General features: G+C 51.2%; 114 protein-coding genes and 1 pseudogene (2 of these 115 only partly in view). 55 read left to right on the top strand and 60 right to left on the bottom strand.

Going from position 1 to position 115,343, the window contains the following annotated elements; all coding sequences use genetic code 11:
* The 8 genes and pseudogenes from ACSBQN_RS06030 to ACSBQN_RS06065 all read right to left on the bottom strand — a co-directional run.
* On the bottom strand, nt 1-287 hold the beginning of the coding sequence (locus ACSBQN_RS06030) for a dimethyl sulfoxide reductase anchor subunit family protein (RefSeq protein ID WP_024473064.1). It extends 586 nt beyond the left edge of the window; the window shows 287 of its 873 coding nt (coding positions 1-287); its start codon is at nt 285-287; the stop codon falls past the left edge of the window.
* A complete protein-coding gene (locus tag ACSBQN_RS06035) occupies nt 284-913 on the bottom strand; it encodes a DMSO/selenate family reductase complex B subunit (RefSeq protein ID WP_214167311.1) in 630 nt (209 codons plus the stop codon). The genes ACSBQN_RS06030 and ACSBQN_RS06035 overlap by 4 nt, the downstream gene beginning before the upstream one ends.
* Nucleotides 910-3,297 (bottom strand): DMSO/selenate family reductase complex A subunit, encoded by a 2,388-nt coding sequence (locus tag ACSBQN_RS06040; RefSeq protein WP_354632769.1) that lies wholly within the window; start codon nt 3,295-3,297, stop codon nt 910-912. The genes ACSBQN_RS06035 and ACSBQN_RS06040 overlap by 4 nt, the downstream gene beginning before the upstream one ends.
* 417 nt (nt 3,298-3,714) lie before the next feature.
* Nucleotides 3,715-3,780: pseudogene (locus tag ACSBQN_RS06045) on the bottom strand (type VI secretion system tube protein Hcp); the annotation flags it as partial.
* Between the two features lie 437 nt (nt 3,781-4,217).
* The gene (locus ACSBQN_RS06050; protein WP_004239323.1) at nt 4,218-4,706 is read right to left on the bottom strand and encodes a RidA family protein; all 489 of its coding nucleotides are present in this window, start codon (nt 4,704-4,706) and stop codon (nt 4,218-4,220) included.
* Nucleotides 4,707-4,746: 40 nt separating this feature from the next.
* A complete protein-coding gene (locus tag ACSBQN_RS06055) occupies nt 4,747-6,171 on the bottom strand; it encodes an NAD(P)/FAD-dependent oxidoreductase (RefSeq protein ID WP_024473068.1) in 1,425 nt (474 codons plus the stop codon).
* A 365-nt stretch (nt 6,172-6,536) separates the two neighbouring features.
* Nucleotides 6,537-7,001, bottom strand: coding sequence for a YaiI/YqxD family protein (locus ACSBQN_RS06060; RefSeq protein WP_015422708.1), 465 nt, complete (start codon nt 6,999-7,001; stop codon nt 6,537-6,539).
* 48 nt (nt 7,002-7,049) lie between these two features.
* On the bottom strand, nt 7,050-7,793 hold the full coding sequence (locus ACSBQN_RS06065) for a DUF4184 family protein (protein WP_024473069.1): 744 nt from the start codon (nt 7,791-7,793) through the stop codon (nt 7,050-7,052).
* Nucleotides 7,794-7,910: 117 nt separating this feature from the next.
* On the opposite strand from ACSBQN_RS06065, the gene ACSBQN_RS06070 reads away from it, so the two are divergent.
* The 3 genes from ACSBQN_RS06070 to ACSBQN_RS06080 all read left to right on the top strand — a co-directional run bounded on the left by ACSBQN_RS06070 (nt 7,911) and on the right by ACSBQN_RS06080 (nt 10,773).
* Nucleotides 7,911-8,363 (top strand): hypothetical protein, encoded by a 453-nt coding sequence (locus ACSBQN_RS06070; RefSeq protein ID WP_024473070.1) that lies wholly within the window; start codon nt 7,911-7,913, stop codon nt 8,361-8,363.
* Between the two features lie 117 nt (nt 8,364-8,480).
* A complete protein-coding gene (locus tag ACSBQN_RS06075) occupies nt 8,481-10,088 on the top strand; it encodes an ABC-F family ATPase (protein WP_072015092.1) in 1,608 nt (535 codons plus the stop codon).
* 229 nt (nt 10,089-10,317) lie between these two features.
* Nucleotides 10,318-10,773 (top strand): Lrp/AsnC family transcriptional regulator, encoded by a 456-nt coding sequence (locus tag ACSBQN_RS06080; protein ID WP_004237600.1) that lies wholly within the window; start codon nt 10,318-10,320, stop codon nt 10,771-10,773.
* 47 nt (nt 10,774-10,820) lie between these two features.
* On the opposite strand, the gene ACSBQN_RS06085 is transcribed toward ACSBQN_RS06080, so the two are convergent.
* Entirely contained in the window at nt 10,821-11,141 is a 321-nt protein-coding gene (locus tag ACSBQN_RS06085; protein ID WP_024473072.1) for a DMT family transporter, read from the bottom strand.
* A gap of 197 nt (nt 11,142-11,338) precedes the next feature.
* Between ACSBQN_RS06085 and ACSBQN_RS06090 the strand changes: the two genes are divergently transcribed.
* Nucleotides 11,339-11,935, top strand: a complete 597-nt coding sequence (locus ACSBQN_RS06090) for a TetR/AcrR family transcriptional regulator (RefSeq protein ID WP_024473073.1) — start codon at nt 11,339-11,341, stop codon at nt 11,933-11,935.
* On the opposite strand, the gene ACSBQN_RS06095 is transcribed toward ACSBQN_RS06090, so the two are convergent.
* The 4 genes from ACSBQN_RS06095 to ACSBQN_RS06110 all read right to left on the bottom strand — a co-directional run bounded on the left by ACSBQN_RS06095 (nt 11,922) and on the right by ACSBQN_RS06110 (nt 15,050).
* Nucleotides 11,922-12,413 (bottom strand): AAA family ATPase, encoded by a 492-nt coding sequence (locus ACSBQN_RS06095; protein WP_024473074.1) that lies wholly within the window; start codon nt 12,411-12,413, stop codon nt 11,922-11,924. The genes ACSBQN_RS06090 and ACSBQN_RS06095 overlap by 14 nt on opposite strands.
* A gap of 197 nt (nt 12,414-12,610) precedes the next feature.
* Nucleotides 12,611-13,516, bottom strand: a complete 906-nt coding sequence (locus ACSBQN_RS06100; protein WP_024473075.1) for a DMT family transporter — start codon at nt 13,514-13,516, stop codon at nt 12,611-12,613.
* A 425-nt stretch (nt 13,517-13,941) separates the two neighbouring features.
* Nucleotides 13,942-14,457, bottom strand: coding sequence for a DUF3828 domain-containing protein (locus tag ACSBQN_RS06105; RefSeq protein WP_024473076.1), 516 nt, complete (start codon nt 14,455-14,457; stop codon nt 13,942-13,944).
* On the bottom strand, nt 14,454-15,050 hold the full coding sequence (locus ACSBQN_RS06110; RefSeq protein ID WP_036408001.1) for an NUDIX domain-containing protein: 597 nt from the start codon (nt 15,048-15,050) through the stop codon (nt 14,454-14,456). Before ACSBQN_RS06110 ends, ACSBQN_RS06105 begins: the two co-directional genes overlap by 4 nt.
* A 153-nt stretch (nt 15,051-15,203) precedes the next feature.
* Here ACSBQN_RS06110 and ACSBQN_RS06115 point away from each other — a divergent pair, with 153 nt between their 5' ends.
* Complete coding sequence (locus ACSBQN_RS06115; protein ID WP_024473077.1) at nt 15,204-15,854, top strand: GNAT family N-acetyltransferase; 651 nt, start codon at nt 15,204-15,206, stop codon at nt 15,852-15,854.
* Here the strand turns inward: ACSBQN_RS06115 and ACSBQN_RS06120 are convergent.
* The gene (locus ACSBQN_RS06120) at nt 15,824-16,813 is read right to left on the bottom strand and encodes a LysR family transcriptional regulator (RefSeq protein WP_024473078.1); all 990 of its coding nucleotides are present in this window, start codon (nt 16,811-16,813) and stop codon (nt 15,824-15,826) included. The genes ACSBQN_RS06115 and ACSBQN_RS06120 overlap by 31 nt on opposite strands.
* Nucleotides 16,814-16,950: 137 nt before the next feature.
* Between ACSBQN_RS06120 and ACSBQN_RS06125 the strand changes: the two genes are divergently transcribed.
* Together ACSBQN_RS06125 and metC are read left to right on the top strand one after the other, a co-directional pair.
* Nucleotides 16,951-18,237 (top strand): amino acid permease, encoded by a 1,287-nt coding sequence (locus ACSBQN_RS06125; protein WP_036408003.1) that lies wholly within the window; start codon nt 16,951-16,953, stop codon nt 18,235-18,237.
* Nucleotides 18,238-18,277: 40 nt separating this feature from the next.
* The gene (metC, locus tag ACSBQN_RS06130) at nt 18,278-19,453 is read left to right on the top strand and encodes a cystathionine beta-lyase (RefSeq protein ID WP_004237615.1); all 1,176 of its coding nucleotides are present in this window, start codon (nt 18,278-18,280) and stop codon (nt 19,451-19,453) included.
* A 238-nt stretch (nt 19,454-19,691) separates the two neighbouring features.
* Here the strand turns inward: metC and ACSBQN_RS06135 are convergent, their stop codons facing one another.
* The gene (locus tag ACSBQN_RS06135) at nt 19,692-20,282 is read right to left on the bottom strand and encodes a phosphatase PAP2 family protein (protein WP_024473080.1); all 591 of its coding nucleotides are present in this window, start codon (nt 20,280-20,282) and stop codon (nt 19,692-19,694) included.
* A 520-nt stretch (nt 20,283-20,802) separates the two neighbouring features.
* Here ACSBQN_RS06135 and ACSBQN_RS06140 point away from each other — a divergent pair.
* Complete coding sequence (locus ACSBQN_RS06140) at nt 20,803-22,020, top strand: hypothetical protein (protein ID WP_354632764.1); 1,218 nt, start codon at nt 20,803-20,805, stop codon at nt 22,018-22,020.
* A gap of 46 nt (nt 22,021-22,066) precedes the next feature.
* Here the strand turns inward: ACSBQN_RS06140 and ACSBQN_RS06145 are convergent, their stop codons facing one another.
* The 5 genes from ACSBQN_RS06145 to ACSBQN_RS06165 form a co-directional block, all read right to left on the bottom strand.
* Nucleotides 22,067-23,059 carry an ABC transporter substrate-binding protein gene (locus tag ACSBQN_RS06145; protein WP_354632763.1) on the bottom strand — a complete coding sequence of 331 codons (993 nt, stop codon included), beginning with the start codon at nt 23,057-23,059 and terminating at the stop codon, nt 22,067-22,069.
* Between the two features lie 15 nt (nt 23,060-23,074).
* Nucleotides 23,075-25,234, bottom strand: coding sequence for a TonB-dependent receptor (locus ACSBQN_RS06150; RefSeq protein WP_152696262.1), 2,160 nt, complete (start codon nt 25,232-25,234; stop codon nt 23,075-23,077).
* Nucleotides 25,235-25,366: 132 nt separating this feature from the next.
* On the bottom strand, nt 25,367-25,801 hold the full coding sequence (locus ACSBQN_RS06155) for a hypothetical protein (RefSeq protein ID WP_250211507.1): 435 nt from the start codon (nt 25,799-25,801) through the stop codon (nt 25,367-25,369).
* Between the two features lie 475 nt (nt 25,802-26,276).
* On the bottom strand, nt 26,277-26,735 hold the full coding sequence (locus ACSBQN_RS06160) for a nucleoside deaminase (RefSeq protein ID WP_024473086.1): 459 nt from the start codon (nt 26,733-26,735) through the stop codon (nt 26,277-26,279).
* Between the two features lie 10 nt (nt 26,736-26,745).
* Complete coding sequence (locus ACSBQN_RS06165; protein ID WP_036408012.1) at nt 26,746-27,687, bottom strand: LysR family transcriptional regulator; 942 nt, start codon at nt 27,685-27,687, stop codon at nt 26,746-26,748.
* A 96-nt stretch (nt 27,688-27,783) separates the two neighbouring features.
* Between ACSBQN_RS06165 and ACSBQN_RS06170 the strand changes: the two genes are divergently transcribed.
* Nucleotides 27,784-29,004, top strand: a complete 1,221-nt coding sequence (locus ACSBQN_RS06170) for an MFS transporter (protein ID WP_354632762.1) — start codon at nt 27,784-27,786, stop codon at nt 29,002-29,004.
* Here ACSBQN_RS06170 and ACSBQN_RS06175 read toward each other — a convergent pair.
* Together ACSBQN_RS06175 and ACSBQN_RS06180 are read right to left on the bottom strand one after the other, a co-directional pair.
* Nucleotides 28,957-29,355: a VOC family protein gene (locus ACSBQN_RS06175; RefSeq protein ID WP_152696254.1), complete on the bottom strand. Its 399-nt coding sequence runs from the start codon at nt 29,353-29,355 to the stop codon at nt 28,957-28,959. The two genes, ACSBQN_RS06170 and ACSBQN_RS06175, sit on opposite strands and share 48 nt — an antisense overlap.
* Nucleotides 29,356-29,462: 107 nt before the next feature.
* On the bottom strand, nt 29,463-30,884 hold the full coding sequence (locus ACSBQN_RS06180; RefSeq protein WP_354632761.1) for an MFS transporter: 1,422 nt from the start codon (nt 30,882-30,884) through the stop codon (nt 29,463-29,465).
* Nucleotides 30,885-31,018: 134 nt separating this feature from the next.
* Between ACSBQN_RS06180 and ACSBQN_RS06185 the strand changes: the two genes are divergently transcribed.
* Nucleotides 31,019-31,816, top strand: a complete 798-nt coding sequence (locus ACSBQN_RS06185; protein WP_024473091.1) for a helix-turn-helix transcriptional regulator — start codon at nt 31,019-31,021, stop codon at nt 31,814-31,816.
* Here ACSBQN_RS06185 and ACSBQN_RS06190 read toward each other — a convergent pair.
* The 3 genes from ACSBQN_RS06190 to ACSBQN_RS06200 form a co-directional block, all read right to left on the bottom strand.
* Entirely contained in the window at nt 31,813-32,448 is a 636-nt protein-coding gene (locus tag ACSBQN_RS06190) for a LysE family translocator (protein WP_024473092.1), read from the bottom strand. The two genes, ACSBQN_RS06185 and ACSBQN_RS06190, sit on opposite strands and share 4 nt — an antisense overlap.
* Nucleotides 32,445-33,419, bottom strand: a complete 975-nt coding sequence (gene pip / locus ACSBQN_RS06195; RefSeq protein ID WP_024473093.1) for a prolyl aminopeptidase — start codon at nt 33,417-33,419, stop codon at nt 32,445-32,447. The genes ACSBQN_RS06190 and pip overlap by 4 nt, the downstream gene beginning before the upstream one ends.
* A 121-nt stretch (nt 33,420-33,540) precedes the next feature.
* Nucleotides 33,541-34,728, bottom strand: a complete 1,188-nt coding sequence (locus tag ACSBQN_RS06200) for an MFS transporter (RefSeq protein WP_024473094.1) — start codon at nt 34,726-34,728, stop codon at nt 33,541-33,543.
* A 115-nt stretch (nt 34,729-34,843) separates the two neighbouring features.
* Between ACSBQN_RS06200 and ACSBQN_RS06205 the strand changes: the two genes are divergently transcribed.
* From ACSBQN_RS06205 to ACSBQN_RS06215, 3 genes are all read left to right on the top strand, one after another.
* Nucleotides 34,844-35,746 (top strand): LysR substrate-binding domain-containing protein, encoded by a 903-nt coding sequence (locus ACSBQN_RS06205; protein WP_024473095.1) that lies wholly within the window; start codon nt 34,844-34,846, stop codon nt 35,744-35,746.
* Between the two features lie 114 nt (nt 35,747-35,860).
* Nucleotides 35,861-36,907 (top strand): serine hydrolase domain-containing protein, encoded by a 1,047-nt coding sequence (locus ACSBQN_RS06210; protein WP_354632760.1) that lies wholly within the window; start codon nt 35,861-35,863, stop codon nt 36,905-36,907.
* Nucleotides 36,908-36,914: 7 nt separating this feature from the next.
* Nucleotides 36,915-37,982, top strand: coding sequence for an alpha/beta hydrolase family protein (locus tag ACSBQN_RS06215; RefSeq protein WP_354632759.1), 1,068 nt, complete (start codon nt 36,915-36,917; stop codon nt 37,980-37,982).
* On the opposite strand, the gene ACSBQN_RS06220 is transcribed toward ACSBQN_RS06215, so the two are convergent.
* Nucleotides 37,973-38,758 carry a DJ-1/PfpI family protein gene (locus ACSBQN_RS06220; protein WP_024473098.1) on the bottom strand — a complete coding sequence of 262 codons (786 nt, stop codon included), beginning with the start codon at nt 38,756-38,758 and terminating at the stop codon, nt 37,973-37,975. The genes ACSBQN_RS06215 and ACSBQN_RS06220 overlap by 10 nt on opposite strands.
* 93 nt (nt 38,759-38,851) lie before the next feature.
* On the opposite strand from ACSBQN_RS06220, the gene ACSBQN_RS06225 reads away from it, so the two are divergent.
* The gene (locus ACSBQN_RS06225; protein WP_024473099.1) at nt 38,852-39,466 is read left to right on the top strand and encodes a TetR/AcrR family transcriptional regulator; all 615 of its coding nucleotides are present in this window, start codon (nt 38,852-38,854) and stop codon (nt 39,464-39,466) included.
* Nucleotides 39,467-39,486: 20 nt separating this feature from the next.
* Here ACSBQN_RS06225 and ACSBQN_RS06230 read toward each other — a convergent pair whose 3' ends face one another.
* Nucleotides 39,487-40,344: a PhzF family phenazine biosynthesis protein gene (locus ACSBQN_RS06230; protein ID WP_214177168.1), complete on the bottom strand. Its 858-nt coding sequence runs from the start codon at nt 40,342-40,344 to the stop codon at nt 39,487-39,489.
* Between the two features lie 38 nt (nt 40,345-40,382).
* Between ACSBQN_RS06230 and ACSBQN_RS06235 the strand changes: the two genes are divergently transcribed.
* The 6 genes from ACSBQN_RS06235 (at nt 40,383) to ACSBQN_RS06260 (ending at nt 43,946) form a co-directional block, all read left to right on the top strand.
* Entirely contained in the window at nt 40,383-40,931 is a 549-nt protein-coding gene (locus tag ACSBQN_RS06235) for a LysR family transcriptional regulator (protein ID WP_227989295.1), read from the top strand.
* 90 nt (nt 40,932-41,021) lie between these two features.
* Nucleotides 41,022-41,234 carry a LysR substrate-binding domain-containing protein gene (locus ACSBQN_RS06240; protein WP_434991648.1) on the top strand — a complete coding sequence of 71 codons (213 nt, stop codon included), beginning with the start codon at nt 41,022-41,024 and terminating at the stop codon, nt 41,232-41,234.
* 281 nt (nt 41,235-41,515) lie between these two features.
* Nucleotides 41,516-41,920 carry an NUDIX hydrolase gene (locus tag ACSBQN_RS06245; protein WP_087825357.1) on the top strand — a complete coding sequence of 135 codons (405 nt, stop codon included), beginning with the start codon at nt 41,516-41,518 and terminating at the stop codon, nt 41,918-41,920.
* Nucleotides 41,921-42,008: 88 nt separating this feature from the next.
* Complete coding sequence (locus ACSBQN_RS06250) at nt 42,009-42,845, top strand: AraC family transcriptional regulator (protein ID WP_024473102.1); 837 nt, start codon at nt 42,009-42,011, stop codon at nt 42,843-42,845.
* An 85-nt stretch (nt 42,846-42,930) separates the two neighbouring features.
* Nucleotides 42,931-43,638, top strand: coding sequence for an AzlC family ABC transporter permease (locus tag ACSBQN_RS06255; RefSeq protein ID WP_049242900.1), 708 nt, complete (start codon nt 42,931-42,933; stop codon nt 43,636-43,638).
* Nucleotides 43,635-43,946 carry an AzlD domain-containing protein gene (locus tag ACSBQN_RS06260; protein WP_024473104.1) on the top strand — a complete coding sequence of 104 codons (312 nt, stop codon included), beginning with the start codon at nt 43,635-43,637 and terminating at the stop codon, nt 43,944-43,946. Before ACSBQN_RS06255 ends, ACSBQN_RS06260 begins: the two co-directional genes overlap by 4 nt.
* A gap of 47 nt (nt 43,947-43,993) precedes the next feature.
* Here ACSBQN_RS06260 and ACSBQN_RS06265 read toward each other — a convergent pair whose 3' ends face one another.
* The 3 genes from ACSBQN_RS06265 to ACSBQN_RS06275 are packed head-to-tail and all read right to left on the bottom strand — an operon-like array spanning nt 43,994 to nt 46,786.
* Nucleotides 43,994-44,965, bottom strand: a complete 972-nt coding sequence (locus ACSBQN_RS06265) for an ABC transporter substrate-binding protein (RefSeq protein ID WP_036408032.1) — start codon at nt 44,963-44,965, stop codon at nt 43,994-43,996.
* Nucleotides 44,966-44,978: 13 nt separating this feature from the next.
* On the bottom strand, nt 44,979-45,719 hold the full coding sequence (locus tag ACSBQN_RS06270; RefSeq protein WP_152696243.1) for an ABC transporter ATP-binding protein: 741 nt from the start codon (nt 45,717-45,719) through the stop codon (nt 44,979-44,981).
* Between the two features lie 2 nt (nt 45,720-45,721).
* Nucleotides 45,722-46,786: a FecCD family ABC transporter permease gene (locus ACSBQN_RS06275; RefSeq protein ID WP_354632758.1), complete on the bottom strand. Its 1,065-nt coding sequence runs from the start codon at nt 46,784-46,786 to the stop codon at nt 45,722-45,724.
* Between the two features lie 424 nt (nt 46,787-47,210).
* Between ACSBQN_RS06275 and ACSBQN_RS06280 the strand changes: the two genes are divergently transcribed.
* The 3 genes from ACSBQN_RS06280 (at nt 47,211) to ACSBQN_RS06290 (ending at nt 49,619) form a co-directional block, all read left to right on the top strand.
* Entirely contained in the window at nt 47,211-47,918 is a 708-nt protein-coding gene (locus ACSBQN_RS06280) for a GNAT family N-acetyltransferase (protein WP_036408034.1), read from the top strand.
* Nucleotides 47,915-48,337, top strand: a complete 423-nt coding sequence (locus ACSBQN_RS06285; protein ID WP_036408036.1) for a MerR family transcriptional regulator — start codon at nt 47,915-47,917, stop codon at nt 48,335-48,337. Before ACSBQN_RS06280 ends, ACSBQN_RS06285 begins: the two co-directional genes overlap by 4 nt.
* Before the next feature lie 91 nt (nt 48,338-48,428).
* Nucleotides 48,429-49,619 carry an MFS transporter gene (locus ACSBQN_RS06290; RefSeq protein WP_354632757.1) on the top strand — a complete coding sequence of 397 codons (1,191 nt, stop codon included), beginning with the start codon at nt 48,429-48,431 and terminating at the stop codon, nt 49,617-49,619.
* A gap of 38 nt (nt 49,620-49,657) precedes the next feature.
* Here ACSBQN_RS06290 and ACSBQN_RS06295 read toward each other — a convergent pair whose 3' ends face one another.
* On the bottom strand, nt 49,658-50,971 hold the full coding sequence (locus ACSBQN_RS06295) for a hypothetical protein (protein ID WP_354632756.1): 1,314 nt from the start codon (nt 50,969-50,971) through the stop codon (nt 49,658-49,660).
* Nucleotides 50,971-52,239: a hypothetical protein gene (locus ACSBQN_RS06300; RefSeq protein WP_214177171.1), complete on the bottom strand. Its 1,269-nt coding sequence runs from the start codon at nt 52,237-52,239 to the stop codon at nt 50,971-50,973. The genes ACSBQN_RS06295 and ACSBQN_RS06300 overlap by 1 nt, the downstream gene beginning before the upstream one ends.
* Nucleotides 52,240-52,516: 277 nt before the next feature.
* On the opposite strand from ACSBQN_RS06300, the gene ACSBQN_RS06305 reads away from it, so the two are divergent.
* The gene (locus tag ACSBQN_RS06305) at nt 52,517-52,909 is read left to right on the top strand and encodes a hypothetical protein (RefSeq protein WP_354632754.1); all 393 of its coding nucleotides are present in this window, start codon (nt 52,517-52,519) and stop codon (nt 52,907-52,909) included.
* Here ACSBQN_RS06305 and ACSBQN_RS06310 read toward each other — a convergent pair.
* Entirely contained in the window at nt 52,891-53,445 is a 555-nt protein-coding gene (locus tag ACSBQN_RS06310) for a dihydrofolate reductase family protein (RefSeq protein ID WP_434991637.1), read from the bottom strand. The two genes, ACSBQN_RS06305 and ACSBQN_RS06310, sit on opposite strands and share 19 nt — an antisense overlap.
* A 162-nt stretch (nt 53,446-53,607) precedes the next feature.
* Between ACSBQN_RS06310 and ACSBQN_RS06315 the strand changes: the two genes are divergently transcribed.
* Genes ACSBQN_RS06315 through ACSBQN_RS06330 form a run of 4 tightly spaced genes read left to right on the top strand, consistent with a single transcriptional unit; the run spans nt 53,608 to nt 55,007 of the window.
* Nucleotides 53,608-53,838 (top strand): KR domain-containing protein, encoded by a 231-nt coding sequence (locus ACSBQN_RS06315; protein WP_072015093.1) that lies wholly within the window; start codon nt 53,608-53,610, stop codon nt 53,836-53,838.
* A complete protein-coding gene (locus ACSBQN_RS06320; RefSeq protein ID WP_158001768.1) occupies nt 53,783-53,920 on the top strand; it encodes a hypothetical protein in 138 nt (45 codons plus the stop codon). Before ACSBQN_RS06315 ends, ACSBQN_RS06320 begins: the two co-directional genes overlap by 56 nt.
* A gap of 26 nt (nt 53,921-53,946) precedes the next feature.
* Nucleotides 53,947-54,525: a TetR family transcriptional regulator gene (locus ACSBQN_RS06325; RefSeq protein WP_337137262.1), complete on the top strand. Its 579-nt coding sequence runs from the start codon at nt 53,947-53,949 to the stop codon at nt 54,523-54,525.
* On the top strand, nt 54,522-55,007 hold the full coding sequence (locus ACSBQN_RS06330) for a GNAT family N-acetyltransferase (RefSeq protein WP_024473117.1): 486 nt from the start codon (nt 54,522-54,524) through the stop codon (nt 55,005-55,007). The genes ACSBQN_RS06325 and ACSBQN_RS06330 overlap by 4 nt, the downstream gene beginning before the upstream one ends.
* Before the next feature lies 1 nt (nt 55,008).
* Here the strand turns inward: ACSBQN_RS06330 and ACSBQN_RS06335 are convergent, their stop codons facing one another.
* The gene (locus tag ACSBQN_RS06335; RefSeq protein ID WP_024473118.1) at nt 55,009-55,599 is read right to left on the bottom strand and encodes a TetR/AcrR family transcriptional regulator; all 591 of its coding nucleotides are present in this window, start codon (nt 55,597-55,599) and stop codon (nt 55,009-55,011) included.
* A gap of 86 nt (nt 55,600-55,685) precedes the next feature.
* On the opposite strand from ACSBQN_RS06335, the gene ACSBQN_RS06340 reads away from it, so the two are divergent.
* Entirely contained in the window at nt 55,686-56,348 is a 663-nt protein-coding gene (locus tag ACSBQN_RS06340) for a GNAT family N-acetyltransferase (RefSeq protein ID WP_024473119.1), read from the top strand.
* Between the two features lie 10 nt (nt 56,349-56,358).
* The gene (locus ACSBQN_RS06345; protein WP_373369078.1) at nt 56,359-57,039 is read left to right on the top strand and encodes a GNAT family N-acetyltransferase; all 681 of its coding nucleotides are present in this window, start codon (nt 56,359-56,361) and stop codon (nt 57,037-57,039) included.
* Here ACSBQN_RS06345 and ACSBQN_RS06350 read toward each other — a convergent pair.
* Entirely contained in the window at nt 57,036-57,767 is a 732-nt protein-coding gene (locus ACSBQN_RS06350; RefSeq protein ID WP_201893198.1) for a virulence protein, read from the bottom strand. The two genes, ACSBQN_RS06345 and ACSBQN_RS06350, sit on opposite strands and share 4 nt — an antisense overlap.
* Nucleotides 57,768-58,135: 368 nt before the next feature.
* Here ACSBQN_RS06350 and ACSBQN_RS06355 point away from each other — a divergent pair, with 368 nt between their 5' ends.
* Nucleotides 58,136-59,875 (top strand): ABC-F family ATP-binding cassette domain-containing protein, encoded by a 1,740-nt coding sequence (locus ACSBQN_RS06355; protein ID WP_024473122.1) that lies wholly within the window; start codon nt 58,136-58,138, stop codon nt 59,873-59,875.
* A 51-nt stretch (nt 59,876-59,926) separates the two neighbouring features.
* Here ACSBQN_RS06355 and ACSBQN_RS06360 read toward each other — a convergent pair whose 3' ends face one another.
* From ACSBQN_RS06360 to prpR, 4 genes are all read right to left on the bottom strand, one after another.
* Nucleotides 59,927-60,940, bottom strand: coding sequence for a hypothetical protein (locus tag ACSBQN_RS06360; protein ID WP_024473123.1), 1,014 nt, complete (start codon nt 60,938-60,940; stop codon nt 59,927-59,929).
* 14 nt (nt 60,941-60,954) lie between these two features.
* Nucleotides 60,955-62,037 (bottom strand): bifunctional DNA-binding transcriptional regulator/O6-methylguanine-DNA methyltransferase Ada, encoded by a 1,083-nt coding sequence (ada, locus tag ACSBQN_RS06365; RefSeq protein ID WP_024473124.1) that lies wholly within the window; start codon nt 62,035-62,037, stop codon nt 60,955-60,957.
* A 12-nt stretch (nt 62,038-62,049) separates the two neighbouring features.
* Nucleotides 62,050-62,685 carry a DNA oxidative demethylase AlkB gene (gene alkB / locus ACSBQN_RS06370; protein ID WP_036408046.1) on the bottom strand — a complete coding sequence of 212 codons (636 nt, stop codon included), beginning with the start codon at nt 62,683-62,685 and terminating at the stop codon, nt 62,050-62,052.
* Nucleotides 62,686-62,803: 118 nt separating this feature from the next.
* Nucleotides 62,804-64,417, bottom strand: a complete 1,614-nt coding sequence (prpR, locus tag ACSBQN_RS06375; RefSeq protein ID WP_024473126.1) for a propionate catabolism operon regulatory protein PrpR — start codon at nt 64,415-64,417, stop codon at nt 62,804-62,806.
* Nucleotides 64,418-64,700: 283 nt separating this feature from the next.
* Between prpR and prpB the strand changes: the two genes are divergently transcribed.
* The 3 genes from prpB to ACSBQN_RS06390 are packed head-to-tail and all read left to right on the top strand — an operon-like array spanning nt 64,701 to nt 68,287.
* Entirely contained in the window at nt 64,701-65,585 is an 885-nt protein-coding gene (gene prpB / locus ACSBQN_RS06380) for a methylisocitrate lyase (RefSeq protein ID WP_004239252.1), read from the top strand.
* A 60-nt stretch (nt 65,586-65,645) separates the two neighbouring features.
* On the top strand, nt 65,646-66,809 hold the full coding sequence (gene prpC / locus ACSBQN_RS06385; protein WP_004238396.1) for a bifunctional 2-methylcitrate synthase/citrate synthase: 1,164 nt from the start codon (nt 65,646-65,648) through the stop codon (nt 66,807-66,809).
* Between the two features lie 26 nt (nt 66,810-66,835).
* A complete protein-coding gene (locus ACSBQN_RS06390; RefSeq protein WP_434991638.1) occupies nt 66,836-68,287 on the top strand; it encodes a bifunctional 2-methylcitrate dehydratase/aconitate hydratase in 1,452 nt (483 codons plus the stop codon).
* 75 nt (nt 68,288-68,362) lie between these two features.
* On the opposite strand, the gene ACSBQN_RS06395 is transcribed toward ACSBQN_RS06390, so the two are convergent.
* The gene (locus ACSBQN_RS06395) at nt 68,363-68,869 is read right to left on the bottom strand and encodes a GFA family protein (protein ID WP_205501270.1); all 507 of its coding nucleotides are present in this window, start codon (nt 68,867-68,869) and stop codon (nt 68,363-68,365) included.
* 100 nt (nt 68,870-68,969) lie between these two features.
* Here ACSBQN_RS06395 and ydfG point away from each other — a divergent pair, with 100 nt between their 5' ends.
* The 3 genes from ydfG (at nt 68,970) to ACSBQN_RS06410 (ending at nt 70,506) form a co-directional block, all read left to right on the top strand.
* Nucleotides 68,970-69,719: a bifunctional NADP-dependent 3-hydroxy acid dehydrogenase/3-hydroxypropionate dehydrogenase YdfG gene (gene ydfG / locus ACSBQN_RS06400; protein ID WP_004239249.1), complete on the top strand. Its 750-nt coding sequence runs from the start codon at nt 68,970-68,972 to the stop codon at nt 69,717-69,719.
* Between the two features lie 168 nt (nt 69,720-69,887).
* Nucleotides 69,888-70,253 carry a DUF1283 family protein gene (locus tag ACSBQN_RS06405; RefSeq protein ID WP_004239248.1) on the top strand — a complete coding sequence of 122 codons (366 nt, stop codon included), beginning with the start codon at nt 69,888-69,890 and terminating at the stop codon, nt 70,251-70,253.
* Nucleotides 70,254-70,272: 19 nt separating this feature from the next.
* Nucleotides 70,273-70,506: a DUF1161 domain-containing protein gene (locus ACSBQN_RS06410; RefSeq protein ID WP_004238391.1), complete on the top strand. Its 234-nt coding sequence runs from the start codon at nt 70,273-70,275 to the stop codon at nt 70,504-70,506.
* A gap of 70 nt (nt 70,507-70,576) precedes the next feature.
* Here the strand turns inward: ACSBQN_RS06410 and bioD are convergent, their stop codons facing one another.
* The 4 genes from bioD to ACSBQN_RS06430 form a co-directional block, all read right to left on the bottom strand.
* Nucleotides 70,577-71,266 carry a dethiobiotin synthase gene (bioD, locus tag ACSBQN_RS06415; RefSeq protein WP_024473129.1) on the bottom strand — a complete coding sequence of 230 codons (690 nt, stop codon included), beginning with the start codon at nt 71,264-71,266 and terminating at the stop codon, nt 70,577-70,579.
* Nucleotides 71,267-71,441: 175 nt separating this feature from the next.
* A complete protein-coding gene (gene mlc / locus ACSBQN_RS06420; RefSeq protein WP_337137266.1) occupies nt 71,442-72,641 on the bottom strand; it encodes a sugar metabolism global transcriptional regulator Mlc in 1,200 nt (399 codons plus the stop codon).
* 98 nt (nt 72,642-72,739) lie between these two features.
* A complete protein-coding gene (locus ACSBQN_RS06425) occupies nt 72,740-73,510 on the bottom strand; it encodes an N-acetylmuramoyl-L-alanine amidase-like domain-containing protein (RefSeq protein ID WP_036408049.1) in 771 nt (256 codons plus the stop codon).
* Nucleotides 73,511-73,536: 26 nt separating this feature from the next.
* Nucleotides 73,537-74,439, bottom strand: coding sequence for a LysR family transcriptional regulator (locus ACSBQN_RS06430; RefSeq protein WP_024473132.1), 903 nt, complete (start codon nt 74,437-74,439; stop codon nt 73,537-73,539).
* A gap of 106 nt (nt 74,440-74,545) precedes the next feature.
* Here ACSBQN_RS06430 and ACSBQN_RS06435 point away from each other — a divergent pair, with 106 nt between their 5' ends.
* Nucleotides 74,546-75,796, top strand: a complete 1,251-nt coding sequence (locus ACSBQN_RS06435) for an MFS transporter (RefSeq protein ID WP_024473133.1) — start codon at nt 74,546-74,548, stop codon at nt 75,794-75,796.
* A gap of 1,220 nt (nt 75,797-77,016) precedes the next feature.
* A complete protein-coding gene (gene tus / locus ACSBQN_RS06440; RefSeq protein ID WP_227989298.1) occupies nt 77,017-77,940 on the top strand; it encodes a DNA replication terminus site-binding protein in 924 nt (307 codons plus the stop codon).
* A 46-nt stretch (nt 77,941-77,986) separates the two neighbouring features.
* Here tus and fumC read toward each other — a convergent pair whose 3' ends face one another.
* Nucleotides 77,987-79,381 (bottom strand): class II fumarate hydratase, encoded by a 1,395-nt coding sequence (gene fumC, locus ACSBQN_RS06445; RefSeq protein ID WP_201893204.1) that lies wholly within the window; start codon nt 79,379-79,381, stop codon nt 77,987-77,989.
* 173 nt (nt 79,382-79,554) lie between these two features.
* On the opposite strand from fumC, the gene manA reads away from it, so the two are divergent.
* The 4 genes from manA to ACSBQN_RS06465 all read left to right on the top strand — a co-directional run bounded on the left by manA (nt 79,555) and on the right by ACSBQN_RS06465 (nt 86,616).
* Nucleotides 79,555-80,730, top strand: coding sequence for a mannose-6-phosphate isomerase (manA, locus tag ACSBQN_RS06450; RefSeq protein WP_024473136.1), 1,176 nt, complete (start codon nt 79,555-79,557; stop codon nt 80,728-80,730).
* Nucleotides 80,731-80,837: 107 nt separating this feature from the next.
* Complete coding sequence (locus tag ACSBQN_RS06455) at nt 80,838-82,427, top strand: YdgA family protein (RefSeq protein WP_024473137.1); 1,590 nt, start codon at nt 80,838-80,840, stop codon at nt 82,425-82,427.
* 77 nt (nt 82,428-82,504) lie between these two features.
* A complete protein-coding gene (add, locus tag ACSBQN_RS06460) occupies nt 82,505-83,512 on the top strand; it encodes an adenosine deaminase (RefSeq protein WP_152696226.1) in 1,008 nt (335 codons plus the stop codon).
* Between the two features lie 299 nt (nt 83,513-83,811).
* On the top strand, nt 83,812-86,616 hold the full coding sequence (locus ACSBQN_RS06465; RefSeq protein ID WP_354632749.1) for an RHS repeat protein: 2,805 nt from the start codon (nt 83,812-83,814) through the stop codon (nt 86,614-86,616).
* A gap of 142 nt (nt 86,617-86,758) precedes the next feature.
* On the opposite strand, the gene ACSBQN_RS06470 is transcribed toward ACSBQN_RS06465, so the two are convergent.
* The 3 genes from ACSBQN_RS06470 to ACSBQN_RS06480 are packed head-to-tail and all read right to left on the bottom strand — an operon-like array spanning nt 86,759 to nt 89,977.
* Nucleotides 86,759-87,904 carry a TPM domain-containing protein gene (locus ACSBQN_RS06470; protein WP_024473140.1) on the bottom strand — a complete coding sequence of 382 codons (1,146 nt, stop codon included), beginning with the start codon at nt 87,902-87,904 and terminating at the stop codon, nt 86,759-86,761.
* Nucleotides 87,904-88,893: a bile acid:sodium symporter family protein gene (locus tag ACSBQN_RS06475; RefSeq protein WP_024473141.1), complete on the bottom strand. Its 990-nt coding sequence runs from the start codon at nt 88,891-88,893 to the stop codon at nt 87,904-87,906. The genes ACSBQN_RS06470 and ACSBQN_RS06475 overlap by 1 nt, the downstream gene beginning before the upstream one ends.
* A 43-nt stretch (nt 88,894-88,936) precedes the next feature.
* Nucleotides 88,937-89,977 carry an oxidoreductase gene (locus tag ACSBQN_RS06480; protein WP_024473142.1) on the bottom strand — a complete coding sequence of 347 codons (1,041 nt, stop codon included), beginning with the start codon at nt 89,975-89,977 and terminating at the stop codon, nt 88,937-88,939.
* 284 nt (nt 89,978-90,261) lie between these two features.
* Here ACSBQN_RS06480 and rsxA point away from each other — a divergent pair, with 284 nt between their 5' ends.
* The 9 genes from rsxA to ACSBQN_RS06525 all read left to right on the top strand — a co-directional run bounded on the left by rsxA (nt 90,262) and on the right by ACSBQN_RS06525 (nt 99,281).
* Nucleotides 90,262-90,843 (top strand): electron transport complex subunit RsxA, encoded by a 582-nt coding sequence (rsxA, locus tag ACSBQN_RS06485; protein WP_015422727.1) that lies wholly within the window; start codon nt 90,262-90,264, stop codon nt 90,841-90,843.
* A complete protein-coding gene (gene rsxB / locus ACSBQN_RS06490; RefSeq protein ID WP_024473143.1) occupies nt 90,843-91,451 on the top strand; it encodes an electron transport complex subunit RsxB in 609 nt (202 codons plus the stop codon). Before rsxA ends, rsxB begins: the two co-directional genes overlap by 1 nt.
* Before the next feature lie 5 nt (nt 91,452-91,456).
* Nucleotides 91,457-93,685, top strand: coding sequence for an electron transport complex subunit RsxC (gene rsxC / locus ACSBQN_RS06495; protein ID WP_036408056.1), 2,229 nt, complete (start codon nt 91,457-91,459; stop codon nt 93,683-93,685).
* 15 nt (nt 93,686-93,700) lie between these two features.
* Nucleotides 93,701-94,795: an electron transport complex subunit RsxD gene (gene rsxD, locus ACSBQN_RS06500; RefSeq protein ID WP_024473145.1), complete on the top strand. Its 1,095-nt coding sequence runs from the start codon at nt 93,701-93,703 to the stop codon at nt 94,793-94,795.
* The gene (gene rsxG, locus ACSBQN_RS06505) at nt 94,792-95,418 is read left to right on the top strand and encodes an electron transport complex subunit RsxG (RefSeq protein WP_004238124.1); all 627 of its coding nucleotides are present in this window, start codon (nt 94,792-94,794) and stop codon (nt 95,416-95,418) included. The genes rsxD and rsxG overlap by 4 nt, the downstream gene beginning before the upstream one ends.
* A complete protein-coding gene (locus tag ACSBQN_RS06510; protein WP_004238126.1) occupies nt 95,418-96,122 on the top strand; it encodes an electron transport complex subunit E in 705 nt (234 codons plus the stop codon). The genes rsxG and ACSBQN_RS06510 overlap by 1 nt, the downstream gene beginning before the upstream one ends.
* A gap of 63 nt (nt 96,123-96,185) precedes the next feature.
* On the top strand, nt 96,186-96,827 hold the full coding sequence (gene nth / locus ACSBQN_RS06515; protein WP_004238127.1) for an endonuclease III: 642 nt from the start codon (nt 96,186-96,188) through the stop codon (nt 96,825-96,827).
* 101 nt (nt 96,828-96,928) lie between these two features.
* Nucleotides 96,929-98,866 carry an exoribonuclease II gene (locus ACSBQN_RS06520; protein ID WP_152696222.1) on the top strand — a complete coding sequence of 646 codons (1,938 nt, stop codon included), beginning with the start codon at nt 96,929-96,931 and terminating at the stop codon, nt 98,864-98,866.
* A 208-nt stretch (nt 98,867-99,074) separates the two neighbouring features.
* Nucleotides 99,075-99,281, top strand: coding sequence for a glycine zipper 2TM domain-containing protein (locus tag ACSBQN_RS06525; protein WP_337137274.1), 207 nt, complete (start codon nt 99,075-99,077; stop codon nt 99,279-99,281).
* 34 nt (nt 99,282-99,315) lie between these two features.
* Here ACSBQN_RS06525 and yciH read toward each other — a convergent pair whose 3' ends face one another.
* The 5 genes from yciH to ACSBQN_RS06550 all read right to left on the bottom strand — a co-directional run bounded on the left by yciH (nt 99,316) and on the right by ACSBQN_RS06550 (nt 102,840).
* Nucleotides 99,316-99,639 (bottom strand): stress response translation initiation inhibitor YciH, encoded by a 324-nt coding sequence (gene yciH / locus ACSBQN_RS06530; RefSeq protein WP_024473147.1) that lies wholly within the window; start codon nt 99,637-99,639, stop codon nt 99,316-99,318.
* Between the two features lies 1 nt (nt 99,640).
* Complete coding sequence (pyrF, locus tag ACSBQN_RS06535; protein ID WP_004238131.1) at nt 99,641-100,375, bottom strand: orotidine-5'-phosphate decarboxylase; 735 nt, start codon at nt 100,373-100,375, stop codon at nt 99,641-99,643.
* A 63-nt stretch (nt 100,376-100,438) separates the two neighbouring features.
* A complete protein-coding gene (gene lapB / locus ACSBQN_RS06540) occupies nt 100,439-101,608 on the bottom strand; it encodes a lipopolysaccharide assembly protein LapB (RefSeq protein WP_024473148.1) in 1,170 nt (389 codons plus the stop codon).
* A 5-nt stretch (nt 101,609-101,613) separates the two neighbouring features.
* Entirely contained in the window at nt 101,614-101,919 is a 306-nt protein-coding gene (locus ACSBQN_RS06545) for a LapA family protein (protein WP_015422730.1), read from the bottom strand.
* 186 nt (nt 101,920-102,105) lie between these two features.
* A complete protein-coding gene (locus ACSBQN_RS06550) occupies nt 102,106-102,840 on the bottom strand; it encodes a phosphatase PAP2 family protein (protein WP_024473149.1) in 735 nt (244 codons plus the stop codon).
* 201 nt (nt 102,841-103,041) lie between these two features.
* On the opposite strand from ACSBQN_RS06550, the gene ribA reads away from it, so the two are divergent.
* Nucleotides 103,042-103,650, top strand: a complete 609-nt coding sequence (ribA, locus tag ACSBQN_RS06555) for a GTP cyclohydrolase II (protein WP_024473150.1) — start codon at nt 103,042-103,044, stop codon at nt 103,648-103,650.
* A 66-nt stretch (nt 103,651-103,716) separates the two neighbouring features.
* On the opposite strand, the gene acnA is transcribed toward ribA, so the two are convergent.
* The 4 genes from acnA to topA all read right to left on the bottom strand — a co-directional run bounded on the left by acnA (nt 103,717) and on the right by topA (nt 110,894).
* Nucleotides 103,717-106,389 (bottom strand): aconitate hydratase AcnA, encoded by a 2,673-nt coding sequence (gene acnA / locus ACSBQN_RS06560; RefSeq protein ID WP_214167357.1) that lies wholly within the window; start codon nt 106,387-106,389, stop codon nt 103,717-103,719.
* 146 nt (nt 106,390-106,535) lie between these two features.
* The gene (locus tag ACSBQN_RS06565; protein ID WP_024473152.1) at nt 106,536-106,940 is read right to left on the bottom strand and encodes a hypothetical protein; all 405 of its coding nucleotides are present in this window, start codon (nt 106,938-106,940) and stop codon (nt 106,536-106,538) included.
* Nucleotides 106,941-106,962: 22 nt separating this feature from the next.
* Nucleotides 106,963-107,937 (bottom strand): HTH-type transcriptional regulator CysB, encoded by a 975-nt coding sequence (cysB, locus tag ACSBQN_RS06570; RefSeq protein WP_004238139.1) that lies wholly within the window; start codon nt 107,935-107,937, stop codon nt 106,963-106,965.
* Nucleotides 107,938-108,305: 368 nt separating this feature from the next.
* Nucleotides 108,306-110,894: a type I DNA topoisomerase gene (gene topA / locus ACSBQN_RS06575; protein WP_354632747.1), complete on the bottom strand. Its 2,589-nt coding sequence runs from the start codon at nt 110,892-110,894 to the stop codon at nt 108,306-108,308.
* Between the two features lie 287 nt (nt 110,895-111,181).
* Between topA and ACSBQN_RS06580 the strand changes: the two genes are divergently transcribed.
* Entirely contained in the window at nt 111,182-111,433 is a 252-nt protein-coding gene (locus ACSBQN_RS06580) for a YciN family protein (RefSeq protein WP_004239221.1), read from the top strand.
* Nucleotides 111,434-111,523: 90 nt separating this feature from the next.
* Here the strand turns inward: ACSBQN_RS06580 and sohB are convergent, their stop codons facing one another.
* Nucleotides 111,524-112,576, bottom strand: coding sequence for a protease SohB (sohB, locus tag ACSBQN_RS06585; protein WP_024473154.1), 1,053 nt, complete (start codon nt 112,574-112,576; stop codon nt 111,524-111,526).
* Nucleotides 112,577-112,755: 179 nt separating this feature from the next.
* On the opposite strand from sohB, the gene ACSBQN_RS06590 reads away from it, so the two are divergent.
* Nucleotides 112,756-113,538, top strand: coding sequence for a YciK family oxidoreductase (locus tag ACSBQN_RS06590; RefSeq protein ID WP_024473155.1), 783 nt, complete (start codon nt 112,756-112,758; stop codon nt 113,536-113,538).
* Nucleotides 113,539-113,553: 15 nt separating this feature from the next.
* Here the strand turns inward: ACSBQN_RS06590 and ACSBQN_RS06595 are convergent, their stop codons facing one another.
* Nucleotides 113,554-114,501 carry a hypothetical protein gene (locus tag ACSBQN_RS06595; protein WP_036408174.1) on the bottom strand — a complete coding sequence of 316 codons (948 nt, stop codon included), beginning with the start codon at nt 114,499-114,501 and terminating at the stop codon, nt 113,554-113,556.
* A gap of 191 nt (nt 114,502-114,692) precedes the next feature.
* Nucleotides 114,693-115,343 carry the 3' portion of a 23S rRNA pseudouridine(2605) synthase RluB gene (gene rluB / locus ACSBQN_RS06600; RefSeq protein ID WP_025153122.1) on the bottom strand. 282 nt of this gene lie beyond the right edge of the window, so the window shows 651 of its 933 coding nt (coding positions 283-933); its start codon lies beyond the right edge, outside the window — the gene reads right to left on this strand; the stop codon is at nt 114,693-114,695.

A 115,343-nucleotide genomic window follows, 5' to 3' on the forward strand; every position in this document is an offset into this window, starting at 1 on the left:
GCCCCCAGATAGAGCGCGGCAAACACCACTTCACGGCTCAGCCATGAGGTGCTGATATGGCGCAGCGCGTGAAACGCATTCCACGGATATCCCATATGCAGCGTTGATGCCAGCAACCCGAAGCACCCGAGAATGGCAGCGATCAGCAGAACCGGCTTCATTGCCCGGACGGCACGCGGATTACCGGGCGCTTTTTCCAGATAACAGAGAAACAGGGCAATAAAAATCACCATCCCCGCAGAACTCTGCACCAGCAGGGTAAACGCCACTAACGGCCATTCACTCATGATTTTGCCTCCTCTTTGTTCTGCGCACCTTTATGTGGTCTGATAACCAGGCTCGGGTGGGTAATGGTGAAATCCGGTAATCCCTGAACCTGACTGAGATGGCCGTATTTTTCGCGGAGTTCGCGGATTTTACCGAATTTTATGGCATTCAGCGGGCAGGTATCGACACAGATCGGATTTTTTCCTTCCGCCAGCAGGTCGACACAGAAATCGCATTTTGACATCTGGCCAGCCTCTTTATTCATCTGCGGCGCGCCGTACGGACAGGACCAGGCACAATAGCCGCAGCCGACACACTTACCGGTATCCACCCGCACAATGCCGTCCCCGGAACGTTTGTGCATCGCGGTGGTCGGGCAGTTTTTCACACAGACAGGATCCGCGCAGTGGTTACAGGAAATCGTCAGCGTATAAGAAAATACATTGTTTTCATAACCGCCCTGTCCATTTGGTGCAAATCCGCCGCCCTGAATTTCATACACACGACGGAACTTACGACCCACTTCCAGATTATTTTTATCTTTGCACGCCACCTGGCAGGCTTTACAACCGGAACAACGGGAAGAGTCAATAAAAAACCCGAGCTGTTCATCACTGACCGGCGGATAATCGTTAAAATCACTCATGCTTTGGTCACCTCCACCAGAACAGTAAGATGCGAGTTACCGTGTGCCAGCGGGGTCATCCGCGTGGATGTCAGCACATTCGGGCATCCGCCGTGGTCAACGCCGTTTTCATCCGGATCCCACCAGGCTCCGGCCTGCATACCGACCACACCGGGGATAATCCGCTGAGTGATCAGCGCCGGTATCTGAGAAATACCGCGATCGTTGTGGATCCGAACCATATCCCCTGCGTTAATACCGCGTTTCTCCGCGTCAGCCGGGTTGATCCACAGTGCCTGTCCCTGCACTTCCTGTAACCACGGATTGGCAAACTGGGTGGAGTTGGCACGGTTACGCCCTTTCCAGGTCAGCATCTGCAGCGGGTATTTTTCCGTCAGCGCATCCTGCGGCCCTTCAATGGCCGGAATATAATGGGAAAGTGCCGGGATATCCGGATTTTGCATGTCATACAGGCGTTTGGAAAAAATTTCGATTTTGCCGGACGGGGTCGGGAACGGATTATTGTCCGGATCGCGGATATTATCCTCAAAGGCAATAAACGGTTTATCTTTAAACAGATAACGGCGGGTTTTCTGCAATTCCTCAAAATCCGGGAAATCCGGCCGTTCAGGGAAACGGGCTTTGTTCATTCCGACCAGATACGCAATCCATTCTTTCTCGCTGCGCCCTTCTGTCAGTGCCTCTTTAACGCCCATTTTCCCAGCGACTTCGCTGATCCATTCATAATCTGAGCGGCGCTCAAAAGCCGGTTCAATCAGCTTTTCAGATAAAATAAAGTAGCTGCCGGTGCCCCAGGTATCACCGATATTCCAGCGCTCCATAAAGCTGGTTTCCGGCAGCAGTAAATCAGCATATTTCGCGGACGGCGACATATATAAATCGCTGACCACGATAAACTCTGCTTTCGATTCATCGGCCAGTAATTTTGCCGCCGCATTCACATCCGGGTTCTGGTTCACCAGATAGTTACCCGCCAGTGAAAAAATCATTTTAATATTGGTATCGAGCTTATCCGCACCGAGCAGCCCGTCTTCCGGACGCACTTTGCCCGCATCCTCAACGGCCTGCATCCAGTTCATAATGGAGATCTGTGCTTTGACCGGGTTTTCCCCGGTATCCGGCCCGTGCATGGAAACACGGTTACCGATACCGCCGTAACCCGCCGCCCACGCGCCCTCTTTCCCGACATTGCCGGTGATTGCCGCCAGCAGTGTGGAGCCGCGCGCACTGCGCTCGCCGCAGATATGGCGCTGCGGCCCCCAGCCCTGGATCAGCGCTGCCGGTTTGGTCATCGCATATTCCCGCGCCAGCTGACGGATGGTATTGGCCGGAACACGGGTGATTTTTTCCGCCCATTCCGGCGTTTTTTCAACCCCGTCTTTCCGCCCGGTCAGATAAGACACCAGGGATTCTCCCGGCGGCACACCTTCCGGCATATGGTGTTCATCAAAACCGATAACATATTTATCGATAAACGCCTGATCCTGAAGATTTTCCGTGATAATCACATACATCATGGCATCCATCAGCGCGTTATCGGTGGTCGGTAACAGCGGGATCCACTGATCAGCCAGTGACTGTGCGGTATCTGAATAGCGCGGGTCGACCACAATAAATTTGGTGCCGTTCTGCTTCATCTTCTGATAATAGTGATTGGAGTGCCCGAAAATCGTTTCATTCGGGTTATGTCCCCACAGGATCACCAGCGGCGTATGTGCCAGCGTGTCCATCGAGCTGCCGGTTTTGGCAACGCCATACGTATACGGGGTGACTTTAACTGTATTGCCGAGGCTGACGGAGTGATAATACGGCAGATAGCCGCCGGTCAGATTAAACAGTTTTTTCAGCATGGTGTCACCGGAGAAAATCCCTCCGGTCACGGCTGTATTGACGGTCAGAAAACGGCTGGCCGCGCCGTATTTTTGAGTCAGACGGGTAATATTATCTGCAATCAGTGTGGTGGCTTCATCCCAGCTGATCCGTTCAAATTTTCCTTCGCCCCGCTTCCCAACCCGCTTCATCGGGTATTTCAGCCGGTCAGCATGGTAGACAAATTTCCGGTAACCACGACCACGGACACACGCCCGCATCACCGGCATATCTTCATCCAAATCTGCATCCGGCCGTGTGGTGATCCGCGTGACGATACCTTCTTTCACATGAGCACGGATATCGCATTTTCCGCCGCAGTCAAAGGTGCTGCAGGTCGCGATAACATCCGCACCGGCATCACCGGATGACACCTGCGGCAGACTATCATCCGCTGCCGCCCCGGCACCCGTTGTCATAAACGGCAGTGTAACCAGTGCTGCACCTGCCTGCATAAAACGGCGGCGGCTGACAGGCAGCACCCCGCTGTCACCTGTTGTTATTTTAGTTGTCATAATGATCTCACATCGCTCTTTAATTACAGATCATCATAAAAGCAGGTGGTCTGACCTTATTGATTCATATCAAGACCCTATAATAGGTGCGGGTTTATATCGAATAGCGGGAATGTGAAACCGCCGGGTGCGATTTTATAGTGCAAAGCGGAGCCTGGTCAGAGTTTCGTTGTCTCAAAAAGGTCATTCACGCGCAAAGAGGGGATCGGGGAATAATAATATTAAATCAATACGTTATAACAATTACGATAGCACAGATTAGTATTACTGAATTTCAGCAATTTTTTTTTTGAGCGATACATGGCCGATAACGGCAGAGATTCCAGGTCTGCCGGAACGGTGGCGGAAAAATGAATATATCCGCCGTTAAATGCCTGCGGGGCATTATCATCGGTAATAAATATGGTTTTAAATCCAAAACGCACCGGCAGTGATATTGCCCTGAGTTTTCCCTTCGATGGAGATATAGCATGGAGTTGGCATGATAAAATTCCTTATTTATTAACAGGTAACAAATCGTTACCGGACGAGTGACTTCGTCATCAGCCAGTGCATATGGTGATAATAAATTGAATCATAAATTTTACTTACTGGTCTGTAAAGACCGGAGGAAGGGTTGTATCTGACAGGATCTGTTACTTAAGTTAAAATCGTTGCAAAAACAGGATATCTGACTATCAAGGACACATATATCAGGCTGGTGTAGTGAAATATCTCAGATCAAAAAAAGACAAAAAATCATATTTTTTAATATATCTTGCTAATGCACTGTAAAGAATAGAGAAAATAACCATTCCACTTATGATCAGAAAAATAAATATTTAACAAAATGCAAATATCGCATAACAAATTGAATAATAACAACAAAAAACGGGTTTACCCCTTCCGGAGGCAAACCCGCTGTTAACGCGCTGATACCATTACGGACGAACAGCTGTCACTTCGATCTCTACACGCCATGCCGGGTTTGCTAATTTAGAAACCTGAACAGTGGTACGCGCCGGTAATATGTTACCGGAATCTTTGTCGTTGTAATATTTGGAGTAACCGGCCATAAAGCCCGCGAAATCCATATTACCGTTAGTCTCTTCGCCGCCGACCAGGAATACCTGCATTTTCACCACATCCTTCATTTCCAGACCTAAGCCAGCCAGGTGCGCTTTTATCTGTTCCATGATATTGATGGTCTGTGCTTCGGTATTGCCGTATGACGCCAGAACACCTTCCGGGGCGTCTTTGGAAATTTTGGTCGGTACTTTGCCGCTGAGGAAAATAATATTTTTGCTGCTGCTGATTTCCACAGATTCAGAGATAGGCATACCGTTCAGTTTATGATGAACAACACCTTCTGACGCGTGAGCCGCGCCCCAGACCAGCGGAAGAGCTAACAGTAAACTTTTGTAACGCATATTAAGCCTCTTAATAGTATCAACGTAAGTAATCAGAAAATTAACTAAAACGTGAAAGACTAAACGGAGCCGGGTCAATAACCGGTTTTTTACCGGTCACGATATCCGCAGTGATTTCACCGGATGCCGGACCTTCTGTCATACCCCAGACAGTCGCGGTGTTGATCACCAGACCCGGATACTCTTTCACTTCAGAAATAATCGGCAGTTCGTCGTAGGTTGGTGCGACAACCGCGCCCCAGCGTTCAACGACTTTCGATTGTTCAAATACAGGGAATTCCGCTTTCATACGGGCAAATACCGCATCCAGGTGTTCGGTATTCTGTGTGGCGGTTGCGATACGGTAAGTCTCGAACGGCGTGACTTCATCGAGGTTCCAGGATGTTGCCATTTTGAAGGAGTTGAACAGATCTTCACCGACGGAGAATTCCAGCGGCAGCTCACCGCCGCCCAGCAGATGCAGGAATTTCGGCCCCAGCAGGAAGCTGTCTTTCACCACAGAGCTGGTGAAGATACGCGGTGCCACAGCATATGTGCCGTCTGCCTGCTCGCGGAAGTGAATGCCGCTCGGCAGATGAACGTTACCGCGTGGTGCACCCGGAACGCCGGAAACACGCTGTTGTGACAGATAGACGTTCAGTGTCGGGATATCAATGCCCAGGTTACCCATAAACAGGCGTGACCAGATACCGCCGGTCAGGACCACATGAGAGGTTTTGATTGCCCCCTTCTCTGTGACCACATCAGAGACTTTACCACCGGCAGTTTCGATACCACGGACCGCGCAGTTAGTGTAGATTTTAACACCCAGAGACTTGGCATACTGCGCCAGAACCGGTACACCGGTTTCCGGGTCAACACTGCCTGAATCTTCTTCAAAACCGGCAATCGGCCAGTCTGTTTTGGCATCAACCAGGCGTTTTTTCAGTTCGTCGCCCTGAATGAAACGGGTGTTGAGCGGTGCTTCGAAATCAGCGGCCCACTCTTTGGCACTCTCAACCCAGGCCTGTGAGTTTGCGAGATCTTCCGCACTTGACGGTACCTCAACACGGCCCTGGGTACGATAGCTGGTATCCGCTCCGATTTTTTCATTCATACCGCGCCATAACATTTTGCCGTAATGGTGCAGCGGGAAAATTTCTTTTGATGTTTTGTAGCTGATGATCTGGCTGTAAGCACGTCCGGACTGCTCACCGGCGATTTCACCTTTTTCCAGGACGGTGACGCTCATGCCTCTTTCCGCCAGGTTAATCGCTGTCATGATCCCCATCATGCCGCCGCCGATAATAACTGCATCGGACTCTTTCGGTAATGCACCTTCGGTGCCGTCAACATGTTTTGCGCGTGAAGTCGATTCCACAAATTTGCCGTCGCGGCGAACCATAGGAACTAATACTGAAGCACCACCTGCCAGCACGCCGGCAGCACCAACCCCTAAAATTAACTTTCTGCGTGAGATTTTCATCTAAAGCCTCATCATTATCTGTAATATTTGTGTGGCATTTTTTTAATTAAGTAGCACACTAATTATAACAACTATCATTATAATGTTAATGAATATAGCGTGATGTTAATAATAACGAGACTTAAGGTAAGCTTTATCAGGAATCTCCGATATAAAATATCGGATTTAACGAAGTGATGCGCAGAATTCAGGCCGGATCGTCTGCGGAAAAACCAGCGGGAAATATCATAAACCCTTGTTATTATAGTGGATAAGGCTAAATAGTGAGCTTTTTTAAGAAGTTGTCACATTAAGGATAAAAATAAAACGCCGGATGCCACAGCAGCACCCGGCGTTTTATAAAGATATTAATAATGAGGGAAAAATCAGGCGGATGGCGTGCGTTTTCTGAGCTGCAGAAACCATTTATCCAGTTCATTGGCAAACAGCTGGCGATCACGCTGGTTCAGCGCCGCCGGACCGCCGGTCTGGATGCCGGAAGCCCGCATGGTGTCCATAAAGTCACGCATGGTCAGGCGCTCACGGATAGTCGCCGGGGTATAACGTTCGCCGCGCGGGTTCAGTGCCACCGCGCCCTTCTCCAGCACTTCAGCGGCCAGCGGAATATCAGCGGTGACGACAAGATCATCTTTCTGCACACGGCGGACAATTTCATTATCGGCCACATCAAACCCGGCAGAGACCTGCAATGTTTTTAAAAACGGTGACGGCGGTACCACCAGCCGCTGATTGGCCACAAAGGTGACTTCCGTTTTTTCCCGATCAGCTGCCCGGTAAAGGATTTCTTTGATAACTTTCGGACAGGCGTCCGCATCCACCCAAATCGCCACTGTATATTTTCCTCTGTACTGCAAAATTTAATCCGCGATCATAACGCATTAACGCTTTCTGATAACCTGAAAAAGTGCCGCCAGAACAACAAATCCGGCAAAAAAGGAGACAGAAAGCGACAATTCATAAAAGACAAAACGATTTATATGAACACCGGTTTCTGTCTGCGCCAGACCGTACGCCAGCGGCGCCGTACACAGTGCACCCAGAACTGCCAGCGCAATCAGACGGATAAGCCGGATAAGATTCCCGCGCTTCTCTGCTTCCGGCAGTGCCCGCTGATACTGTGCAAACTTCAGGCAGAGATAACCGGTACCAAGCAGTGACCCCAAATGCTGCAACACTTTATATACCGCAATCTCCTGTCCGTCCGTCATACCTTGCAACAACGATACCTGTAAAACGGACTGCGCCCGCACCATCGTGCCGGTTTCATGGGTAAATGCATCCCAGATAATATGTGTGGCCGCTCCGATAAACAGAGACAACAAAATGACACTATTTTTTCTCAGAGAACGGGTCAGCGGGTCAGTCACCGGAAACGGTAATACAGTTTTCAGCGGCACGGATAACCAGTGAAAAATCAGCAGAACCGCCAGACACACCGGCAGTCCGGTATAAAACCAGCCGGTAAAATGATGTGCCTCATCCGCGGCGCGGTACATCCCGGAAGAGTACAGCAAATCCGGCGATACACTGCCCGTAATAAGCGCGGGCAGATTCAGCCACCGCCCGTAACGGGATTGTTTCAGGGGAAAAACAATCGCCGGATGTGCAAAAGTCCATGGCATATATACTTATCCTGCTCCGGAAAACCGGAAATAAATTCATTTTTATGCTAATAAATAGCCGATCCTAACAATTAATAACACGCCGGACTCCGGACAATAACCTGTAAAGGCAGAAAAATGAAAAAGTATCTTATCGGAATGGTAGTGACCGGGCTGTTATCAGCCCCCGCGCTGGCTCAGGAGTTTACCTGTCAGCTGGAAAATAATAAATATGTCAGTGTGGTGGTGGAAAAAGGTAAAACGCCGGCATACCGCTACGGGACGCTGGCAAAACCGGAAATTACCCTGCCGGTAAAAGGCAATGCGAAAAATGGTGTTTATGTCGGACAAACCATGTTTAGCGGCGGTGGTTCGGCGTATATCCGCTTTGAAAACGGCCCGTTTAACTATGTGGTATACAGCGGAATGGGCCGCGGCTGGGAATTTACCGGCCTGGCAGTCTATAAAGGCGATAAAGTCATCAATAAAAAGGTCTGTAAAACCGATTTGGGGATCTATGATGTTCTGAATTACGGCCTGCCGGAAGATGAATCCGGTGAAATCTATGCCATGGATCCGAACTCACAATAATATGTACTGCGGTGGCCCGCCGGGTCACCGTCCTTTTTTTATACATCTGTGCCTCGCCGCCCATCTGTGGCATAATGCCCGCCGTTTATTTTCTCCTTTAACTTATGAGTATTCGTCTTGTTAATCAGCAACAATATTACGATGCAGTTCGGCGCCAAGCCGCTGTTTGAAAATATCTCTGTCAAATTCGGCGGCGGTAACCGCTATGGCCTGATCGGCGCAAACGGCAGCGGTAAATCCACGTTTATGAAAATTCTCGGCGGTGATCTGGCGCCAAGCAGCGGCAACGTGTTTCTCGACCCGAACGAGCGTCTGGGTAAACTGAAACAGGATCAGTTCGCCTATGAAGAATTTTCTGTGCTCGACACTGTCATTATGGGTCACACCGAATTGTGGGAAGTCAAACAGGAGCGTGACCGCATCTACAACCTGCCGGACATGAGCGAAGAAGACGGTATGCGCGTGGCGGATCTCGAAGTGCAGTTTGCTGAAATGGACGGCTACACCGTTGAATCCCGCGCCGGTGAATTACTGCTGGGTGTGGGGATCCCGCTGGAACAGCATAACGGCCCGATGAGTGAAATCGCACCCGGCTGGAAACTGCGTGTGCTGCTGGCACAGGCGCTGTTTGCAGACCCGGATATTCTGCTGCTCGACGAACCGACCAACAACCTGGATATCGACACCATCCGCTGGCTGGAGCAGACGCTGAATGCGCGTAACAGCACCATGATTATCATTTCCCATGACCGTCACTTCCTGAATATGGTGTGCACGCACATGGCCGATCTGGACTACGGCAGCCTGAATGTGCATCCGGGCAACTACGATGAATATATGTTTGCCGCCACTCAGGCGCGCGAACGTCTGTTAGCGGATAACGCGAAGAAGAAAGCACAAATCAGTGAGTTGCAGTCATTTGTCAGCCGTTTCAGCGCAAATGCCTCCAAGTCCCGTCAGGCAACGTCCCGCGCCAAACAGATTGAAAAAATTCAGCTGACCGAGATTAAAGCGTCCAGCCGTCAGAACCCGTTTATCCGCTTTGAGCAGGATAAGAAACTATTCCGTAATGCATTAGAAGTGGAAAACCTGTCCAAAGGTTATGACGGTAACGCCCCGCTGTTCAAAAACGTCAATATGATGATGGAAGTGGGTGAAAAAGTTGCGGTTCTGGGGATGAACGGTGTGGGTAAATCCACCTTCCTGAAAACCCTGGTCGGTGAACTGACACCGGATACCGGTCGTTATAAGTGGTCTGAAAACGCCAATATCGGTTATTACGCGCAGGATCACGCCACCGATTTTGAAGTTGATATGACGGTTTTCGACTGGATGAGCCTGTGGATGCAGCCGGGTGATGATGAGCAGTCGGTCCGCAGTGTGCTGGGCCGCCTGCTGTTCTCCCAGGATGACATTAAAAAATCCGTACAGGTGTTATCCGGGGGTGAAAAAGGCCGGATGTTATTTGGTAAGTTAATGATGACCAAACCAAACATTCTGATTATGGATGAGCCGACCAACCACCTCGACATGGAATCCATTGAATCCCTGAATATGGCGCTGGAGTTATATCAGGGAACGTTGGTGTTTGTTTCCCATGACCGTGAGTTCGTCAGCTCCCTGGCGACCCGTATCATCGAAATCACACCGGAAAAAGTCACTGACTTTACCGGCAGTTACGATGAGTACCTGCGCAGCCGCGGTATTGAATCAGAAAACAACTGATCCCCGTTCTGCCAATAAGAAAAGCCCCGTTTCAGAGCCATGAAACGGGGCTTTTTGTTTTCGTCAGACCCGGCGGGGGCGGTTGCCGGCATATCTGACATTTTTCAGAAACCAGTTCCCGCATACCTCTGTCCTGTACCGGAAACTGATAGGAAGAATATCTGTATTCGGGTAGAATGTGCTTGCTAATCAGACCCTGATTTACCTTATTTGAGGGAGAAAATCATCAATGGACAGCTTTGACAGGAAGATTCTTTCTGAATTACAACTCGACGGGCGATTAACTGTCACTGAACTGGCAGATCGCGTGGGTCTTAGTTTGTCCCCCTGCCACCGGCGGCTGAAAGCACTGGAGCAATCCGGAGCTATCTGTGACTACCGCGCACAGCTTGATCCGCGCGTACTGGGGCTGAATTTCTCCGCACTGGTGTTTGTCACCATGAAAGACGGCAACCAGGAAAGTATGAGCAAATTTGAGACAGCTGTAGCGGATATTCCGCAAATTATCGAAGCCAAACGGCTGTTCGGCGATCCGGACTATATGCTGACCGTTGTGGTCAAAGATATCGATGCCTTTCAGAAATTATATGACAGCCGCCTGGCCGCCATGCCGGGGGTTCAGCGCCTGACCTCCACCCTGGTAATGAAAGATGTAATCCCGGCGCGGGAACTGCCCCTGCTGTAACAAAAAAGCCGGCAATATCTGCCGGCAAGCAACACAGTACTGAATTTTTATGCCGGGCTGGCTAATTTCATCATCACCAGCCCGGAGATAATTAATACCCCTGCGATAATCCGCATCATATTTGCCGGTTCACCCAGCACTATGATCCCGACAATAAAGGCACCGATAGCGCCGATCCCGGTCCAGATGGTGTAAGCCGTCCCCAGCGGCAGTGCCCGCATGGCCATTGCCAGCAGCCCGAAGCTTATCAGCATAGCAATAATGGTGATCACTGACGGCCCCACTTTGGTGAAACCTTCTGATTGTTTCATGGTAAATGCCCAGACGACTTCAAATAATCCGGCAGTAATTAATAAAATCCACGGCATGGTACATCCTCACTGATTTCTGGTTGCAGGTGAAACGCTTACAAGTTACCTTTGGTATAGTTATATGTTACCTTTGGTAACTTGTAAATACCTTTCCGATCTTTTTTCGATCTTTTCTGTCAGCTGACCGCGGCCGGGAACTCTGTGATACACTTTCCGGCAGACAGAACGACTTTAATATCAATGAGGAGGCAGATTTGTCCGGACGTTTACAGCGCGACGAGCGCCAGATACAGCTGCTCAATGTTGCCAACAGCATTATCCTGGCGGAAGGCACCGATGCCCTGACCCTCATTACCCTTGCGGAAAAGGCGGGCGTGACCAAGCCGGTGACCTACAAACATTTCGGCAACCGCAAGTCTCTGCTACACGCGCTGTTTAAATACAGTGATGATGTTCTGACCGAACGGATGAATACTGGGATGGAGCAGACGATAGCAGATCTCGATCAGGCCGTTTCTGTCTTTATCACAACCTACTTTGATGTGATGGCGGATGACGGGGAAGCCTTCAATGCCACCGTGGCGGCACTGAAAGCCTATCCTGAATATGCGGGGATCAGCCGCGAAGTGCAGGATTTTTTCTGCCAGATCCTGCAACGGGCATTGCAGCGCTGGCTGCCGGAGAATTTCCGGATCCCGGAATGGACTTCTGTGATGATTTTCGGTGCAACCGAGTCACTGTGCCTGATGATGTTTGCTGACCCGGCGCTGAAAGCAAAAATCAGTGAAGAAGCCATCTGGCTGGTCAAAACCCTGCTGGCCGACCAGCTTAAGCGGTTCACCGGCCGCTGATGACCAGCCCTTCTTCTTCTGACGGATAACTGAAGTGTGCAGTAATCAGATCAAACTGCTCCGCTGAGGTGACAAACGGGTTTTCCCCGTTCAGATTCCTTGCGGCCAGCCGCCGTTTACACTCTTCATCACTCACATCCAGCACATAGCAGCAATAGCTGCATCCGGCCTGCTCTGCCAGCCCTTTCAGCCACCGGCGTTGTACCGGGGTATTCGCCGGAAAATCCAGAACCAGTGTTACTCCCTGTCGTAATAATGTCACCAGATGCAGCTCTAGGGCGGATTTCAGCAGACGACTTTTTTTAATATAATCAGCCAGCTGTGTGATTTGTCCCGGATACAGCGCCGCCAGCCAGGTATCTTCTGACAACAGAACCGCCTGTTGCTCGCGGACTAATTGTTGTGCCAGTGTCGATTTCCCTGAGGCGATTTTGCCGCAGAGGAAATGCAGTGAGGCGGCGGATTGTGTTTCTGACATGATTGCTCCCTGTCTGTTATGCCGCTGAGAGAGCAATAAAAAACCCGCTCAGGCGGCGGGTTCTGAATACAGCACATCCCCCGCTATGGTGCGGAGATAATAATCATGCCGGATGCGCTGTATGGATTCATCGTATTAACCTTTTTGAAATAATCATCATTTCAGTGATTCTGTTTTAGCAGAGCCGGCCGCGGATGTCAGGCAGTTTTTTTCGGACGCTTAATACTTATCACCGCCAGTGCCAGCACAATCATCACAATCCCGGCGGTTTCTGTGCTGCCCGGCTCCTCATCCAGCAACCACCATGAGAACAGCACACCGCAGACCGGCACCGCCAGTGTGCTCAGGCTGGCAATCCCCGCCGGTAATTTTCTCAGGACAAACAGCCATAAACTCCAGGCAACGGCGGTCGCCAGAATAGCGCTGTAACTCAGTGCCCAGAAGACATAGGGCTGCCAGTCAATCGTGCGCTGCGGTACCAGCAGCGCCACCAGGGTCATAATAATTGCGGCATACACCATCTGCCAGGTGGTGAGAGAGAGTAAATCCACCTGCGGATAGCGGCTGTAGAGTTTTTTCGCCACAATCGCGCTCGCCCCCCAGCTGATACCGGATGCCACGGCCAGAAAGGCACTTTTCATAGAGGCGAAATCGAGCGTCCAGGGCTGGATCACACACAACAATCCGGCACCGGCAACTGAAATAGCCGCATACTGGAGGCGGCGCATCCGCTCACCGAGCAGTACTGCCGCCATAATCACCACCCAGAACGGCATGGTATAACTGAGGATCGCTACTTTCCCCGCACCGCCGCTGACCAGCGCCCATTGTGCCAGCCCGACCATACCGCAGGTCTGAAGGACGGCGATCCCCAGAGTGTAGCGGAATGGCGTAAAGCGGATTTTCCGCCCCATCGCGCGTTCGCGGATATACAGCACCAGTAATAACATAATGGCGCTGAACACACAGCGCATCGCCGTAAAGTCAAACGCACCAATATAGTGCGTGACCTGCTTCATTGCGATCCAGCTGTAACTCCAGATCAGTGTTAAAATGACCAGGCCGGCAATGGCGATGGCATTGTCTTTTTCCCGTAAAGCCATAATATCCTGTGACCACTTCACGGCAGTATCAGTCTGTACCCCGCGTGCGGCTCCTGTTTTTATAATATCATAACCGGAATAATATACCGGATGCCCGCAGATGGACTGATCTCATGCAATCTGCATTTCTGCCAGTTTACACCCGGTTTGAAAGAAGGGAAAAGATCAATACACAACAACAGGTATTTATTGCTCTGCGGCAACCAGCATCCACCTGCCGGTGGGATTGCATTCCTGAATTACATAAAATTTACTAATGATTAGCCATCGTATTTCTTATATTTTCAATACGTTCATTAATATCAGAAGGAAGAACAGGTGTTAAATATGACGCAATTTTCCCCGGCATTTTCCCTGTTGCAATGCTGTCTGAACCTGAATGAATATAAGCCTTGATTTATGCTGCCAGGTATAACCCCACAGCCTCACTCAAGCATCACAATACTATCAATTTTCCACAGTCCTTTCTGCTGAATCAGTTTTACCCGGAATGACCGCAGCGGCTCCGGTGCTTTACCCAGTGTGATGCGCACAGTAGCTGTATCCCGGGTTTGTGATTCAGTATGTGCCGCGCGCTCTGTCATCCATGAATCAGGATAATCCTGTGACTTGGTGTAATAATTGACATCATTTTCCACCCAGTGCTCTCCCCACAGACAGATATAACTATGTGCGGTTTCTTTGCAGGGCCGCGGCTGGTCGCAGAACGCCTGATCAGTGCCCGGGCCATCAAAATTACAACTGAGGGATTCACTGATGCTTTCCTGCAACGCCGGGCTGACATACAAATCCTGGCTTTTTACGTAACCATCAGAAGGCGGATCCTGCAAATTGAGACGGTAGAAATCCGATACCACATTTTCCGGTGATAATTGTGCGGCAACCGCTGATAACGGTAATAGCAGGGACAAAAACAGCGGGTGGTATTTTGTTGTTTTCATGATTGATTTTCCATTCTCCCTGACAGCGCCAGATGCTGTAACAGCATAATCGTTTTGCCATCATTTATTTCACCGCTTTTGATCGCGGCGAGAGCCTGCGGGAACGGCATTTCCAGCACTTCCACATCTTCGCCCTCTTCCGGCAGGCCGCCGCCGGCTGTCTGCCGGTTATTGTCTTCATATTCGGCAATAAAAAAGTAAAGTTTTTCGGTGACGGATCCCGGACTCATAAAGGCTTCAAAGACTTTTTCAACATCGGTAATGCGAAAACCAGTCTCTTCCTCTGCTTCCGCTTTGATGCGGGATACCGGATCCTGCTCTTCCAGCAGACCGGCAGCCGCTTCAATCAGAAAGCCGTCATGGCCGTTGACATATACCGGCAGACGAAACTGACGGATCAGAATGACGCTGTTTTTCTGACGGTTATACAGCAGAATAACCGCGCCGTTACCACGGTCATAGACTTCCCGCTCCAGACGCTGGCGGGTGCCGTCGCGGCGCAGATAATCAACAACATATTTTTTGAGGATATACCAGTTATCGGAAAGCGTGATGGTATCAATAATACGGACAGTGCTCTGTTCGGAAGTCATAGTTCACCGGATGTCAGCGAAATTGCAGGTTTGCAGAACACTCTAATCGCTTTATCCGTCCCCGGCAATGGCAAAACTGCCAGCATTATTTGCAGGCATATTAATGCTGACGATATAATCTGCCGCAGATAATCCACACACAAGGCGGGTTGCATGAGTGACACTCAGGCACTGAGTTACAGCGAATTACATACAATATCCGATGCAGATATCGCACAAATTAATGAATTAATTATCACCACCTGGGATTACCGCAGCTGGATCCCGAAAGAGAAAGTGCTGCCGATGGCGGAATTTTTGCTGGATGATGTCATTCTGACCTCATCACGGATTTTTGTGGTGCGGGATGGCGGTACCATCGCCGGTATTATGGCGGTCACGGCATCTGCCGATTTGCGGGAGAAAGTCCGCGCCAAAACCCGTCAGTATTCTGCCCTGAAAAATATTATTGCCCGCGACCTGCAGGAAGAAACCCTGTTTGATATGTATCTGAATACGCTGATTATCAACGGAAATCTGCTGGCTTCCTGTGACGGGAATTTCGATGCCTCTCTGAATTTGTTTATGATAGATGCCCGCTTCCGGGGACACGGTATTGGTAACCGGCTCTGGCAGCTGGCGATGGAGTATCTGCGGGGAAAACAGTCCGCCCGCTATTTCCTCTGGACAGACAGTGATTCCGATTTCGGTTTTTATGAGCACAAAGGATTACAGCGTATCGCCGCACAAGCCTATGACTGGGGCGGTCATGACGTGACTGAAACCTATTATGTTTATGCCGGGGAACTCCCTGCTCTGTCCTGATGCATCCAGCTGTCCCACGGCGGATCAAGCGGCAGCTTATCCGCCAGAAAATCAATAAAGGTGCGGATTTTCGGGGCATGGGTATGCGCCGGGCTGTAAAGTACATAGAGCGCGAACGGTGTGGTTTTCGGATTGTAATCCAGTAATACCGGCAGTAATTCACCGTTATCAATATAATTTCCCAGCATATAGGTCGGCAGACAGACAATCCCCTGATGACAGCGCGCCGCCTCCAGTAATCCCAGGCTGCTGTTGACCTCAATCATATTGTTGATCGCCAGCGGATAAGCCACGCCGTCTTTATCATTCATCCGCCAGGTGTCCGGAATATTCGGATTAATTAAACAATTGTGCCGGGCAATATCCGCCGGTGACTGCGGGATCCCGTTTTGTTCAAAATAATGACGGCTGCCGCAATAGATCCAATTTATATTGCACAATTTCCGTAATGCAAAATTTTCCGGGGGATGACTGGTAATACGCAGTGCAATATCAAAGTCAGTTTCATTTAAATTAATTAATGCATCGTTCAGATCAACTGATAAGCTGACCTGCGGATTTATTTCCCGGTATTCGCTGTAAAGCCGCATTAAATGGCAGACGCCGAAGGCAATTGAACAGGTTATTTTTAGCTGTCCCTGTGCGTGCTGATAAAAACTCGCTGTATTCACTAATGAATCATCGAGATCTGTCAGTAACTGTTGCGCCCTCTGCAATAAATAACGCCCGGCTTCAGTCAGGATAAAATTGCGGGTGGTTCGTTTCAGCAGAACCACACCGAGCTGCTCTTCCAGCTGCTGTAAGCCACGGCTGACAGACGACGGCGTTACATTGAGTTTTCGTGCCGCACCGCTGAAACTGTTGCACTCCACAATTTTGATAAACAGCTCCAGATGGCGAAAAATCGCGTAGCTGTCAATTTTTGCTTTAAACGCAAAAGTGTTTTTATTTATTAGCATAGTCGTGCCCTGTTCAGCCTGCGTGTTACCCCTTACTATAACAATGGTTTTATAACACTGTATCCATACAACATAAATATATTCACGTTGTTCCTGACTTTTTAAATAATTAAATCTATAACGTTGAGGAATTGACTATGCAAGACAGCATTCAGACAGGTGCAAATGCAAATAGTGATTTAAAAAAGATACCCTTTACCAAATATGATGCCGGATGGGTTGTATTATGTATCGGGATGGCGATCGGTTCCGGGATTGTTTTTATGCCGGTTCAGATCGGTATTAAAGGTATCTGGGTATTTATTGCCGCCACATTATTGTCATATCCGGCGATTTACTGGCTGCAGAATTTATATCTGCGGACATTATCGGAATCGGAAGAATGTGAAGATTATGCCAGCGTTATCACGCAGTATCTGGGGAAAAACTGGGGAGTAGCCCTTGGTATCGCCTACTTCCTGATGCTGCTGCACGGCATGTTCTCCTATTCGCTCGCCGTGACCTTTGACAGTGCCTCCTACATCAAAACATTCGGTTTAACAGAAGGTTTGTTATCAGATTCGGTGTGGTACGGGCTGATTATCCTGACGGTTCTGGTGGCTATCGCCGCACAGGGGGAGCGCCTGTTATTTAAGGTCTCCGGCCCGATGGTAATAGTGAAATTCGGGATTATCGTATTACTCGGGATTGTAATGGTGCCTTACTGGAACTTTGCCAATATCAGCGCATTCCCGGATTTCCTGCCGTTCCTGCGGGATGTGTTCCTAACATTGCCGTTTACCCTGTTCTCCATTCTGTTCGTGCAGATTTTAAGCCCGATGAATATTGCTTACCGCAGACTGGAAAAAGACAAGCGTATCGCAACTTACCGCGCGGTACGGGCAAACCGGGTGGCGTATATTATCCTGGCCGTTGCTGTTCTGTTCTTTGCCTTCTCGTTTACGTTCTCGATAAGCCATGACCAGGCTGTCTCCGCGTTTGAGCAGAACATTTCAGCACTGGCGATTGCCGCACAGGTAATTCCGGGGGCGGTTGTTAAAGTGATGACCGCAATGCTGAATATTTTCGCCATTCTGACCGCGTTTCTCGGCATTTATCTGGGTTTCCAGGAAGCAATCAAAGGCATCGTGGTGAATATCCTGACCCGCTTTATGCCGCAGGAGCGTATTAATCAGACCGTGCTGCATTACGGTGTGTGTATCGGGGTGATTCTGTCCCTGTGGTTCTGGGTCTCCACCCGCTTCTCGATTCTGTTCTTTATGCAGCTCGGCGGGCCGTTATTCGGTGTGGTTTCCTGCCTGATCCCGTGCTATCTGGTTTACCGCGTGCCGGTCTTACATAAATTCAAAGGTGCAACAGTCTGGTTTATTATCTTCTTCGGCGTGCTGTTGTGTCTCTCTCCGTTCTTTAAGTTTTTCGAATGACGCTGTAAATGAATAATGACGTATTACGCGTGAGGATGTTATGACTAAAAAAACCGTTTCAGATTTTCATATTGATACACAGATAACGCAGCTGGGACGCGACCCGGCGTCTCAGTCCGGTTTTGTTAATGCTCCGGTTTACCGGGGATCTACCGTGGTTTTCCCGACTATGGATGCCCTGCTCAATAACCGGGCTGAGTTTAACTACGGCACTGCGGGCACGCCGACCATTAAGAACCTCGAGCAATCCTGGAGCGCCCTTGCGGGCGCCGAAGGAACCGTGCTGTCACCGTCCGGGCTGGGCGCCATTGTGCTGGCGCTGCTGACCACACTGAAAAGCGGCGATAACCTGCTGATGCCGGACAGTGTTTATCGTCCGACCCGCAATTTCTGCCGTGGTCTGCTGGAAAAAATGGGGATCACCATCACCTATTACGACCCGATGATCGGCGGTGACATTGAATCTCTGATAAAAAGCAACACCAGCACGATTTTCCTGGAGTCCCCGGGATCGCAAAGCTTTGAGGTTCAGGATGTGCCGGCCATCACGGCGGTGGCTAAAAAATACAATATCGCGACGATTATTGATAACACCTGGGCAACCCCGCTGTTTTTCCGGGCGCATGATATGGGCTGCGACCTCTCCCTTGAGGCCGGTACCAAATATCTGGGCGGTCATTCCGATCTGCTGATGGGAATTGTCTCCGCCAACGCGGAATGGTGGCCGAAACTGCGGGAAACCTATGATCTGATGGCAATGCTGCCGGGGGCGGAAGATTGTTTCCTGGCACTGCGCGGACTGCGAACCCTGTCAATCCGCCTGAAAGAAGCGCAGTCACGGGCGCTGGATATTGCACACTGGCTGAAATCACGTCCGGAAGTGATCCGCGTGCTGCATCCGGCCTTTGAGGACTGCCCGGGGCACGAGATCTGGAAACGTGACTTCACCGGCTCTTCCGGCCTGTTCTCTGTGGTGTTGGATCCGAAATTTACACAGGATGATGTCGGCAGATTGCTGGACGGCCTTTCCATCTTCGGCATGGGTTATTCCTGGGGCGGTTTTGAAAGCCTGATCACGCCGTTTGATTGCGCGGAATACCGTACCGTCACACAGTGGAATCCGGGCGGACGGACACTGCGCCTGCAAATCGGGCTGGAAGATGTTGATGACCTGAAGCGTGATTTGGCGGATGGATTTGCGCGTATGGCGCATTGATATTCCGCCGGAAAAAAACAATAGTAAGGTATACCGAAAAACCTGCATTTTGCAGGTTTTTTGTTGAACGGAATCAACAAATGCCCTTAATCAGAACTTACCTTACCGATATTTCCGGACTTATCATCTATATAGTCCTCACCTGGCTCAGTCTGAATTTTTTCAGTATCAGTGAATATAACCAGAATCCGGGCAAAAAAAATGCCGCACTGAATGCGGCAATTAAGTCATGAGGGTATTATATTAATACTACATAACATTGATAAGCCAGCCAGCCGAGTACGGCACCTGCCGGTAAATCAATAATATAATGCTGTTTGGTGAACATGCAGGATAAGGCGATTAACAGCGGGAACATGAATACCCATGGTCCGAGTGTGGCATAGGCCAGCAGCGCGGTTAATGTGGCAACAGAGACGTGCATGCTCGGGAAACAGTTGGATGTATCGTCGAATTTCTGCACAAACAGCAGGAATTTTTCGGACGCTTTCTTCCCGGTATTCATTTCACGCCAGTGCGGCGGCGTGGCAACCGGATACACCACAAAGAAAAACATCTGCATCAGTAACAGGATAACATAGCTGAATACGATGATGATAAACTGACGTGAATCCTGAATAATCCAGTTCAGATAGAGAATCGCCGGATAATAAAGAAAGCTGTAGATCCAGGACCACCAGGGCCAGAAAGGAATTTTTTCATCCAGTGCAAAGTTAAATGTTTTAACCGGCCTGACCATATGACGTTGCGTAAAGAAATAAAACTGATAGACACCTACGATAATAATACCACTAAGCACCAGGTGAATAACCCTGTCGATAAACATCATCTGAAAATTTCCTTTTAAAAAAAATCAATTAAACTGCTTTTCTGATTTTCAGCACACCGTGTTTTAGCATACCAGGGCACGAAATACTATCGTGTCAATTTATGTTAAATTGTAAAATCAGAATAATATCAAGGTACTACAGTCATTTATCACAATAAGGAAAATTCCTAAATTTCAGGAAAAATAGTGTCACTCTATTGATTTGACGGATAATATTTTATAAATCCTTCAGGTTCCGGTTTAATTTATCCGGCAGGCTGTTTTAAAAGCGTAAAACCAGCAGGTAACTTTTTATGTCAGCAATGCCGGATATTCCGCGTACCGCTATCATTTTTCTGCTTACCGGGATTCAGAAACAGAGCTGAATGCTTACCCGGACAGTGAATATCACCCGCAGGTTATGAAAAAACCACTGTAATAGCATTTCTCATAAATCTGATAGAAATTAGTCTGTTACCGGCAGATAAGCAGCCATAAACTGATTTCCCCTTATCTGTTTATTATCTGCCGGAGAAACATTATGACTCAGACTTCTGCCTTTCACCTTGCCGCAGAAAGTACCCAGCCACAACTACATATGCTGACGTTACAGGCACTGAATATGATCCCGCCCGCCTCTTTCGCTGTACCAGCCACTTCACCGCAGGGAATTGCCACCACCATTCTCAGCATGGTGCTGAAACTGGTTTATAAAAAAATGACAGAGCCAAAGGAAGTGGATGTTATTGGTATTATTCAGGAAACACTGATGAAAAATACCTCTGAATGGCTGGAATCAGAATATCAGGCCGTCCGCAAAGATGCCGAAAGTCTGCAGGATGCTATCAGTTCCTGGCAGAATTCACCGACAGAAGAGGCGCGCCAGCTGATTGTGGTACGCAATAAGATTGCCATCGCAAGTATGAGCCGCTTATGCATTCTCAGCATCGATACCGCAAAAAGAATAGGTATTGTCCGGCTGTGCGGCGTGTGTGCCCTGTCCTGCCTGCTCTATTTCTTTACACTGCGCGATACCCTGGTATTCGGCAAGAACTGGGGCTATTCCTCTGATATGCTGGAAAAATACAGCAAAACCCTGACGGAACAGGCGGATATTATGTTTAAAGACGTGCTGACTGCAGAAATCAATAATTACACCGAAAACGATGATTTTTATGATCCGGAAAGCCAGGCCAAACGCTCCGTTATTTACTGGACATCCGGGTACACCAATATTCAGGATCATCTGGCTTACGGCGCGCAGCAAAAATCCACCAGGGTCTGTTCTGAACGCAGCGATATCGCTGCCAATCCGGTTAATGCTGAAAACCATATGGTTTATCTCGGCAATCTGTTCCTGACCGCCGGAAATTCTTCTGCTAACGGCAGCTACAATTATTTATCCGCCGCCGAACCCCGCAGTTATGACAGAGTCGGAGACCCGGTCACACTGCCGGTCAGAAGCGCCGGGCAGTACCATATCCGCCTGTACTATGCCTATATGACCAATTCCCTTAGTTTCGATTATGAAACTCAGTTGCGGATTGAACAGGCCGGAAAAATTGTTACCGATACCCATCTGACAGATTTAACCAAAACGGTGCTGACACCGTATAAATCCGGCTCAAATTACGGCCCGGTCATTTACCGGGAGACCCGGGTGAACCTTGAGGAAGGCGATATTGTGCTGACATTACATGAGGACCGTTCCCTTTCCGGCGGCGGGTTGCTGCAGCATATTGAATTTGTGAAAGTATAATAGGTGATATTACCGTCACCGGAAAACCGGTGACGGTATGTCCGGATCACTCCGGTTGCAGAATGTCCGTGATCTGCTGCGGCGTCAGCGTAATCCCATAAAACGTCTGATAAAACGCGGCTGTTTCATTTCTCATATCAATATCCGCAAAGGTATCCGGATACAGCACCGTGGCCAGCCAGAGGAACTGCAATGCCTCCTCTGACGTTTCGCGGCACCACCAGAACATACCGCGCGGATTGGTATATACCCGCCCGTTACGCACGGCATCAATTGACTGCCATTGCGGTGATTGCTGAATAAATTCCGCATCCCGCCGGTTCATCGCAATAATCACCTGCGGATCAGCCGCGATAATCTGCTCTGATGATACCTCTCCGTTAGCACTGCTGTGTGCCGGAAACCAGTTTTCTGCCACATTGACCGCGCCGGCCAGATCCATCCAGTCCTGATTGAGCGACGGCCGCCCGGAGGTATACAGCGGGTTTCCCATGCTGTGATACACCCGCAGACGGGCAGACGCCGGAACATTTTTCAGTCGTTCCTGCACCCGGAGGATATTGTCACGGAAATAGCGCTCATATTGCGCCGCCTTCTCTGCCGCATCCGAGCCAAGCGCCTCGCCGGTCAGTTTTACCCGCTCCCGCAGTGCATCCATACTGTTGGCTTTAAAGGCCAGCACACGGACACCGGCCTGTGCCAGCACCGCCTGCTGCGGAACGCGGATCCCGTCATGAATAAATAAAATATCTGTTCGCAGGCTCAGAATTTGTTCGATATTCAGCTCATTTCCGCCGGTGGTACCGATGACCGGTACATTGTCAATCTGCGGCAGCATCTGACGGAACAGCGGGATCTGTTTGGCAACCCGCGAGGTTCCGGTGATATTACCGCCGTAACCCAGCATCATAATAATCGCATTCTGCGCCGGCCACGGTGTTGCTATCCGCAGTGCCGGTTCCGGCGGCACTTCTGCCGGGGCACTGAAGACACAGGTACTGACAAATAACAGGCATAACGCTGATAAATAGTGCCGCATCACGCTGCCTCCGTGTTAAAAATCAAATGATACGGTGGCCCGGAATTCACGGCCTGCACCGGTAAAAGCATTGGCGCCGCCATTTTTGCCGTTACTGTTGCCCGGGAAGATAGAAGCCCAGTAATGCTCATTGGTAACGTTATCCGCAGAGATCCGCAGTGTGACCGGCACATTTTCTATCTGAGTGGTATAGCGGGCACCGAGATCCAGTGTGGTATAGCTGTCCGCCCAGCTGGTGTTGGTATCATTTGCCGCCCGTTTGCCGGTGTAATGAATGTTGGCACTGTATACCCACTGCGGAACAGATGGCAGACTGTATTCCATCAGCAGGTTTGCCTGTACTTTCGGTACCCCGACAACCCGTTTATCCTCAGTTTTGTTATTACCCGTATCCGTCAGCTCTGCTTTCAGGAACGTGACACCACTGTAGATATTCAGCCCCTGCCAGACATTGCCGGTGGCGGTCAGTTCCAGCCCGTCATTTACCTGTTCGCCCTGTTTTTTAAAGATCTGGTCGCTGTCGGTATAGGCAAACGGCCGTTTCAGACGGAAAACCGCGGCACTCAGGTTCATATTGCCGGTATTGGCTTTAATACCCCATTCATATTGTGTACTGCGGTACGGGCTGAGTGTTTCACCCCGGTTTTTGACTTTATCATCATCCGGCGCGGTATCCCCCGGCTGGAGAGAATCGGCATAACTGATATAAGTCATCACATCGGGGGTGATTTTGTACATCAGCGCCATATTCGGGCTGGTACCGGTCTGCTGATCGCGGTCAGTTTTGTGTCCCTGTTTATCGAAGTTACGGGTCGTGATCCAGCTCTGACTGACATACACCATGGCAGACCATTGCGGGTTAAAAGTGACAGTGTCACCAATAATAATGCTCTGCTGCTGGTTTTCACTGGCTTTGTAACGTTCCCCGCCGGTTCTGATGCGTCCATCGGAAGGTTCGGTCATGGAAGACGGGTCATACATATTGGTATTGCCGAGCTGAAAGGTTTTACCCCGCTCTTTGGCACTGTAAATTGACCAGGTATAACCGGTGGTGGCGAGAGCAACATCATGGTTTACCGAACCGGTATCAAACTGACCGTTCAGGGTAAGATTATTACTCAGCACGCGGAAACGACCGGCTGCCGGAGAATCCGTGATCGAGCGGCTGATAGTCCCTTTGCTGTCCAGAATTTGCGACGAAACAGAGCGCATTGCCCGATCTGCCTGCTGATAGCCGATACCGCCGCTCAGTGACCAGTTATCATTCATATAGTGGGTGAAACGGGTACTGACGGAATCTGTCGTCAGGTCATTACCGGCGGTATTCAGTGCAAGGTCAGGGTTGGAGCTGTCCGGCGCATTCGGTAAATCAATATCCGGGCCGTAACCAAAGCTGCCGGGAAATCCTTTGGTCACAAAATGATAGTGACTGGCATCCAGCTGTATCTGTGTTCCCGGCCGGATCTGCCAGTCCAGGGCAACTGCGGCCAGCTGACGGCGTATTTTACTGTTCCGGACATAGCCTTCACCCTCTTCATCCAGTAAATTCAGGCGGTAGCCGAAAGTCTTCTCTTCATCCGCCTGACCGCCAAGATCCAGATGCGCACTGTAAGCATTACGGTTCTGATACCCTACCGTCACCCGGTGCAGCGGATCCTGTGTCGGCCGTTTAGAGATAAAATTAAACTGACCGGAAGGGCTCGCCGGGCCGTAAATTGCGCCGGTCAGGCTGTTCACTGCATCCAGCCGCTCCAGCATTTCCACCGGAAACGCGGTGGTGGAGACAATATTCAGGCCGTTCAGCCTGCTGTTCTCCACCACGCTGCCCTGCATACCCCGGCTCTGCGGACGACCCACATCCATACCGCCGCGGGCCTGCATCTGAGAAGACGGCAGATATTTCAGCATTTCACTGACACTTTTACTTTGCTGATTGCGGATCATCGCTTCGCTGACCGTATTGCTGCTGTAGGGAATATCCAGCCACTGGCGGGTACCGAGCGGCCCCATATCAATATCGGTCGCCACAAAACCGGCACCGGCTTGTGTTTGCGGGGTGATATGAGAAGGCTTGTCCGTCACAATTATGGTATCTGCCAGTGCCTGCTGCGCCGGAAAAAGGGCAACAGAAATCAGCGCTGGCAGCAGTGCCCGCGAAATATATTTAGTCGTCATAGAACCATCCGTTATCGTTTTACTGTTATCGTTATATATTTGCATATATAGCGCAAATGATATTGATTTTCGCTTCGGGTAAACGTGATCGGTATCAATGAGTTCCGGAAGAGATAATTTCTTTCGTTATTATTACTTTTTGCTATATATCGGGCTGAGAATGCACCCCGTCAGTGCCGTGGCGCAAAACAATAACGCGGTAACTGCAGGTAATAATATCTGACTATCCTGATGTGCCGCTGCCACCGGTAATAAAATAAAGATGCTCAGATTATTCATGCTTTCTGACAATGCCAGAGCCTCTTCTTTGCGTGTTCCGGCATGCTCAGCAATGATGGCTGTACTGACGGGAGCGGCAATCCCCGGGGCGCATCCCTGCAATAACATCCACAACATCATCCCGGGAAGCCCGCCTAATTGTTCTGCAATCAGTGCAAAAACAGATGGGATCAGCGCAGCAGACGCCAGACCACCCAGAATACGCAAGCCCACAGCCACACTGAAACACGATGCCAGTGCCAGAGCGATACCATCTGCCACAAACAGCAATAATGCGGCACGCAACATCCGGTAACGGCCGATACGGTCTGATAATCATCCCAGCACCGGTGCAGCCACTGCATACGATAAGGTATACACCGCAATCAGCCATGAGGCTTGCGCGGGTGTGACATCAAATGCAGCCGCCAGCGGCGTGAGCATCGGTGAAACCATAATTCAGTAACGCCGGTAAAAAATACTGTGAATGCCAGTACCGGCAATGTATAAGGTGAAATCATAAAAATCCTGTATAACAAAATGAAAATAAACGGGTTACGGATTGAATTCATTCATCAGGGGAAGGTAAAACAGGCGAAATGACAGGCAGACTGAGGATGTACTGCAGATAAACAGCAGCATATTCAGAGGATAAATAAGAGGAATGTAAAACAGAGCGGAAAACACAGAAGGTAAAAAATACAAAACCGGCAGAGGATACCGGCGGGTATGGTATCAGGAATACCGGCTGCCGGAAACCCGGCAGCATCAGTGTCAACTATAATCAGTTCTGTTTTTGCTGCCAGAAATCATACAGTGACGTCTCACCTTCCGGTTTTTGCTGTGTAAAAGAGAAGCCCGGCTGTTCATGCGGATCTGCCCGTAATGCCAATGCGATGGATGCTGTTGATAAACCGTAAGGTTCCGCATCTGCATTGGAATAAGCATAGACAGCACGGGGCACACCCGCCATCCGCATTGCAGCCAGGCACATCGGGCATGGCTGTCCGCTGGCATACACCACACAATCTTCCAGCCGGGTCTGCCGGAGGTGGTTACCAGCATGACGCAGAGCCAGCAATTCCGCATGAGCGGTTGGGTCATGCAGCTCAGACATCTGATTAACCCCTTCACCGACAATTTTTCCGTCTCTGACCACAACGGCCCCAAACGGGCGTCCGCCTTTTTCGGCATTCCGGCGGGCCAGTGCTATCGCCTGAGCCAGAAATTCACTATCTGTCATCAGTTATTCCTTATGATTGATTAACGGGGGATTCCCATACCGCTTTTCCCTGCCATTGTGTTTCCAGTGTATTGAGAAATTCGCGGACTTTCGGCGCCAGAAATTGTTTTGACGGATATACCGCACATACAGGTTCGCCCGGCGGTGTAAATGCAGTCAGTACCGGCTGCAATACCCCTTTCGCTACCTGAGGCCCGGCCAGAAAAGCGCCCAACTGGCAAATTCCGCCATCAGCCAGTGCAGCATCAAGAACCGCGCCGGTATCTCCCAGACTGAACCGGCCACTGACCGGATACAACTGAACGTTTTTATCCCGCATAAACTGCCAGGGAACACTTCGTCCCCGGTGGCGGAAGATAAGACACTCATGTGCTGCTAACTGTTCCGGTGCTTCCGGTATACCGTGCCGTTCCAGATAACCCGGTGACGCACAGGTCACCAGGCGATGCGGCGCCAGAACTTTGCGCACCAGGCGGCTGTCATCATTACCGCCGATACGCACGGCCACATCAATACCTTCCTGAACCAGATCACAGTAATCATCCGAAAAACTGACATCAATATCAACATCGGGCCATTGTGCGGCATACTGTTGTATTACCGGCATCACATAATTGCGGCCAAAGACTACAGGGACAGCAACCCGCAATGTGCCGGAAGGTTTTTGTCTGCCTTCATATAACGCATTTTCCGCATCATCCACCTCGGATAATATCCGTTTGGCATGCAGATAAAAACGTTCACCCTCTTCCGTGAGACGCAACCGCCGTGTGGTCCGGTGAAGCAGACGGGTACTGACACGATTTTCCAGGCGCTGAAGGCACTTTCCGGCAGCGGAACGTGAAATCTGTAATTTTTCAGCTGCCGATGTGAAATTACCGGTTTCACTGACCCGTACAAAAACCAGCACATCGAATAAGTTATCCAGCAGTAAACCATTTTTATCTGCCACGATTTGTCCCCGGTATTTGGCCAAAGGTGATATTTATCTGTCATACTGGCGCAGATAGACTCTCTTCTCAAGTAAAGTTATTACCATGAGGAATGTATGTCAGACAGTCATTGTTTATCACCTTCATTGCCGCCAGCCCGCCGGGGATGGTTTTCTGTTGTTGCGCTGACTCTCGCAACGTTTGCTGTGGTGACTACGGAAATGCTGCCGGTCGGGTTACTGACACCGGTTGCGGCAGCGTTCCGGGTGCCGCAGGCGTATGTCAGCCTGATGCTAACCATACCGGCTCTGGTCGCTGCGCTTTGTTCCCCCCTGATTATTCTGTTCACCGGCCGCCTGAACCGTCGTTATCTGCTGATGATACTGATGCTGTTATTAATGGTGGCCAATATCTGTGCGGCAACAGCCACCCACTTCTCTGTTCTGATCGCGGCCAGGATTATTGTCGGGCTGAGCATCGGCGGGATCTGGGCAATCGCCGGCGGAATAGCTGTCAGGCTGGTCGATTCCCGGCATGTGGCACTTGCCACATCTCTGATATTTGCCGGTGTTGCTGCCGCATCCGTACTGGGAATCCCCGCCGGGGTGATCCTCGGTGAATGGGTCGGCTGGCGTGGCGTGTTTGGTATCATGAGCCTGTTTTCCCTGGCCGTGTTGCTGCTGATGCTGGATCTTCCCTCTCTGCCGCCGGTTCAGACACCGGCTGTCCGCGATTTTCTGACCCAACTCCGCCGCCCGGTTATCCGGACAGACTTGCTGATCACATTACTGCTGGTGACTGCCCACTTTATGGCATTTACCTTTGTCCGCCCGATTCTGCAACGGGATCCTCAGTTGCAGGCATATGAACTCAGCGGGTTACTGGCACTGTACGGTATTGCAGGTATTGCCGGTAATTTTGTTCTGGGGTTATTGTCCGGTCGTCATCTGTTCCGTGCCGTATTCTGCATTACCGGCGGTATTGCCCTGAGCCTGGCAGGGTTACTCCTGCTGCCTGCCGTCCCTGTATCACATACCATCATTCTCACGCTCTGGGGAATAGCATACGGCGGCGTATCTGTGACGCTGATGAACTGGATGATCCGCTACAGCGCACAAGCGATTGAAATAACCGGGTCACTTTATATCGCCTTTTTCAACACCGGTATTGCTGCCGGCTCTGCTGCCGGGGGCATGATGGTGTCTGCGTTCTCCTTACAGGGAAATGTCATTGCAGCACTCATCTGTGCTGCAATAGTGCTGATACTGATTTCCGGTTTTGTTATCCGCTTATACCGCCCGGGATGTGACCGGCAGGCCAATCTCGATCAGGTTTAAATCCGGGTCACGAAAATAGACCGATATTATCGGGCCGGTTGCCCCTGTGCGTTCCACCGGCCCTTCTTCCACAACAATTTTTTCTTTTGCCAGATGCGCCAGCGTCTGTTCAACCGGGGTTCCGGTGAGAAAACAGAGATCTGCTGAACCGGGTACCGGTTTATCCGCATTCGGCAGAAATTCATTTCCTGCCTGATGTAAATTAATTTTCTGACGGCCAAACACTAAAGCCTTGCGATCCCCGCGAAATGTAATGACCGAAAAACCCAGTACGCGGTGGTAAAAATCGCAGGTTTTTTCAACATCAGCCACCGTCAGAACCAGATGGTCAAGGTGTGAAATTGTAATCATCAGACAACTCCCTGTATCGCTGTTATTCGTACATTACGTGGTATCACATTGGCTAAAAATACACAATTCGGGGTATTTTCTTTTTTTAATACATCCGTAATGATGCACTACAGACAGGAAACTATTTCCGGCTGCCGGGCGCGTGTTATGCGGTAAATCAGATATGCGGCACACAGTGCCATCAGCACATTGAACCCGAGACTGACACTGTAAATTGCGGCAGGAGCAGATAACATTACAGTATCTCCGCTGTGCCGCAGTGAAAACTGTAAAATAACCGATACTGCGGTTGCACCGGTTGCTGCACCAATCTGTTGTAATGTGGCCGTCAGTCCGGATGCCATCCCGGCCTGTACCGGTGTAACCCGGGACATCACAATGTTCAGCATCGGGGTCATGATCATGCCCTGTGTGAACCCGACCAAAAACAGAAACAGACTGAGTATCGTATTTGTGGTGCTTTGCGGCAGGAAATTCAGCTCGGCGATTAATACCAGATAACTGGCGGCATACCCTAATGCACCATAATAAATCACCGGTTCGCCCAGTCTGATAGTCATTCGTGGAGTGATAAAGGAGGCAATAACAAAGCCGATACTGGACGGCACAAAAATCAGCCCGGCTTCCAGCGGTGTAGCCCCCATACCGTTTTGCAGTAACAGGGAAAGTATCAGCGGAAATGCGGATGAGGTGGCATAGACACACAGCACAACGCCGGTGCCGGTAACAAATGGCCGGTTGCTCAGTACGGCAATATCAAACAGCGGTGTCCGCCCGGTGCGTGATAAATGCTGCTGATAACGGACAAAACAGAACAACAGAACCATACCCGTAAGCAGCAATCCGGTACTGAAAAGTGTCAGGCCCCAAACCGGCAACATCAGAAGCGGTAACAGAAATGCGGTAATACCTGCGGCGGATAACAGTACGCCCGGCCAGTCAGTGGTGAGTCCGTCCGCAGCGCATCCCTCCTGTAAATGGCGGGATAATACCAGAGCCAGAATACCAACAGGGAGATTAACCAGAAAAATCAGCCGCCAGCTCATATCAAACAGATTCAGGGTAATAAGCCAGCCTCCCAGTGCCTGACCGGCAATTGCGGCCAGCCCCAGCGTCATACCCAGCCAGCCGAATGCTTTTCTTGCCTGTGTTTCATCAAAATTCAGGCGTATTCCGGCATACACCTGCGGGAACAATAATGCGGCAGCCAGTCCCTGGATAAAACGGGCAATCACCAGTAATAATGCTGTCGGTGCGGCAGCACACAACAGTGACGCCAGTGTGAAAAAGGCCATTCCGGCCTGATATAACCGGCGGCGTCCGTAAATATCTCCCAGCCGCCCGCCGGTAATCAGCAGAAGGCCGAAAGCCAGTTCATACCCGGCAATAATCAGTGTCAGTTCAGTGAAACTGGCCTGTAAACCACGTTCGATACTGACTATCGCCACATTGACGACAAACAGATCGAAAATAGTGACAAACCCGGCGAGGACTAATACAAACAGTGCAATACGTTGTTGCTGATTCATGTTTTTCTCATTTTGCCATTTTTAAAAGCAGGAATGAGACTATAATCAGGTCGTTATTCTGTTACAATTTAACCGTTTATACTATTACTAATAGTGACAGGAACTCAGGGCAACATTGTATAAGGCATCTGATAATGAGTGAAAACCCGCGCACACGGCCGGAACTGGCTGATTTTTTACGCACAAAACGTGAAAGCCTGACCCCGGAATGTGTGGGGCTGCCGCACACTTCACGCCGCCGTACTCCGGGTCTGCGCCGTGAAGAAGTCGCCGCACTTGCCGGAGTGGGTCTGACCTGGTACACCTGGCTGGAACAAGGGCGTGAAATCGGGGTATCCACCCGCTTTCTGGACAACCTGGCACGGACACTGCGTCTGAATGAGGCAGAACGCCAGCACCTGTATCTGCTGGCCCACCAGCGGGCTCCGGAAGCCTCCGGTGATACAGAGCATCATGTGCCACCGGTTATCACCCGGATGCTGGATGATTTTCCGGATAATTATCTCTGCTATGTGCTGAATCTGCACTGGGATGTGCTGGCGTACAATGAAAAAGCAGATCGTTACCTGCACTTCTCTGAAGCACAGCCCGGGATGTGTAACTTTCTCTATTTACTGTTTACCGATACCCGCTATCAGACCCGGTTTACAGACTGGGAAACCGATGCTCAGCGTCTGCTTGCCAGTTTCCGCCGGGATTATGCCAGAACAAAACATGACCCCAATATTCAGCGGATGATAACGACGTTATGTCAGAAATCTGCGGCTTTTGACACGTTGTGGAATAAACACGAAATATATCAGCCCTGTAACGGCATCCGTGAAATTGAATTTAACGGCAGACGGGAAACCTACGAGTATGCGTCCCTGACATTTGATATCGATAAATCCAACCGGTTACTGGTGTATACGCCGGTTACCGGTGAGGATTAAATCACCGATGCCACCGCCAGCAGTAATGCCATAAGGATCATCAGGATACCGCCGCACAGATTAAACCAGCGCAGACTGTTCCCCCGGAAAAATGATGCGGACTTAACAGCATGTGCGGCATAAACCCAGATAATATCGATAACAATGCCCGGGGCTATCGGGATCAGCGACATCAGCAGTAAGACGGTGGTTGCGGACATCTCCGGCGGAATTTCACCGGTAAATCCGGGGACAATCGTACCGAACATAATCACGGATTTCGGGTTCGCGGCACCGACAATAATACCGGCAAAAAATGACTGATGGCCTTTGTCAGCCGGAACATCCATCGCCATACTGATACGGGATGCCCGGACATACTGCCAGCCAATCAGCAACAGGACGAATGCCCCGATCAGACGGATTATCATCAGGATCTGCGGAGAAGACATCAGCACCGCGCCAATTCCGAAAGCAAGCAATACCGCAATGCTGTACATACCAATGATATTTCCGGCAACGCCTTTCAGGGCATTTTTCTTCCCGGCAGATAACGCCTGGCCGACCAGAAACAAAATACTCGGCCCCGGAATGGCAATCAGCACAGAGCTGGTGATCACCAGCCCCAAAATACCCTGTAAATTACTGGTCATGACCCCTGACCGGCAAAATAGTCTGTGGCCCGCAGCAACTGATCCCGGATCCCCGGTTCAGACATCGCGTGCCCTGCACCTTCAATCAGATGCAGCACAGACCCCGGCCAGGCTTTATGCAGATGCCACGCAAAGGTTGCCGGACACGGCATATCATAACGGCCGTGAACAATAATCCCCGGTATACCTTGCAGCCGGTGAATATCACGCAATAACTGCCCTTCCTCCAGCCAGCACCGGTGATAAAAATAGTGATTTTCCAGCCGGGCAAAAGCGATGGCGAAATGGTCACCGGTAAATTCATCCAGATGTTCTGCATCCGGTAACAGTGTGGTGGTTTTCCCTTCCCACAGAGTCCAGGCTTTGGCTGCCGCCAGCTGAACCTGAACATCATCACCGGTCAGCAGTTTATGATAAGCGGCAATCATATTGTGCCGTTCCTGCACCGGAACCGGTGCCAGGAAGGCTTCCCACTCTTCCGGGAATATCTGTGAAACGCCAAATTGGTAATACCAGTTCAGTTCTGCCTCTGTCACGGTATACACACCGCGCAAAATGATTTCACTGACCTGCTGCGGGTGCGTTTCACTGTATGCCAGTGCGAGGCTCGAGCCCCAGGAGCCGCCGAATACCAGCCATTTACTGACACCGATATGCTTTCTCAGCCGCTCAATGTCCTTCACCAGATCCCATGTGGTGTTATGGGCAATTTCCGCATGCGGTGTTGAACGCCCGCAACCGCGCTGGTCAAACAGCAGCACATCATAACGGGCAGGATCAAAATAGCGCCGGTATTCCGGGCTGATACCGCCGCCGGGCCCGCCGTGCAGGAAAACAGCCGGTTTCGCGCCGGGTGTACCGGTGCGTTCGTAATAGATCCGGTGACCATGACCAACATCGAGAAACCCGGCCTCATAAGGCTCAATAGCCGGATACAAAGTGCGGAATGTTGTGTCAGAAGAGGTTGTCATAGCAAAATTACCGGTTATCAGTAAACAGAATTCACCACTCTAATCAATAACCCGCATAAAAGACAAGCAGTCCGTGGATTTACATCACGGACTGCCATGCTGGTTTAATCTGTTAATTCATCTAGATAGTAGTGCATTGCTCTGCATCTGAAACAGACTTCTGCGATTTTGTCCGGCGTAAGGTTATCCGCAGCACCACTAATCCGGCAGCGGCTACTGCCGCACCTGCATAACTGACACCGGCATAATCACCACCGTTTGCCAGCACTGATGCCCCCAGTGCGGCACCGACTGCATTGCCGAGATTAAAGGCACCGATATTGACCGATGAGGCCAGCGCCTGCGCTTCTGAGGCTACCTGCATCACTTTTACCTGAAGCGGCGGAACGATACCAAAACTGGCCGCTCCCCAGATAACCAGCATGATCCCCGCAGTGACAGTGTCACGGGCCATAAGCGGAAACAGAACCATCGTCAGCGCCAGCAGTGCAAATAATCCGTACAATGTGCGGGAAACAGAACGGTTTGCCCATACTCCGCCCAGATAATTCCCCAGTGTGAAGCCCAGCCCGACCAGAACCAGCATAATGCTGATCTGCGTTTCCGGCACAGACGAGATAAAGGTCAGCGCGGGGGCAATATAGGTATAAAACGTAAACATGGCACTGGCACCCAGCACAGTACACAGCATTGCCAGTAATACCGCCGGACGGGTCAGCACCTGTAATTCGCGGCGCAGATTAAGTTCTTGTCCCTGCATATTACGCGGCAGTGATCGCAGCAATGCCGCCATTGTCAGCAGGCCGAGAAGACTGACTACAAAGAAGGATTCACGCCAGCCCAGCATCTGGGACAGTTTGGTGATCGCCGGAACGCCGCCGATATTGGCAATAGTCAGCCCCATAAACATGCCCGCAATCGCCCCGGCTTCTTTGCCTTTGGCCACCACCCGTGTCGCCACCATAGCGCCGATACCGAAAAATGCGCCGTGATTCAGACTGGTGATAAAGCGGGCGAACAGCAGTGTATTGTAATCCGGAGCCAGTGCCGACAGCACATTACCTGCCGTAAAGATGCTCATCAGGAAAATCAGTGCCGCTTTGGGCGAACGCCGGATCAGCAGTAATGTCATTACCGGTGCACCCAGCATAACGCCCAGCGCATACACCACAACCAGCATCCCGGCGGCAGGAATGGAAACCGCCAGTGACCCGGCGATTTCCGGCAGCATACCCATCGGGGAAAATTCCGTTGCCCCGATAGCAAATGCGCCGACAGACAGGGATAACAGAGCAGTATTTGTTCGCATAATGTCCTCAGAATAAAAAACAACATCACAGTGTTGTCAGGACGGCGATTCTGCCACATTGATTTTTGCGGAAACAGCCGCTAATCTGCAAAAAACAATTGAATAAAACGCAACAATGAAAATCACTCTGGAAGAAATGCGGGCATTTATTGCCGTCGTTGACAGCGGCTCCGTCACAGCGGCGGCCGCACAAAACGGGCTGACCGTTTCCGCCATCAGCCGTGCCCTGCTGCGTCTTGAAGAAAAGATGAACACTACTCTTCTGTACCGCACCACGCGACGGCTTAAATTGAGTGAAGAAGGTGCATTGTTTTTACAAAAAGCCCGTGATGTGGTGCAACTGGCACAGGAAGCGGAAGATGTGCTGATGAACCACAAAGAGATCCCTTCCGGCACACTGCGTATTGATGCCTCAACGCCTGTTCAGCTCCATGTGATAGCACCGCTGGTGACACAATTCCATGAACGTTATCCGCAAATCCGCCTTGAACTGACCAACTATGAAGGTATTACCAATTTACTGGAAAAACAGACTGATATTGCATTCCGCTTCGGTCCGCTGGCAGATTCTTCCCTGCATGCCACGCTGATGGGCTACACCCGGCAGCGGATTCTGGCCAGCCCGCGTTATCTTCAGCAGCATGGCGAGCCGAAAACACCGGAAGAGTTGGCGCAGCATACTCTGCTGGGATTTATCACGCCGGAAAGCCTGAATACCTGGCCGCTGTATAACGGCAACAAAAAGGGACTGAAAATTACCCCGTCACTGGCTGCGGGCAGCGGAGAAATTATCTGCAATCTGGCACGTTCCGGCGCGGGAATTGCCTGTATTTCCGATTTTGTGACACACGAAATGCGCGAAAACGGGGAATTTCGTCAGGTTCTGACGTCATACACTTATGAAAACAAACTGCCGATTAATGCGGTGTATTACCGCAGTCAGGCACTTTCTCCCCGGCTGCGCTGTTTTATCGATTTTGTCCTGCAACACAGCCAGTGTTTTAAACGCCCCGGTTAATCTGAACACTACCTTAAGCCGCTGACGGTGCATCTCTGTATCTTCTCGACAATATTTTTCAGCGCATTTAGTCTTAAAATAAACCTGCCTTGTAAAAATAAGAGAGAAATAACAATGCAAACGGCACTGAATGCGCTGACAGCGGGCTTTTCGCCGGATGAGCCCGGCGTTATCGTCATGGTACATACCGATAACGGCGCAACATGGTACAGCTGCCGGGGCATGGCGGATGTGGCAACCCGCACGCCGGTAACACCGGACACCATTTTCAACTTAGCCTCCGTTTCCAAACAATTCACTGCATTTTCGCTGCTGTTACTGGTGCAGGAAGGCAAAATTTCACTCAGTGATTCTGTTTTGTCCGTTTTACCGGAGCTGGGCGAATATGCCCGTCCGGTGACATTACGCCACCTGCTGCACCACACCGGCGGGCTGAAGGATTATATGGATCTGGCTTTTGCCCGTAAAACCGGCTTCTATGATCCGCTGACACCACAGGAAACCCTGGCGGACCTGGTCAGTCAGACAGAAGCGGATTTTCCGCCCGGTACCCGCCATGATTACAGTAATACCGGTTATTTTCTGCTGTCACAGGTTATTGAACGGGTCAGCGGACAGTCATTTGCTGATTTTGCCCGCGAACGGATTTTTACACCGCCGGAAATGAACCATACTTTTATTGTTGAGCAATATCCGGCACCGCAGACCATTGCCACCGGCTACGGCAAAGCTGCCGGTCAGTGGCGGATTTCCGAAAGCCCGTGGACACACACCGGCGACGGCGCGGTACATTCCAGTGCCGCTGACCTGATGAAATGGGGCGAAAACTACCGCACCGCCCGCATCGGTGGTACTGCGCTGATACAACAGATGGCAGAAATCCTCTCCCCGCTGACAGAAAACGGCACGCCTGTTACGGATTATGAGCCTTATGCTGCGGGGTTACATACCCTTCATCATTTCGGTGAGCTGAGTCTGGAACATGCCGGAGGCTGGATGGGAACCAGTACTTACTTTATCCGGCTGACAAAATCAGACACCACTATCGTCGCGTTATCCAACCGCGAAGAGTGCGATACCGAAACGCTGGCCCGTGTCGCCGCTGACGCCTTTCTCCGCCCTGGATTCCCTGCAATGATCACTGTTCGCGGGGACGAATAATAGCAACATGATAGCGCGTTATTTCCGCCGGACACTTACCGGGCTTGCTCTGCTGTTACTGATTGCCGGACTGGTGCTGTTTTTTACCAGCCATCTTGATGATTTTGATTTCGACAATGCAGTGGCGAAAGAACTGACCTTCACCTCACAGGGAAACAGGCTTTCCGGTACCTTTCTGCTGCCCGGCAACGGACACCCGGCAGCGGTTGCCGTGATTATCCATGGTGACGGCCCGCAGGACAGATATTCAGACAACGGATATAACCCACTGTTCAATACTCTGCTGGATGCCGGTATTGCAGTATTTTCCTGGGATAAAGCCGGCACCGGTAACAGTCAGGGAAACTGGCTGCATCAATCAATGGATGATCGCGCAGAGGAAGCCGTGGCCGCACTGACATTGCTGCAATCCCTTTATCAGAATACCCCGGTGCAGATTGGCTTTCTTGGTTTCTCCCAGGCGGGATGGGTGATCCCGGCAGCGGCGGCACAATCACAGCCTGATTTTTCCGTGATTATCGGCGGTGCGGTGAACTGGCGGGATCAGGGACAATTTTATCAGGGGCTGCGCTACGCACAGCAGGGAAAATCGCCGGAAGACATTAAACAATTGCTGGTAGCAGAACAGGCAGAGAATGACCGGATATTTGGCCGCAATGGCTCAAAAGACCCGGCACAACGTAGTGATATGACACCCGACCGCTTTGAATTTGTGGTCAAAAATTATCTCAGTGATGCCACCCCGGTAATCCCTCAGATGAACGGGCGTGTGCTGGCGGTATGGGGTGCGGAAGATCTGAATGTCGATGCCCGGCGGAATGCCTGCCGTTATCAGTCACTTTTGAAAGATAATCCAAAGACAAAAGTCATTGTCTTTCCGCAGGCCGGGCACGGTTTATTACAGGCACCCGCCTATAATTATCAGCTCAGCAGCGACTGGCCGGTACTGCGCCAGTGGCAGTTTCTGTATGCCGGACGGGAAGCCTATCATCCGGGAGCATTGTCTCTTATCACTGACTGGATAAAAAACAAAATCCCGGATTTGACAGCCTATTACCCGGTTTGTCAGTCCTGAATCATCTGCTGATAACGGGCATAGCCCCGTTTCGCCGCTTCGTGATATTGCCGGTTCAGCGGCGCGGTCATACTTTGTGATATGGCGGTCATTTCCGGCCCTGCAAGTTGCGGGGAACCGGTGCGGAACGGCGGGCGCGGGTCATATTCAATCGCCAGTTCAACCAGTGCGGCCAGTTCCTCACCCCGCAGGGCTTTCAGCACCAGTAATGAGGCATCAAACGAGCCGGTCGCCGGGCCGGAGGTGTAGATAGTATCGTCGATCACCACTTCACTGCCGCCGACGGCAACAGCACCGACGTCCGGCAGCATCGGCACCACATTACTGTTACTGGTTGCCCTTCTGCCTTTCAGTAATCCGGCTGTACCCAGCATCAGCGAACCGTAACAGGTGCCAATCACATATTTCGCTTTTTGCCCTGCCTGCGCGAAAAAGCGGATCACCTCCGGATCTTCAATCACCTCCGGCGGTACCATGCCGGTCACCAGCACATCCAGATCATCCGGACACTCATCAAAGGTCATTGTCGGCATTGTCGGCCAGCCGATATAGCCCTCCACCAGCTCCCGGCGTTTCCAGATAAAATAGATTTCCGCCCCGGCAATCGTAAAAACAGACTGTGCGCCATTGATATCCATCGGCATATAACCCGGACAGACAAAAATCCCGACTTTGAGCAATGCGGGCTGTGATGCGCGCCCCGCAGCAACCAGCGCCTGAATGGAAGGCGTGCTCAGCCCGTAAATAGTTTCAACTGCATAATCATGATCAGACATCAAAATACTCCGTGACAATATTTATTTACTAACCGGTAAAATAATGCATGAGGTACAATGATGTAAATTGTTTTTATACTGATCGGTAATCAAATGGCACAAAAAGGCAGACCCCGGAATTACGACAGTGCCGCCGCACTGGATAAAATCATGGCGCAGTTCTGGCGCAAAGGGTATACCGCAACGTCTCTCGATGAACTGGCCGCAGAAACAGATATGAGGAAACCCAGCCTGTACGCCGCTTTCGGTAATAAAGAACGGCTTTACCAACTGGCAATGGACAGGTTCGGTGAAATCGCTCAGGCGCATTATTCCGCCGCACTGGCACCGCAGACACCCGGTGAGCCGCTGGCCGCCCGCCTGATCCGCTGGTTACAGGCAACCGTCACCCTTTATACCGGAGAGCATGGCCCGGCCGGATGCATGGTGTTATCAACAGCCGCCGCCGAAGTGTACGACCCTGCCATCCGCAAACGTCTGCAGGAAGTCATTGCGGCACAGGAGATGATGGTGCTGGATTGTCTGAATGAAGAGAAAACTGCGCTGTGCGATCCGGATTCCGCGCCGCTGCTGGCGAAAACACTGACCGCGTTCCTGCACAGTATTTCCCTGCGCGCCCGGGCCGGTGAAAGTGCGGATCAACTGGCAGAGATGGTTCGTGCCGGTCAGCTGGTATTGCAGTCTGCACTGACATCACCGGAGGCATAATATCCGCCGGTGAGTATTTTTCAGCGCAGTGAAACCTGACCCCTGATACAGTCTGTCACCGCACCGCCGACCCGGATCCCGTCGGCATCCTGCCGGACACTCAGCCAGCCGTCACGTTTCACACTTTCACCCTGCCGCGCCAGATAGTGCGACGGCAATGTGCCGTTGCTGATAAGCCATTGTGCCAGCGCTGCATTCAGACTGCCGGTTACCGGGTCTTCCGCGCCTCTGCGGTTAATAAATGCCCTTACCGCAAGTGCGGCATCACTGCCCGCAGGATACCGGGCACACACGCCGATTTTATACAGCGCGTTATTCCCTGACTGGCTGAGTACCGCATAATCCGGGGTGATTGCCAGCAGGCGGGCAACAGAATCCACCTCAATCCCTGTCCAGGCCGGGCCGTTATCAATATACTTTGCCTGCAAAATGGCACTGCGGGGGATGCCGTATGCCGATGCAACTGTATTGCACTCGTCTTCTGTCAGATCCCGTTCGTCAATCATCGGTGGTGCGGCAAAGGCGGTTCCCTGTTCAGACTGACGCAGCGTAATAAGCCCGGCGGCACATTCCTGGATGATATCCCGCGTCTCACTGAAACCGGTATGCTGCTTCCAGACATGGCAACTGCCCAGTGTCGGATGTCCGGCAAACGGCAGTTCACCGTCAGGGGTGAAAATACGGACCCGGTAATCGGCCTGCGGATCCTGCGGTTTCAGCAAAAATGTGGTTTCGCTGAGGTTTGTCCAGCGGGCAAAACGATGCATCTCTTCATCGGTCAGATCATCCGCATCAACCACCACCGCCAGCGCATTGCCGAGCAGTGGTACATCAGAAAAAACATCGACCTGGTAAAACTGATAAGTGCGGGTATTCAACGTTATTATCCTTTTTATGTGGTAACAGAGCAGAGCTGATGATTTTTATCACAGAAAACGATTATGATGAAATCATTAACCATCACTGTGATAAATCGCTCATGCAGAAAACGGATTCTTTTTCCGGGATTACCGCCTTTGTCGCCGCCGCACAGCACGGCAGTTTCACTGCAGCAGCGGACAAACTGGGGATCACCAAATCAGCGGCCGGTAAACGGATAAGTCAGCTGGAGGCTGCACTGGGTGTCAGCTTGTTTCAGCGCGGCAACCGGCGTATTACCCTGACCCCTGCCGGGGAAAAATATCTCGCCCGCTGCCTCTCTGCCCTTGCCATTCTCGGTGAGGCGGAAGATGAAATCAGTGAGCAGCAAACCACCCTGAGCGGCCGGTTACGTATTGATTTACCTGCGGCATTCGGCCGCCGCCGGGTGATGCCGGTGCTGGAAAAGCTGATGGTTCAGCATCCGCAGCTGATGATGAGTATCTCTTTCCGCGAACGGTTTATTGACCTGGCTGAAGAAGGCGGGATCTGGCGATCCGCATCGGTGAACCACCTGACAGCAGTCACCTGGTCGCCCGGCAACTGACCACCCAGACGTCGGTGCTGTATTACTGGGTTCCGGCGCGATAAGCCGTTTTACTGGTCTTTATATTGTGACGGTCAGCTTTTACGTATTATCCCGCCGCCGTTTTATGAACTGGCGGATGGTGATGCCATGCTGGCGGCGGTGCTGGGCGGGCACGGCATTGCCCAGTTGCCGCTGTGGATGATCGGTGATTATCTGGCTGACGGCTCTCTGTGCCGGGTACTGCCTGTGACGGCACACAGACCCCGGTACATATTCTCCGGCCGCAGACGGCGCAGTTACCGGTCAGAACCCGTTGCGTGACAGACGCTCTGCTGGCCGCAGCACAACAGGGGGCGTTCGATTAACCGGCGCGGCAGACGGTGTGTACCGCCGCCTGTTGCTGAAGCACGATAAATGCTCCTGATATAAATAATGTGAATTGATAGTGCGGATATATCCGGTACTTATCCTGGCAAATCTGCGATCAGCACAGAAGATCAGTCACGGAAACTGTCAGTAGCAAAAAAGTTGACACTCTCCGGAAAGCACAGTGTCATAATGGCTGCAAAGCACACATTCACCAGAGTGATAAAGGAACAGCAATGACGGCAAAAATGATCGATAAACTGGCACTGATCACGCTGAAAGACGGCAAAGTGGCCATGGTCCGCTCCCATAACAAAACCCTGTTCTACGCCCCGGGCGGCAAACGTGAAGCCGGTGAAACTGACGAACAGGCACTGTGCCGCGAAATTGACGAAGAACTGACGGTAACACTGAAACCGGATACCATCACGTTTTACGGGGAATTCACCGGTCAGGCGGACGGTAAACAGGACGGCACACAGGTGCGTATCCGCTGTTATCAGGCGGAATTTACCGGCGTACTGCAACCGGCCGCGGAAATTGCTGAGCTGGACTGGCTGGACAGCCGTGATCTGCCCCGCTGTTCTCTGGTCGCGGCACTGATTGTGAAAGACCTGACAGCACGGAAACTGATCGGCTGATATCACGTGGCTGCGCAATTTTGTACAAGACAGAATGTAACGCAGCGCGATAATAACCGGTTACAGTAAAGACAGAGCAGGATACACCATGCAGAGTGACGGGCATTGCCGTGAACAGGCTGACTATTTTCATCTGGACGATTTTTATGGTCTGGGGATGATCTCTGCCCGTTACTATCAGCAAAAATTCAGCCGTCATACTCACGAAGGTTTTTGTATCGGCGTGATTGACGAAGGTGTTCAGCAGTTTTTCCGTACCGGCAGTAACCATTATGCCCCGACCGGCGATATCATTCTGGTGAATTCCGATGAAATCCACACCGGTTCCTCCGCACTGGAAACCGGCTGGGCCTACCGTGCGATTTATCCGACACCGGAAATGCTGGATGCGCTGATGCAGGATCTCAAATCGGCCGATCAGGGCTTTGTCCCCTGGTTTTCTCACGCGGTGGTGCATGATCCCGGCCTTGCCGCGCAGTTACGCCTGCTGTTCGATATGTTGCTGAAGCCCGATAACCGGCTGCTGAAAGGTTCCCTGTTGCTCTCAACCCTGGCCTGGCTTATCACCCGCCACAATAAAAAAGGCTTTCGCCCGGCGGAGATCACCCCGGCCGGTCAGCGCCTGCAGCATATTGCAGAAATGATGAACAGCCATCCTGAAACGGATTATTCCCTGGATGAGCTGGCCGCAATGGCGAATCTCAGCCCGTGGTATTTTCTGCGCCAGTTCCGTCTGCGTTACGGCATGCCGCCCCACGCGTGGCTGATTCAGGCACGCCTGCGCAAAGCGCGTCAGCTGTTACAAAACGGCGGCCGCCCGGCGGATGTCTCTTTACAGTGCGGATTTACCGACCAAAGCCACTTTACCCGCCATTTTAAACGGGCAATGGGTGTCTCACCGGGCAAATTTATGCAGCGCCGCTGATCCCGCTGAACAATTTTGTACAATCTTTCTGTTGCTGTGTCATGGCAGAGTATCCGGACTGTTTTACGCTGTACGGATGATAACAATGACAACAACCACAGATTTACCCGCCTCTCCGCTGAAAGATTTCCTCACCGGCGCACTGCATATGACCCCGCTCAACCTGGCTGTGGTGCCGTGGGCGATCCTCGCCGGATCGATGGCGGTGGACAGCGGCCTGACCTTTGCACAAAGTGTTGCGATGTCCGCGATGGTCTTTGCCGGTGCCGCCCAGCTGGTGACACTCGGCCTGCTTAACAGCGGTGCCGGGGTGATCACTATTATTGTGTCCGTCTTTTTTATCACCTCACAACACCTGCTGTACGGGCTGACGCTGCGCCCGCATGTGCGTCCTTTTTCCCCGCTGCAACGGGCCGGTATCGGCTTTCTGCTGACGGATGAACTGTTTGCGGTCAGTGTCGCCGGGCGGCAGCGCCTGAGTTTTGCTTATCTGTTCGGTGCCGGACTGAGTTTTTATCTGGTCTGGGTGCTGGTCAGTATTCTCGGCATTGTGCTGGCACACAGCATCAGCGACCTGAGCCAGCTCCGGCTCGATTTTTCAGTGGTGGCGACATTGCTGGCGATTGTGGTGCCGCTGATCAAATCAAAAAGTGCACTCGCCGGGGCCCTGTTTTCCTTTGTGGTCACGATTATTCTGACACGTGCCGGTATTCAGGGCAGCGCGGTAATTGCCGGCGTCAGCGCCATGCTGCTGGCCGTTCTGCTGGGGCGTAAATGGGGGGATGTAAAATGAGCTGGGGATTAATACTCGCACTGACACTGATGCTGTTTTCGCTGCGCTTTATTTTTCTGATCCCGGGATTACCGTTGCGGCTGCCGGTTTTTATTCAGCAGGCGCTGACCTATTCCGCGCCCTGTCTGCTGGTGGCTATTTGCGCGCCGATTGTATTACTGGAGGAACAGCAGTTCCGTGATATCAGTGATAATCCGTATTTATGGGGTACGCTGTTCTGTATTATCGCCGCACGGCTGATTAAAAATACCCTGCTGACCGTGGTCCTGACGCTGGTATTTTTCTACACTCTGATTTATCTGTTCTGATTATTTAACTGTCCGCACCGGAAAACCGGTGCGGAACTCAGAGAACATTACGGCTTTTCGTGAATTTCTTTTGCCAGCACCGGCAAAATATCAATCGAGCGCGGTCCCGGCACTAATTCAGACAAATTCACTTTAATATAATTTTTATTTTTCACGGCTTTTACACCCTGCATTTCCGGCATGGATTCAATAAATGCCACTTTCTGGTCATAATCATCATCATTACGGAAGCCTTTATAGACAGGAATAATGATCACTTCCGGATCAGACATAATCACATCTTCCCAGTTACCAACCGCCCAGGTTTTTCCGGTATTTTTGCCGGCAAAAATATTTTTAACAGAAATCAGTTTCAGCATCTCTGAGGTATAACCATCAAAGAAGGTATAGGGTTTACCGTCCTGAGAATCAAAAATAAAGGCAGTTTTTTCCGGATACGCCTGAATCTGGCTGATAACGGTATTCAGTTTTTCTTTTTCTGCCGCCACGTATTTTTCAGCTGTCTCTTGTACACCGAAGATCTCTCCAAATTTCAGCATGTCGTTAAAATAAGTATTCACATCTGCTTTCGGTGATGTCATGGATTCCGGCACATAAACGGCAACCCCTTCCGGCACAATTTTATTGGCTTCCAGTGCCAGTTTTGAGAATGAGTTTGCCCAGCCGGTGGCGAAGTCGGGTTTGACAGACATAAAGACTTCGTAAGACGGCCATTTTTCTGCCAGCACGGGGATTTTGTCATACGCCGCTTTAACCGGCGGATAAATCGGCTCTTCCAGAAAGGCGGTACCGACCATACGGTCCCCCAAATCCAGCGCCAGCAGCATTTCGGTGGTGATCTGACTGAGAGAGACAATACGCTGCGGGGATGTTTCCGGTTTAAAGTGATATTCGTTGCCATCCAGCTTTGCACTGAATTCAACCGGAACATAAGCCGGTGCTGTTTTATTTTCCGCAATGGCTGTCACGGAAAACAATGCGGAGATAACCAGAGTACTCAATAATAATTTTTTCATCATTCCCTCATCCGGATTATAAAAATATAGCAACACGGTCTTCGACCGGTAATACCGTAAATTCCACACCAAATACATCAAACAGGCACTTCCGGGTTAGTACTTCCGCCGGTGTGCCCTGCGCATAAATTTGTCCGTCATTCATCAGGATCAGATGCTGACAGTATTTTGCGGATAAATTAATATCGTGAATGGTCATAATCACAGTAGATTCTGATGCGGCCAGCGCTTTCATTACTTCCACTTTATAGCGGATATCCAGGTGGTTGGTCGGTTCATCCAGGATCATAATATCGGTTTCCTGGGAAAAACATTTCGCCAGCATCACCCGCTGTTTCTCACCACCGGACAGTGCGTGATACTCTTTATTTTTCATTTTTTGCAGACCAAACAATGTCATGTAATTATCTGCAATCACAAAATCCCGGTCGCTGTAATCCACGTAATGTTTTTTATACGGCATCCGCCCCATCACCACGATTTCCTCAATGGTCAGTTTGCCTTCCACCTGGTCATTAAACTGCGTCAGTACCGAGATATTGCGGGCGAGTGATTTGACGGAGAACTGAGCCACATCCGTATTATCAAAGAAAACGGTGCCCCGGGTTTTGATATCCCGGTAAATATGCCGTAATAAGGTTGTTTTGCCGGAGCCGTTAGGCCCGACAATACCGATCACTCTTTTGCCGGAAAATGACAGATTAATGTCTTTCAGTATCCCGTTATAATTCAGGTCATTAATATCAACGGTACTTATTGTTACCGGCTCCTGTTCGCTTTAATAATGATATAAACAAACAGCGGTGCGCCTATCAGTGAGGTAAGAATACCAACCGGAATCTCCTCCGGTTTAAACCAGCTGCGGGAAATCGTATCAATAATCATCAGAAATGCACCACCGACCAGGCAGGAATAGAGCGATAACTTAAAGTGTTTCACCGAAATCGTATTACGGACAATATGCGGAATAATAAGACCGATAAATGCAATCACACCAACATTAGCCACAATAATAGATACCACAAAGGATGATAAAATAATTACCGCCAGCTTGATAGCACCGACATTCACACCTAATTGTGCAGACGCATCCGCACCTAATAATAACGTATCAAGAACATTACTGAATAACAGACAAAAAATCAATACTGCAATTAATGCCACCAGCGGCAGCGGAATATAAGACCATTTAATGCCGGAGAAACTGCCCAGCATCCAGAACATAGCACTTTTAACCTGACTTTCATTCTTGGACAGATAAATAATAGCGGTGGTAATAGCAGAAAACAGACTGGAAATACCGATACCAATCAGCACAAGGTTGGTCATATTACTCTTTTTAAAATTAAACAGAACAATAATAGCCGTGGAAATCAGCCCGCCGGCAAATGCACCGATATAGACATTATACGGTGACATAAAAGCAAATAACCCGAGCACAATGGCGGATACAGCCCCCGCACTGGCCCCGGAGGAAACGCCGAGAATATACGGGTCGGCCAGTTCATTGCGGGTTATGGTCTGCATCAGGATCCCCACCAGTGACAGGGATGCGCCGGTAATTGCCACCAGGATAATCCGGGGCAGACGGATATTATAAATGATGGTTTCATACGGCAGGAGATCATCACCATTGATGCCCCCGGTAATAATTTTGATTACTGTATCCAGCTTCTGATGAAATTCCATATTGACGCTGCCGTAAAACAGTGAAAAAAACATGGCAGCAAGTAACACAGACAGGCAGATAAAAAATTGTGAAAAATTACGGCCATTCAGTTTCTTTTTACGTCGTACGGGTGTTTCTCTTACTGCTTCACTCATCACTATTAACCTGTATTTCATCAGATCAGAGGCTGTTAACAGATTTACGGAAATATCACATTATGATAACGAAATACCGCCATAATTTGCTTGTCAGTCTCTGTTTCCACTATTTTTCTGATTATAGCGAAAAATACATCACGGTTATGTACTCCCCCAGAGTATATTCCGGGAAATAATCTGTAAATATCCATATTTAATGATCTGTATCTGATTAGCACAGAATAAAACGCCGGAATATTTCCCGGCGTTTTATTTATCTGAACAGCACTATTTTATCGTATCAATATTATTCTGCCGGAAAATCGTGCAGCGAGTACCCGTCGCTGAAGTGGTTCTCTGAAATTTTAAAAAACCGGCTCTTTTCTCATCCCGTTCAGCATATTACAGTACAGGAAAGTAAAACAGCGCGGAGAGAGAATAAATGAGTCAGATAAATGCATTCGGACAAACTGTCGGTGATATCGTTCCGGACTGGACCGCCCGCCCTTACCCTGCCCGCATCAGTGCGGAAGGCCGTCACTGCCGGATAGATCCGCTGAGTCCGGCTCATGCGGATGACCTGTACCGGGCGTTTTCACTCGCCCCTGACGGGCGTTACTGGACCTGGCTGCCGGATGAACCACCGGCCGATCTGAATGAATACCGCGCCCGTACCGAAAAAAATGCGCAATCGTCGGACCCGCTGTTTTTCACGATTACGGATAAGCACACCGGCAAAGCCGTTGGTCTGTTTTCCCTGATGCGGACTGATGAGAAAAACGGTGTTACCGAAGTCGGACATGTGCATTTTTCCCCGCTGCTCAGCGGCACCGTAATGTCAACGGAAGCCCACTGGCTGCTGATGAAATATGTATTTGATACTCTCGGTTACCGCCGTTATGAATGGAAATGCGACAGCCTCAATGCACCGTCCCGCAATGCGGCACTGCGCCTGGGTTTTCAGTATGAAGGCTGCTTCCGTCAGGCGCGGGTTGTCAAAGGCCGTACCCGTGACACCGAATGGTTTTCCATTACTGACTGTGAATGGCCGCTGGTTAACCGCGCCCTGGAACAGTGGCTGTCAGCGGATAATTTCACCCCGGACGGCAAACAGATCCGCTCTCTGGCATCCCTGCGTGATGCAGTATGAAAATGATTGATATCGGCCGTGTCGCAGAGCTGACCGGCCTGACAACCGCCACCATCCGCTATTATGAAAGCAAAGGCCTGATCATGCCTGCCGGGCGCCGGGGCCTGACCCGCATTTATGATGAAGAGGTGCTGACACGGCTGTCCCTGATCATTCTCGCCAAACAGGGACATTTTTCACTGGATGAAATCGCGGTAATGCTCAGCGAACTGCCGTCAAAAGGGATTGAACGGACGGCAATTCAGGCAAAAATCACAGAAATTGACCAGAAAATCCGCGAGCTGCAAAATCTGAAACAGGGATTGCTGCATATTGAGCAGTGCCCGGCAGAAAACCATCTGGCGTGCCCGAAGTTCCGCAAAATCCTGAGTGTCAGTCTGAAAAAAAACAGAAGCAAAACGGTGAAAAATCCCGCTTGACTTAAAGTTAACTTGAAGTTGTATCATCCGGCATACTGATTTCCGTCTGATGTCATTATTCACTTTTTCTGTTGAATAATAAGGAATTATTATGCCGCGTTCTGTTTACTGGCTCTCAGCCGCCTTAGCCTTATTTACCACCGGGAATGCCCTGGTGCTCTCTGTTGCCGTTCTTATCGGCTCACAACTGGCGGACGATCCGGCACATGCCACGATCCCGCTGCTGGCACAATATATCGGCCTGATTTCCGCCTCGGTGCCGATGGCTCACTTTATGATGCGTTTCGGCCGCCGCGCCGGGTTTATTCTCGGTAATATCGGCGGGCTGGCCGGGGCATTACTGGCTATCGCCGGTATTTATACACACAATATGCTGCTGTTTTCCGCCGGAACGTTCTTTACCGGTATTGCCATCGGTACCGCCCAGCAATACCGCTTTGCCGCACTGGAGGAAGCCCCTGCCGCGCTGCGGGCAAAAGCTATCGGCGTGGTGATGAGCGGCGGGATTATCGCCGTGCTGATCGGGCCGTCTCTGGCGATGTCCACCCGGACACTGGTGGCGGCTTATCCGTTCCTCGGTACGTTCGGCGCGCTGACGGCTATCTATCTGATGGCTTTTGTTCTGCTGATATTTTTACCGCTGAAAGCTCAGCTTCCCGCTCAGATCAGCGATACCGTAAAAAACCGCCCATACCGGCAGTTATATTCCCAGCCGCTGCTGATTCTGATCGCCGTAGTCAGTGCTACCGGATATGCGCTGGTAGTCTATATGGTCGGCTCGTTCCCGCTGGCGATGAAAGCGCAGGGATTTGAATTCCCGGCAATTGCCTTTGTGTTTCAGTGTCATATTCTGGGAATGTTTGCGCCCTCTTTCTTTACCGGGCAGTTAATCAGCCGGGCCGGGGTAAAATGCTTTGTCTGGCTGGGGGTGATTTGCCTGTTAATCAGCAATGCGGTCAGTCTGACCGGCAGCAGTTACACGTACTTTCTCATTGCCATGACTTCGCTGGGACTGGCGTGGAACTTTATTCTGATCAGCACCACACATCTGTTGCCGCGCACTTATACCGGCAATGAACGGGCTAAAATCCAGGGTGCGACCGATTTTCTTATCTTCAGTTTCGGGGCACTCGGCAGTCTGCTGGCCGGATTCGCCTTCTATTATGCGGGCTGGTATTCCGTAAATGTCGCCGGGCTGGCAACCGGCATTGTGATTCTGATAGTGATGTTTTTACTGCGCCGCAGTATGGATGAATCCCCGGCAGAAAAGGCCGCCGCCTGAATACATTACCGCCGCTGCCTTAACGACAGCGGCGGATATCATTGCTGTACTGCCGAGGTTTTATACTCAATGCCGTCACGGTTTCCTGTCGGGTTATTACTGTAGTGACTCTCCTGAAAATAGAACAGACGATTGCGCCACTTATCAAATAAAACGGTTTCCCCGTACTCTTTCGCCAATGGTGCTGCAGTGTTCCAGTTCAGCCCGCCATCATCCGATATGCGGGTTTCTGAACCTGACCCCGCTATCAGTAAATCATCACTGCCGCCCTGCAGTCCGTTAATATAAGATCCGCCGGTTTCCAGCCGCTGTGAATAATCACCGTTACAGTTAAAGTGGTTAACCTCCGGCCGTTTACGGGTTTTTTCCGTCAGCGCAAAATAAATATCTCCGCCGGTGGTACTGTCGAGCGCGTCAATCTCCCCGGGGACAACCTGATCAGATTCCGTTTCTGAGGTTTGGGTATTAAAACAGGCCAGTATGGTGTTTTCCGGATCATTTTGCTCATCCTTCATCCATGCAATCACCCGCCCGTCTCCGTTATAGTGCCATTTAGTGGTGCTCAGGCTGGTATACCAGCGCCCGTCATCCTGATACCGTTTTTTCCGGTTATCCATACTGAATAAAGGCCGCCAGTGCTTTCCGGAATCACGGGTCTGATACAGTGTGTCCCTCTGCACCATCAGCACACTGCCGGGTTCTGTGATAGCGAGAAGCTGAGCCTCTCCGGCGGGTTCCGGCATTGTCCATTGTGATAACCATTGCCACTGCTGACCACCGTCCCGGGAGTAAAAGACATATTCTTTGCCGTAGGTGGCATAATCACTGAAAATAATCAGACAGCGTCCCTGCATATCACACAGCTGGCTTTGTACCCGCCCCATAAACATCGCGCTGACCCGTAAATCCCCTTTCTGCTCAGTCATAATATAGGTGACCGGCACCAGCGGCCTGTCACCGTAGACTTCACTGCGCCTCAGATTATAAGTTTGTTTGTGCAGGTAATCGCCGATGGCTTTTTTATCCGGGGATATTTTCAGGTTCAGCAGCGGAATATCAGATTCATCCGCCGGGTTAAAGCCAATATTTTTACTGTGGCTGCAACTGCGGGTTTTCTGATCACAGGTAACGAGATCAACCCGCATAGCGTCCCTGGCACCGGTTATCATCACACCATCGCGGAAACTGCTGATGGCCAGAGATGTTAATTTTATCGCTTCTTTTTCCGGCAGATAGCTGCGGGTCCGTATTCTCTCCGGCGCTGAAAAAAATGAATCAGAAAACGTCAGCATCATTGAGGTGATAAACACAACCGCCAGCAACGCGATCCGGGTACGTCCGTCGGCAAACATCAGTTAACTTCCTGTACAAACGGATCTTTTCCGTTCCGTTGTCTGGCCTGAACCAGCATCTGGCGGGTAAACACAAAACGAGCCGAAGCTGCTGAGTATTTTCGTGTCAGCAACGCAATCACTTCGGTTATCAGCATGATGCCGCTGAAAATCATGATAAACATCAGCATGATGCCGCCCTGCAATTTTGCCGCATGTAACCAGTCCCATTTATCCGGTGTGCCGCTGATACTCATCAGATCATTGATTGAAAAAGATAAAACAATCAGCATCATCAGCAGAAAAGTACCGGCAAACACTTTATAAATCATTTTCAGTTGCCGTGATGACACCACCATTCCTTCCGGTTTGAGGTAAGCACTGTGGTCGCGCTCATTGTACATCCCGGTAATCGTTCCTTTCTGCTGATTCACGGTCAGCGCCACCGGATCATTATCCGCAATAAAGAGCGGGTGTTGGCGGAAAAACAACGGGTTCATATCTTCAGTGAGGCTGTTGTAATAACTGCGCAGCACAAACGGAAGACCCCGGCATGAAAAATGATAATCAATATAATCCCGCCGGCTTTTACCGCTGCCGGTGAAACCGCGGACAGAACCAAGGTTTGCTATTTTTCCCTGAACACCGGTCAGCGTCAGTTCTTCCGCATAGCGGTAATCTTCCGGCTGCACAGAATCCAGCTCATTAAAACGATCATCTGCAGGCCAGCGCCGCTTATGTTTCATATTCACGGATGCGTCCGTCAGCAGATATTCCGCCTGACGGCAGACAGCCGTATTCCCGGCCTTCACCTGTGTCAGCCCTTTCAGAAGATGATTCATTGCGCGGCTGTTTGCGACCATCAACCCCTGAACCGCGATGGCCAGCATCCAGATCCCGCCGGTAAAGACAAAGATCATCAATACACCGATAAACGCATTGTTTAACGGCTGAAAAAACGTGCTGACAGAGAAAATCATCAGTACCAGTGCAATGACCAGATTTCTCAGCCCCCGCAGATTACCGGAGCTCTTCATTTCCGGCTCCAGATTGCCGTGTTCCGGTGATACCAGCCAGTGCAGCCAGTAACTGCCGCCGGCCAGCGGCCGGGCACCGATATATATCCTGTCACCTTCTTTCAGTTTTTTCAGCACTGCATCATCGCTGAACTGAGAGGTAAAGGTATAGAACACCTTATCACCCGCAATGATCCGGCGGTAGTTGTGCTCCGGCGGTGCATTGCTGTCCTGGCGGACAAAGGGTAAATCAAAAAAACAGACTTTTTTCATAACGGAATGAGTGCCCGGTAATCACTGGTAAATTAACCCGAGTTTATCGTTTCAGTGCGCTGCAGAAAACCGTACAGGCCGCAATTCACCGGGGAAAGCCTGTTTTTAAGGTATTTCTCAGTGTTTCAGGTTAGTGTCGGGAATCATCACACCCGGGCGGCCACTGCCGGGCGGATTTTGGATCTGGGCTGTGGTACCGGCACGCTGATAGCCGCTATTGTGGAAAAATACCCGGATAAAATTCTGACCGGAGCAGCGTATTGCTGCATTGCAGAATATGCAGCGTCATTTAAGCCCGGACGGCATTGTGCTGTTTGACAGCCGCAACCCGGCTGCTGAGGAGTGGCGGGAGTGGATCCCGGCACTGAGCCGGGAAGTACAGCGCAGTGATAAATTCGGCGATGTGATATCCCGGAATGATGTATCAGAGCATAACGGCATTGTCCGTTATCAGACCTTTTATCAGATCGGGGAAAACGGCCCGGTTTACCGTGCAGAATCGGATATTGCGTTCCCTTCCGCTTCGGAAATCACGGAAGCCGTGACATTCAGCGGGCTGATGGTTCGTCATATTTACGGCGACCATCAGTCCGGCTCGTTCAGGCCGGATTCACGGGAAATGGTATTTGGACTGAGTCACCCGCAGTGCAGTCAGGCGTGTGCAGCCTGATCCCGCTGACGGTACCAGGTGTTTTTCACCATATAATCAAAATACCGTTCTGTACTGATGTGAACAAACTGCAGCGGTGACGGCAGCGAGCCAAATAACGGCGTGCCGCCACCCAGCAACAGCGGTACCGTGGTGATCACCGTTTCGTCGATCAGATCGGCGGCCAGACACTGTTTTGCCGCCGTTCCGCCATCAATATACAGGTTGTGATATCCGGCACGGTGAATATCTGCCAGCACATCACCAATCTCTCCCTGAACAGGATATACCACCTTACCCGCCAGTTTTTCCGGTAATTCCGTCACTGTGCGGGACAGCACAAAAACCGGTTTGTCATATGGCCATTCCCCGTCAAACGCACAGACAGTATCAAAGGTTCTCCGCCCCATCACCACTGCATCAATCCGCTGCATAAAGGCAGAAAATCCCATATCGTCCTGCTCCGGGTTCGGTACGGCAAAGAGCCAGTCCAGTTTGTCCTGCGCATCGGCAATATAGCCGTCCAGGCTGGTGGCTATATAAATAATATGACGCATAGTGAATACCTTAATGACGGATTAACAGAACAGTGTATTATTGTGCTTCGCCCCAATTCTACACTGTAGAATATATTTACACAGCTTAGCGGGCTGATATGGTTAACGTCAACCGGCAAAGACAAAACATGATTAAAAAATCATTAAAAACAGGCGAAAAATATGAGCGGACAAACAAGCGCAGAAAAACAAACGGTACTAATCACCGGAGCAACCGGTCAGGTGGGAACACTATTGATACAGTGCCTGCGCGAACGCGGAAATGTGAATATTATTTTGGCTGCCCGTGACCCGCAAAAGCTTGCCGACAGTGGCCTGCCGGTGCGTTATTTCGATTATGATGACCGGCTACACCCTCGCCATGCCGGAACAGAGCAAAATCTTTATCGATGAGGCGCGTAAATCCGGTGTCCGCCATATTGTTCATCTCGGCGCCTGCGGCGACGATAATACCCGTGTCGCGCACTGGGCGTGACATATTTCCGCTGACAGAGGTAGTACATGACATCATCCCGAATACCGCCCTGCGGACGCCCTGCTCACCGGGGCAGTAAGCTGACCGCAGAAAATATTCTGTCCGAAGCCGGAAAACTGTTACATGAACAGGGAAAAGTCCCATCGATCCGCGCCCTTGCCGCACAGTTGCAGGTCGATCCGATGGCGATTTATTATTACTTCCGCAATAAACAGGCATTGCTGGAAGCCCTCGCCACCGCTCTGGTGGATGATATTTATCAGCCATCGGCACAGGCTCCGGTACAACAGGAGCTTCAGCGGCTGGCAGAAAGTTATCTGCATCTGCTCTATATTTACAGTGATCTGCTGGATATTCTGTTATCACTGAACAGTGACGGCCCGTCCGGCTGTTTCCGTCAGCGCTATCTGCGCATTATTGCGCCCTGCGGGCTGAATGAGTCACGGCAGACCGCTATTCTGCATCTGCTGGCAGATGCCCTGCACGGCCATACGGTGGCGATCCGCCGGACTGATTACACCTTTGAACAGAGCCGGGCGCTGTTTCAGCCGGTACTGGCATTAATTACCGAACTTATTGAACGCCCGAGAGCATCATTATCATGAATATCCGCCCTGTTACCGGTTTACCCGGCGATTTACCGCTGCCGGAAAGTATTGCTCAGGTTTTACATCAGGAATGGCAGGAACTGCCGCAGTGGCAGACACCGGAAATTATCCTGGCACGTCTGATAAAACGGATGAACGGTGATAACGGCGAAATGCTGTTTGTCGCCACGGATAAAAACGGCGCACTATCGGGGACGGCCAGCCTGATCTGGCGGGAGCTGAAAACCTGCCGTATGGCAAATGCGGACTGGTGGACCGGCGAGATTTACACCCTGCCCGCCGCCCGCGGACAAGGTCTCGGCAGCGCACTGACACGGGCGGTTTTTGCCGCCGCCGGAGAGCGCCGCCTGGCAGCACTGAATCTCTACACGCCGGATAAACAGGCCATGTATGCACGGATGGGCTGGCAGGCTATGTATGATGATGTGATCAATGACGAGCTGGTCACGGTGATGCAGCGGACTGTCAGCGAAGCGTAATTCAGGGCTTCAGCGCCTTTCTCAGCAACACACGTAACCCGCAGAGAAACGCCTCCCGGCTGAATTGCGGTTCCGTCAGTTCACGCCCCAGCGTGCCGTCCGTCATCACCAGCAGCCAGGACGCGGTCTGTGCCGGATCCAGCTGCGGGTCAATCTCTCCGGCGGCCATGCCGCGTCTGAGCACATCACAGAATTTTTTGTGCAGCCGCTGCTCATTAACAACAAAAGCTGCATTCAGCTCAGGGTTACGGCTTGCCTCGGTGATAATTTCCAGACTGAGGCGGGTATAACCCGGTTCGCTATACAACATAATCAACGCCGTTATCATTTTTTCAATAATATCTGCCGTATGTCCCGGCGCATCACCGATACTCAGAATCGCCTTGTGGTCATCCTCGTCCAGTTCCGCAATCGCTTCAATGATGGCGTATTTAGTCGGATAGTAATGAAACAGATTCCCGGGGCTCATCCCGGCGGCTTTACAAATCTCTGCCGTCGAGGTGGAGTGAAAACCTTTTTCGATAAAACAATGCATTGCAGCGTCAAGGATCTGACGACGTTTGCGCTGCTGCTTTTCCGTTAATTTTTCCATAAGGAAGTGTCTCCGAAAAACCGGATAATAGAAATTAGACTGATTACTCTATCTATTATAATACCACATTTTCTGTATTGAAGATTATGACAAACATAATAAAAAACAGTACCTCTGACGCTGATAACGGCAGATTAATCACCGAATGTCTGGATGAAACCGGGCTTGAGCCTGCCACCGCCCTGTTTTATCAGGCATTTTCATCCAAGTTCAAAACCGTGAGCACTATGCCGGATGCACAGCGTCAGGCCGTGCTGGCGATGTTCTGGCAGCGCGGACTCAGTGACCCGTATGACCGTCACTTTCAGGTAAAACGTAACGGTAAACTGGTCGCCGTATATGGCCTGACTTACGGGGTTAAACACCCGCCGCAGCACGCCCCGGCACCGGTTTCTTCTCTGGCTATCCTGCGCAGGGCCGGTTTTATTCCTTTTCTGAGAATCCGTCGGATTTTTCAGATGTTTGTCTATATTCCGGCAGCGGATACGGCTTATCTGTCCTACCTGTGTGTGGATGAATCACTGCGCGGTACCGGGATAGGCAATCAGATTCTTGATGAGATCACCGCACAATTACGGGCGGACCCGGCCATTAACAGGTTATCACTGTATGTCTCTGACTTAAATATAAAAGCCAGAGAACTGTATCTGCGCCGGGGTTTTCAGGATGTGAAATACGAAACCTCACGCACCACCGAACGCTATATGGATATTTACGGCTGGTATTACATGGCCTTACCCACACTATAATGAGCTGATTATGTTTATTCTGCCTTCCGGACATTTACCGCACACCGCCACCCGGATGGCGTTCGGCGCGGACCCGTGCATGGGCCGTCAGCGGACAGAGCAATTATTGTCGTACTATTTCGGGCTGAAAACCATTATCCGGCTGAATGGGATCCGTAATCATGATATTACTGATGCACATATTGATTTTTATGCCCGGTGCATAATTCTCTTACTACCGACGGACAGACACATGACACCGATTAACTGGCAGACTGCCGCCCTGCACGACCTCCCACCCCAGACACTCTATCGCCTGCTGGCGCTGCGCAGCGCGGTATTTGTGGTTGAACAGACCTGCTGTTATCTCGATCCGGACGGTGCCGACCTCACGGCACTGCACGTTTGGGCGGAACAGGACGGTGAAATTATGGCCTGCTGCCGTATCCTGCCGCCGGAAAACGGTACGGCACCGGCAGCCATCGGCCGGGTGGTGATCAATCCGCAATTCCGCGGGCAAAAACTGGGCTATCCGCTGATGGCGGCCGCTGTACAGGCGGTATACCGGCATTTCGGGACACGGCGCATTGTTATCAGTGCACAGGCGCATCTGACGGCTTTCTATGAAAAATGTGGCTTTACTGTCTGTTCTGACGTTTATGATGAGGACGGTATTCCGCATTGTGATATGTTCCGCCCCGCTGCCGATTAATCCCGATCTGTCATCAGCCGGTAAAATGCGGATTCCGCTAACCGCTGATGGTCCGCCTCACAGCCCTCCCGCCCGCTGATAATTTCATTACGGTAGCTGGTAAATTGCCAGTGTGGCGGACGGATATCTGATAAAGGGTATTCTCCCGGTACAATCCCCCCTTCTGTCAGGCGGTATTCAAGCCCGGTGATAAATCTGCGGATTTCACTGAGCAGCTCTGCGCTATAAGGATGTTCACCCGGAACAGGACGAACATATAAAGTTATCTGGGCTCCGCGTTTAACTCTGCTGTCAGGCTCTGCCTGTGAAATATCCGTTATTTTCCATCTGTCACAGGGATTGTTATCTGAAAACAGCGCTCCTGACAGCATAGTGACCGCTTGTGCAATCTGTGATTCATGCACACTCAAATGAAATTTATCACCTTCAAACCCACCAGCGCAGTGAGGTTTCTCTCTGCGGGCGCGGATAAATACATCACCGCAATCATTAGATAAATGAAATCCGTTATATCGTGAGGAATAACCACATTGTTGCAGCATCGGATAATCCGGCGCATTCTCTGCCTCTTTTATGAATGAAACCGGCATTTGTTTCATCTGTATCAATAAGGCATCAATATGCTGTTTCAAATAATCATCTGTCGGCAAGTGTGTTTTTTTATCATCTTTCTCCGGCAGGTTAAGAAGTGAAAAATCCAGTTTTAATCCGGTTCGCTTTAATGGCATGGTGCCGTCCCTGTTATACAAAAGACGTTTTTATCATGACACCACAGAGAAAAACGCCAGAAAATAACCTTCTGTTCCGGAAGTTTAAGGCAAATGAAGCTCCGCCATTGTCTGTTATTCACAGGCAATGGTATGATGCTCGCATCCATCAACTCAGAGAATAAATAAGGAGGCTAATTATGGTGTTAAGTTATGTGATTGAATTCTCACATTTCTTTGGTAATCGTCAGAACTCAGGCTTTTCTGTTAACGCTGTGCGTTAATCCTGCCTGAGTGAAGCTTTACTGAATTTAACATCCTTCCTCAGCTTACAGGGTTATCGCGTTTCATGACCCATGGCATTGTTATGCCTGAAATTTGAGTAAGCTATGAGCACATTATTATCAACCCGTAATCTGTCATTCCATCCCGGTCACACACCACTGTTAACCGATATTTCTGTCGCCCTGAATCAGGGGGAAAAAATCGGCCTGATCGGGCATAACGGCTGCGGGAAAAGTACCCTGATGAAGCTGTTGTCCGGCCAGCTGACACCGGATGAGGGCACGATTACCCCGGCGAACCGCGTCATTATGGCGTATATCGAACAGCACCTGCCGGAATCTCTGAATACCCTGTCACTGGCGGATGCCGTACTGGATAAATTACCGGCGGAACAGCATCTGTCCGAAATGTGGCGGGCAGAAATGCTGCTGACAGAGATGGGGTTTGACCCGCTACAGTGGCAGTTACCGGTCACCGCGCTGAGCGGCGGCCAGCATACCCGGCTGTTACTGGCGCGGGCGCTGATCAGCCGGCCGGATTTATTATTACTGGATGAACCGAGCAACCATCTGGATCTGCCGACTATTTTGTGGCTCGAACAGTTCCTGAAAAACTGGCGCGGCAGCTTTATCCTGGTTTCTCACGATAACGCCCTGCTGGATCACGTCACCAACTGTACCTGGGTGCTGCGGGACGGTAACGTTTCAGCGTTCCGTCTGCCCTGCACACAGGCGCGGGAAGCGCTGGCGCAACAGGATGAGAGCGATGAGCACCGCCACAATGCACAGCAGAAAGAGATCGACCGCATTGCGGTAAGTGCCAAACGGCTGGCGATATGGGGAAAAGTGTATGATAACGAAGCCCTTTCCCGCAAAGCCAAACAGATGGAAAAACAGATAGACCGGTTGCAGGATGACCAGGTTGAGCTGGCGATCGGCAGTCAGTGGCAGCTTAAGCTGACCGGGGATGCTCTGCGGGCAGACCGGCTGTGTGCCTTTAATCAGCTGTCCGTGATCCCGGCAGACAATTGTCCGCCGCTGTATGTGACAGACAATGTGTCTGTGAAATCCGGCGACCGCATTGCGGTGATGGGCGCAAACGGCACCGGAAAATCCTCACTGCTGCGGATGATCTGGTCACAGTCGCAGAAACCGGAGGTAACACTGCCGGACAGCCCGCTGGTGCTGCATCCACGTGTACATTTGGGGTATTACGACCAGAAACTGGCGCAACTGAATGACAGTGATTCACTGATGGATGCGCTGAAACCATTTGCGCCACTGATTGATGAGCAGCGGAAAATGGCACTGATCAGCGCCGGTTTCCCGTATCTGCGTCATCAGCAGACAGTATCTGCCCTGAGCGGCGGCGAGCGGGCGCGGTTGTTGTTTGTCGGGCTGAGCCTGGCCAATTATTCCCTGCTGATGCTGGATGAGCCGACCAACCACCTGGATATGGACGGAAAACTGGCGCTGGCGGAGGAGATCAGCCGGTTTGAGGGCGGGCTGATTCTGGTCAGTCACGACCGGGAACTGATCGAAAAAAGCTGTAACCGCTTCTGGTATATCGACGGTAACCGACTGACGGAATATCACGATCTGGATCAGGTCTATGATGCTATCCGTGCCCTGAATGCAGATTCCGGCACCGGCAACAGCATGTTACCGGCGGTCCCGGAGCCATCCGTTCCGGTCAGTGACGAAGAGGATTCGCTGGCGGCACTGATTACGCTGGAGGAAAAACTGGCGGCGGATTTGCAGCGCAAACCCGCTCATCAGAAACCGGTACTTCAACAGCAGTGGCGCGAACAGATTGCGCAACTGCGCAATGAACTGGGGCTGTAATACGCCATTATAAATGCAGGCCGTTACGTTTTTTGTAGCGGCCTTTTTAATTCATCTTTTAAGTCCGTCTGCTTCCAGCCATCCTTCTGTGACTTTACCGGTAGCCGGATGTATATAACGGCCATGAACAAATCCCTGATACGGCTGAGGACGATCCACCCAGATCGCATCATCTTTCACCACAAAATCCGCAGCATCAGTAATACAACCCTTATCCGGAGCATCATAAAAACGCAGGCGATTTTGTGTCACACTGTATTTGTATGAGGAAGGCTTACTGTTTTTCAGGCCCGCCTGATACTGTTTGTCCGCGTTCCCGGTTGCCGCATCGCACAGCGCGTCCTGTGACGCCAGCCGGTTAACATTAATCCAGCCCTGCACATTGCCGTAAGCCACCAGCAGCCAGCCCTCTTTTTCCCCTTTCACCGGTTCCGTAGTCCGCAATCCGACCACCTGAAGGACATCCCCCGGAACTACAAAGACATTATCATTACGGCACTGTTCCGCCGGTGCCGCATAAAAATAAGCCCGGCCTTTGCCGGTGACGCGCCACTCCGGCGACATTGCAATAAAGGGTTCGTAGCGGAGCGTACTGAGGATCTGCTGACACGTTTTCTCTTTTTTCAGACAGGATTGCAGCCGTTCACCCTGCGCTGCGCTGAAGGTCAGCGGGACGGGATGCTCCGCATCCGCCCCTGTCGCTGCCAGGGTATTTTCTTTGATATTGTAAGTCACCCAGCCCAGTTGCCCTGCTCCCGGCGATTCCGGCGAGGGCTTTTGCCGTGTATCAGAAAGCTGAATAGCCAGCTCATTAATATCCCGGTTTTCAATATAAATCCCCAGCCTGTCCGCAGTGACTTTTTCTGTGCGGACGAGCCCATGATTACTGCCTGCAATCAGTTTTATCAGCTCACTGTCACAGTCAAACAACGGGCCGGCCGCTGTCGCAGGAATTGTTGCGTCATTATCCATAATGACCTCAGCCGTTGCAGGCGCGGCGACTGCCATCACCGGCAGAATGACAAAAAATAAACTGCTCAGTAACATTGTTGTGCGAAAACGCATCCGTATTCCTTTTTTTAACCGATTTCCTGCTGCAATGCCTCGCGCTGCAACAGACGTTTTTTCCGTTCGATCCCCCAGCGGTAACCCGCGAGTTCCCCGCCGGTTCTCACCACCCGGTGACACGGGATAGCCACAGCCAGGCAGTTTGCCGCACAGGCACCGGCCACCGCTCTGACCGCTTTCGGGGAGCCGATCCGTTCCGCAATCTCCCGGTAACTGACAGTCGTCCCCGCCGGGATGGACTGCAATGCCTGCCAGACCCGGCGCTGGAATGCAGTGCCCCGGATATCCAGCGGCAGATCAAGCCCGGAAGATGGTACTTCCACAAACCCGATCACCCGGGAAACGACCTGTTCAAACTGTGCGTCACCGCCGACCAGTTCCGCATTGGGAAACTGATCCTGCAAATCCCGTAACAGCGCTTCCGCATCATCCCCCAGCAGGATGGCACAAATACCTTTTTCACTCTGCGCCACCAGAATGTCTCCCAGCGCACATATCGCCAGAGCAAAGAAAATCCGCGCCCCTTTGCCGCCTGCCCGCCAGCTTTTTGGCGTCATACCAAGCAGTGTATCCGACGATTCATAAAACCGGCTGCCGGAACTGAAGCCGGATTCAGCGATTGCGCCGGTGATTGTCGTCTGTTTTGTCAGTTGTTCCCGCAGTTTATCCCCGCGATAGGCTTTTGCCCATGCCGCCGGTGTCAGTCCGGTATGTGAGCGGAAAATACGGTGAAAATGAAACTGACTCACGCCGCACAATGTGGCCAGCTCTGCCAGTGACGGCAACGGCTCACCGTTATCGATCCGCGTTTCCAGCTCCCGGCAGGCCAGCACCACCTGTTCCGCATGGCGCTGCGTCATAGCCTCACCGCTGCGCTGACGGCGTTTTCCGGCGCGGTAGCCGTGAGCCTCCGCCTCTTCCGGCGTGGCAAAAAATTCAGTATTTTCCCGTTTCGGCAGCCGCACAACAGTAGACGGAAATCCCCATGTCTGTGTGGTTTTCACCGCATACACAAACAGCGTATCGGCTGTTTTATCTCTGGCGGCCAGCGCTGCCCAGCACGCATCGTCTGAGAGTATTGTCTGTTTTGTCATCCTGTTTCTCCGTTACCGCGCGCAGCGGAAGGTCAGATTAAACCGCCGGGCACCCGCAAGCGGATGCACTCCGGCCCTTACCGGACGGACAGCATGGTAATTCAGACGGGAACGGCCGCCCCACACCAGTACATCACCGTGCTCAAGCGCAAAGGTTTTCAGGGGATGATGCCGCTCACTGCCGCCGAACTGAAACTGCACCGGCAGACCGAGTGAAAATGACACAATCGGCTGGCGGCGATCCGGCTCATCCCTGTCCTGATGCAGAGACATACCGGCGCCCGGCGCGTAACAGTTAATCAGACAGCTGTCCGGCGAAAATCCGTGAAAGCCCGCCCGCTCCGCCGCCTGCTGCGACAGTGACAAAAACGCATCCGGCAGCGGCGGCCACGGATTGCCGGTCAGCGGATCTGTTTGTGAGTAGCGGTAACCTTTGGCATCGGAGACCCAGCCGTATATGCCGCAGCTGCTCATGGCCGCGGACATCCGGTATCCGCCGGGCGTCTGCATATGGCGGAACGGCGAAATGGCGGTCAGGCGGCGGATTTCCGCCAGCAGCATCTCATCCTCATCACTGAGAAAACCTTTAAGCAGATACGCATCGGGTGCCACTGCAAGCGGTTCATCGTGAGCAAAGAGATCTGACATAACGCCTCCGTTCTGTTTCCTGTGTCTTTCCGGTGATGACAGTATTGCAGGCCGGATACAGACAAACACTCCGGCTCTTGCTTTTCAATTCTGAGGCACAGTATAAAGCGGCGGGCAGTCAGGATGAAGTGTTCTGTTCCTGTTTCAGACGGCGCCATAAGGTGGTGCGGCTGATCCCCAGCCAGTCGGCGGCAGCGCGGCGATCCCCCCGGAAACGGGCTACCGCTTCTGTTGCCGTGGCGGTATTCACCGGCTCCGGCGGGAGATCGGTCACAGGGGCGGGAGCAATCACCATGCGCCGTTCAGGAGAGAGTTTCAGTAATAATGATTCTGTAATAATTTTATCCGGATAAGCACTGCAATACAGCGCCACCCGTTCCATCAGATTACGCAGCTCGCGGGCATTTCCCGGCCAGCGGTAGTGATAGAAAAAGTCACTGCATGCCAGAATCTGCTGCAGATGGCCACGATGCAGCGGCAGATCCAGCTCAGCAAACGCCAGTTTGAGCAGTTTTTCTGTCAGTAACAGGATATCCGCCCCCCGGTCGCGCAGTGCCGGAAGCTGTAAACGCAATACCCCCAGCCGGTAAAACAGATCCGCGCGGAATGTACCCGCCACCACCCGGTTATCCAGATCATTGTGAGTTGCACAAATCACCCGCACATCCACAGTAATCGGTTTATAGCCGCCGATACGCACAATGGCGCGGTCTTCCAGCACCCGCAGCAGGCGGGTTTGCAGCGATACCGGCATTTCACCGATTTCATCCAGAAACAGTGTGCCGCCGTCCGCTGCCTCAAATAACCCGGCACGGCCGCCGCGCCGCGAACCGGTAAATGCGCCTTCCTCATAACCAAAGAGTTCCGCTTCCAGCAGGCTCTCCGGGATAGCCCCGCAGTTCACCGCCACAAAGGGTGCAGCGCGTTTCGTCCGCTTATGTTTATGAAACAACGTATATTCATGATGAATAGCTTGTGCCGCCATCTCTTTACCGGTACCGCTTTCCCCCTGGATCATCACTGTCGCTTTCGAGCGCCCGAACAGCGTGATGGTTTCACGCACCTGTTCCATCACCGGCGAGGTGCCGAGAATATCATTCAGTGTATGGCGGACATTCAGAGAGCCCGCCACCGGCAAAGGCATGTTCTGCGGCTGGTCGCGGATGCGCGTCAGTTCTATTGCATCGGTGAATGCCCGGCGGACGGCATCATTGGAATAAATGAAAATGCAGGTCATGCCGCACTCTGCGGCGATATCGGTGATTAATCCGGCGCCCACCACCACAGAAATACCGTCCGCTTTCAGGGCAAGACAGGCAGCCCGTGCATCCTCGGCGGTCACATAACTGCGTTGTTCAATCTGCATACCGAAACTCTGTGCCAGCGAGTCCAGTGCCGGAAAAGTATTACGGTAATAAATGAGGCCGATGCGCTGACTGAGCTGCCGTGCCCGTGCCAAAGCCTGCATGATATCGAACCCGCCCGGCGCGGCGACAATCACCGGCACCGGCAGATGCTGTTTCAGATACGCACCGTTAGAGCCTGCACTGACAATCGCATCACAGCGTTCTGTTTTCAGCCGTTCACGAATCGCCTCCACTGCTGCATCGAACCCCAGATTAATCGCACTGATACTGGCACGGGCACTGAATTCCGGGCTGATATCACGGAACAGGGTAAAAAGGCGTGAAATGGAGACCGTCCAGATCACCGGTTTGTCACTCTGAGCCATGCGTTTCTCCCCTGTTTCATGCGTTTCAAATGTTTCAAATGTTTCATATTTATTTTATGAAACACATTAACAGCTATTTTGAAACATAAATAGCATCACCATCACAGAAAACTAACATCCTGCTTGTCAGACGGAATCGGCAAATTCTATAGTGGGTAACGTAATGACAGGATAAATGCGCCAAATGTGTGATGTATCTCGCGTTTTAGTTACCTTACCCGGCTGATTGGCATAGCGATTGCTTTATAACATCTGAGTATCAAACTAATAACAAGGTGAATATATGGCACTTTATTCCGCAGGACGCGCATTCCGCGACGCTGTACAGTCTGAATCCCCGCTGCAGCTGGTCGGTGCTATTAATGCCAACCATGCACTGCTGGCAAAGCGTGCGGGTTACAAAGCGATTTATCTCTCCGGCGGCGGTGTTGCCGCAGGCTCTCTGGGGATCCCTGACCTGGGGATTTCCACGCTGGATGATGTACTGACGGATGTCCGCCGTATTACAGATGTGTGTGATCTGCCGCTGCTGGTGGATGCGGATATTGGTTTCGGCCCGTCGGCCTTTAACGTGGTGCGTACCGTGAAGTCCCTGATCAAAGCCGGGGCTGCCGGGATGCACATTGAAGACCAGGTCGGCGCAAAGCGCTGTGGTCACCGCCCGAACAAAGAAATCGTCTCAAAACAGGAAATGGTTGATCGCATTAAAGCTGCGGTTGATGCACGGACTGATGAGAATTTCGTGGTGATGGCGCGTACTGATGCGCTGGCAGTGGAAGGTCTGGAATCCGCGCTCGACCGCGCACAGGCTTATATCGATGCCGGTGCGGATATGCTGTTCCCGGAAGCGATTACAGAGCTGGCGATGTATCGTCTGTTCACCGACAAAATCAGCGTTCCGGTACTGGCAAACATTACCGAGTTCGGTAAAACGCCGCTGTTTACCCTGGATGAGCTGCGCAGTGTGAATATCGCTATCGCCCTGTATCCGCTCACCGCCTTCCGCGCCATGAACAAGGCCGCTGAAAATGTCTATAACACCCTGCGCCGTGAAGGCACGCAACAGAGCCTGATTTCACAGATGCAGACCCGTGATGAATTATACCAAAGCATTAACTACTACGATTATGAAGATAAGCTCGACGCACTGTTTTCGCAGAAAAAATAACCTCTGAAAGATAACGCGAAGCAGGTTGTACACTCACTATAATAATAAGGATCACCCGTCATGAATGAACAACTTAGCAAACCTGAACCTGCACTGAAGAAAGGCAAAAAATCCGTCGCACTGTCCGGCGTTGCTGCCGGCAATACTGCACTCTGTACTGTGGGAATTAACGGGAACGACCTGCATTACCGCGGTTATGACATTCTGGATTTAGCCACACAATGTGATTTTGAAGAAGTCGCTCATCTTCTGATCCATGAAAAACTGCCGAACGCCGCAGAACTGGCCGCTTACAAGGCAAAACTGAAATCACTGCGCGGCCTGCCGCACAGTGTGAAGAAAGCTCTGGAAGCGCTGCCGGCTTCTGCCCACCCGATGGATGTGCTGCGTACCGGCGTGTCCATTATGGGCTGCGTCCTGCCCGAAAAAGAGGGTCATCCGTTATCCGGTGCCCGTGATATCGCCGATCGCCTGCTCTCTTCCCTGACCTCCATGCTGCTTTACTGGTATCACTATGCGTTTAATGATCGCCGCATTGATACCGAAACTGATGACGATACCTGCGGCGGCCATTTCCTGCATCTGCTGCACGGCAAAAAACCGTCTGAAAACTGGGTGCGTTTTATGAACTCCTCGTTCATTCTCTATGCAGAACATGAGTTTAACGCCTCCACCTTTGCTGCCCGTGTTATCGCCGGAACCGGAACGGATTTCTACTCCTCCGTCACCGGGGCGATTGCCGCACTGCGCGGACCAAAACACGGCGGCGCCAATGAAGTGTCTTTGGAGATCCAGAAACGTTACAGCTCACCGGATGAAGCTCAGGCGGATATTCTCGCCCGCCTCACCCGCAGTGAAGTCGTGATGGGTTTCGGTCACCCTGTGTATACCATTGCTGACCCGCGTCACCAGGTTATCAAAGCGATTTCCCGTGAGTTATCCGAAGAAGCGAAAGATTTCCGCCTGTTTGATATTGCGGATCGCATTGAATCCGTGATGTCTCAGCACAAGAAGATGTTCCCGAACCTCGACTGGTTCTCAGCGGTGGCGTATCACCTGATGGGTGTGCCGACCGCCATGTTTACCCCGATTTTTGTTATTGCCCGTTCCGCAGGCTGGGCTGCACACATCATTGAACAGCGTCTGGATAATAAAATTATTCGTCCGTCCGCCAATTACACCGGACCGGAAAACCAGACCTTCGTACCCCTTAAAGCGCGCTAATTATTGATTAAAAAGGAAGATAAAGTATGTCAGCATCTTTTACCCCGCAGCATCAAGAGTACGACAAGGTCATTCAGGACATCACTGATTATGTTCTGAATATGGACATCAGCAGTGATCGCGCTTATGACACCGCATATTACTGCTTCCTGGATACCCTGGGTTGCGGTCTGGAAGCCCTGGAATATCCGGCGTGCAAAAAAATGCTCGGCCCTGTCGTGCCGGGAACCATTGTCCCGAACGGCGCCAAAGTACCGGGCACCCAATTTCAGCTGGATCCGGTTCAGGCGGCCTTCAATATCGGTGCCATGATCCGCTGGCTCGATTTTAACGATACCTGGCTGGCGGCGGAATGGGGTCATCCGTCCGATAACCTCGGCGGTATTCTGGCCGTTGCAGACTGGTTATCCCGTGAAGCGATTGCCAAAGGCAAGGCACCACTGCCGCTGAAACGTGTACTGACCGCTATGATCAAAGCCCATGAAATTCAGGGCTGCCTGGCACTGGAAAACTCATTTAACAAAGTCGGCCTTGACCATGTTGTACTGGTGAAAGTTGCGTCTACGGCAGTTGTCGGCGAAATGCTGGGGCTGGATCGTGAGCAGTTATTAAGCGCGGTTTCTCATGCGTGGGTAGACGGACAGTCTCTGCGGACCTACCGCCATGCGCCGAATACCGGTTCACGTAAATCCTGGGCTGCCGGTGATGCCACTTCCCGTGCGGTACGTCTGGCACTGTTCGCGCAGAAAGGTGAAATGGGCTATCCGACCGTTCTGACCGCCAAAACCTGGGGCTTCTATGACGTGCTGTTTGACGGCAAACCGTTTAAATTCCAGCGCGATTACGGCTCTTATGTGATGGAAAACGTGCTGTTCAAAATTTCATTCCCGGCAGAGTTCCACTCTCAGACCGCCGTTGAGGCAGCAATGACACTGCATCACAAACTGGCGGCACTGGGTAAAACTGCAGATGATATTGAGAAAGTCACTATCCGCACCCATGAGGCCTGTATCCGTATTATCGATAAACACGGCCCGTTGAATAACCCGGCTGACCGTGACCACTGTATCCAGTATATGGTGGCGGTTCCGCTGATCTTCGGTCGCCTGACCGCGGCAGATTATGAAGACGGGATCGCGTCAGACAGCCGCATCGATGCCCTGCGTGCCCGCATTCACTGTGAGGAAGATACCGCGTTCACCTGTGATTATCATGATCCGGAAAAACGCTCTATCGCCAACGCCCTGACCGTGACCCTGAAAGACGGTACTGTTCTGGATGAAGTTGTGGTCGAATATCCGGTCGGGCATGCCCGTCGCCGTGAGGAAGGTATTCCGCTGCTGCTGGCGAAATTCCGCACCAACCTGGCGCGTATGTTCCCGGAAACACAGCAGCAGCGCATTCTGAATGCTGCCCGTGACCGTAAAACACTCGAATCCATGTCAGTCAGCGAGTTTATGGATCTGTTTGTTATTTAATTTCTCTGCCCGGCAACGCAGAAAAACGAAGCGGATACTCCGGTATCCGCTTTCTGCTTTATCTGGTTTCAGCCATTATTCAGCCTGAAACATCGCCAGAATATCCTGCTCAGTCAGCATCGGCGTTTTTTCCGCAAAATTGTAATATGCCGGTTTACTGTCAGTGTAAATCTGCATTGAGAGCCGGGATTCTGTTGTTTCTCCCAGCAGTGCCGCAGAGACATAATACTGATTTGCCGGTTTCAGATAATAAAACAGGTGTGTCCCGCACTCTCGGCAGAAACAGCGGTCGCCCCACTCTGAGGAGTGATAACGGGTGATATATTCCTCACCACTGAGCGTAACATCACTGCCGCAATCCACAGACATAAACGGTGCACCATTCCATTTTCTGCACATGCCGCAATGGCAGACAGAGACATCGTGCACCGGTTTTGGCACAGATACTGTTACTTTACCGCACAAACATTGACCCTGAACCATTTCCTGTCTCCTGTATATAATCAGGTTGTTATTGATTAACTTCAGTGTTTTTCCGTGATGAAAACTGAAAAACGGAATCTGTAACCCGCTTTCTGTCATGCAGACACGATACACTAGCAGGATATTACCACCGGTATTATATCGCCATGGTTATTGTTATTTTTTCCGGGGATCCCCGCTGACAGAATCGGAGTATGTGATGATTGTTTTAATTACAGGTGCAACAGCAGGTTTTGGTGAGGCATTTGCCCGCAAATTTATTGAGAACGGCCATACCGTTATCGGCACCGGCCGCCGTATTGAACGCCTGGCGAAACTGCAAAAAGAGTTCGGAAGCAAATTTTTCCCGCTGGCTCTGGATATGACAGACAGCCCGGCAGTCGATAATGTGATTAATTCACTGCCTGAATCCCTGCGTGAAATTGATGTTCTGGTCAATAACGCCGGACTAGCGCTGGGTATGGAAACCGTTGATAAAGGCAATCCGGCAGAATGGGATGTGGTGGTGGACACCAACATCAAAGGGCTGCTGCATATGACCCGCGCTATCCTGCCGGGGATGGTGGAAAGAAACCGTGGCCATATCATTAACCTGGGCTCAACCGCCGGGTCATGGCCGTATGCCGGTGGTAACGTTTACTGCGGAACCAAGGCGTTTGTCCGTCAGTTCAGCCTGGCTTTGCGCGCAGATCTGGCCGGTAAAAAAATCCGTGTGACTGACATTGAACCGGGCATGGTCGGTGGCACCGAGTTCTCCGGTATCCGCTATCGCGGAGATGAGGAAAAAGCCGCAAATACCTATAAAAATACTGATCCGCTGATGCCGGATGATATCGCGGAAGCGGTTTTCTGGGTTGCAACATTGCCGTCGCACGTAAATATTAATACTATGGAAATGATGCCGGTCTGTCAGTCATTCGCCGGGCTGAGTGTGCACCGCGAAGGCTGAAACCACCACAAAAGATAAGCCGGTATCCGTATAATCAGGTAATTTTCTTAAATTACCTGAAATTATCGCTGAAAAACGTTGTCTTTTATTGGTGCATTAATACACTTTGCTATAATACTCACGATCAGAATGACGTTTGCAGGTTTGAACTTTGAGGAAAACACGACAATGACTAACTCCATGCTCAAAAAGTGGTTTATCGCGACCGCCTTTGCTGCACCCTTCATGTTTGCAGCTCATGCAGGCGCAGCCACCACCAATTGCAGCCCCGGCAGCACTTGTGTGATCAGCGGCGGCGATACTGCGCTTGAAAAAGAGAGAGCACGCCAGGAAAAAGAGCAATGGGATGATACCCGTTCCCTGCGTCAGAAGATCAACCGCCGTGCTGAAAAAGAGTTCGATAAAGTTGACCGTGCTATTGATGCTGAAGATGCATGTTTAAAAAGTTCGGTTGTTACCGCGTATTGGGAACCTAATACGCTGCGCTGCCTTGATGCAAATACAGGGCGTGAAGTTTCCACTGGCTGGAAATAAAGATATTTAAGGATAAATGATGAAAAAACTGATTGCGCTCAGTGCTGTTCTCTTTGCCGTTTCGCCTGTTATGGCGCAGGCATCCTGTGAAAGTGTGACTGAGGAAATTTCGCAGAAAATCATCAGCAATGGTGTTCCTGCTGACGGCTTTACACTGACTGTGGTTCCGGCTGAAGAAGCAGCACAGGCAGAAGGTCAGGTTGTGGGTAACTGCAACAACGAAACTCAGAATATTATTTATCTGCGTAAATAATATCCCGCTGTCAGGTTTTGACCATGAAAAAGGGCTGATTTATCAGCCCTTTTGTATTTCTACCGGAGACTCAGGACGCTGCTAACGCCTCCCCCCAGAGTATCTCAATCTGCTCTTCATTGAGATAGTGCGACAACTCCCGCTCTTCCGGGCGCAGCAGATACGGGATCTCGCCCAGCAGTGGTGCCGGTAAATGCGTCAGTAAGCGATCCATAACCTGTGCGTAGTGTGATAACCCCGGGTTTATCCGGTTTGCAATCCAGCCGATAATTTCCAGTCCATCATTTTTAATGGCTTCGGCGGTTAATAATGCATGGTTCACACAACCGGACTGGATCCCGACCACCAGGATCACCGGCAGTTTTTCCTTTTTCACCCAGTCGGATAAAAAAGTCTCGTTATTCAGTAAATAACGCCATCCGCCGTTCCCTTCCACCACGACCTGATCCGCCAGATGACTTAATTTTTCCAGACCCTGCGATAATGCAGGAAACTGAACGTCGGTGGTCGTCTGACCGTAATTACTTTCCAGCATGACCGGGTTGATATCCTGATAAGAAACATCAACTGATGATGAATCATGCAGGATCATCGCGTCACGGTTACGTTTACCGTTAAGTGTGTCGTGGTATTCTGTCGCGATTGGTTTATAGCCAACGACAGATTTACCCAGGCGGTTGATGGCTTGCATTAAAGCCCGCGTCGCAACAGTTTTGCCGATATTCGTATCTGTGCCGGTTATAAACAAGCGCCTTAACATAGATGTTTTTCCGTTATATCAAGAGGTGCGTATCAAAATTGATAACGGAAGCAGTGTAAGACATCCGGTTTATATCAGGCTTGCGCCAGCGCAATTTTTTGCGAAAATCCTGTTTTCATGAACAAATCCCTGTCGTTTATTTGTTTTATGTCAAAGATAGACACTACAGAATTATTTAACCATCCATCAGTCTGATAAGAAGTGAGCCGTTATACAGAGCCTCTTTAATTAACGCCGCGCCGGGTAATGTACCGCAATTAGTAAATTCGCATGAAGTCATTGTCAGCTCCCGGGTGAATGCCGACAAGGCACGCTGCGTAATCCGGGCGCGGATGGCGGGAAACAGAACAGAGGATGCAGGGTTTAATGGTGAGCCAATCAGGATAATCTCCGGATTAAAGATATTGACCATCACGGCGGCAATATCCCCGATATGCTGCCCCACCTGCTCTATCAGCTCACGGGCAGCAGGATTACCGTCCAGTGCCGCGCGGCACAGCATTTCAGCGGTCAGCGGTTGCCCCTCCGGAACGACCAGGAACTGAGCTGCCATTTCCAGTACATGATGCAGACCTATTTCAGTTTCCAGACAGCCGTGATTACCGCAGTAGCAGGGTTTGCCCTGCGGGTTTATCTGTGTGTGACCGATTTCCGCCGTACTGTGACTGCCGGCATGCAGCAGTGCGCCGTCGGTAATAATGGCAGCACCGACATTTTCATCAATCACCAGTTGGATAATATTCTTACACTCTTTCGCCGCACCAAAAAAATATTCCGCCAGAGACCAGGCTGAAATACCATGCTGGAGAAATACCGGCATCCCGGTGTGCTGATAAAGAATCTCTGCTACCGGTAAATCGGTCAGCTGATAGTACGGGGAATGGCGGATAATACCGTTTGCAGGGTCAACAATGGCATCAGTGGTGATGGCAATAGCCGTCAGGCGCTCGGTTATCCGGTGATTGCGGGAAAAGAAAGCATCAACCTGTGCCAGAAACAGGGTGACAAAATCCCGGCTATCCGCCGGAAATGCAATAATATCTTCGGCCAGTAACTTTCCGCTCAGTTCCCGCAGCGCAAAAACCAGTTCCCCCCGGTTAATGCGGATACATAAAAAATGCCAGCCGTCACAATCTGTTTTCAGGCCCACTGCCGGGCGGCCGCGAAAGCCTAATCCCGGAAACTCAGTTTCCCGGACCAGATGCGCATCCATCAGCTCACGGGTGATTTTGGTGATACTCGCCGGTGCCAGCTGCGCTTTTTTCGAGAGTGAAATGCGGGAAATAGGACCTTCACGATCAATATAACGGTACACAACCCCCATATTGGTTTGCTTTATATGGTCAATATGTCCGGGCTGTGCTGAAGGTTTCACCAATAATAATCCTGTGCAGATGATGCTAAGATGTTAATTATCCGAATAAATACGCGCTTAGTAAGTGGCTTCAAACAAAACTGTGAAATGATTCACAGTCAGGGGGCAAAAGCTGAACGATAAACCACAATTCCTGTTTTATTTTGCAGATATGTCCGTAATGGTGAATCAATGACCCGTTGTTCATTCCGTTTTGATGAGGCATTACGTAAAAACAGCCCGTCCGGGGTACGGATAATAACCCCGGCATGCGAGACATCCAGGCCGGGACGGTCAGAATAGATACCGATATAATCACCGGTCTGCAATTGTGAAAGCACAGCGGGTGTCAGTACGGAAACCGGCAGCCAGGCAATATCCCGCGCCGTAACCGGAATATCAGGGATATAACGGGAGCCGTTTTTTTTCTGATTCAGCATCTTGTGTGTCACCCGGTAATCCGGCGACAGTTGCCGGGTGATATCCTGTGCCACAGGCTGCGGGCCGCTGACCCAATCCGACAAAAAATGACGGCGCTGATAGTAATTCACCTCACCGTTTTTATAACGGATGTGCATCAGCCTGTCGCGGAAATCCTGCTGCTGCGGGCTGCGTTTCAGTGCTTCGGTGTAATCCAGAAAAGTGAAGCAGTCGAGCGCGTTCAGGTCAGCCACCAGAATTTCCGGTGATCCGGGAGAGCCTATCAGCTGACCGGCGCGGTAAGGTACGCCGAGAAACTGCCCGGTCAGTGCAGTAATATTGTCAGGCGCAATTTTGCGTGAGCCATCCGGCTGATAGAAATGGCTGAGCGATACCCCTGCTCCCGCAGCGCTTGTATATAAAAGAAAAAGAAATGCGGTAATAACAGAAAACCGGTATCGCCGGAACATCCGAACTCCTGACAGTCAGATCCCGCTCAGCGGAACACGTTATTTTTCAGCATCTCAATCAGCCGCTGACCGGCCGGAGAGAGCGTATTGTGTTTATGATACACCAGCCAGACCTCAGAAAATGCCTGATTTTCAGCCAAATGAATGTAACGGACACCATCCACTTTCATGCGGGTAAAAGATTCTGTTACCAGTGAAACACCTAACCCGGCAGAGACCAGCCCCAGAATAGTCATAGCTTCCCCTGCTTCCTGGGCGATAACCGGCGTAACACCCGCTTTTTTCAGCAGATTGATAATTTCATCATACAGCGCCGTTCCCACATCCCGCTCAAAGAAAACCAATGGTACGCCAGTGAGCATCTCCAGGGGAATACCCGTTTTGAGGTATTTCATCAGCGGATGATCATCATAGACTGCCAGCATAAATCGTTCTTTAAACAGCAATTCGTGAACCAGATTATCCGGCAGTTGCGTGTTGCGCATGACACCGAAGTCAATCCGGCCGCTCAGCAGCGGGTTAATCTGCTGTTTGGTATTCATCTGATGCATGTGAATAGCCACATCCGGGTATATTTCACGGTACTGGCGGAATGTCGCTGTAATATGACGCATAAATGGCGTTGTGGAGGTGAACCCGACAGAAACTTCCCCCAGTTCCCCGCGATCCATTCTGGCTGCTTTTTCAACCGCAGCCTCGACCTGAGTACGGATTTGGTAAGCTTCCCGCAGAAACATTTCGCCCGCTGGTGTCAGGCTGACATTCCGGTTGTTCCGTGCCAGTAATTTAGCCGGAATCGCATTCTCAAGTGCCTGAATCTGCTGACTGAGCGGAGGTTGGGAGATATTGAGACGCTCCGCTGCCCGTCCGAAATGCAGCTCTTCAGCGACCGCGATAAAATAACGCAGATGGCGGAATTCGATCATTATCCCCTCATTAGGTCGTAAAACATATCAAACAAGAGTATTAATATATTAGACAAAATACCAGCATCTTTTTATGCTCGGTATTATTACCAAATGCTGAGATAAGTGTATGACAGACGAGAATAAACTGATAACTGACAACCGTGTGGCCTCACCGGTGCAGAATGATCAGGCAAAGCAGCACTATATCCAGCGCGACGACAAACTGTATCTGCGTGTCACCCTCTCTTTCTTTATGGTTGGTCTGGCGACATTTGCTCTGCTCTATTTTGTACAGCCTATCCTGCCGTTGTTATCAGACGATTTTTCGGTATCACCGGCGCAGGCCAGTTTGTCCCTTTCTCTGGCGACCGGATTCATGGCCGTCGGGCTGCTGATCACCGGCCCGCTGTCAGATGCGGTCGGACGTAAAAATGTGATGGTGATATCCCTGACCTGCGCGGCAATCTTTACCCTGCTCAGTGCTTTCACCACCAGCTGGGCGGGGATCCTGGTTGTCCGTTCCCTGGTCGGATTATCTCTCAGTGGTGTCGCCGCCGTGGCCATGACCTATCTGAGTGAGGAAATTCATCCCAGTTATGTTGCTCTGTCTATGGGGCTGTATATCAGCGGTAATTCTATCGGCGGGATGAGCGGACGCCTGATCACCGGCGTTATTGCGGATTATGCCAGCTGGCGGATTGCCGTTCTGGTGCTGGGAACATTTTCTCTGTTCGGTGCTTTCCTGTTCTGGCGGTTACTGCCGCCGTCACGCCATTTCAGAGCCAGTTCACTGAAACCGAAAAGTTTGTGGAAATACCTGATCCTGCACTGCCGTGATGATGGTCTGCCGTGGCTGTTTGCCATCGGTTTTATCATTATGGGCAGCTTTGTCACTCTGTTTAACTATATCGGCTACCGGCTGATGGAACCGCCGTATCACTTCAGCCAGGCAGTTGTCGGTATGTTATCGATAGTTTATCTGTCAGGAACTTACAGTGCCTCTAAAGCAGGTGCACTGACACGGAAATACGGCTACGGCAGAGTACTGATTGGTGCAGTCACATTAATGCTGACCGGGATTCTCATTACTCTCGGCAGTTCACTGGCAGCAGTTCTGATCGGTATGCTGATACTGACGACAGGATTCTTTGCCGCCCATTCCGTCACCAGCAGCTGGGTCGGGCGCCGCGCCAGGCGTGCCAGGGCACAGGCATCCTCACTGTATCTGTTTTGCTATTACTGCGGTTCCAGCATTGCCGGTACATTGGGTGGTGTTTTCTGGTCTTACTGGCACTGGAACGGAATCGGCTGGTTTATTGCCGCTATGCTGGCAACCGGTGTGCTGATTGCTCTGTATCTGAATAAACAAACCCGGTAATCCGAATTTTATAAAACACCAGAAATTATTTTCCGGTGTTTTATATTTACGCTAGCAAAATTACTCCTTTAGGTTAATTAACAACCTGAAAAAGAGCCGCTAATATTCAAATGTACCATTGGTCTAATCCAACATTAACTGATATATTAAATTGGAGTAATCATTATGCTATCGATTATATTTGGTACCACACTTTTATTTAATTCATCAAACAGTTGTGAACCCAGCTTACCGGAAAAATGTGATGTATGGTCGCAGGTCAGTCAGTATTATACAGACGGACACTGCCCTAACACCAGACCTTACTGTGATACGCGTGAACCAGAGCAGTCACATTAATCTTCAACTATAAAAAGGAAATAATATGATTGCATTAATTTTAAGCGGCTCACTGGCGATTGGTAATTTTTATCATACTGATATATCACCTGTCATATTTCCAGACATTAAACCTGTTATAATGGATCATAATGTAATTCCATGGTGTGTGTTCGACCGTAAATATTGCTTACAATAATTTCATTACTTCAACACAATATTAAATTAATTTAAACGGAGAATACTCAGGTAATACAATTATTATTGCAATATATTTTATATTAAGGATAAGTATATGTTAACACTATTACTTAGCAGCCAGATTTTCATAAATACACATTTCTCGCAGAGTGAAATTGACAAAGAACCATTTGTTATACCACCACATATTGTTGTTCTGCACAATAATGATTTATGCCGTAAAGATTCCCCGCCTTGCTGGTAATTACTGACGGTCTTAGCCATATATATTCATTATTAAACGGAGTTTTTATGTTAGTAACATTGTTGAGTAGTGCGCTGTTCTTCTCGTTCGCTGATGCTTATGAATCATGCGATATTATTGTACCTGAATATTGCCCGACCAGTTGGAGTCCGTACTGACGCGAAAAACAATGACACAGAAAACGCAATAGCCCAAAACCGGTTGCGGTGCTACGCCGCACCCGGTTTATCTTATAAGAATTACCGGATATTACCGTTGGTTGAACCCTTTCTTTATACTGTCCTGTCCACTTCACTATATCTTACTTATCCCGACCATTGATACCTTGCATTATTTTATGTCTTATTTGCATGACTCTCCTCCCCTGACAGAAAAAGAGTGTTGTAAAGAGCACGATGCTGATGTAGTTTGTATTATAACATGTGTATGTTGTAACTAAAAAAGTGAGATGCAACTGATGCGTTATGATGCAGGCTTGTCATTTAATGAATGTTTTAACCGGCTGGAATCTTTGCTTATTTCTTTCTGCCAAAATATCCGGCAACTATCCGGAGTACAGACGCATGTATTTCAATTACCTGACCGATTAAAGGGCGAAGAAAATGAGGAAATCAAAACTATCCGTGTTATTCCTGTTTCCGGTGAATCCGCGACAAATATAGCACTGGTACATTATCAGCGCCTGTTTATTTACGATAATGACCCTGATATCAGCAGCAAATCAGCCATTCGCCTGCCCGGCGTGATGTTTCTGCCCCTTTCCCGGTCCGGACAGAGGGAAATGCAGCAACAACTGGATGATATCAATATGATGAAAGAACAGTTGATGAAGATCGTCACAGAAACCTCCGGTGTGGACAAAACACAGCGTTTTGAATTTGTACACAATCAGATAAAAGGATTGATTACACTCAATGCTTACCGGCAGATCCAGTCAGTCACCTCCCCTTCCTCAGTCCGGTTTGGCTGGGCCAATAAACATATTATTCAGAAGGTGGATCGCGATACATTGTTATCTCAGTTGGATGAACAATATCAGAATCCGCGAGCCATTCAGTCTCTGACACGGGAAGAGCGGCAGGCTTATCTGGCGAAAGAGATTTCCGCCTTAAAACAAGTGCCGGAAGACGCCATACTGAAAATCAAACGCCCGGTAAAAGTACAGCCAATCGCCAGAGTCTGGTACAGCGAAGCGCAAAAGCAGGTGCAGTATGCCTGTGCATCACCGCTGATTGTATTTTGTGATGAGAATGAGGAAAAACCGGTAACGGGCGTACTACCGGATTATGATGCGGAAAACATCAAAATCCGTCACAGACCGAAAGCAAAGAAATTAATTCCGGTGATATCACGACTGCATTTATATATGGAAGTGATGTAAAAACGGAGCCATCAGCGGCTCCGTTATGACTATTCCTGACTGCGGATTACTTCATGCTGCCGACCATATCTTCCGGACGCACCCATGCATCAAACTCAGCTTCTGTCAGATAACCTAACTTCATGGCAGAGGCTTTCAGGGTCAGACCTTCTTTATGGGCTTTTTTCGCAATTTCAGCGGCTTTGTCGTAACCGATATGCGTATTCAGCGCCGTTACCAGCATCAATGATTCGTTCAGCAGTTGGCTGATCCGCTCGCGGTTTGGCTCAATCCCGACCGCACAGTGCTCATTAAAGCTGCGCATACCATCGGCCAGCAGGCGGACAGATTGCAGGAAGTTGTGGATCACCATCGGACGGAACACGTTCAGTTCAAAATTACCCGATGCCCCGCCGATATTAACCGCCACATCATTACCCATCACCTGAGCACACAGCATCGTCATGGCTTCACATTGTGTCGGGTTCACTTTACCCGGCATGATAGAACTGCCCGGCTCGTTTTCCGGAATGGCAATTTCACCGATGCCGCAACGCGGACCGGATGCCAGCCAGCGGACATCATTGGCGATTTTCATCAGTGAGGCTGCCAGCCCTTTCAGTGCGCCGTGGGCATGAACCAGTGCATCACAGGTGGCCAGCGCCTCAAACTTATTCGGTGCCGTCACAAACGGCTGACCGGATAATTCAGCAATTTTCTTCGCCACGCGAACAGCATATTCCGGATGAGTATTGAGGCCGGTACCGACTGCGGTGCCGCCCAGTGCCAGCTCACTCAGATGCGGCAGGCTGTTTTCCAGATGTTTCAGGTTATATTGCAGCATTGCCGCCCAGCCGGAAATCTCCTGGCCCAGTGTCAACGGTGTCGCATCCTGTAAGTGGGTACGGCCGATTTTCACGATATCACGGTACGCTTCCGCTTTCGCGGCCAGAACACTGTGCAGAGATTTCAGTTCCGGGATCAGTTGTGTGCTGACCGCAATCACTGCAGCGACATGCATCGCTGTCGGGAACACGTCGTTAGAGCTCTGGCTTTTGTTCACATCATCATTCGGATGAACAATACGTTCGCCGCCACGCTGCCCGCCGAGGATTTCACTGGCACGGTTTGCCAGCACCTCATTCATATTCATATTACTTTGTGTACCGGAGCCGGTCTGCCAGATTGCCAGCGGAAACTCTTCCGTATGTTTACCGGCAAGCACTTCATCCGCTGCAGCGATCACCGCATCCGCCCGCTCTTTCGCCAGCAATCCCAGATCACAATTGACAGCTGCCGCCGCTTTTTTTGTAATGGCCAGCGCAGCAATCAGATCCGCAGGCATTTTTTCAACTGAAATACGGAAATGCTCCAGAGAGCGCTGGGTCTGAGCGCCCCATAATTTGTCCGCAGGAACATCGATAGGGCCCATTGAGTCTTTTTCAATACGCGTGGCTGCCATTAGTCTCTCCTTAGCACATAAAATAAAATGGATTTAAAATCCCGAAAGTTACAGATAGACTCTGAAAACGGGCCTATCTTGCCATACTTTCATTTCCGATTATGCGATCCGGGCAGAGTTATTGCTTTATTGTTACTATCTTATTGTTAACTGTTTAAAAAGAGAGCGTTGCTATGTTAAAAATGCAGAATCAGGTGCAATTCTATGATTGGGGAAGCCATACCGCGATGACAGAAATGTACGGTTACCCGAACCCTGACAAGCAGCCGATGGCCGAATTATGGATGGGGGCCCATCCAAAAGCCAGTTCGGTGGTGACTGACACCCGCGGCAACACCTGCTCTTTGTATGATTTTATCGCCGGTGACCCGCAGTCCGCACTCGGGGATGAAATTAACCGCCGTTTTCACCGGCTGCCGTTTCTGTTTAAAGTGCTGAGTGCTGCTCAGCCGCTGTCGGTACAGGTTCATCCGGATAAAGCCGCAGCAGAGGAAGGATTTGCCCGCGAAAACAACGCCGGGATCCCGCTGGATTCACCGGTTCGTAATTATAAGGATGATAACCATAAGCCAGAGCTGGTTTATGCCCTCACCCCGTTCCGCGCAATGAATGCGTTCCGTCCGCTGGCCGATATTGCCGGACTGCTCAGTGAGGTCGCTCCGGCACATCCTGCCATTGAACGTTTTATTGCCTCGCCGTCAGAGGAGCATCTGTCTGTTCTGTTTACCCGTCTGCTCTCCATGAGCGGGGATACCAAAGAGCGGGCAGTCGCTGTGCTGAAATCCGCACTGAACAGCCGTCAGGGTGAACCGTGGGATACCATCCGTAAGATGACAGAATTTTATCCTGACGATAATGGCCTTTTCACCCCGCTTCTGCTCAATGTTGTTGAATTGAAACCCGGAGAGGCAATGTTCCTGTATGCCCGCACACCTCATGCGTATCTTGAAGGAACTGCACTGGAAGTGATGGCTAACTCGGATAATGTGTTACGCGCCGGTTTGACACAAAAACATATTGATGTCGGTGAATTGCTGAATAACCTTGATTTTGTACCGAAACACGCAAAAAGTTTATTTATGCAACCGGAACATATTAACAACACTGAAATTTTCCCGATTCCGGTTGATGATTTTTCTTTTTCGGTGATGAAATTGCATAATCAGGAAATGATTCTTGATAATAACAGTGCTAATATTCTTTTTTGTGTGGAAGGTCATGCAGTTATCACTACAGAAACAGAACAATTAAGAGTTATCTCAGGTGAATCTGTTTTTCTTTCTGCTATAGAAAGAAAGTTTAAAATAGATGGTGAAGGAATCATTGCCCGCGTTTATAATGCTGTGTAAGTAACTTCTCTAATTTTCTCCGGGCAGTCCGCCATTGAACTGCCCGTTAATTTTGATACCGTGCGAAAACCTGCAAAATAAATCGCATATAAAGGATGGATTTATCTATGAAAAAGTCGTTAGTTGCTGTTGGCGTTATTGTCGCATTAGGCGCCGCATGGGGTGTGGCTTCATGGCAGACAGGTAAGAAAATTGAAGCAAACCTTGATGAGTATATCGCCAAAGCGAATAAAGCAATCAAGGATAACTACCCCGATGCACCTGTCACGCTGACCGCCAAAGATTTTTCACGCGGTATTTTCAGCTCTGATGTCAAACTGATCATCAAAGAAACGAAAAAAAGCGGTGATACCTCCGGCGAAGAACTCGTGATCCTCAATACTATCGATCACGGCCCGTTCCCGTTATCTCAGCTTAAGAGCATGGTGTTTTCGCCAAATATGGCTGCTGTCCACTCTGAGCTGGAAAACAATGACATCACCAAACAAGCCTTCGAAATCACCGGCGGTAAATCCCCTGTTGCAACGGATACCCGTATCAGTTACGACCAGAGTTTCGATATTGATCTTGCTGTCAGCAAAATCAACTATAAGAAAGACGGTGAAGAGCTGGCATTCTCCGGCGCTGATCTGAACGTTAAATTCGACAAAGAATTCAAAAACGTCAAAGGTAAAGGCAGCAGCAATGAACTGACTTACCGTAAAGGCGATCGCGAAAGTATCGTGATGAAAGGTCTGTCATTTGACAGCGATGTTGCCAAATCAGGTGACAGCTACTTCTACCTGGGTGACCAGAATCTGAGCCTGAAAGAGTTAGCGGTTGTTAATTACAGCGATACCGTTTCTCTGAAAGATCTGAAACTGAACGGCACCTCCGGCAGTAAAGATAACAAACTGACTGCAGATGTTGATTACAGCCTGGGTTCACTGAGCTACCGTGATATCGATCTCGGCGCTATCAGCCTGAAAGGTTCTCTGAAAGATCTGGATGCCACTTCCGCTAATACGCTGATGGCGTCTGTTGAAGAGTACACCAAACTGTCTGAATCTATGTACACCGAAGATTTCGACGATGCGAAAATGGAAGCACTGGATGAGAAAATGAAATCCAATGCACTGGGTCTGTTCAAATACAGCCCGTCCTTCGCTATCGCACCTCTGAGCTGGAAAAACAGCGGCGGTGAGTCAAAAGTTAACCTGAACGTAACGTTCAACGCACTGAACGAAGAGAGCTTTAAAGCGCTGGAACACGCAGGCAGCTTTGAGAAAGCTCTGCCGGTTCTGGTGAAAGAGTTCGGGTTCAATATGGATCTGTCCAAGCCGATGCTGACTGATTTCGTTGCAGTTGCCATGCAGTCACAGGGTATGGGCGCGAAAGAAGCCAAAGAACAGGGTGAACAGGGTGTTGCTCAGATGGCCAGCATGGGTGCCATGATGGAAATCGTGAAAGTGACCGATAAAGCGATCACCATGGATCTGAAATACAGCAACAACAACATCGATTTCAACGGTAAGAAATTCACCGTTGCTGAATTCCTGGAAAAATATGACCAGTACGGCGCACTGAGCGATAACAGCGGTGACGACGAAGGTTACGAGGAAGAAGCAATCGAAATGGATCCTAACGGTGATGTTACTGAAGAAGTCACTATCGGTGAAGAACCGGCTGCTGACGTTGCAGCTCCTGCTGCTCAGTAATTTCACACTGTTATTATCTGTTGATCAGACAAAAGCCAGTCGTCAGACTGGCTTTTTAACATCTGAGGAATACCACAATGATTAATCGCTCACTTCCCCTGACCGACCTGCACCGCCATCTCGATGGTAATATCCGCCTGTCCACCATTCTGGATCTGGCCCGTCAGCACAATTTGCCGCTGCCCGCTTATGAGACTGAAACCCTGCGCCCGCATGTGCAGGTGATGAGCAATGAACCGGATCTGGTGCAGTTTCTGAGCAAACTGGACTGGGGCGTTTCCGTGCTGGCAGACCTTGATGCCTGCCGCCGTGTGGCCGCTGAAAACGTGCAGGATGCCGTTATTGCCGGACTGGATTACGCCGAACTGCGCTTTTCCCCTTATTATATGGCGATGAAACACCATCTGCCCGTTGAAGGCGTGGTGGAAGCGGTACTGGATGGTGTGGCATCTGAAGTCCGCAACAGCCCGGTACGGATTAATATGATTGGTATTCTGAGCCGGACATTCGGCACAGATGCCTGTCATGAAGAGCTGAATGCCCTGCTCGCTCATCATGAGCGGATTGTGGCGCTGGATATTGCCGGTGACGAATCCGGTTATCCGGGCGACTTATTCACCGATCACTTCCGCAAAGCCCGTGATGTGAACTGGGCTATTACCGCCCATGCAGGGGAAGCTGCCGGTGCTGCCAGCATCTGGCAGGCGATCCGCGACCTGGGTGCACAGCGTATCGGTCACGGCGTGATGGCGATTGAAGACCCGGCGCTGATGGATTACCTGGCAGAGTACCGCATCGGTATGGAATCCTGCCTGACCTCGAATATTCAGACCAGCACCGTGCCGTCACTGGCTGCGCATCCGCTGAAACAGTTCCTGGCACACGGTATTGCCGCTACTATCAACACCGATGACCCTGCGGTTGAAGGTATTGAGATTGCCCATGAATACAATGTTGCTGCACCGGCAGCCGGTCTGACACAGGCAGAAATTGAACAGGCGCAGATTAATGGACTGGAAATTGCCTTTTTATCCGCAGAGGAAAAAGCGGCACTGAGAGATATGGCAGCAAAACGCGGCCAGTAAGCCCGGAAACATCATATACATTCCCCCGGCTGCGGATAGTTGCCGGGGGCAAATGAATGGCACATCCGGCGAAACAATTTCCGGCACCCGGTATTTACCGCCACCACCAACACAGATAATCCGCGATCAGCTCCATTTCTGACCCATACCAGATGATAACACCGGTTTTTATCCCGCCACGAAAGCAATTAATGAAAACAAAATCCACAAATTAGTTATTTTTCACAATTTTATTCCCGGAGGGAGGTATACTTTTCTTTGCAGCCTGAACGGCTGTCTAACCTAAACGGGAGAATATAATGAGCACATCACTATTCAGTAAGACCCCGACGGTCACGGTTTTCGACAACTACGGCCTGACCATTCTCGACGTTTCATACCACCGCCACCCTGAGTCACCGGACATCACCACTGAGCGTATCACACGCCACCAGTACGATACGCGGGGCTTTCTGACTAAGAGCGCCGACCCGCGCCTGGCTGAAGCCGAGCTGGCGAACTTCACGTACCGGACGGATCTGCGCGGAGGTGTCCTGCGTACACAGGGGGCAGATAACGGTATCACCGTCAGCCTTAACGACGTTGCCGGACGCCCCTTTATTACAGTCAGCAACATCGGTACCACAGACAACGGTACGGATGACAGGAGTCAGGCAGTAACCCGCACCTGGCAGTATGAGGATGCATCCCGGGCCGGACGTCCGTTAAGTATTACGGAGCAGGTAAACGGCGGAGCCGCCCGTATCACGGAGCGTTTCGTCTATGCCGGTAATACAGATGCAGAGAAGGCCCGGAACCTCGCCGGTCAGCTTGTCAGTCACTACGATACCGCCGGACTGGTGCAGACGGACAGCATTGCCCTGACCGGCGTGCCGCTCTCCGTCACCCGGCGGCTGCTGAAGAATGCGGACAATGCTGACACGGTGGCTGACTGGCGGGGAGAAAATACACCGTTCTGGAACAAACTGCTGGATAATGACGCCCGGACCACTCTGACCACTGCGGACGCCACCGGCTCCGTGCTGACCACCACCGATGCACAGGGTAATACGCAGCGGATGGCGTACGATGTGGCAGGCCGGCTGTCGGGCAGTTGGCTGACGCTGAAGGGAGGTACTGAGAAGATTATCGTGGCTTCCCTGACGTACTCGGCCGCCGGACAAAAACTGCGTGAAGAACACGGCAACGGCGTGGTAACCACATACTCGTACGAACCGGAAACGCAGCGCCTGAACGGCATCAAAACGGAACGCCCGTCCGGACATGCCGCCGGACTGAAGATACTGCAGGATCTGCGCTATGAATATGACCCTGTGGGTAACGTTCTCAAAGTAACCAATGACGCCGAAGAGACCCGTTTCTGGCGAAATCAGAAAGTGGTGCCAGAGAACACATACGCCTACGACAGTCTGCACCAGCTGGTCAGCGCCACCGGACGTGAAATGGCAAATGCCGGTCAGCAGGGCTGCGGATTACCACCGCTGACCGCTCCCTTCCCCGCAGACAGCAGTGCTTATACGAACTATACCCGCACATATACCTATGACACCTCCGGTAATCTGACGCAGATAAGCCACCACGCACCGGCGACAAACAACAATTACACAACAAAAATCACCATAAGCAACCGAAGCAACCGGGGCGTACTGAGCACTCTGACGGAAAATCCGGCAGCCGTGGATGCACTGTTCACCACAGGCGGCCAGCAGAAACAACTGCAACCGGGACAGAGCCTGACCTGGACACCGCGCAACAAGCTGCTGAAGGTGACACCGATCGTGCGGAGCGGAGACGCAGATGACAGCGAAATCTACCGCTATGATGCGGGCAGCCTGCGCATCCTGAAAGTCAGCAGTCAGAAAACCGGCGGCAGTATGCAGATGCAACGGGTACAATATCTGCCGGGTCTGGAGCTGCGCACGACAAAAACCGGCAATACGCAAACGGAGAGTCTGCAGGTGATTATCGCAGGGGATGCGGGGCAGGTACGCCTTCTGCACCGGGAGAATGGCGATGACCAGATGCGCTGGAGCTACGACAACCTGATCGGCAGCAGCGGTCTGGAGCTGGATGATGAGGGAAATATTATCAGCATGGAGGAGTACTATCCGTATGGCGGCACCGCCGTGTGGACTGCCCGCAGCGTCGCGGAGGCGGAGTACAAAACTGTGCGCTACTCAGGCAGGGAGCGGGATGCCACCGGACTGTACTACTATGGTTACCGGTACTACCAGCCGTGGGCGGGAAGATGGCTGAGCGCGGATCCTGCAGGAATAATGGATGGGCTGAATCTGTTCAGAATGGTACGGAATAATCCTGTTCGATTTTTTGATACGAACGGACTTGCGCCAAGTGATGACAAATCTCAGCAGGCGCCCGGCAGAACCTATATTAAAGAAGCTAAATACTTAGCGGCGGAACAATTATCAGCTGCTGAGAAATTTTTGAATAACACATCTAATAGTGACGTTGCATTAGATATCTATAAGACATTTTTCGGGCAGCATATGGGAGAAGAAAAACTGGGTATATGGAAGACACAAATAAAAAATGTGTCAGAGGGAATAAACAAACTGGATACGAAAAGAAATGTCCGGTATTCACCACTGAAGATAACCGCATCCGGAGAGAAATCAGAGACGGTGGCAGCCGAAGCCGATATGCAGGCATTTCAGCGCGGGGAAAAAATTTATATAAATGCTTATACTGATGTACTGGAAAACATCAAAAAAAATAAAACACTCGGTGTTGATCATTTAGCGCATATTTTAATTCATGAAATGTCTCACCTCCGCCTGGATACGGAAGATATCGCGTATATCGGGGTGATGGAATATCAGGGATCTCATGATTTAAATGCGATGCTCGCCCTTCTTGAACCAAAAAAACTACAGACCGGCAGAGGAGAGCCTGAAGAAACGCTCAAACAACGACGTGCGCGGGGAAGTCTGGACGCTGTGAGAAATGCAGACTCTTTTACAACAGCAACCCGTTATCTTGCTTATACTGCAAAAAATGCTGGTTTCTATCATGACTTTGCCGGGCAGAAAAAAATGTTCAAACCCGGTTCGCCGTCTCTTATCGCGAGTCCGCGCTGGAGGTGAGTGTCATTGATTAACACTATGCAGGCTATCATATTGTTTATACAGACTGTATTGTCGTTAAAATCCGCCAGGATGACAGCGTGATAAACAAGGCTGTTTTCCTTATACCGGGCGGTCAGACAGCGCCGCCCGGTATCTCCCATCACCAGCTCCCGGAAGCACCGCCACCACCACTGCTGCCGCCTCCGCCGCCGGACGATCCGCTGCTCCCGGAGCTACCGCCGGAACTGCTGCTGTAACTGCCGCCGTCAGAACCGGATGAATACCCGCCTCCTGTACCTGCTATGACACCGGTTAATTTCCGTATTTCCGCTTCCTGAGTAAGATATTCCGGAATTAATGTATATAACAAATAACAAATAAATAGTGAGCCAAATACATTAAGAAAAATGAGCATCATTATACTGATGAACAACGCATCAGGATCAGGATCTCCGTCTATCAGAACCCGTGTCATTATAAAAATCAGAACTGAATAAAATAATACGTTCACAGTATGGCCGAGCGGCGTCGGATAAATATACTTATACTGCAAAAATGCTGTCAGGCGTTTCTGCGCAAGGCGGATTATCCGTTCAGGTTGACGTTTTTTCTTATTTTTGGATTTCGCGTATTCTTCTCTCAGATATTCAATATCGTTAAAAACCTGCTTTTCTATCCTTTTCTTACGGCGGGGAGAACCAATAAATAATGACCAGAGATACACCGCAATAAAGGTCAGAAGATAAATAACCGTCAGTCGTTTGAGTTTTAATGCTTCTGTTCCGGATGTCTCTGATTTGATATATTCCGGCTCATTTCCGCTGATAATATCAATGGCATCGGTCACACCCGTTTCAATTCCGGTAAAATAATTGCCTTTTTTAAATTCAGGGGTGATGCGCTGACGGATAATACGGCCTGCGGAGACATCCGGCAGAATACCTTCCAGTCCATAGCCGACCTCAAAACGCAGATTACGGTCATTCACCGCCACGACCAGCAACAGTCCGTTATTCTGACCTTTGCGGCCGATCTTCCATGTATTAAACGCACGGTGCGCAAATGTCTCAATACTTTCCCCGCCGGTTGACGACACAATAAACACCACGAACTGACTGCCGTCATTGCGGCTCAGTTCATACTCAATGAGTTGCCGGTTAAGCTGTGTAAATTGCGGGCCGGTCAGAAGACCGGCGCTGTCAATAACCCGGTCCCGTTTCAGTTCCGGCAGAGCCTGCACATCCGCACGGGCAAAGAAACTGACAAAAAGAAGCACAAGGCATCCTGCCATAACTTTGCTCATCATTACTCCTGTGAATGTTCTTTTCCCTGCCGCGCATAGCGCGCCGCCATCACCGCACACACCATCAGCTGGATCTGATGAAACAGCATCAGCGGCAGCACCAGAATCCCCACCACGGCCGGCGGAAACATTACGTTTGCCATCGGCACGCCGTTTGCCAGGCTTTTCTTCGAACCACAGAACACAATGGTAATTTCATCGGCCTTATTAAAGCCGAGTGCCCGTGAGCCGTACACGTTGATCACCAGCACAATCGCCAGCAACCCGCACGACACCACGGCAATCTGCAGAATAGACATTGCATCAATCTTCTGCCAGATCCCCTCGGCAACCGCTTCGCTGAAAGCGACATACACCACCAGCAGAATAGAAGTGCGGTCCGTTTTATTAATGATTTTTTTATTGCGGTCCACCCACCTGCCAATCAGCGGACGGGAAAGGTGCCCGACCACAAACGGCAGCATCAGCTGCAGTAAAATAGACCGGATCGCACCCAGGGTATCCAGTTCATGCGCGCCCTGCGTTTCCATCATAAAACCGATAATGACCGGTGATAAGAACACACCAAGGATACTGGAGGCGGATGCACTGCAAATTGCCGCCGCTACATTTCCGCCCGCGACAGAGGTAAAGGCGATAGCCGATTGTACTGTCGCCGGTAAGGCGCATAAGTATAAGAAACCCATGTAAATGGCCGGAGACATCCATTCCGGTACCAGAAACTGCAAACCCAGCCCCAGCAGCGGGAAGAGGATAAAAGTACTGGAGAACACCATCAGATGCAGACGCCAGTGTCCCATTCCCGTAACAATCGCTTCCCGAGAGAGTTTTGCGCCGTGGAAGAAGAATAATAACGCAATCGCGGCGGTGGTCAGATAGCGGAATCCGGTCGCTACACTGCCGGTTGCCGGAAAGAGTGACGCCAAAATAACAACCGTGATCATTATGACCAGGAACGGATCTAACCGCAGTTTCTGCCACCAGTTTGTCATGCGTTATTCACTTTTGTCTGCAATAAGAAGTAATAATTATTTGTTACAGCGTCACAGTTCGTCCGGTTTTATGAGATTCCATGCCGGCCTCAATAATACGGATAACTTCCGCTCCTTCCTGCGCCGTCACCGGGTTCGGACCGTTATTGATAATCGCCTCTGCCACTTCCGCGTAATAGCGGCCATAGTGCCCGGCTTTGTTCGGATACGTTTCTGTAATCACTTCGATACCGTCCGGTGACAGGCTCAGTTCCCCGTCACGGCTGTCATGACCCCAGTTGACACCGACCGGCATCTGCCCTGCTTTCAGTGCATTTTCCTGCGGATCCAGCCCGTACTTCACATAGCTGCCTTTCATGCCGTGAACGATATACACCGGGGATTCCGCTGCCGCGACCGTGGTGGCATGCAGCACGACTTTGACATCCGGATAGTGCAGTTGCGCATGGAAATAATCCACCGCCTCAGAACCCGGACGGATCATACCCAGATCGGCAGTGATCGCCGTTGGTTTGCCGAAAAACTGCAATGCCTGGTCAATCAGATGAGAACCCAGGTCATACCAGATACCGCTGCCTAATGCAGCAGCTTCGCGCCAGCGCTTTTGCGGCTGCGGGCGGTAACGGTCAAAGTGGACTTCAAAATATTTGATATCCCCGAGTTTTTTACTGTCAAACAGGGATTTGAGCGTCAGATACCCGGAGTCAAAACGGCGGTTATGATAAACAGACAGCACCAGCCCGGCGTCATCCGCCTGTTTTGCCAGGGTAAATGCCTCTTCAGATGTCAGGGTAAAGGGTTTATCCACCACCACATGTTTACCCGCAGCCAGCGCCATCCGCGCCAGCGGGAAATGGGTGTCATTCGGGGTCGGGATCACGACGAGGTCAATGGCCGGATCAGCAAAAATATCTTCCGGCGTGGCGACAACCTGCACATCCGGATAGTCCGCATGCACTTTGGCGGCATCACTGCTCGCAACTTTGGCCAGTTCCATATTGGCATTATTGACAATAAACGGCGCATGGAATGTTTTTCCGGCAAAACCGTACCCGATCAGGCCCACTTTCAGTATTTTCGTCATCACTCCCTCCGGGGGATTGTCATGTTAACGGATAAAAACATGCTTTCAGAATCTGTCATCCTCCTGAAAAGTACCACTAACTGATTCCGTGACGCAAATGCTGTGCCCGGTTTTCGTCAGTTTTGCCGCTTTTTCATTCTGATACACGCAGTTATCTGTCCTTTCACACAATCCCGATAACCCCGGATGCCCGGGGATTGCTATTATTCACCCCGCTTACCGGGGATCCCGGTTTTTTATGTGCTTTATTTGTATGTTTTTAAAGACTCGCTTTGGGCATTGTAATGGCTGACTACTTATTACTTTTTGTCGGGACGGTGCTGGTTAACAACTTCGTACTCGTCAAATTCTTAGGATTATGCCCCTTTATGGGGGTCTCCAAAAAGCTGGAAACTGCTATAGGCATGGGGTTTGCCACCACATTTGTGATGACACTCGCCTCCGTCTGCTCGTGGCTGATGGATACCTTTATCCTGATCCCGCTGGATATTCTCTATCTGCGCACACTGAGCTTTATCCTGGTGATCGCCGTGGTGGTGCAGTTCACCGAAATGGTGGTGCGGAAAACCAGCCCGGCGCTCTACCGGCTGCTCGGGATCTTCCTGCCGCTGATCACCACCAACTGTGCGGTACTCGGCGTCGCGCTGCTGAACATCAACCTGTCGCATAATTTCCTCCAATCCGCCGTTTACGGCTTTGGTGCGGCAGCCGGTTTCTCCCTGGTGATGGTGCTGTTTGCCGCTATCCGTGAGCGGCTGGCAACGGCAGATGTGCCGGCGCCTTTCCGCGGGGCGTCTGTCGGGCTGGTCACTGCCGGTCTGATGTCTCTGGCCTTTATGGGCTTCAGTGGTCTGGTGAAATTCTGATGACAATGATTTGGATTGCCGTTGCCGTACTCAGCCTGCTGGGTCTGGCATTCGGTCTGATACTTGGTTACGCCTCCCGCCGCTTCAAAGTGGAGGAAGATCCCATTGTGGATAAGATTGATGACATTCTGCCGCAGAGTCAGTGCGGTCAGTGTGGTTTTCCGGGCTGCCGCCCGTATGCGGAATCTGTTGCCAACGGCGGTGCAATAAACCGCTGTGCCCCCGGCGGCGAGCAGGTGATGCTGAAACTGGCTGATATGCTGGGTGTGGATCCGCAGCCGCTCGACGGTGACGAATCCGTGCTCAATCCGGTGCGCAAAGTGGCCTTTATTCATGAAGATCAGTGCATCGGCTGCACCAAATGTATTCAGGCGTGTCCGGTGGATGCGATTATCGGTGCCACCCGCGCCATGCATACCGTGGTTGAAGATCTCTGCACCGGGTGTGATTTGTGTGTCGCGCCCTGCCCGACAGATTGCATTGAGATGATCCCGGTCGCCGTCACCCCGCGTAACTGGAAGTGGGATTTAAACACCATTCCGGTCAGAAATATTCCGGCGGATACCGGCGGTACTCCTGTCAAACCTGTTCAGATTGAGGCGTCGTAAGTTTTATGTTCAATTTGCTCAACTTTCTGAAAAAAGACCGGGTATGGGATTTTGACGGCGGCATTCATCCGCCGGAAATGAAATTACAGTCCAGCCGGACACCGATGCGGGTGTGCCCGGTACCGGAAGAACTGATTATTCCGCTCCAGCAGCATATCGGGAACGAAGGCGATGTGCTGGTCAGCCCCGGCGACCATGTCCTGAAAGGTCAGCCGCTGACACGCGGAACCGGCCGCAGCCTGCCGGTGCACGCCTCATCATCCGGCACGGTGACTGCCGTGGAGCCTTGTGTGACCGCGCATCCGTCCGGGCTGACCGCACCGTGCATCCGTATCCGGACTGACGGGCTGGATACCCCGTATCCGGCGGAAAAAACAGCGGATTTCACCTCTCTCTCCAAAACAGAACTGACTGACCGCATTCATCAGGCCGGGATTGCCGGTCTCGGCGGTGCAGGCTTCCCGACCGCCAGCAAGCTGAAAGGCGGCGGTGATCTTATCCGCACCCTGATTATCAATGCGGCGGAATGTGAGCCCTATATCACGGCAGATGACCGTCTGATGCAGGAGCATGCCGGGGAAATTCTCACCGGCATCCGTATTCTGATGCACCTTCTTGAGCCGGAACAGGTGCTTATCGGCATTGAAGATAATAAACCGGAGGCGATTGCCGCACTGCGTAACGTTACTGCCGGTGAAAAACAGATTTTCGTGCGGGTGATCCCGACCAAATACCCGTCCGGCGGCGCAAAACAGCTGACCAAAATTCTCACCGGCCGCGAAGTACCGTCCGGCGGACGCTCTTCTGATATCGGCGTGCTGATGCAGAACGTCGGAACCGTGGTTGCCATCAAGCGCGCCATTACCGACGGCGAACCGCTGATCCAGCGCGTGGTAACAGTAACCGGCGAAGCGGTTGAATCACCGGGTAACTTCTGGACACGACTCGGTACGCCGGTCCGTTTCCTGCTGCAACAGGCCGGTTTCCGTCCGCAGCATGAACAGATGGTTGTGATGGGCGGCCCGCTGATGGGCTTTACACTGCCTGATCTCGATGTGCCGGTAGTGAAAATCTGTAACTGTATTCTTGCACCAACCACAAACGAGATGGAACCTGCTGCACCGGAAGAAGCCTGTATCCGCTGCAGTCACTGTGCGGATGCCTGCCCGGCCGGGTTACTGCCGCAGCAGCTCTACTGGTTCAGTAAAGGTAATGAACACGAAAAAGCAGAGCAACACCATCTGTTTGACTGCATCGAATGCGGTGCCTGTGCCTGGGTCTGCCCGAGCAACATTCCGCTGGTACAGTATTACCGTCAGGAAAAAGCACAGGTCATTGAGATCCGCGAAGAGGCCCAACGCGCCGCAGATGCCAAAATCCGCTTTGAAGCCAAACAGGCACGAATGGCACGGGAAAAAGAAGCCCGTGAAGCCCGCCATAAAAGTGCAGCTGTCCAGGTGGATGAGAAAGACAGTGCAGCTATCAGCGCCGCCCTTGCCCGCGTGAAAGCCAAAGACAGCAGCGCGGGAATGACGATTTCTGTTAATCCGTCCGTCTTACCGGATAACAGCGCCGTGATTGCTGCCCGTGAAGCCCGTAAAGCACAGGCACGCGCACGGCAGGCAGAGAAAGCGGCTCTCGCGGCTGAAACAACACAACCGGCAACAGAGGCAGATGCCGAGCCGCGTAAAGCCGCAGTGGCTGCCGCCCTTGCCCGCGCCAAAGCGAAGAAAGCCGCTCAGGCTGCGGAAGCTCCGGCGGAAGCGGCACAACCGGCCGCAGAGACAGAAGCCGATCCGCGCAAAGCTGCTGTCGCTGCCGCCCTTGCCCGCGCCAAAGCGAAAAAAGCCGCTCAGGCTGCGGAAGCGCCGGCGGAAGCGGCACAACCGGCCGCAGAGACAGACATCGATCCGCGCAAAGCCGCTGTCGCTGCCGCCATTGCCCGCGCCAAAGCGAAGAAAGCCGCTCAGATTGCCGAAGCTCCGGCAGAAGCTGAACAACCGGCAACGGAAACAGAGACAGATCCGCGCAAAGCTGCTGTTGCTGCCGCGATTGCCCGCGCCAAAGCGAAAAAAGCCGCTCAGGCCGCAGAAGCGCCGGCGGAAGCGGCACAACCGGCCGCAGAGACAGACATCGATCCGCGCAAAGCCGCTGTCGCTGCCGCGATTGCCCGCGCCAAAGCGAAGAAAGCCGCTCAGGCCGCTGCACAACATTCTGAAGAAACCACTGATTAATGAAGCGAAATAAGCATGAAATTTAGGCCCGTTTCCTCAAACGCCCCGCACCGGCTGAAAATTGCGGGATCACCGTTTACGCATAACCGTGACAACACCTCCGCCATCATGCTGTGGGTGGTGATTGCCATGATCCCGGGAATTGCCGCGCAGCTCTGGTTTTTCGGCGCCGGTACCCTGTTTCAGATTCTGATTGCAGTTGTAACTGCGCTGGTCACCGAAAGTATTGCTGTCCGGCTGCGCAATCAGCCTGTGATGCCGTATCTGAAAGATAACTCCGCGCTGGTCACTGCAGTGCTGCTGGCTGTCAGTATTCCGCCGCTGGCGCCGTGGTGGATGATTGTTATCGGTACATTCTTTGCCGTGATTATTGCCAAGCACATATATGGCGGTCTCGGACAAAACCCGTTTAACCCGGCAATGGTCGGTTATGTGGTGCTGCTGATCTCCTTCCCGGTACAGATGACCAGTTGGCTGCCGCCGGAGAGTCTGCAAATCACCCCGGTTTCGCTCAGTGACAGTCTGCATGTGATTTTCACCGGGTTATCAGACGGTGGCCAGACACTGGAGCAGTTACGCGCCGGAGCGGATGGTATGAGCCAGGCGACTCCGCTCGACAGTTTCAAAACCGGTCTGCTGACCCGCGATATGTCCGAAATCCTGACACAACCCGTTTTACAGGGCTCTGTCGCCGGTATCGGCTGGCAGTGGGTGAATATCGGTTACCTGATCGGCGGTTGTATTCTGCTTAACCGTAAAGTGATTTCATGGCAGATCCCGGCCGCCATGCTGGGAACACTCGCGGTATTGTCAGTGATCGGATACCTGATTGATTCATCACACTTTACATCCCCGGTTATACAGCTGTTTTCCGGTGCCACCATGCTCGGGGCATTCTTTATCGCTACCGACCCGGTCACCGCTTCCACCACACCACGCGGCCGCCTGATATACGGGATACTGATCGGCCTTCTGCTGTGGATTATCCGTGTTTACGGCGGTTATCCGGATGCGGTGGCATTTGCCGTCCTGCTGGCCAATATCACCGTGCCGCTGATCGATACCTACACACAACCGCGTGTTTACGGGCACAAACGGGGGAATAAATGATTGCCACATTACGCCGTTACGGCCTGATCCTCGCCCTGTTTGCCGCCGGTACCACCGGGCTGAGCGGGTTTGTCTACACCCTGACAAAACCGGAAATTGATAAGCAGGCCGCCGCACAGCAAAAGGCACTGTTTGCCGAAATCCTGCCGGAATCGGTTTATAATAATGATGTGATTGCAGAGTGTTATCTGGTCACCGATCCTGCCCTGGGTAATGAACTGCCGCACCGGCTGTATGTTGCCCGCAAAGACGGCACACCTGTCGCCGCAGTGCTGGAGTCCACCGCACCGGACGGCTATTCCGGTAATATTCAGCTGCTGGTTGCGGCTGATTTTAACCGTACCGTGCTCGGCTCCCGCGTGACCGAACACAAAGAGACACCGGGGCTGGGTGATAAAATTGATACCCGGATTTCAGACTGGATCACATCTCTGAGCGGCAAACATATTGAATCCGCTGATGACCCGCACTGGGCGGTGAAAAAAGACGGCGGGGATTTTGATCAGTTCACCGGTGCCACCATCACGCCGCGCGCAGTTGTCAATGCTGTCCGTGCAACAGCGGATTATATGCAGACACTGCCGCCGCTGCTGAACACCTTACCTCAATGCGGAGCAGAATAATGAGTCAGATTAAAGAGTTATTCGCCGACGGATTATGGAAAAACAACTCCGCCCTGGTTCAGGTTCTGGGGCTGTGTCCGCTGCTGGCGGTCTCCTCCACGGTCACCAATGCGCTGGGTCTGGGACTGGCCACCACGCTGGTGCTGATTTGTACTAACGTGGCAGTTTCCGCGCTGCGCCGCTGGATCCCGTCAGAAATCCGCATTCCTATCTATGTGATGCTGATTGCTTCTGTGGTGACCGCAGTGCAGTTGCTGATCAATGCCTATGCTTTCGGCTTATATCAGTCACTCGGTATATTCATCCCACTGATTGTGACCAACTGTATTGTTATTGGCCGTGCTGAGGCATTCGCCGCCAAAAATGCGGTTTATCCTTCTGCGATTGACGGCCTGGCTATGGGGCTTGGTGCCACCGCCGCGCTGTTTGTGCTCGGTGCCATGCGTGAAATTCTCGGCAACGGTACTCTGTTTGACGGTGCGGATCTGCTGCTCGGTGACTGGGCCAAAGTGCTGCGCGTCGATGTGCTGCATCTTGACACCCCGTTCCTGCTGGCTATGCTGCCACCGGGTGCCTTTATCGGGCTTGGCTTAATGCTGGCAGGCAAGTATCTTATTGATGAGAAAATGAAAAAACGCAAAAATGCACCTGCTGCTCCGCAATATGAAACAGAAAAAGGATGCGGAAGCCATCTGGTCAAATAACTGTATAATTAAGCAGGCTCCTCTCCGGGAGTCTGCTTTTATCATGAATGAGCCAATGTCGTTATGAATAAAGAAAAACGTATTGAAATCCTGACCCGCCTGCGGGACAACAACCCGCAACCCACCACCGAACTGCTGTTTGATTCTCCGTTTGAATTACTGATCTCCGTCTTATTATCCGCCCAGGCGACAGATGTCAGTGTCAATAAAGCCACCCGTCCGCTGTATGCCGTTGCCAATACGCCGCAGGCCATTCTGGATCTGGGTGTGGACGGTGTGAAATCCTATATTAAAACCATCGGGTTATTTAATACCAAAGCAGAGAATGTGATTAAAACCTGCCGGATGCTGGTTGAGCTGCATAACGGCGAAGTGCCGGAAGACAGAGCTGCTCTTGAGGCGCTGCCGGGTGTGGGGCGCAAAACTGCTAATGTGGTACTCAATACCGCGTTCGGCTGGCCGACCATTGCTGTTGATACCCATATTTTCCGTGTCTGTAACCGCACAAAATTTGCCCCCGGTAAAAATGTGGATGAGGTGGAACAAAAATTATTGCGGGTTGTTCCGGCAGAATTTAAAGTCGATTGCCACCATTGGTTTATACTGCACGGGCGTTATACCTGTGTTGCCCGCAAACCCCGCTGCGGTTCATGCATCATTGAGGATTTGTGTGAATTCAGCGAAAAAGTTTATCCGGAAGATTAATCTGCTGCGCTTTAAACAGAAATTGCCCTCTGTGCTTGCGGGCAGCGTAAATTCGCGTAAAAATAACCATAAATTTGCTCACCCAACCAGTACGGGAACCTATGTTTCAAGATAACCCGCTGTTAGCTCAGCTAAAACAACAGCTCCACGATAAAACATTGCGTGTCGAAGGGATCGTAAAAAGTACCGATAAAGGCTACGGTTTCCTGGAAGTTGACGGACAAAAATCCTATTTTATTCCGCCGCCGCAGATGAAAAAAGTCATGCACGGCGACCGCGTCACCGCAGCTATTCACACGGTGAATAATAAAGATGTGGCTGAGCCTGAAGCGCTGATCACCCCGTTTCTGGACCGGTTTGTCGGCCGTGTGCAGCGCAAGGAAAATGATGACCGTCTCTGGATCATTCCTGATCACCCGCTGTTAAAAGATTCCATTCCCTGTCGTCCGGCAAAAGGCGTTGATCACGAGTTTCGTCAGGGTGACTGGGCAGTTGCGGAAATGCGCCGCCACCCGCTGAAGGGTGATCGCAGTTTCCACGCGGAAATCACCGGCTTTATCACCGATGCGGACGACCATTACGCGCCGTGGTGGGTGACACTGACCCGCCACCAGCACGCACTGAAAGAGCCGGAACCGGTTGAGGTGACCATGGCGGATGATAATCTGCCGCGCACTGATCTGACCCATCTGGATTTCGTCACTATCGACAGTGCATCCACCGAAGATATGGATGATGCACTTTACATCACCACCGGTGATAACAATCAGCTTCAGCTGACTATCGCGATTGCTGACCCGACCAGCTACATCCCGGCCGGCAGCGAGCTGGACGCCATTGCTCATAAACGCGCATTTACCAACTATCTCCCGGGCTTTAATATCCCGATGCTGCCGCGTAACCTGTCTGATGACCTGTGCTCGCTGCATCCGCATGTGCGCCGCCCGGCACTGGTGTGTCGGGTCTCCGTTAATGAGGATGGCTCTCTGGCTGATGATGCCGTATTCTTCGCCGCCTGGGTTGAATCCAAAGCCAAGCTGGCTTACGACGATGTTTCCGACCTGCTGGAAGGTGTGGCTGACCGCGTGACGACGGATGAAACAATCCGCCGTCAGATTTCCCTGTTGCAGGATATGTATCAGCGCCGCCATCACTGGCGTGAAACTCACGCGCTGGTCTTTAAAGATCGTCCTGATTACCGCTTTATCCTTGATGAAAACGGCGTGGTGACAGATATCGTGGCCGAACAGCGCCGCAGTGCCAACCGCATTGTGGAAGAAGCGATGATCACCGCCAATATCTGTGCTGCTCAGGTGCTGGATAAAAAACTCGGCTTTGGTGTCTATAACGTACACACCGGACTGGATCCGCTGACTATCGGCCAGGCTGTTGCCCTGCTCGCCGAAAACGGTATTAATTTCAGTGCGGAAGAGTTGCTGACCCTCGACGGTTTCTGTCGTCTGCGCCGTGAACTGGATAACCAGCCGACGCAGTTCCTCGACAGCCGTATCCGCCGCTTCCAGACCTTTGCCGAAGTCCGCATGGAAAAAGGCCCGCACTTTGGTCTGGGACTGGACGGGTATGCGACCTGGACATCCCCTATCCGTAAATACAGCGATATTGTGAACCACCGTCTGCTGAAAGCGATTATCGCCGGTCAGTCTGCGGAAAAACCGGCTGAAGCCCTGGCCGAGCACCTGGCAGAGCGCCGCCGTGCCAACCGCATGGCAGAGCGCGATGTCGGTGACTGGTTATATGCCCGTTACCTGCAGCCGTATGCCGGTACCGATACCCCGTTCCCGGCGGAGATCATTGATATCACCCGCGGCGGTGTGCGTGTCCGTCTGACAGACAACGGCGCTGTCGCCTTCATCCCGGGCGCCTTTATCCACCCGGTTAAAGATGAACTCCAGTGCAGCCAGGAAACCGGCTCAGTGCTGATTAAAGGTGAAGTCCGTTACCGCCTCAATGACATCATTCCGGTGAAAATTGAGGAAGTTAAGATGGAAACCCGCAGTATTCTGGCCCGTCCGCTCTGATCCGGAATCACTGACTGATAAGAACCGCCGTTTTGTATTAACGGCGGTTTTTTTATTCCTGCCACTCAGAACCCGCCTCTGTTCCTGTCATTAAATTCCGGACAGCAATACCTTTAACAGCATTTAAATTTTATTTAAATCATGCGGATAGTAATTAATAACGTGATTGCTATAGTGATGCTATTCAGACATGCAGCGGGGAAATAAGATGAAGAAAATAGTAACGGCATTGCTTGTCGCCGGTGGCCTGCTGGCACTCAGCGGCTGTAAAAATCTGTCAGAGCAGGAGAAAGATACCGCGATTGGTGCTGAATTAGGGGCTATCAGCGGCGCGATCCTGACGGACGGCTCCGGCCTGGCTACAGTCGGTGGTGCTGCCGTCGGCGGGATTATCGGCCACGAAGCCGGTCAGTGACAAAGGCGTCCGTAACGGACGCCTTATCTCTCTGTCAGCCACCCGCCAGTTTGACTTTAAAGCCTTTATCTTCCAGCAGTTGCTTCAGTAAATCGCGTTTATCACCCTGAATTTCAATTACACCGTCTTTCAGCGCCCCGCCGCAGCCACAGCGTTTTTTCAGATCTGCCGCCAGCTTGCTCAGTGCAGCATCATCCAAATCAATACCGGTGATCAGACACACGCCCTTACCTTTGCGGCCGCTGGTCTGACGCTGAATACGGACAATACCGTCACCTTTCGGGCGTTCCGCTTTGACTTCCGGCTCATCAATACGGCCGGCATCGGTGGAATAAACCAGCCGTGAATTATTGTCCATCTTATAATACTCCCACTGAAGCATTAATCGCCTGTAATGCCGCCTGCGGGTTATCACTGCGGGTGATTGGCCGCCCGATAACCATGTAATCCACCCCGGCACTGACTGCCTGCGGTGGTGTCATGATACGGCGCTGGTCACCGGCATCACTGCCTTCAGGGCGGATCCCCGGCGTGACCAGTTTAAATTCCCGGCCCAGGGTCTCTTTCATCAGTTTCGCTTCATGAGCGGAACAGACCACACCATCCAGCCCGCAGTTCTGTGTTAATTTTGCCAGACGCAGCGCGTGCTCTGCCGGTGTGGCATCAATACCGGTTCCGGCCAGGTCGGACTGCTCCATGCTGGTCAGCACGGTCACAGCAATCAGCAGCGGTGCATCGTTGCCGTATGGTAACAGGATCTCTTTTGCCGCTGTCATCATACGCTCACCGCCTGCCGCATGGACGTTAACCATCCACACACCCAGCTCAGCCGCTGCCCGCACCGCATGCGCTGCGGTATTCGGAATATCATGGAATTTCAGGTCAAGAAAAACCTCAAACCCGCGCTGCTGCAATGCACGGACACATTCCGGCCCGCAGAAGGTGAACAGCTCTTTACCGACTTTCAGACGGCACTGTGCCGGATCGATACGATCGGCAAAAGCCAGCGCGTCATCCGGGTTGTCGTAATCGAGCGCAACAATAACAGGCGATGCGATATCTGCACGGCCTGTATGCGAAGAAAGAGATGTCATGAATGTATTACCTGTGGTTGGTGAATTAATACGGGTAAATAATTACGGGTAAATGTGACGTTGTCACTGTCCGTCCAGCCCTCTGATAGGCTTGATAGTATCCCATGACCGGCAGGACGGGCAGTGCCAGTACAGGGCGTGTGATGTAAATCCGCATTTGCCGCAGCGGTAATCCGGTTTTGTCCGGATTTGCTCGCCGACCATGTTACGCAGCAGGCCGAGACTCTCCTTGGCACGGCCTTCCTCTGCCTCTGACAGATAATATTCCATCAGACGGCAAAACAGACGCATGGTCGGATGGCGCTGCAACTGGCGGTTAACATAGGTGATCGCCATTTCCGGCCCTTCCTGCTGTTCAATAATATCCGCAAGATAGAGTTCGGCAATAGCACCAATATTTTCATCCGAGCAATGCAGCAGGTACTCTGCCCATTCTGCCGGCTGATCAAGGTGTGTGTAGCAGGTTTCCAGCATCGGCAGCGTTTCACTGACCATCTCTTTATCCTGCTCAAACACCCGCTTGAGCACGGTGACGGCTTTGCTGTATTCCGCCCGTTCAATATGAATACGCCCCTGCATAATCGACACCCGGGCACAGTTTTTATCCGCCCCCGCAGCTTTGGCGAGATACGCAAATGCACCGTCAGTGTTATCGCTGCCCAGCGCCTGCAATGCCAGTTCACAATAGAAGTTAGCGATATTCTCACGCTGTCCGGAGTCACCCTGTTTCAGCAGTTTTTCACCGATATCGATGGCTTTGCTCCAGTCACTGGTGGACTGATAAATCGATAACAACGACTGAAGCGCGCTTTGTCTGAAATCCGCCTCATCAATCAGCTGTAAAAACAGGGCTTCCGCCCGGTCATAAACCCCGGCGGCCACATAATCGCGACCCAGCTGTTGTGTGGCGAGGAGACGCTGATCATAGGAGAGAGAGGCGCTTTCCATCAGTGACTGATGGATGCGGATGGCGCGTTCCACTTCGCCGCGCGAACGGAACAGGTTACCGAGTGTCAGGTGAGCTTCAAATGCAGAACTGTCTTCTTTCAGCATGTCGAGGAACAAATCAACCGCTTTATCCTGCTGATCGGACAGCAAAAAGTTTACGCCTGCCACATAGTCACGTGACAGGCGATCCGCATGTTGTTGTTGATTCTGCTGCGCGCTGCGCCGCCCCATATACCAGCCGTATGCGGCAGCAATGGGCAACAGAAGAAACAACAGCTCAAGCATAATGCTTATTCCTTAGTGGTGTCCCGCAGTGCAACCGAACCGGAAGACTGCACCGTCTGATCAGCTTCCAGACGTTTGATCCGGTGCCGGGCACGTGCCAGCGACAACCGCAGACGTAAATAAAACAGACCGCAGACAATCCAGCCCAGCACAAAACCGATACCGAACAGTACGGCCAGCAAGGTGGATACAGAATACTGTCCCTGCGCAATCAGATAATTAAATGTGACTACCTGATCGTTATTTGCGCCCAGTGTCACCGAAATGATGAAAACCACCAGTACAAGGATAAAAATCAGAAAATATTTCACCGGCGTTCCTATTATCAGGCTTGCATTCCGCGCCTGCTTCTTGCAGACGCACTAACCCCTTAAGTTACCATTTACCCCGGGGAGAATGAAAGTAATTTGTTGTGTTCCCGAGTTTTTTCCGCTTTTTTGCCGGTATCCGCACAGAATACCGGCAACGGGTTTCACGCGCCTTATAATAACATGATTTCAGGCCAGCGGCGGCAGTTGCACACCATTTTCCTTCTGCCTGTTAAGCCAGATAAAGAATATTCCGGCCAGGATTGCGTTAATAATCACAGACATAATGATATCTGACGGCCAGTGCATTCCCAGCGCCAGGCGGCTGTATTCCGCCAGAATGCCCCACAGCAGAATCACGCCCGCCAGCCCGCGGCGGCCCTGTGCGGTGAAAAACACAAAGAGAATCAGCGCCCATGCACTTGCAAACAGTGCATGGCCGGACGGAAATGCATAACCGGTTTCACTTTTCCAGTGCTTCAGCAGCCAGCCGGGCACCTGATAATGATTTGTCACGGTATTTTCCAGCAGTTGTACCCGCGCTTTCCGGGAAAGGTCATAGAACCCTTCTTCTGACACAATATTTTGCTGTGCCAGCCAGACCACATACGGGCGCGGTTCTTTAATGGTGTTTTTCATCGCCACTTTGATGCCCTGTCCCGCAGCCACCACCACAAGAATCAGCGCCGCCGCGCGCAGTGCCTGCTTTCTGCTGCCGCGAAACAAACGGACAAACAGAATACAAAAAATGAGTGATACGATAATCGCCAGCGGATACGCAGCAGTATCCGTCAGGTGCCACAGGCCGCGCAGCAGATCATCATCACCTGATGGCTGCCAGCGCCAGCCGGTCAGTAATGTCACCAGCGGTACCAGCATCAGCAGGATGACACCGGCGATAAAGGGTTTTGTCAGGTTTTTCATCCGGGTTGAATTATTCCGTTAAAAAATAAATATTATTTTGTCAAACTGATGTACTACTATGGTCATGTTCAGTTATTTGACCCGCAAATGGAATGTCAGTTTCATTTCCCGGGCAACGCAGATAATAACATCGCCAATACGATTATGTGCGTTTAAATAAAGATATTTATATCAATGAGTTAATAAATCATGAATAAAGAGTTGCAGTTAAAACGTGTCGCACAGGCAAAATTACCTACCCCGTTCGGGGAATTTTTGATGGTCGGATTTGAAGAAATTGCCACCGGTCACGATCACGTGGCTCTGGTGTTCGGGGACATCAGCGGTGATGAGCCGGTGTTATCCCGCGTCCATTCAGAATGTCTGACCGGTGACGCGCTGTTCAGCCTGCGCTGTGACTGTGGTTTTCAGCTGGAAGCTGCCTTAAAACAGATTTCGGAAGAAGGCCGTGGTGTATTACTGTATCACCGTCAGGAAGGCCGTAATATTGGCCTGCTGAATAAAATCCGTGCCTATGCATTACAGGATACCGGACTGGATACCGTTGAAGCCAACCAGAAGCTGGGTTTCGCCCCGGATGAGCGCGATTTCACGTTGTGCGCCGATATGTACAAACTGCTGGATGTGCACGCCATCCGCCTGCTGACCAATAACCCGGAAAAAGTCGAGATTCTGACCCAGGCCGGGATTAACATTACTGAACGCGTGCCGCTGATTGTCGGCCGTAATCCGGCTAATGCCCATTATCTGGATACCAAAGCGGAGAAAATGGGACACATGCTGTGCCAGTCTCCGGGCTGTAATCACTGATCCACCTGCAAAAACAGAAAAGCGCGGCAAAAAATGCCGCGCTTTGTTTTTACCCGTCTGAATACGTTACGCCAGCATCTGCCGGATCACATAGCAGAGGATGCCACCGTGACGGTAATATTCCAGCTCCGTCTGTGTATCGATACGGCACAGGGCATTCAGTTCAGTCACCCGTCCGTCCGCATGTGTGATTTTCACCGGTACAATCTGTTTTGGTATGATACTGTTCAGGCCGCCGACATCAATCAGTTCATCCCCGGTCAGCCCCAGCGTACGGCGATCAGTTCCCGCCGGAAACTCCAGCGGCAGGATACCCATACCAATCAGGTTAGAACGGTGGATCCGCTCATAGGATTCCGTCAGCACCACTCTCACACCCAGCAGATTAGTGCCTTTCGCTGCCCAGTCACGACTGGAGCCGGAGCCGTACTCTTTCCCGGCTATCACCACCAGCGGTGTCCCGGACTCCTGATAACGCATCGCGGCATCAAAGATAGCCAGTGTTTCCCCGGACGGAATATGGCGGGTAAATCCGCCTTCCGTGCCCGGCACCATTTCATTGCGGATACGGATATTAGCAAACGTGCCGCGTACCATCACTTCATGGTTACCGCGCCGTGAGCCGTAGGAGTTAAAATCCGCCGGTTTCACGCCGTGCGCCTGTAAATAGCGCCCCGCCGGGCTGTCTGCTTTAATGTTCCCCGCCGGAGAGATATGGTCAGTGGTGACAGAGTCACCGAGGATCGCCAAAATCCGTGCCTGTTTTACATCTTTTACCGGTGCCGGGGAAACCGGCATTCCCTCAAAATACGGCGGATGGCGGATATAGGTGGAATCCGGCTGCCACTGGTAGGTCGGCGTATTTTCCACCGGCAGTGACTGCCATTGTTCATCCCCGTCAAAGACTGCTGAGTATTCTTTGCGGAACATCTCTGTTTTCACTTTTTCCACCGCAGCAGCAATCGCGGCATTATCCGGCCAGATATCTTTTAACAGCACCGGTTTGCCCTGTTTATCATAGCCCAGCGGATCGGTTTCCAGATTACAGTGCAGATTGCCGGCCAGTGCATAAGCCACCACCAGCGGCGGAGAAGCCAGCCAGTTGGTTTTCACCAGCGGATGGATGCGCCCTTCAAAGTTACGGTTACCGGACAGCACGGCACCGACTGTCAGGTCATTCCCTTTGATGGCTGTTTCGATTTCCGCATCCAGCGGCCCGGAGTTGCCGATACAGGTAGTACAACCATAACCGACAAGATTAAATCCCAGCTGATCCAGATACGGCGTGAATCCGGCGGCATTCAGATAATCTGTCACCACTTTCGAACCGGGGGCCAGGGAGGTTTTCACCCACGGTTTGCGGGTCAGCCCTTTTTCAGCAGCATTTTTTGCCAGCAGACCGGCAGTCATCAGCACACCGGGGTTGGAGGTGTTGGTACAGGATGTGATGGCGGCAATCACCACGGCACCATCCTCAAGGGTAAAATCGTCGCCATGCAGAGAAACAGGGACTTTCGCCGCCGGAGACTTTTTGTTCAGTTCCAGATCAACCGCCGCCTGAAACGCGCCCGGTACCTGCGCCAGCACCACTCTGTCCTGCGGACGTTTCGGCCCGGCCAGGCTGGTCTGCACATCCGCCAGATCCAGCGCCAGCCCGGAGGTAAAGCGCGGCTCGTCCCCCTCGTGTCGCCACAATCCCTGCTCTTTGCAGTACGTTTCCACCAGCGCGATTTCATCATCACTACGCCCGGTCAGACGCATATAACTGAGTGTGACCTCATCCGCCGGGAAGAAACCACAGGTTGCTCCGTACTCCGGCGCCATATTGGCAATTGTAGCGCGGTCAGCCAGCGGCAGCTGCGCCAGGCCGTCACCCCAGAATTCAACAAATTTGCCCACCACGCCGTGTTTGCGCAGCATTTGTGTCACAGTCAGCACCAGGTCAGTGGCGGTGATCCCTTCGCGCAGACGACCGGTCAGCTTAAACCCGACCACATCCGGGATCAGCATTGACACCGGCTGTCCGAGCATCGCGGCTTCCGCTTCAATACCGCCCACGCCCCAGCCCAGCACGCCGAGGCCGTTAATCATGGTGGTGTGGGAGTCTGTCCCGACCAGGGTATCCGGATACGCATAGATTTTGCCGTCACGGGTTTCATACCAGACGGATTTACCGAGGTACTCGAGGTTAACCTGGTGGCAAATCCCCGTTCCCGGCGGCACCACACGGAAGCGGTCAAAGGCCTGTTGTCCCCAGCGCAGAAAGCGGTAACGTTCGTTATTACGTGACATTTCAATGGCCACGTTATCAGCAAAAGCCTGCTCACTGGCATATTCATCCACCATCACCGAGTGGTCGATAACCAGATCGACCGGCGACAACGGATTGACCTTACTCTCTTCTCCGCCCAGCACGCGGATAGCCTGGCGCATCGCCGCCAGATCCACCACCGCCGGCACACCGGTAAAATCCTGCATCAGCACACGGGCGGGCCGGAAGGCAATTTCATGGTCAGCCGTGCCGGTTTTCTGCCAGTCGATCAGCGCCTGTAAATCGCGTACCTGAACGCTGTCGCCGTCGAGATTACGCAACAGGTTTTCGGCCAGCACTTTCAGGGATTTGGGTAATTTATCAAGATTGCCGAGCTGTTCCGCCAGGCGGGAGAGATGATAGATATGGTAGTGTTTTCCGCCCGCTGTCAGCAGGGTTTCACACTGTTGCTTTAAGGTTAACGACATAACGCCTCCACACAGAGTGTACGGGTTAAACAGGTATCTTCCTTATTATTTTCATTATAAAGATACCATATTCCCGTAATCTTTGCGGGGGCAGCCACACAATTTGTTAATTCAATGTAACTAAAACTAACAATTTTGCAGGATAATTAATCCGGACTGTATTCTGTAATAACCCGGGTTCCCTGCCCGTCAGTCTCAAATGAGATGGTATCCTGACCACCATTAAACAACTGTGTTACCGTCAGGTGATTATTACCCTGCCATTTGTATTCCAGGCTGACCGTATCACCATAACCGGTGAAAGACTGATCCGTGCCGGGTGTCAATTTTTCCGTCAGATTTTTCGGCTCCCCGGTTGTACTGCGGTAGAGCCCGTAAGTTTGTACCAGATTGCTGCCTTTGTAGTAGCATTCATCCGTTGAATCATAGCTTTCCGGGTCACGCACGGTCTCTTTACAGACCGGTGCCGCCGGTACGGATGCAGATACAACCGCCGGAAACAGCCCGGCGGCAAGCAGGACAGCGCCTGTCAGTGCGGATAATTTACTCATCAGTTCCCCTGATAATAAGTATTCAGACAATCGGCAGCGGAATGTCTTTAAACATGGCTTCGATGTCTTCATTATTGCGCAGCGCAATCGCTTTATCCACCACATCGCGAGTCAGATGCGGTGCGAAACGCCACATAAAATCATACATATAGGTTCTCAGGAAACTGCCGCGCCGGAAACCGATTTTTGTGGTGCTGTAGCTGAATTTATCCCGCATATCGATACTGACGAGGTCTTTATCCGTTTCCGGATCAACGGCCATGCTGGCAATAATCCCAATCCCGAGCCCGAGGCGGACATAGGTTTTAATCACATCCGCATCCGTCGCGGTAAAGACCACTTTCGGTTTCAGCCCCTGTTTTTCAAAGGTGCTATCCAGCTCGGAACGGCCGGTGAAACCGTGGGTATAGGTGACAATCTCATACTCCGCGATATCCGCGATAGTCAGGTCGCGCCGCTGCGCCAGCGGGTGATCACGGCGGACCACCACGGCCCGGTTCCACTGATAGCACGGCAGCATAATCAAATCGTTATACAAATGCAGGGCTTCTGTCGCGATAGCGAAATCGCTGTTGCCTTTGCAGACATCTTCGGCTATCTGTGTCGGTGTGCCCTGGTGCATATGCAGGGAAACGTGCGGATAACGCTCAATAAAGCCTTTAATCACCGGCGGCAGTGCATAACGTGCCTGGGTATGGGTTGTGGCGATGCTCAGGGTTCCCTGCTCCGGATAAGTATGCTCACTGGCGACAGCCTTGATGGCATCAATTTTCGCCAGCACTTCACGTGAGATCCGGATAACGGATTCCCCGGCCGGTGTCACATGGGTCAGATGTTTACCGCTGCGGGCAAAAATCTGCATTCCCAGCTCATCTTCCAGCATCCGGATCTGCTTACTGATACCGGGTTGTGATGTGTACAGCCCCTCGGCAGTCGAGGAGACATTCAGATTGTGATTAACCACTTCCACAATATAGCGCAGCTGCTGTAATTTCATCCGCTTATTCCTTTCCGTGCAGGTTCGGCATTGCTTACTCCTTTTTCATCTTTATTATTCCGAAAAAGAATAAGTGAGCAAATTGTTATAACGTTATTCTATTCAGTGACGATATAACAAAAAATGCACGGGCACCAGCCAAAAAATAACAGCTCAATGCCCTGATACTGTGCATTTCTCAGCAAAGCGCGGGAAATCACGGCTATTCCTTTCTTAGGCTATTTTATTTAATGCTTATAACAAAAAGCTATTAATCACTGTCTGCCGTACAATACACCGCCAGAACACTGTTTCCGGCATAAAAAAACCGGTCAGGGAAATCCTGACCGGTTTTTATTATTGTGACAACAGAACCCTATAACGACAGATTATTTGGCTTTCTCAACCCATTTGCCGTCGATATAGAATGCAGACCAGCCGGTGGCTTTGCCGTCTTTATCGGATGCCACATACTGCTGTTTGGTTTTGCGGCTCCAGCGGACAGTCGTCGGATTACCGTCCGGATCCGCCACCGGCGCCTCCGCCAGATAACGCATTTTCTCAGACAGACGATCTTTAAAGCGAACCAGTTCTGCAACCTGCGGTGCACGGGTTTCCCGTGATTTAGGGAAATTGTGCGCCGCCAGGAAAATACCGGCAGCACCATCACGCAGTACAAAGTACGCATCTGATTTTTCGCACGGCAGTTCCGGTAACGGAACCGGATCTTCTTTCGGCGGAGCGACTTCACCGTTACGCAGAATTTTACGGGTGTTTTTACACTCGTCGTTGGTACAGCCCATGTACTTACCGAAACGCCCCATTTTCAGGTGCATCTCAGAGCCGCATTTCTCACATTCAACGACCGGGCCATCATACCCTTTAATGCGGAACTCACCTTCTTCGACTTCGTACCCTTCACATTCCGGGTTGTTACCGCAGACATGCAGTTTACGGCCGGTGTCGATCAGGTAGCTGTCCATCGCGGTGCCGCATTTCGGGCAGCGGCGGCGGGCACGCAGTGCATTGGTTTCCGCATCATCCCCTTCAAGGATATTGAGGATTTCATGTTCCGGGATCAGGTTGATGGTCTGCTTGCAGCGCTCTTTCGGCGGCAGAGCATAACCGGAACAGCCCAGGAATACCCCGGTGGATGCGGTGCGGATCCCCATCGGGCGGGAACAGGTCGGACAGATGATCGAGGTAATGACCATCGGGTTCGTTCGCATACCGCCTTCTTCCGGCTCTTTGCCCGCGTTATCCAGCTGTTTGCTGAAATCCGCAAAGAATTCATCCAGCACCGATTTCCACTTCGCTTCATTGTTGGCGATATGGTCGAGCTGATTTTCCATCCGTGCGGTAAAATCGTAGTTCATCAGTTCCGCAAAGGTTTCTTCGAGACGATCGGTGACAATTTCACCCATTTTCTCGGCATAGAAACGGCGGTTTTCCACTTTCACATAACCGCGATCCTGAATGGTGGAAATAATTGACGCATAGGTGGACGGACGACCGATACCGCGTTTTTCCAGCTCTTTAACCAGCGACGCCTCACTGAAACGTGCAGGCGGTTTGGTGAAGTGCTGTACCGGATCAATCGCTTCGCGCGTCATAACTGTGCCCGGCGCAATCGCAGGCAGCGTATTATCTTCATCATTCTTACGCAGTGCAGGCATCACTTTGGTCCAGCCGTCGAAACGCAGTGTGCGCCCTTTGGCTTTCAGTGTGAAATCACCCGCTTCTGCGGTCAGTGTGGTGGAATCGTATTTTGCCGGTGTCATCTGACACGCGACAAACTGACGCCAGATTAACTGATACAGGCGGCGCGCATCCGGCTCCATATCCTTGAGCATCTCTTCCGTGACGGTGATGTCAGACGGACGGATAGCTTCGTGCGCTTCCTGGGAATTCTCTTTGTTGCTGTACAGATTCGGCGAGGCAGGCAGATACTTATCACCGAAATTCTCGGTGATATAGTCACGCGCCATTGTAATGGCATCCTGGCTCAGGTTGGTGGAATCGGTACGCATATAGGTGATGTGACCGGCTTCATAAAGACGCTGTGCCATCATCATGGTTTTCTTCACACCAAAGCTCAGGCGCGTGCTCGCGGCCTGCTGGAGTGTGGAGGTAATAAACGGCGCGCCCGGCTTGCTGGAGGTCGGACGGTCTTCGCGGTCAGTAATTTTAAAGGTGGCAGCCTGTAACTTGCTGACAGCAGCATGTGCCTGTTTCTCATTGACCGCTTTAAAGGTTTTGCCGTTTTCCAGCACCACTTCCATGCGCAGCTGATCTTTTTTATCAGACAGCAGTGCGTGGATCTGCCAGTACTCTTCCGGCACAAACGCTTTGATTTCGCGCTCGCGCTCAACAATCAGACGCACCGCGACAGACTGTACACGACCGGCGGATAAACCACGGGCAATTTTCTTCCACAGCAGCGGAGACACCATGTAACCCACCACGCGATCCATAAAGCGGCGCGCCTGCTGGGCATTCACACGGTCAATATTCAGTTCGCCCGGCTGTTCAAACGCCTGGCTTATCGCATTTTTGGTGATTTCATTAAACACAACCCGGCTGAAGCGGCTGTCATCACCGCCGATCACTTCCCGCAGGTGCCATGCAATGGCTTCCCCTTCGCGGTCAAGGTCCGTTGCGAGGTAAATGTGTGACGCATCGGCAGCCAGGTGCTGTAATTCAGAAACAACCTTTTCTTTGCCCGGCAGAATCTGATAATCCGCTTCCCAGCCGTGGTACGGGTCAACACCCATCCGGCTGACCAGCGCTGTGCGTTCGTCTTTTTTAACTTTTTTCGTTTTATCGCCTGCAGCAGCGGGTTTACGGCTCGCTGAACCACTCGTCGGCAGATCCCGGATGTGACCGACGCTGGATTTCACCACGTAGTCTTTGCCGAGATACTTGTTAATCGTTTTGGCTTTTGCCGGGGACTCCACGATGACAAGAGCTTTACCCATAATTATCATTACCTAAATTTTCGGGGCGATTATAAAAACGCCAATTTTTGCGTTAAATACACTGCCTTTTATATTGAGGCACTTTCGTAATAGATCAACTCTTTTTATACTAATGCTTTGTTTCAACTCAAAACATCTGTCAGGAAATGATGTATTTTTAATATCGCCGTCACCGGAGTGTATTACGCAAATAGTCTTCCCGCCACGTTGCGGGGCTCTTGAAAAGTTCACACTCTACCTGATAAATAGTGATGCGCAACAAATTATTTTTCAAAGGAGTTCACAGAATGCAAAAAGAAACCATCGCCATCAGCAAACAAGAGCTGTTAGAAAAAGCCAATAAAATCATACAGGAACATGACGATTTTCTGGAGGGTATGCAGGCTGATGATGTTGAACAGAAATCCGGCGTATTGGTTTTTAAAGGTGAATACTTTTTAGACGACCAGGGCCTGCCGACACTCAAAAGTGCGGCCGTCTTTAATATGTTTAAACATCTCGCTCACGTTCTGTCAGAACAATATCATCTGGCGGATTAACAGACGGATACCTGAATAGTCACCGGCCGGATAATAATAATCCGCAAAGAATAACGGCAGCCTGCGCTGCCGTTATTTATATTGAGACGGTTATTTCCCGACCGGGCCATTCCCGCGCTGCCACCAGCGGAGAATAAGGCGGTCAGCACTCATCATCACACTCTGGGTGATTTTATCGATAAGACGCTTACGGCGGAAATAACGCACCTGAATCACTTCGTGGTCAGGAATTGCCGCGACAATTAAATCATCACTCACTGCCAGCTCATCAACCAGTCCCAGCTCTTTTGCCTGGGTGCCGTACCAGTGTTCACCTGTCGCCACTTTATCAATGTCCAGAGACGGACGGTTCTGAGAAACAAAGCTTTTGAACAGAACGTGAGTTTCATCCAGCTCCTGCTGGAATTTCTCACGGCCTTCATCGGTATTCTGCCCGATGAATGTCAGCGTGCGTTTATATTGACCGGCAGTATGCATTTCCACATCAATATCATTTTTCTTCAGCAGACGATGGATGTTAGGCACCTGTGCCACCACGCCAATCGAACCGACAATCGCAAACGGCGCGGCCACAATTTTATCCGCCACACACGCCATCATATAACCACCGCTCGCCGCGACTTTATCAACCGCAATGGTAATACGGATATTTTTCTCACGCAGACGGGTCAGTTGAGCGGCTGCCAGACCATAGGCATGAACCAGCCCGCCCGGGCTTTCCAGACGCACCAGCACTTCATCCAGACCCGGCTCGGCCACGGACAGAATTATGGTGATTTCTTCACGCAGTGATTCCACCTCGTGCGCATCCAGGCTGCCTTTAAAGTCGATCACATAAATACAGGATTTGCGCAGACGGGTCTGCCCGTTTTTGGCGTTATTTTTGTCTTTTTTATCTTCGTTTTTTTGTTGTTTTTTAAACGCTTTATTCCAGACTTTCTGCTCTGCTTCGCTCATGCGGGCATGTTGCATTTCACGCTGTCTGTCGCGGTAGTTTTCACCCAGATCCGTCAGACGTAATTTACCCAGAGACTGCCCTTTACGGATGCTGAGCATGACAAAGAACACGACAATGGCAATGATTGCCAGAACAATAGTTACGGTTTCAGCAAGAAACAAACCGTATTGTGAGAGAAACTCCACCGGCACACCTTAATACTGTTAAATTGAATGGCGCTATTTTAACTAAAAAATCTGATAAATGCTCAACTAGTTTTATAACCCTTGATGGCAATCACGCCCTGAGGACGGTATGATAAAAACGGGTTCACACCCTGTCCGGGATGTGATACCCGTCCATTTGCTTTTCCGGAGTTATCACCATGCATAATAATGATGTATCCCGCTTTTCCCCGTCCTCCCCTGATGCACTGAAGAATAAAATCATCCTGATAACCGGTGCCGGTGACGGGATCGGCCGCGAAGCCGCCCTGACCTATGCCCGCTACGGTGCGGAACTGATCCTGACCGGCCGGACAGAATCCAAATTACAGGCCGTCCGTGATGAAATCACGCAGCGTTACGGGTCAGTGCCGCGTATTTATCATCAGGACTTACTGACACTGACAGAAGCGCAAAGCCGTCAGTTCGCTGCCGCGCTGGAACAGGAAATTCCGCGTCTGGACGGCGTGCTGCACAACGCCGGTATTCTCGGCGTGGTCGCACCGGTCACTGAGCAGCCGGTGCAGTTATGGCAGGATGTGATGCAGGTGAATGTTAACGGCACCTTTATACTGACACAGGCACTGTTACCCCTGCTGCTGAAATCCCCGCAGAGCTCGCTGGTATTCACATCATCAAGTGTCGGCCGCGAAGGTCGTGCCGGATGGGGTGCCTATGCCGTCTCAAAATTTGCCACTGAAGGTATGATGCAGGTTCTGGCTGAGGAATATAAAGGTACGGGTCTGCGCGTCAGCTGCATTAATCCGGGTGGTACCCGCACGGCCATGCGCGCCGGCGCATTTCCGGATGAGGCATCAGAAAAACTGAAAACCCCGGCGGATATTATGCCGACCTATTTATATGTGATGTGTGATGACAGTGCCGGTAAAAACGGGATAAGCTATGATGCACAGCCCGGACGCAAAGCCGGACCGGCGGAATAATTAAAGGCAGTAACGTCAGTGTGCCGGGGGCGTTTCATCCGTTTGCAGCGGTAAAACCCCGGCACCGAAAATTTCGCCGGTTTCCTGCACAAATTCACTGAATTTCAGGCTCTCTTCTTTATCTGTCTTATTCTCTTTATCGCTTTGCAGCATTATCTGACGGTAACGATTAGCCATCCGCATCAGTACCGTGTGATAACGGCTGTATATTTCATATTTTTTTGTCACATCCGTCTGATGCCGGAACTCCGTCACAATATCAGTGATTTTCTCAGCATCCTCACGTAATTCCGCATCCTGAAACTGAATATCATGCGGACGGAGAGTATTGCCGGTATCCGCATCCTGTTCCGGTGTGATCACTGTATTATCCGGTAATAAACTGACACCGCGCGGGTTGTATTCCAGGAACCGGCGGAATTCATTTTCATTCATACAGATTGTCATCATTCCTTTTTCCCCGGCAACAAATCTGTCCAGCACGGCTTTTATATCCGGCACATCGGAAGGATACCGGCATTTAAACAGGTTATTATCGATAACGTCGGCATTACTGGTCCGCAACGGTCCCTGATAATAATGGCCGTCAAATTTAAATATCTTCACCATGGCATTAAATTGCGGTGAATACAGTGTATCGCCGTCATGAATGGTATAGGAATAATAACGGGCACGGGACGGATTGAGGATCCCGCCGTTGTTCCCGGGATAGGCCATAAAGGAAACCTGTTGTCCCTGCGGGGTTTCCAGCTTATTCAGGCCGGACGGCAGATAAACGATGCCCTCCGCATCATGTGCAAGGTGATAACTTTTTCCGTTTACCGTAAAAAACAGATCATCCCCGGTAATATTACTGTAGTAATACCGGCTCAGTTCAGGTGCATCGGGCTGTGTTTCGTCACCACATCCGGGGAGCAGAAAGATGAGCGTTAACAGACCGCATCTGGTTATCGCAATAATCATCTCCTCGCAGATATATCTCTGTTTCCCGGTCATTCACCGGCGGGAAATACTTTTCTGATTATTTTAACCTACACTGCGGGTATTTGCATGACCCCTGTACAAAAAAACGTCCCGTGCACCGGCACAGGACGTTTATAAGAACAAATACAGGCTGAAATAACAGAAAATACCGGTTTTACGTAACCGGATTATTATTTACCGGTACGGCGTTTCTGTGTATTTCCGGTACCCTGACGGGTTGATGACGGACGCCCGGAATTACGTTTTGATGCGGTGGTGCCGACTTGTGAGTGACGTTTTACCGCACGGCGGATCTGATTGGCTTTGATCCGGCGTTTATCACTTTCCACAGAAACCTTGGTGGTGGTTTCCGCAGGCAGTCCCACCAGTGCACGCAGATAGTTGGTTTTTTCCAGGTTCAGTTCCACCCATCCGCCGCGCGGCAGCGCTTTCGGCAGATCGATATCGCCGTAACGGACACGGATCAGGCGGCTGACCTGCACACCGACCGCTTCCCACATCCGGCGGACTTCACGGTTACGGCCTTCGGTCAGGGAGACATTAAACCACTGGTTGATACCTTCCCCGCCTTTGAATTTCAGCGAACGGAATGAGGCCGGACCATCTTCCAGCTGAACACCTTTGAGCAGCTGATTGCGTTTGGCATCATCCACTTCACCGAAGACACGGACCGCATATTCACGTTCCACTTCACGGCTCGGGTGCATCAGGCGGTTTGCCAGTTCCCCGTCGGTGGTGAACAGCAGTAATCCGCTGGTATTCACATCCAGGCGGCCGACAGCAATCCAGCGGGCTCCCTGAATACGCGGCAGACGATCAAA

Source organism: Morganella sp. B601 (genome assembly GCF_051172335.1).
GTDB lineage: Bacteria > Pseudomonadota > Gammaproteobacteria > Enterobacterales > Enterobacteriaceae > Morganella > Morganella morganii.

Coding starts and splice junctions, on each gene's coding strand:
- ACSBQN_RS06035 (WP_214167311.1), bottom strand. CDS start 913: ATGAGTGATTTTAACGATTATCCGCCGGTCAGTGATGAACAGCTCGGG.
- ACSBQN_RS06040 (WP_354632769.1), bottom strand. CDS start 3,297: ATGACAACTAAAATAACAACAGGTGACAGCGGGGTGCTGCCTGTCAGC.
- ACSBQN_RS06050 (WP_004239323.1), bottom strand. CDS start 4,706: ATGCGTTACAAAAGTTTACTGTTAGCTCTTCCGCTGGTCTGGGGCGCG.
- ACSBQN_RS06055 (WP_024473068.1), bottom strand. CDS start 6,171: ATGAAAATCTCACGCAGAAAGTTAATTTTAGGGGTTGGTGCTGCCGGC.
- ACSBQN_RS06065 (WP_024473069.1), bottom strand. CDS start 7,793: ATGCCATGGACTTTTGCACATCCGGCGATTGTTTTTCCCCTGAAACAA.
- ACSBQN_RS06070 (WP_024473070.1), top strand. CDS start 7,911: ATGAAAAAGTATCTTATCGGAATGGTAGTGACCGGGCTGTTATCAGCC.
- ACSBQN_RS06080 (WP_004237600.1), top strand. CDS start 10,318: ATGGACAGCTTTGACAGGAAGATTCTTTCTGAATTACAACTCGACGGG.
- ACSBQN_RS06085 (WP_024473072.1), bottom strand. CDS start 11,141: ATGCCGTGGATTTTATTAATTACTGCCGGATTATTTGAAGTCGTCTGG.
- ACSBQN_RS06095 (WP_024473074.1), bottom strand. CDS start 12,413: ATGTCAGAAACACAATCCGCCGCCTCACTGCATTTCCTCTGCGGCAAA.
- ACSBQN_RS06100 (WP_024473075.1), bottom strand. CDS start 13,516: ATGGCTTTACGGGAAAAAGACAATGCCATCGCCATTGCCGGCCTGGTC.
- ACSBQN_RS06105 (WP_024473076.1), bottom strand. CDS start 14,457: ATGAAAACAACAAAATACCACCCGCTGTTTTTGTCCCTGCTATTACCG.
- ACSBQN_RS06110 (WP_036408001.1), bottom strand. CDS start 15,050: ATGACTTCCGAACAGAGCACTGTCCGTATTATTGATACCATCACGCTT.
- ACSBQN_RS06115 (WP_024473077.1), top strand. CDS start 15,204: ATGAGTGACACTCAGGCACTGAGTTACAGCGAATTACATACAATATCC.
- ACSBQN_RS06120 (WP_024473078.1), bottom strand. CDS start 16,813: ATGCTAATAAATAAAAACACTTTTGCGTTTAAAGCAAAAATTGACAGC.
- ACSBQN_RS06125 (WP_036408003.1), top strand. CDS start 16,951: ATGCAAGACAGCATTCAGACAGGTGCAAATGCAAATAGTGATTTAAAA.
- metC (WP_004237615.1), top strand. CDS start 18,278: ATGACTAAAAAAACCGTTTCAGATTTTCATATTGATACACAGATAACG.
- ACSBQN_RS06135 (WP_024473080.1), bottom strand. CDS start 20,282: ATGATGTTTATCGACAGGGTTATTCACCTGGTGCTTAGTGGTATTATT.
- ACSBQN_RS06140 (WP_354632764.1), top strand. CDS start 20,803: ATGACTCAGACTTCTGCCTTTCACCTTGCCGCAGAAAGTACCCAGCCA.
- ACSBQN_RS06145 (WP_354632763.1), bottom strand. CDS start 23,059: ATGCGGCACTATTTATCAGCGTTATGCCTGTTATTTGTCAGTACCTGT.
- ACSBQN_RS06150 (WP_152696262.1), bottom strand. CDS start 25,234: ATGACGACTAAATATATTTCGCGGGCACTGCTGCCAGCGCTGATTTCT.
- ACSBQN_RS06155 (WP_250211507.1), bottom strand. CDS start 25,801: ATGTTGCGTGCCGCATTATTGCTGTTTGTGGCAGATGGTATCGCTCTG.
- ACSBQN_RS06160 (WP_024473086.1), bottom strand. CDS start 26,735: ATGACAGATAGTGAATTTCTGGCTCAGGCGATAGCACTGGCCCGCCGG.
- ACSBQN_RS06170 (WP_354632762.1), top strand. CDS start 27,784: ATGTCAGACAGTCATTGTTTATCACCTTCATTGCCGCCAGCCCGCCGG.
- ACSBQN_RS06175 (WP_152696254.1), bottom strand. CDS start 29,355: ATGATTACAATTTCACACCTTGACCATCTGGTTCTGACGGTGGCTGAT.
- ACSBQN_RS06180 (WP_354632761.1), bottom strand. CDS start 30,884: ATGAATCAGCAACAACGTATTGCACTGTTTGTATTAGTCCTCGCCGGG.
- ACSBQN_RS06185 (WP_024473091.1), top strand. CDS start 31,019: ATGAGTGAAAACCCGCGCACACGGCCGGAACTGGCTGATTTTTTACGC.
- ACSBQN_RS06190 (WP_024473092.1), bottom strand. CDS start 32,448: ATGACCAGTAATTTACAGGGTATTTTGGGGCTGGTGATCACCAGCTCT.
- pip (WP_024473093.1), bottom strand. CDS start 33,419: ATGACAACCTCTTCTGACACAACATTCCGCACTTTGTATCCGGCTATT.
- ACSBQN_RS06200 (WP_024473094.1), bottom strand. CDS start 34,728: ATGCGAACAAATACTGCTCTGTTATCCCTGTCTGTCGGCGCATTTGCT.
- ACSBQN_RS06205 (WP_024473095.1), top strand. CDS start 34,844: ATGAAAATCACTCTGGAAGAAATGCGGGCATTTATTGCCGTCGTTGAC.
- ACSBQN_RS06210 (WP_354632760.1), top strand. CDS start 35,861: ATGCAAACGGCACTGAATGCGCTGACAGCGGGCTTTTCGCCGGATGAG.
- ACSBQN_RS06215 (WP_354632759.1), top strand. CDS start 36,915: ATGATAGCGCGTTATTTCCGCCGGACACTTACCGGGCTTGCTCTGCTG.
- ACSBQN_RS06220 (WP_024473098.1), bottom strand. CDS start 38,758: ATGTCTGATCATGATTATGCAGTTGAAACTATTTACGGGCTGAGCACG.
- ACSBQN_RS06225 (WP_024473099.1), top strand. CDS start 38,852: ATGGCACAAAAAGGCAGACCCCGGAATTACGACAGTGCCGCCGCACTG.
- ACSBQN_RS06235 (WP_227989295.1), top strand. CDS start 40,383: ATGATTTTTATCACAGAAAACGATTATGATGAAATCATTAACCATCAC.
- ACSBQN_RS06245 (WP_087825357.1), top strand. CDS start 41,516: ATGACGGCAAAAATGATCGATAAACTGGCACTGATCACGCTGAAAGAC.
- ACSBQN_RS06250 (WP_024473102.1), top strand. CDS start 42,009: ATGCAGAGTGACGGGCATTGCCGTGAACAGGCTGACTATTTTCATCTG.
- ACSBQN_RS06255 (WP_049242900.1), top strand. CDS start 42,931: ATGACAACAACCACAGATTTACCCGCCTCTCCGCTGAAAGATTTCCTC.
- ACSBQN_RS06260 (WP_024473104.1), top strand. CDS start 43,635: ATGAGCTGGGGATTAATACTCGCACTGACACTGATGCTGTTTTCGCTG.
- ACSBQN_RS06265 (WP_036408032.1), bottom strand. CDS start 44,965: ATGATGAAAAAATTATTATTGAGTACTCTGGTTATCTCCGCATTGTTT.
- ACSBQN_RS06275 (WP_354632758.1), bottom strand. CDS start 46,786: ATGAGTGAAGCAGTAAGAGAAACACCCGTACGACGTAAAAAGAAACTG.
- ACSBQN_RS06280 (WP_036408034.1), top strand. CDS start 47,211: ATGAGTCAGATAAATGCATTCGGACAAACTGTCGGTGATATCGTTCCG.
- ACSBQN_RS06285 (WP_036408036.1), top strand. CDS start 47,915: ATGAAAATGATTGATATCGGCCGTGTCGCAGAGCTGACCGGCCTGACA.
- ACSBQN_RS06290 (WP_354632757.1), top strand. CDS start 48,429: ATGCCGCGTTCTGTTTACTGGCTCTCAGCCGCCTTAGCCTTATTTACC.
- ACSBQN_RS06295 (WP_354632756.1), bottom strand. CDS start 50,971: ATGTTTGCCGACGGACGTACCCGGATCGCGTTGCTGGCGGTTGTGTTT.
- ACSBQN_RS06300 (WP_214177171.1), bottom strand. CDS start 52,239: ATGAAAAAAGTCTGTTTTTTTGATTTACCCTTTGTCCGCCAGGACAGC.
- ACSBQN_RS06305 (WP_354632754.1), top strand. CDS start 52,517: ATGCAGCGTCATTTAAGCCCGGACGGCATTGTGCTGTTTGACAGCCGC.
- ACSBQN_RS06310 (WP_434991637.1), bottom strand. CDS start 53,445: ATGCGTCATATTATTTATATAGCCACCAGCCTGGACGGCTATATTGCC.
- ACSBQN_RS06315 (WP_072015093.1), top strand. CDS start 53,608: ATGAGCGGACAAACAAGCGCAGAAAAACAAACGGTACTAATCACCGGA.
- ACSBQN_RS06320 (WP_158001768.1), top strand. CDS start 53,783: ATGATGACCGGCTACACCCTCGCCATGCCGGAACAGAGCAAAATCTTT.
- ACSBQN_RS06325 (WP_337137262.1), top strand. CDS start 53,947: ATGACATCATCCCGAATACCGCCCTGCGGACGCCCTGCTCACCGGGGC.
- ACSBQN_RS06330 (WP_024473117.1), top strand. CDS start 54,522: ATGAATATCCGCCCTGTTACCGGTTTACCCGGCGATTTACCGCTGCCG.
- ACSBQN_RS06335 (WP_024473118.1), bottom strand. CDS start 55,599: ATGGAAAAATTAACGGAAAAGCAGCAGCGCAAACGTCGTCAGATCCTT.
- ACSBQN_RS06340 (WP_024473119.1), top strand. CDS start 55,686: ATGACAAACATAATAAAAAACAGTACCTCTGACGCTGATAACGGCAGA.
- ACSBQN_RS06345 (WP_373369078.1), top strand. CDS start 56,359: ATGTTTATTCTGCCTTCCGGACATTTACCGCACACCGCCACCCGGATG.
- ACSBQN_RS06350 (WP_201893198.1), bottom strand. CDS start 57,767: ATGCCATTAAAGCGAACCGGATTAAAACTGGATTTTTCACTTCTTAAC.
- ACSBQN_RS06355 (WP_024473122.1), top strand. CDS start 58,136: ATGAGCACATTATTATCAACCCGTAATCTGTCATTCCATCCCGGTCAC.
- ACSBQN_RS06360 (WP_024473123.1), bottom strand. CDS start 60,940: ATGCGTTTTCGCACAACAATGTTACTGAGCAGTTTATTTTTTGTCATT.
- ada (WP_024473124.1), bottom strand. CDS start 62,037: ATGACAAAACAGACAATACTCTCAGACGATGCGTGCTGGGCAGCGCTG.
- alkB (WP_036408046.1), bottom strand. CDS start 62,685: ATGTCAGATCTCTTTGCTCACGATGAACCGCTTGCAGTGGCACCCGAT.
- prpR (WP_024473126.1), bottom strand. CDS start 64,417: ATGGCTCAGAGTGACAAACCGGTGATCTGGACGGTCTCCATTTCACGC.
- prpB (WP_004239252.1), top strand. CDS start 64,701: ATGGCACTTTATTCCGCAGGACGCGCATTCCGCGACGCTGTACAGTCT.
- prpC (WP_004238396.1), top strand. CDS start 65,646: ATGAATGAACAACTTAGCAAACCTGAACCTGCACTGAAGAAAGGCAAA.
- ACSBQN_RS06390 (WP_434991638.1), top strand. CDS start 66,836: ATGTCAGCATCTTTTACCCCGCAGCATCAAGAGTACGACAAGGTCATT.
- ACSBQN_RS06395 (WP_205501270.1), bottom strand. CDS start 68,869: ATGACAGAAAGCGGGTTACAGATTCCGTTTTTCAGTTTTCATCACGGA.
- ydfG (WP_004239249.1), top strand. CDS start 68,970: ATGATTGTTTTAATTACAGGTGCAACAGCAGGTTTTGGTGAGGCATTT.
- ACSBQN_RS06405 (WP_004239248.1), top strand. CDS start 69,888: ATGACTAACTCCATGCTCAAAAAGTGGTTTATCGCGACCGCCTTTGCT.
- ACSBQN_RS06410 (WP_004238391.1), top strand. CDS start 70,273: ATGAAAAAACTGATTGCGCTCAGTGCTGTTCTCTTTGCCGTTTCGCCT.
- bioD (WP_024473129.1), bottom strand. CDS start 71,266: ATGTTAAGGCGCTTGTTTATAACCGGCACAGATACGAATATCGGCAAA.
- ACSBQN_RS06425 (WP_036408049.1), bottom strand. CDS start 73,510: ATGTTCCGGCGATACCGGTTTTCTGTTATTACCGCATTTCTTTTTCTT.
- ACSBQN_RS06435 (WP_024473133.1), top strand. CDS start 74,546: ATGACAGACGAGAATAAACTGATAACTGACAACCGTGTGGCCTCACCG.
- tus (WP_227989298.1), top strand. CDS start 77,017: ATGCGTTATGATGCAGGCTTGTCATTTAATGAATGTTTTAACCGGCTG.
- fumC (WP_201893204.1), bottom strand. CDS start 79,381: ATGGCAGCCACGCGTATTGAAAAAGACTCAATGGGCCCTATCGATGTT.
- manA (WP_024473136.1), top strand. CDS start 79,555: ATGTTAAAAATGCAGAATCAGGTGCAATTCTATGATTGGGGAAGCCAT.
- ACSBQN_RS06455 (WP_024473137.1), top strand. CDS start 80,838: ATGAAAAAGTCGTTAGTTGCTGTTGGCGTTATTGTCGCATTAGGCGCC.
- add (WP_152696226.1), top strand. CDS start 82,505: ATGATTAATCGCTCACTTCCCCTGACCGACCTGCACCGCCATCTCGAT.
- ACSBQN_RS06465 (WP_354632749.1), top strand. CDS start 83,812: ATGAGCACATCACTATTCAGTAAGACCCCGACGGTCACGGTTTTCGAC.
- ACSBQN_RS06470 (WP_024473140.1), bottom strand. CDS start 87,904: ATGATGAGCAAAGTTATGGCAGGATGCCTTGTGCTTCTTTTTGTCAGT.
- ACSBQN_RS06475 (WP_024473141.1), bottom strand. CDS start 88,893: ATGACAAACTGGTGGCAGAAACTGCGGTTAGATCCGTTCCTGGTCATA.
- ACSBQN_RS06480 (WP_024473142.1), bottom strand. CDS start 89,977: ATGACGAAAATACTGAAAGTGGGCCTGATCGGGTACGGTTTTGCCGGA.
- rsxA (WP_015422727.1), top strand. CDS start 90,262: ATGGCTGACTACTTATTACTTTTTGTCGGGACGGTGCTGGTTAACAAC.
- rsxB (WP_024473143.1), top strand. CDS start 90,843: ATGACAATGATTTGGATTGCCGTTGCCGTACTCAGCCTGCTGGGTCTG.
- rsxC (WP_036408056.1), top strand. CDS start 91,457: ATGTTCAATTTGCTCAACTTTCTGAAAAAAGACCGGGTATGGGATTTT.
- rsxD (WP_024473145.1), top strand. CDS start 93,701: ATGAAATTTAGGCCCGTTTCCTCAAACGCCCCGCACCGGCTGAAAATT.
- rsxG (WP_004238124.1), top strand. CDS start 94,792: ATGATTGCCACATTACGCCGTTACGGCCTGATCCTCGCCCTGTTTGCC.
- ACSBQN_RS06510 (WP_004238126.1), top strand. CDS start 95,418: ATGAGTCAGATTAAAGAGTTATTCGCCGACGGATTATGGAAAAACAAC.
- nth (WP_004238127.1), top strand. CDS start 96,186: ATGAATAAAGAAAAACGTATTGAAATCCTGACCCGCCTGCGGGACAAC.
- ACSBQN_RS06520 (WP_152696222.1), top strand. CDS start 96,929: ATGTTTCAAGATAACCCGCTGTTAGCTCAGCTAAAACAACAGCTCCAC.
- ACSBQN_RS06525 (WP_337137274.1), top strand. CDS start 99,075: ATGAAGAAAATAGTAACGGCATTGCTTGTCGCCGGTGGCCTGCTGGCA.
- yciH (WP_024473147.1), bottom strand. CDS start 99,639: ATGGACAATAATTCACGGCTGGTTTATTCCACCGATGCCGGCCGTATT.
- pyrF (WP_004238131.1), bottom strand. CDS start 100,375: ATGACATCTCTTTCTTCGCATACAGGCCGTGCAGATATCGCATCGCCT.
- lapB (WP_024473148.1), bottom strand. CDS start 101,608: ATGCTTGAGCTGTTGTTTCTTCTGTTGCCCATTGCTGCCGCATACGGC.
- ACSBQN_RS06550 (WP_024473149.1), bottom strand. CDS start 102,840: ATGAAAAACCTGACAAAACCCTTTATCGCCGGTGTCATCCTGCTGATG.
- acnA (WP_214167357.1), bottom strand. CDS start 106,389: ATGTCGTTAACCTTAAAGCAACAGTGTGAAACCCTGCTGACAGCGGGC.
- ACSBQN_RS06565 (WP_024473152.1), bottom strand. CDS start 106,940: ATGAGTAAATTATCCGCACTGACAGGCGCTGTCCTGCTTGCCGCCGGG.
- cysB (WP_004238139.1), bottom strand. CDS start 107,937: ATGAAATTACAGCAGCTGCGCTATATTGTGGAAGTGGTTAATCACAAT.
- topA (WP_354632747.1), bottom strand. CDS start 110,894: ATGGGTAAAGCTCTTGTCATCGTGGAGTCCCCGGCAAAAGCCAAAACG.
- ACSBQN_RS06580 (WP_004239221.1), top strand. CDS start 111,182: ATGCAAAAAGAAACCATCGCCATCAGCAAACAAGAGCTGTTAGAAAAA.
- ACSBQN_RS06590 (WP_024473155.1), top strand. CDS start 112,756: ATGCATAATAATGATGTATCCCGCTTTTCCCCGTCCTCCCCTGATGCA.
- ACSBQN_RS06595 (WP_036408174.1), bottom strand. CDS start 114,501: ATGATTATTGCGATAACCAGATGCGGTCTGTTAACGCTCATCTTTCTG.